Origin of the sequence: Vibrio sp. THAF64 (assembly GCF_009363455.1) — a bacterium.
In the GTDB taxonomy this organism is placed as follows: Bacteria; Pseudomonadota; Gammaproteobacteria; order Enterobacterales; family Vibrionaceae; genus Vibrio; species Vibrio coralliilyticus.
This window is the reverse complement of the sequence record NZ_CP045355.1, coordinates 2127364-2242706: the sequence shown is the minus strand read 5'-3', so window position 1 is coordinate 2242706 and position 115343 is coordinate 2127364. Positions and strand designations below refer to the sequence as shown.

Genomic DNA, 115343 nt, shown 5'->3' with positions numbered 1-115343 from the left:
CAAGCCTTGTGGATTACGATGACCAAAGCTCCAGATTTCCTTTTGCGCGCCTTTTTGCTCGACGAAAGGGTTGTCTTCGGCTGCTGAACCGTCAGGGTTCAACCTCAGAATCGATCCCGCATGGGTACTTAAGTCCTGTCCATTATCGCGTTCTCCGCGATCACCAACACTCATGTAGAGGTACTGCTCATCGAAGGTCACACGACTACCATAGTGGCGATTGGTCGAGGAATTGGACGTTGTTGTGAGGATGTTTTTCCAGTCTGAGAGCTTACCGTCTGAAAATGTGAAGGTAGCAAGAGTGGTATCTGAACCGCTAGCGGTGCGTTTACTGTAGGTCACATACGCTTTGTTCGGTTCGAAAGGGGACATCGCGATATCGAGCAACCCTCCCTGACCGTTGGCATAAAGGCCAGCAGGGTCTTCCATAAGCTGAGTACTTTTCCCTGTAGCGATATCGACCGAGAGAATATGGCCGTTGCGTTCGGTGACCAGTAACGTGTTGTCGTCGGCAAACGCCATTCCCCAAGGAACCAGTAAACCTGAAGCAATTTTTTCTGTTGAGTAGTCCGCTGACAATGCCGGACTTGTCCAGCATGTAAAAGTAACAAGCGGTAAAGCTAAGTATTTGAACACGTGGGAATGTCTCTCTAGTTCAGATAAGTGCATAAAGTGTAGCACGATAATAATTCATAGTTTTTATATATGTATCTACGAATAAATCTTTTATTTGAGTGATATATGATCTATTATGACGAAGTGTCAAAAATGACGAATCGTCATGATTGTGGTTTATCGCAATATTATGATTCGTGTTACAATTAGAAAGTTAAGGAGCAACAGACGGGTACGGATCGAAATAATCATGTTTGGCTTTAGCTGTAAAAAAAGTGATAAAAAAGACGGCGTCCGTTGTGGTTTTGGGTTAACCAAGAAACAACAGGCCATTGCCGATAGAGAAATAGAGCTGATTCTACTGGCGAAAGCGCTGGTTCAAAAGGAAGGGTGGAGTAACCTGACCATGGACAAGCTAACGGCAGCAAGCCCTTACTCGAAAGGTACGATTTATAATCACTTTAGTAGTAAAGAAGACGCGATTGTTGCGCTTTGTATTCATTCTCTGAAAAGCGAAGCTGTGTTATTCGCCCGCGCTGCAGAATTTGAAGGCTGTACACGGGAAAAAATCATAGCGATGCATGTAGGCTATCGTATCTACACGCGCATGGAGCCGATTTTGTCCATGTGTGCACTAATGGCGAAAAATCCTTTTGTACTTGAGAAGGCGTCGCCAGAACGTGTTAAAGAGCTAAATGAGCTGGAAGAGCAAGTGATAGAAGGCGCCGATCAACTGGTTAACTACGCGGTTGAAAGTGGTGACCTCAAGTTCTCACCAGGTATCAGCTCAGATGCGATAGTGTTTGCCAATTGGTCGATTGCTTTTGGGTCAAATGCCCTTACGCAAAATGCGTCCAATAGCCATTGTATCAATCGCCTACAGGACCCGTTCTCAGTGCTCCATAATGCGAATATGCTGTTAGATGGGTTGAACTGGAAACCTCTCTCTAGTGAGTGGGATTACAAGAAAACCTGGCGCCGAGTAGAGCAGGAGCTATTTAGTCAAGAGATCGAATATCTCAACTCCGTCGGACGCTAATCTGCTTCAGCCTAAAATAAAGCCCGTTATGGGTTTTATTTGACTCTCTAAATGACGAATCGTCAAAAAAGACACTCGATAAGGTTTGAATAACTCAAACACGAGCTTTGTTACTTAAGTGCCAGCGTTAGCTGGTTTTTAAATAACAACTTTTGACGAAACGTCACAAACGGAGAGTGTGATGAAATCAGCCAACTCTAATCCAAATCAACCACATCCGTGGTTAACCTTACCTACCCGATTTAGCGGTTGGGTACTCCTACTGTCATTAGCACTGGTCACCGCTGCCACTTTTGGAGGAAAGAATCTTTATTTCCGTGGTGACTACAACATCTTTTTTGACGGAAAAAACCAACAACTGCTCGCCTATGAGGAAATACAAACCACTTTCGCCAAATCCGACAACATCGCAATCATCATTTCCCCCCAAAGCGGCAACGTTTTTGAGCCAAAAACTCTAGAACTGATTCAACAGCTTACCCAAGATGCCTGGCTAGTACCTTATTCAAGCCGAGTCGACTCCATTGCCAATTATCAGCATACCGAAGCCATTGAAGATGACCTGATTGTCGAGGATCTTCTGTTGGAAGATTATCCTCTTACGCCAGAACGCATCGAAAAGGTTAAGGCAATTGCTTTGTCTGAACCTGTGGTCAAGCACGCCCTGATCTCTGAAAAAGGCGATGTGACAGTGGTGAATGTCACTGTTCAGTTACCTGAAATTGATGAGACGACGGAAGCACTCGAAGTGGTTGCCGGAGTCGATGAACTGTTAAGCAAATATGGTGAGTTGTATCCTCATGTCGAGTTCCATAAAGCGGGGATCATTGCAATGAACCATGCTTTCATGGTCGCCGCTCAGGATGACAGCTCAACATTAGTGCCAGCCATGTTGCTGGTAATACTAGTATTTTTGACCATTATGCTGCGTTCCTTCCTGAGTGTGATAGCCACTCTGGTGGTGATCATCGGCTCAGTCGCCGCAACCATGGGGTTATCGGGTTGGGCTGGTATGTTCCTCAGTACAGCTACGGTCAATATTCCCACCTTAGTGATGACGTTGGCTGTAGCAGACTGCGTTCATGTTATCGCAACGATGCGTCAGAGCATGCAGAAAGGCCATTCTAAGCAGTACGCGATCGACCACAGTGTTTCGATTAACTTCATGCCGATCGTCATCACCTCTGTGACTACAGCGATTGGTTTCCTGATGATGAATATGTCGGATTCACCGGTATTGAGAGATTTCGGTAACTTGGCAGCGCTTGGTGTTATGTTGGCGTGCTTTCTGTCAGTCAGCTTGTTGCCAGCGCTACTCAAATTGCTACCAATTAAAGTGAAGCGAAAAGAGACCGATAATGGGAAAACCAGTGACTCGATGGATAAGCTTGGCGATTGGGTAGTGAATAACCGCAAAGCCTTGCTGCCTATTTCTGTTGTTGTCATTGCGGTATCTGCTGCACTGATTCCACTGAATAAGGTGAACGATGAATCGGTGAAGTATTTTGACTCGCGCAATGATTTTCGCCGCGCCGCAGATTTCATGGAAGAGCGCATCAGTGGCATGACAACCATCAGTATTGTGGTGAAAACCCATGAGTCCCAAGGGATTGCGGATCCTATTTTTCTCCAGACGATTAGCAACTTTACTGACTGGCTTCGTATGCAGCCAGAAACGGATCACGTCGCCACGCTTTCCGATGTCTATAAACGCCTGAACAAAAACATGCATGGCGATGATGACAGTTACTACAAACTGCCTCTGCAAAGAGAGCTCGCTGCACAATATTTGCTGTTGTATGAAATGTCACTGCCATATGGCCTTGATCTTAATAACCAGATTAATGTCGATAAATCGTCGATCAAACTGGTGGTGACCATCGACAACTTGGGCAGTGTTGAACTGGTCGATTTAGAGAATCGAATTTACGACTGGTTTAAGGCGAACGGCTCGCAGTACGGCGTGTTGGCTTCAAGCCCATCGCTGATGTTTGCACACATTGGTGAGACCAATATGGCAAGCATGCTGTCGACACTGCCTATTACTCTGATCTTGATTTCAGCTTTGATGATTTTTGCTCTGAGATCAATGCGACTTGGTGTGATCAGCATTGTACCTAACATGGCTCCGGCAGTTATTGGCTTTGGTTTATGGGCCTTGATCTCTGGCGAGATAAACCTAGGTCTGTCTGTGGTTGTCACGCTGACACTGGGTATCGTTGTTGATGATGCGGTCCACTTTCTTTCGAAATATCAACGTGCACGTAAACAAGGGCAAAACGCGGAACAAGCGGTTCGCTACGCCTTTCACACTGTAGGCCGAGCTCTATGGATCACCACCATTGTTCTGGTTGCAGGGTTCACTGTGCTGGCCATGTCCACGTTCAGACTTAATGCAGATATGGGCCAGCTGAGCGCCATGGTGATCTTTATTGCTCTTGTTGTTGACTTTGTTTTCCTACCAGCGCTGTTGATGCGCTTTGATACCGCGAGTTATGCGCAGGAAAACGAATCACTGACATCAGCCGCCACTTCAACTCAGCCAACAACGGCTCCTCAGACACAAAGTTAAGGGAATACACTATGAAACGTTCAAATTATTCATTGATCACATCGGTCGCGCTGTCTGCTTTGTTGACAATTGGCAGTCAGTCTATGGCGTTTGCCAACGCTGAAAAAGGTTTGGAAATTGCGACCGAACGCAAAGCACGAGATGAAGGCTGGGGTGACTCAATCGCAACCATGCAAATGGTGCTGAAAAACGCTCAAGGAGAGAGCAGTACTCGCGAAATGCGTATGAAGTCATTTGAAGTGGCTGATGACGGCGATAAAGGACTGACGATTTTCGATCAGCCAAGAGACGTCAAAGGAACGGCATTTCTCAACCACTCGCACACTATCGATGCTGATGACCAATGGTTATATCTACCAGCGCTTAAACGAGTTAAGCGGATTTCCTCACGCAATAAATCGGGCCCGTTTATGGGCAGTGAATTTGCTTATGAAGACTTGAGCTCGTTTGAGCTGGAGAAATACACCTTCACTTACCTCCGTGATGAAGAGTTCGGAGGGCGCAGCACTTTCGTTGTCGAGCAGATACCAACAGACAAAAACTCGGGTTACACCAAACAGCAAGTCTGGCTGGATAAAGCGCATTACCGACCAATGCAAGTTGAATTCTATGACCGAAAAGGGTCACTGCTGAAAACGCTTAAATTCGATGATTACCAGCTTTATCTAGATAAATATTGGCGTGCGCACACCATGGCGATGACGAACCATCAAACAGGCAAGAGCACGTTGCTTACTACTAGTGATCTCCAGTTTCAGACTGGTTTGAGAGCAAGAGATTTTGAGAAGAATATCCTCAAACGGGTGAAATAAGGATCGCTATGAGCAAAATATGGAATAAGACAGGTCGCCTCGCGGCCTGTGTATCACTGACGCTAGCTGCCTTACATTGCCATGGTTTCGAACTCTCAGGTCAGGTCAATCTTGAGCATAGACAGTTCTTTTCCGACGGACTTCAGGGGCAAGGTAAAGGTCAAAGTTCAATCGTCTTACAGCCTGAATTTTATTGGGAGATTGATGACAATTCAGATTTTACCTTCACGCCTTTTTATCGTTTAGACAGCGAAGATGATGAGCGAAGTCACGGCGACATTCGAGAAGCGCTTTATTTAACTTACTGGGATGACTACGAACTACGTGCCGGGATCGGAAAGGTTTTCTGGGGTGTTACTGAGTCTGCACATCTGGTCGATGTGGTGAATCAAACCGATGCGATTGAAGCGGTGGACGGCGAAGACAAGCTAGGGCAACCCATGTTGCACCTAACTTCAGTCAAAGATTGGGGAATTCTTGACGCGATGCTTCTTCCTTACTTCCGTGAGCGTACCTTTGCAGGCCAAGATGGGCGTTTGAGGACGACATTGCCAGTCTCAGAGGATGCGATTTATGAATCTTCTCATGAGGAGCAGCACGTTGATTATGCGGTGAGATACACCCAGATGTTTGGAGATTGGGATTTAGGGTTGAGCTACTTTCAAGGGACTAACCGCGATCCGTATTTCCGCCTTCAAGGGACTGACTTGAAGCCTTACTACGCGCAGGCGAAGCAAGTCGGCGTGGATATTCAAGGCATCGTAGGTGACTGGTTGTGGAAGCTCGAGAGTATCTATCGTGACAGTTTTGATCACCACATTGGGTTGGTTTCAGGATTTGAATACACCATTGTTGGTGCATTGGAAAGTGTTTGGGATGTTGGGCTTATCGCAGAGTATCTCTATGACAGTCGAGGTAACAATGCTCAAAGTACAGGTCAAAACGATGTGTTCATTGGTTCACGTTTCGAGCTGAACGATGAGGATGGTACCGAAATATTACTCGGATTCACACAGGATCTGGATAACAGTGATGTGTTCAGTGCTAAGTTGGAAGCGTCAAGTCGATTGACCAATCACCTTAAATGGCGAGTTGATGGGTGGTGGTTTGAGAATGACACACCTGACGACTTATTGTACTTTGCGCGTAAGGATGACTTCATTGAAGTGTCGTTAGAGTATTACTTCTAAGTGAGAGCTCAATAACACTTTTTAAACGTGATCTTTATTCCAAACTCTAGGGGGCTGATCCAGCTCCCTTTTTTGTATTTAAGTCCTTAGCATCGCTACATTCCTATGTAAAATCCATAAATCATTTATGGTTTTTATGCATCGTGCTGACAGTGCAATGTGATAAATATAATTCTGAAGGCTATTAGCGAATGAAGTCATTTCAATGGGATAACTGCTACGAAACCGGCTTAGACGATGTTGATGAACAACACCAATACCTAGTCGAGATCATCAATCGATATGGAGAGTTACTCACCAAGAATAATATGTCATTACAAGACATTCGCATGGCGCTGTTTGAATTATCTCGATACGCAGAATTTCATTTCAAGGAAGAAGAAGCGCTCATGCATTCGGTAGGGCTTCACCCCGCTCATATTGAAGGCCATATCAAAATACACCGTGCTTTTATGACGGATATTATCAGCATGCAGGCGTTCATCAGTGATGAAAACAAGAAAGCTTCTGAGCAGTTGTTTAACTTTCTGATTCATTGGTTGGCTTACCATATCCTTGGCATTGACCAGAATATGTCTCGTCAGGTTAAACAGGTTCAGGCGGGTGTGGATCCAAAGACCGCTTATGAGCGCGAAGAGAAGAAACAAGACAGCTCGACGGAGCCGCTTCTTAAGGCGCTTAATGGCTTGTTCGAACAGGTTTCTGACCGAAACAAAGAGCTGCTGGAACTGAATCAGTGCTTAGAAGATAAAGTGAAAGAACGGACTAAACAGTTATCCAAAGCGAATAAGCAGCTTGAAGAGCTATCTTTAACTGATCCACTCACTCAGCTTCCCAATAGACGCTGTGCTATTCGCAAACTGAAAGCATACTGGCATGAGTCAACCCTCAATCAAGAGCCTTTGGTGTGCATCATGATTGATGCTGACAACTTCAAACAGGTGAATGACAGTGCGGGGCACGACGCAGGCGATCGCTTGCTGGTGGAGTTAGCTCAGACGCTAAATGACTCATTTCGCAGTGATGATCTGGTGTGTCGTCTTGGCGGGGACGAGTTCTTCGTCATCTGCCCTAATACTGACGTCGAAGGAGGCGCGCATGTGGCGGAACAAACGAGACAAATTGTTGCTCAAATGCGTGTGCCCGCAGGTGATGACATCTGGTGTGGCAGCATTAGTGTCGGTGTGGCAGAGCGTACCTATGAAATGAGAGATTTCAACGATCTCATTAAGGGGGCAGATAACGCGGTCTACAAAGCCAAATCGCAAGGACGCAACTGTGTTGCGACGTGTGAGCAACCGCTCCATTCCTCTGCCTATGACACTTCACGCTAGCGTCTAATTTACCCAGTTTCCTCGTCGATACAGACCCAAATAGCTGAGCTTAATGAACTCGAACAATCATTAAGCTGTTTTTTTACCCAAAGAGAGGTCGAATCCCGATTTCAGATTGGATTTAGACCTCGCTTTCGTTACTATGTACAGCTATTTGAAAATACCAAAAATCCCTCGCGGGAACCCTTATGGAAACTACCTAAAGGTAGATGAGGAAACGATGCAACATCTAGAAGAGATCATTGCTAATGCGGGCGCAGCAATTGAAGCTGCTGATTCGCTAGTCGCACTTGATGAAGTGCGTGTTCAGTATCTAGGTAAGAAAGGTGAGCTAACGGCTCAACTTCAAAGCCTAGGTAAACTACCACCAGAAGAGCGCCGTACTGCTGGTCAAGAGATCAACAAAGCAAAAGGTGCAGTTCAACAAGCGATTGCCGCACGCAAAGACGCACTGCAACGTGCAGAGCTAGAAGCGAAGCTGGCTGAAGAAACTATTGACGTGACTCTACCGGGGCGTCGTATCGAGAACGGTGGTCTTCACCCTGTGACTCGTACAGTTGAGCGTATTGAACAGTTCTTTGGTGAGCTAGGCTTTAACACTGAGTCTGGTCCTGAGATTGAAGATGCATTCCACAACTTTGATGCACTAAACATCGCAGAAGATCACCCAGCGCGTACTGACCACGACACGTTCTTCTTTAACCCAGATCTAATGCTACGTACGCACACGTCTGGCGTTCAGATCCGTACGATGGAAAATGGTAAACCACCATTCCGCTTCATCGCACCGGGCCGTGTTTACCGTAACGACTACGACCAAACGCACACGCCAATGTTCCACCAAGTGGAAGGCATGCTAGTAGACGAAAACGTAAACTTCGCACAGCTAAAAGGCATCCTGCATGACTTCCTATGTAACTTCTTTGAAGAAGAAGTTGAAGTTCGTTTCCGTCCTTCTTACTTCCCGTTCACAGAGCCTTCAGCAGAAGTAGACGTGAAAGGTAAGAACGGCAAATGGCTTGAAGTTCTAGGCTGTGGCATGGTTCACCCGAACGTACTTCGCAGCGTAGGCATCGACCCTGAGAAATACTCTGGCTTTGCATTTGGTATGGGCGTTGAGCGTCTGACTATGCTTCGTTACGGCGTAAACGATCTTCGTGCGTTCTTCGAGAACGACCTTCGTTTCCTAAAACAGTTCAAGTAATCCAGGGGAACCATCACTATGAAATTTAGCGAATCTTGGCTTCGTGAGTGGGTAAACCCTGCGGTATCGACTGACGAACTTACACACCAAATCACAATGGCGGGTCTAGAAGTAGACGACGTACTACCTGTTGCTGGTTCTTTCACTGGCGTTAAAGTAGGTAAAGTGGTTGAGTGTGGTCAACACCCAGACGCTGACAAACTACGCGTAACCAAAGTAGATGTTGGCGCTGAAGAACTTCTAGACATCGTTTGTGGCGCATCTAACTGCCGCCTAGGTATCAAAGTTGCTGTAGCGACTGTTGGTGCTGTTCTACCAGGCGATTTCAAAATCAAAAAAGCAAAACTACGTGGTCAACCATCACACGGCATGCTGTGTTCATTCTCTGAGCTAGGCATCGACGTTGAATCTGATGGCATCATGGAACTAGCAGAAGACGCTGCAATCGGTACTGATTTCCGTGAATTCCTAGGTCTTGACGACGTAACAGTAGACGTAGACCTAACGGCTAACCGCGCTGACTGTTTCAGTATCCGTGGTATGGCGCGTGAAGTTGGCGTTCTAAACCGTGCAGACGTGACTGAGCCTGCGGTAAACCCAGTTGCTCCAGCGATTGACGACACTGTTTCTATCGAAGTGAAAGCACCTGCTGCATGTCCACGTTACCTTGGCCGTGTAGTTAAGAACGTAAACGTTCAAGCTGAAACACCACTTTGGATGCAAGAAAAACTGCGCCGTTGTGGTATCCGTTCTATCGATCCAGTAGTAGACATCACTAACTTCATTCTTCTAGAGCAAGGCCAGCCAATGCACGCATTTGATCTTGCTAAGATTGAAGGTGGCATCGTCGTTCGTATGGCAGAGCAGGGCGAGAAGCTAACTCTTCTAGACGGCAACGAAGCTGAGCTAAACGCAGATACTCTAGTTGTCGCAGACCACAACAAAGCACTTGCTATCGCAGGTATCTTCGGTGGTGAAGAGTCTGGTGTAACCACTGAGACTAAAGACGTACTACTTGAGTGTGCGTTCTTTGCACCAGACCACATCCGTGGCCGCGCGCGTAGCTACGGTCTACATACAGATTCTTCAATGCGTTTTGAGCGTGGTGTCGATTTCGCACTACAAACGAGCGCAATGGAGCGTGCAACAGAACTTCTTGTTGAGATCTGTGGCGGTGAAGTAGCCCCTGTTGTTGCTGAAGAGTCAGAAGCTGACCTACCAAAAGCAAACACAGTGTCACTACGTCGCACTAAGCTAGACAGCCTACTAGGTCACCACATTGCAGACAGCGATGTTGTTGAAATCCTAGAGCGTCTTGGCCTAACAGTATCAACAACTGACACTGGTTGGACAGCGACAGCACCGACATGGCGTTTTGATATCGCAATCGAGCAAGACTTAATTGAAGAAGTAGGTCGTATCTACGGTTACGATAACATTCCTAACCAAAACCCAGCGGCAGCACTTAAGATGCACGACCACGTTGAAGCGAACATTCCGCTAAAACGCGTTCGTAACCTACTAGTTGACCGTGGTTACCAAGAAGCAATCACTTACAGCTTCGTTGAGCCAGAGCAGCAAAAGCTTGTTGTTCCAGGTGTTGAGCCGCTAATTCTGCCATTCCCAATCTCTGCGGATATGTCAGCAATGCGCCTAGGCCTAATTCAAGGTCTACTAAACACTGTGGTTCACAACCAGAAACGTCAACAGCCACGCGTTCGTCTATTCGAATACGGCCTGCGTTTCATCCCATGTGAGTCTGCTGAAAACGGTATGCGCCAAGAGCCTATGCTTGCCGGTGTTATCGCAGGGACTCGCAGCGAAGAGCACTGGGACATAGAAACTAACACGGTTGATTTCTTTGATCTGAAAGGCGATCTAGAAGCGGTTCTTGAGCTTACAGCAAACGAAAACGCATACTCTTTTGCTGCGCTTTCGGCTGAAGATAAAGCAGCGAACCCAGCACTTCACCCAGGTCAATCTGCAGCAATCATCGTTGATGGTAAGCAAGTAGGTGTAATCGGTACCGTTCACCCAGAACTTGAGCGTAAGTTTGGTCTAAACGGCCGTACTATCGTATTCGAAGTGGAATGGTCTGCAATCAACACTAAAGTGATTCCAGAAGCGGTTCAGCTTTCTAAGTTCCCATCAAACCGTCGTGACATCGCGGTAGTTGTTGATGAAGCAGTAGCCTCTGGCGACATCGTTGCAGCGTGTCTAGAACAAGGTGGTGAGTTCCTGAAAGATGCCAAGCTGTTCGACGTATACGTTGGTAAAGGCGTTGAAGAAGGTAAGAAGAGCCTAGCAATTGCGCTAACACTACAGTCAGTAGAGCGTACGCTTGAAGATGCAGACATCGCTGGCGCGGTTGACGCAATCGTTGCTCACGTATCTGATAAGTTTGGTGCATCGCTACGCGACTAATCACTACTGATTAGATAGAAAATCAAAGGCCTCGCATAGCGAGGCCTTTTTGTTTGGGGCGATTAAGGAGCTAGGGTGTTAGCTCATTAGTGGACAAAAATGAGTTACGAAAAATTGAATATTAACAACTCATGAATAACTACAAGTATGGTAAGTCTAGCTGCAGGATAGCAGACTACTCATTTCTTTCAGTTTGCTTTTTTAGTATTGATTTCAATTCCCGAACCTCTGCTTTGAGCTCATGCACCTCTTCTAAGATCTGAACCTCCATCTTACGCTCGTTAGAAGTGTCCATGATCCACGAGGCGAGAACCGCGGTAAAGCTACCAAACATACCAACGCCAGTCGTGATTAAAACAATGGCAACAATGCGCCCTTCTAGAGTCACAGGGAAAAAGTCACCGTATCCAACCGTCGTGATGGTGACGAATGTCCACCAAAACGCATCACCAGCGGTGTGAATATTGGCACCCGGCATTTCTTTCTCAAGATAGAGAATATAAATAGAGCCAAACACCATCATCATCAATGAAGTCACCACCATAAAATGCAGTGACGTGGACGCTTTGTTCTCATTGATTGCATGAGAAATCATAGAGATAGATTTGATTGCACGGATTAGGCGAAACACACGAATCAAACGAGCAAACTGGTTCATCTCCATTAACGGAATACAAGAGATAAGGTCAAGCCAGCCCCATTTCATGTATTCAAGCTTTGATGGCGCAGCACGATACTGCTGCACAAAATCGATAAAGAAGATCATGCAGATAAAGGTATCTACGTAAATCAATATCTGAAGAATTTCAGGCGGTAACTTAAAGATAAGTTCAATGGTTAATGAGACCACAACAAACAAAGACAGTATTAAGACTGCCAATTGAAAGCTTGTGATTTGTTCCGGTACTTTTGGTCGATACATAATGGCAATCCAGTGAACCGCAAAGTAGACTGCCCTGCGGTTCAAACAAAAGGGCTTAATCGAACTATTGCTCAGCTTCTTCAGTCAGGGTTTTAAATGCAGTTCTCACAGGAATGAGGATCTGAGAGAACAATGCTGCTCCCCATACGACATTGGCTACAATTGAAGGAACAAACGACACAATAGCAAGCGTCACAAAGCACAGCGCAATACCAATATAACGAACTTTAGCAGTAGCAAAACGATGGGCCGTGCGAAGTTCAATAACGTTTTGAATCTGAAGCAAGCAATACAGGTATGTCGCCAAGCCTAAACAACCAATCAACGCATATTTGAATGGGTATTGATCCATAAAGCTAATCTTCACTTCCGCTGACAGTGCAACACCTATCATGACAGCAGAAAGCATCAAGAACAGGTGAGCGACCGTCCACTTGATGAATGTTTTCGGCTCATTATCACGCGGCTTGCCATTACCAACAAAATCAAAATAGATCCAACATAAAACGAAAATAGAGAGACCACCAAATGCGTAATTAACAAACACATCGCCAACCACATCATCGATGCCCTTTTCTGCAAGAGTAATGACAAGCTTAAAAAAGCCCTCGCCAGCAACGATAAGTAGTAGCAGTACAAAACGTTCCGCCATATGTCCAAAGCGCGGTAAGAATCGCTTGCTGTAAAGTACGCCAACTTTTGGCGCGACATACAACGCAGCTAAAACCACCATCCCGGCAGCAAAGACCATGTAGCTATATGGCGCAGGGAGAAACGCACTAATAAAGAAGATGACTGAGCCAATAGCAAAGTTTCGTGACATGCGACTTGGTAGAAAAGTCTCACTATCTTCGACCGTTTTAGCCCTGAAATAGAGCAGTGACATAATCGCTCGGTTTATCGCGTAACCTATAGCAAAGTAAGCCCAACCAGCACCATCAATATGCACTATCGCTGATGACATGATCATAATGGTGATAATCTGCGCCGCCATAATGTAACGGTGCTGGACATCGGTGCTGACATAAATGGAGTTAAAAAGGCTTAAGTCAAACCAGGCAACCCAGATCACGGTAAACAGTGCAGCAAAAATGGCAAAACCACCAAAGCCAAGATGATGACTTAAGAAGTTCCCAAGAACAAAAATCGATACCACATGGGCTAAATCGTAAAAAAGCTCAATCCAATGCACATGATCATTGCTGCTATCTGCATCAAGATGATGTTTTGGTTTACGCCACAATGGGTGTTTTTGGGATAAATCCATACAGTTATGTCCTATAGGTTAGTACTCTATTCTGTTTATGTGGTTTATTATTGTAACCTCCTGCGATATTTCAAGTAGTATCCTTTTGGTAACCTATTTCTGCTTATCTATGCCTGCCCTTAACCCTTAAAAAATAAAGTGCCTATTAAACATCAACTTACTGTCAATTTTGCTGAAATTTATAGTGGTTACTAAAAGTTAACTAGTTGTAGTCTAATTCTAGGTAACCATAATAAACCGCAAGACAGCGAAATCATTATTCGCTCTGTAAACATCCAAATATTGAAGGGTTAATATCATGAGTAACGTTCTAATCATTAACGCACACGAACCATCTCCATTTTCTGAAGGCAAACTAAATGCGGCTTTAGTTGAGAAAGCTCGCACCCAGTTAGAATCAAAGGGCCACGAAGTTTGTGTAGTTACAATGCAAGATGACATCGTAGTTGATGAGCAACTGGCGAACTTTGAATGGGCAGACCGAGTGATCCTTCAATCACCTGTCAACTGGATGACCATCCCATGGTCTTTCAAGAAATACATGGATGAAGTATTCACTGCGGGGATGGGTGGTGCGCTATGTGCCTTTGATGGCAGAACGCCAGAAGAACCAAAGAAAAATTATGGAACAGGCGGGACTCGTACAAATACGAAATACATGCTTTCTTTCACATTCAATGCGCCAGAAGAATCATTCAATGATGATAGCGAATACCTATTCCAAGGTTGTAGTGTTGATGACTTGATGTTCCACATGCACGCAAACTTCCGCTTCTTTGGCATGTCTGCACTGCCAACCTTTGCTTGCTACGACGTTATGAAAAACGCAGACATTGAGAACGACTTTGCTCGCTTTGAAGCGCACCTAGACGCTAACTTCTAAGGAGATAACCATGAGCACTGAGTTTACTTGTTACAACGCCGAAACCGCACCTGAAGAGTCTAAAGCTCTGGTAGAACAGTCTCTTAAAGGCTTTGGCATGCTACCCAATCTGCACGCAGTTCTTGCTGAAGCACCAGCGACGTACGAAGCATACAACACGGTTTTCGAACTGTTTATCAAGAACACAACATTCAGCCCGCTAGAGCAGCAGGTGGTCTTCATGACAGCGAACTTTGAGAACAACTGTCACTACTGCGTTCCGGGTCATACATGGATGATGAAAGCAGGCAAAATGCCAGATGAAGCGATTGAAGCGCTGCGCGAAGGTACTCCAATTCCTGATGTGAAGTTACAAGCGTTGCATGATTTTACCAAAGAGCTGCTTGATAACCGTGGTCATATTGGTGATGAAAGACTGCAAGCCTTCCTAGATGCAGGTTTCACCAAGCGTCAAGCACTTGAAGTATTGACGGGTTTGTCTGCAAAGCTTATCTCGAACTTCACTAACGCACTGGCACATACTGAACCTGATGCGCCATTCCAAAAATATGCGTGGACGCATCCTAACGAGCGTTAATCTAAATCAACAGCAATAACACCACTCAAGTACTGTTTGCGTAACGCCTACAGTACTTTCTAATAAGGAATCATCATGAGTAATATGATTAAACTAGACATTATTAGTGATGTCGTTTGCCCTTGGTGCATTATTGGTTACAACCACTTACAAGCCGCTATTAAAGAGCTTGGCATTGAAGACCGCATCGAGATTGAATGGCAACCTTTTGAGCTCAATCCGGATATGCCTGCTGAGGGAGAAAACCTTCGTCAGCACGTTGCACGTAAATATGGCAGTAGTGTAGAGGAAAGTAAAAACGCGCGTATTCGTATCGCCAGCATTGGCGCGGAGCATGGCTTCAAGTTTAACTACTTTGATGACATGAAGATGGTGAACACATTTGACGCACACCTTCTACTTGATTACGCCAAGAGTTTGGGCAAGCAGACTGAACTAAAAATGCGTTTATTTACCGCATTTTTCAGTGAGCAGAAAGACGTCTCTGACCGCGAGATTCTCAAGCAAGAGCTAATCTTTGTAGGCCTTGACCCTGAAGAAGGAATGCGCTGGCTAAATGATGCGGAGCAACGTAGTGCGATACGTAACGCAGAGAAACAATGGCAGCAAATGGGTGTTTCAAGTGTGCCAACGGTCGTCTTCAACCGTGAGTCTGGCGTTTCTGGGGCGCACCCAGTTGAAGGTTATAAACAAATCCTATCTGAACTGATGGCTAAGGCGGATGCAGAATAATGCTTTGCCGTTTTCATCCAGACGAGGTAGACATTCTCACGCCCATAACTAGGTTACTAAAAGTATACCAGTTGCAACTGGTTTCCTAGTGGCTTATCTTTTTATCTACTTTTATCTACTTAGTTGTAAACCCAATTCAAGGAGTCGAGATGACATACTCACAGAAGCTCAAAGCCGGTGACACTTTCCCTACATTAGAAGCAACAACCTTGGATGGGACCAAAGTTACGCTAGGTCAGCCTCTAGGTGATGCAACATGGCAAGCGGTGTTTATCTATCGTGGTAAGCATTGCCCGCTTTGCACCAAATACCTTAACGAAATTGAGACTCACAAGCAGGCCTTCAGCGATGCAGGCGTTGATATTTTGGCTGTCTCTGCCGATTCAAAACAACAATTAGAACAACATCTAGAAAAGCTCGATATCAGTTTCCCTATTGCTTATGGTCTAAGTGAGCAACAAATGAAGACGTTAGGGCTTTATATTTCTCTACCGCGTTCAGAAGCAGAAACTGACCATAACTTTGCAGAGCCGGGGCTGTTTGTCGTCAATGAGCACGGCAATGTCCATGTAGTTGACCTATCAAACAACCCATTTGTAAGGCCAGAGCTTGGCGCATTAACTCGCGGTCTAGCCTGGATTCGTGATCCAAATAACCATTACCCAATCCGAGGAACGCTAGACTACTAAGTCTCAAACCTCACAAGGCAAGAATGAAAAAAGGCAATCTAGTAACAGGTTGCCTTTTTGTATCGGTTGTTCAGTGATTGTTTGAACCAACACTACATAGCCGAACATCATTTAATCTGAATATTGTTACTTTCAGACCACTTCCTCAATTCATCAAGAATTGTCAGAGCGCTTGTGCCAAACTCAGTCAGCTCATAACTCACCGCTAGTGGCTTGTCATTGATCACGCGACGTACCACCATATTTTCACTTTCTAGCTCTTTTAGGCGTTGGTCAACCATCTTCTTACTGGCTCCGCCCAACATTCTTGTAAGATCATTAAATCTGACTGGGCCGTCTTTCAGATGATAGATGATGGAACCTTTCCACTTAGAACCCAAGATCCGCATGCCTTTTTCTATCGCACAAGGCTCAGAGCAGGCATCGATAACATTTTTACGCCCTCTTGGATCTACTTCTACTCTTGCTTTCATACAATCTCACAAATCAAGAAACCAGATAGCAGGGGTTCATTCATTGAAAGAAGCCACAAGTCCCTAGTTTAAGTTTTACACTATAGTAGCACTATGCGCTGATTGAATTAAGTTCTCAGTAGAGGCAATTAGCGACCCCTGCTGGTCTTGTTAATTAAAATAGCTCATTAAGGTGCGATTCAAAGCGTGCAAAGTCATTTTCAATATCGCCATTCTTCATCACGTCATAACAAGCGAAAGTCGGCAATGCTGACATACCAAAGAAACGAAAGTTAGCGTGCATGTGGAACATTAAATCATCCACACCTTTACCTTGGAATAAGAATTCATCTTGATCATCAAAAGATTCTTTTGGTGCGTTGAATGTCAGTGAAAGCATATATTTGGTGTTAGTACGCGTGCCACCTGTACCATAGTTCTTAGTTGGCTCTTCTGCGCTACGACCATCAAAAGCACACAATTCGCCGCCCATACCAGCAGTGAATACTTCATCCATATATTTTTTGAAAGACCAAGGGATCGTCATCCAGTTTACTGGGGATTGCAGAATAACACGATCAGCCCACTCAAAATGCGCTAACTGTTCATCAACGACCCATTCCTCTTGCATGGTTACGATACGAACTGAATGACCTTTCTGCTCTAATAATGTCGCCGCTTTATCTACCAAAGAAGCGTTAAGTTTACCTTCTGAGAATGGTGATGGTTCGTGGGCATTGATGATAAGAACGTTACTCATAGCTAATTACTCCGCAAAAAATAGATTGGATACACAAATGAAACCCTCGTATCTTGTGTCTTGCGGTATATATTAGTTACCTGATATTGGATTACAATTAGTATACTTTTAGTAACCTACTCTTAAGAGTATATGGAATGACTCATATAGGGTCACAGACTGTCAGAGACTAGCTAATTGGAACCCTAAGAAATAGGGCTCCTTTCAACTAACAATCAGTGTCTTCTGAAAGTAATAATGCATCTTCTAGTTCAACACCAAGATAGCGAATCGTGTTATCTACCTTTGTATGTCCCAGTAAAAGCTGCACCACTCGAATGTTTTTCGTTTTTGCATAGACTAATGTAGCTTTGGTTCGCCTCATTGAGTGAGTACCATAAAGATGAGAATCCAACCCAAGATCTGATGCCCACTTTCTGACTAGGGACCTATAGTACGAATAACTAATTGGTTGTTGCTCTCGTCTTTGGCTTGGAAAAAGAAAATCGCTGGCGTCTAAAGCAGAAATCAAAATCCATTTCATTAGACTTTGTTGAGTTCTTGTAGTTATTTCAAATTGAACTTCAATGTCTGTTTTTCGTTGAGTATGCTTAGCACGACTGAATATCCTACCTTGAGAAGATACATCGCAAACCCTGAGCGAGAGCAAGTCACTTGCTCTAAGTTTGCTATCAATAGCTAAGTTAAGTAGCGCAAGCTGCATCAAACTATTTTCAATCTCTAGTCTGGTTCTGATCCGCCAAATTTCCTCAAGCCGAAAAGGCTTTTTGACGCCACTTCGTTTTGTTTTGTTGAAAACCACCATAATGACCTCCTCCTTATTTGGTCATCACGATTGTAGTTGGAAGGAAATGGGCAAAACTGATTGTATAATTAATCATTAGTAAAAGTAGGTCACTAGTGATGCAATAAACAAGTCAATATTGTTGCGCTAAGTAACTTTGGGGCAAAAATGATTTGGCTAGTCATCACCTCAGAAACCAAAGGCCTCGCTATTGCGAGGCCTTAGTTTTTACAGATATAGCCGAGAGGTTAAATACCCATTGGTTTTAACTCGGCGTCTAGCGGTTAGCGAAAGCTAGGGATAATCGCAGGAATCCCTGGTAGAAGCCCAACTAACGCCATCACACTGGTTAGCACCACAAACATAATGCCAGGCAACACCCAACGGCTCATTTTACTCAGTTCACCGCTACGTTCTTTACAACCGACTAAACCTAAGTTGTCTAACAGCATAGTGAGCGACCAACCAAATGCAGGGTTTACTAGCGCTGATGAAAACACAACGATTGCGGCAGATTGAGTGGTTTTCCCTTCGCGCGTCATTTCCATGCCAGCTTCTAGCAATGGGACGAATACACCAACGATTAGTGCAACACAAAGTACAGGTTGCCAGATAGCTAAATCCATCGGGTAGCCCCAAATTGCGGCGATGATACAAAATAGCGCCGTCAGCAAAGCACCCGCAGGAATAGGGCGTTTAGCTATTGCTGCTGGCACGATGTAAGTCCCCCATGAAGAGGTAAAGTTAGTACCACCAAGAAGAGAACCAAACGTCTGACGAATAGAAGCCGTGGTCATGGTATCGTCAATGTTCATGTGTACTTTTTCCGTACGTTCCGGGTAGCTGATTTTTTGAAAGACTTGATGCCCTAAGAAGTCCGGTGACCACATAGCCACTGCTAAAATCGCAAACGGCAATACCACCATGAAATGTTCAATTGTCGGTAGGCCTAGCATCCAACCTGTATTCTCCCCCCACCAATACATAGGGTTCATGTTAGGTAAACCAGGCTCGGTTTGGAAAGAAAACGGTGCGCCCATAGCAAAAGCTAACGTGCCACCCAGCAAGCAACTAAGAGGTACTGCTAGCCAACGCTTACGGAAATGTTCCAATAGCGCATACAAAATAATGGTACAAAAGATCACAACAAAAGCGATGTGACTCATACCAATTCCTTCAGCCCAGGCGAATAGCTTTTTGACTTGAGAAACGGTCCCAACAAAGCCTAGGTAGAGCAATAAGCCACCGCACACACCTTTACTGGTGAGATTTGCCAGCATGCTGCCACCTTTACTGATGGCCAACAATAAGCCAAACGCGCCAATCAGCAAGCCAAAGGCCATCGGGTGTCCGCCAGCGGCAACAACAATCGGAATCAAAGGGATAAGTGGTCCGTGTGTACCTGCGAGGTTAGCGGTTGGCAGTAAAAAACCAGAGAAAAGAATAATGAACACTGAAGCGATAAGTAATTCATAACGAACATTTTCTAGAATAAACCCTTCGTTTAGCCCTAGAGCTCCGGCAAAGGTTGCTGCAATAGCGCCCACCATTACCACTTTACCAATGGTCGCCGCCATTGCTGGGATGGTGTCTTCAACCTCAAATCGATAATCTTTAAACGGCAAATTTGGGCGCCAGCGTTTAGGCGACATAATTTGCAATTCGTGCTCTAGGTACTGCTCTCGAGACTCAAATTCAGAGCTTGGTTTGTGTTGTTGTTCATAAGTTAGTTGATCCTCATTGGGTTGAGGCTTATCTGTTCTTATATGTGTGGACTCTAAAGTACTGCTCATTTTGATTCCTTTCGTTCACACTCTGAGGTGTGTTGTTCCAACAAACGTAATTTACTCCCGATATTAAGAGGTAGCGGAGTAGTTAGTGTTTGCTACAAAGAATGCGACAAATCTCTATTAGGTGTAACTTGAGTTATTATCAAAAAGTGAAGATGACTGACTAAGAATAGGGTCGGAAACAAGCAAGAATATCGTTGGTATTGGTGTAAAGAGCTTGAGGTTCACTATTAAAGATAAAGAACAAGTTACCCTATAAATAAACGCAATTATTGAAGTTGTTAGTACCTTAAACCAAACTGAAAAAAACAAATAGTCTCAGTGAGTTAGACATTAGTCGTAGAGTTAGCCTAAAGTATGAAGAGGTTAGATTTTAAGGTAAGAAGAGCCTAGCAATCGCACTGACGCTACAGTCAGTTGAGCGTACGCTAGAAGATGCTGATATTGCTGTTATGGTTGACGCTATCGTTGCTCACGTATCTGAGAAGTTTGGTGCGTCACTTCGCGACTAATTACTTGTGATTAGATAGAAAAAACCCTGCTCAATCAGCAGGGTTTTTTTATTGCTATTAGTAATGAACTAGTCGTTATTTGGCCTTGGCATCAGGACATAAATCAACGTCAGAATGATAAACATAGCGAAGGTGTATGCCTTCATCTGGCCATTCCATGAGTTTGCCCACATCGAGAACCACTCAGCGCCAACCACGCCAAAACCGAAATACCACACACCTAAAGCGACGGTGACACCGGCTACATAGAAAGCCTGACCTTTGGAGAATCCGGCCGCTTCACGTTTGAAGAACATAATTACCGCGCCGACAACGCATAAAGCGCCCGCAAGGAACTCAAGTGCGATGATCAGATTGTAAAACACAGTGTGAAGTGTCGGAGAAGTGATCGCACGTCCATACAGATTATCGCCTGTAAAAAATGCCTTCATTTGGTCCATAGCCAATACGTGTTGCACAAATTGGAAGTTTGTATTGTAGTCAATCACATTGTTATAGCTGACCAGTACGCAGAATACCCCCACATACATCGCGACAACGGCTTTCGAAATATCGAGAACCAAGCTTAATCTCATAGCACAACCTCATTTACAGTTATTGTTTGTTTTGAAATAGTAAATTTGTTCATTCCGATACGCTCACTTCGATTGTATTCAGGAATGGAGTGATCAAATCCATAAGCGGTTGCTGGCGCCATGTACTGCGTAACACCTTCTTTGGTGCAGGTAATATGATCATGGCCATGACCACAAATAACTTCTCTGACGCCAGATTGCTTAAGGATGTTGAATATCTGTTGGTCGTTCTCAAGGCAGATGGCCTTCATCCACTCTGAGCCAACACGAATGACAGGGTGATGTACGACCACAATAGGTTTTTTTTTCTTACGGATTTGCTTTCTCAGGTGAGCGATACCGCGATTGTCTATTCTGCCTGAGCCGAGAGGGTGCTGAGCATCAATAGGTTTCTGACTTGAGTCGAGGAAGACGAAATGACGCCCTGCAATCTCACATTGATCCACCACCTGAATCAAAGAGCCCTTCAGCTCATCTTTCATCAAAACGATATCATCATGGTTACCTGCAATGGCATAAACCTGTTTTTTGCTATCAACGTGCTGGGAAACAAAACTCAGCAGCTTTGTATAATCGCCTGATTTAGGGCCACAGCAGATATCACCGGTCAGCAGAATTGTGTCGCAATCACTATCAGCATTTGCAACATTCAGCGCCTTCTCAAGGTTTTGAAAGCTCGACTCATCGCTCAAATGGCAATCGCTAATTTGAAACACAGTACTCATGTTTGTTCCTGATCAGGTTAATTATTAAGAGGGTTGGCCCCAGCAGAACCAGCTGTGCAACCAGCTTTTTAATGCTCGCCCAGAACATAATGTCCATCAGTAGGCTGCTTGCTTTAACACCCCAGAAAGCCAGGATGAGGAAGAGGTTTACATCCGCGAGTGCGACGATTAGCGTGGCCAACGCAATTCTGATTGCGATGCTTTCAATCTTCAGTGAGTTAAATAGCACACCAAACAGGAACATTGAGACGAAGTAGGCACACAATGAGGATAAGTAAATTCGGTAATTACTGAGATTGTAGATTAGGTCAAAACTCTTGTTGTAAGTCGACTCGGCATTGACACCGGGCAGAATCGCCGCAATGTACATCAGGCTGATAAACGACAGATAACCGAAATAGGCAAAGGTAATACATTTGAAGTACACGTCCGGAGAACGCGTCGCCATGATGATGGAAGAGAAAAGGTAAACAAACGGGTAGGTGAAGAATCCCGCCGTAAGATGGATGCCGAAGAATTCAACAGCTTTTGCTGCGGCCATGTTTGAAGCAGTTAGGAAACAGAACAGCCCTAGAGTCGCGAGCATGGTCGACTTTTCTAGTACGTTCATTGGTTATTGCTCCATTTGGTGATAGATGGCGACAAAATTTTCATTACTAATATCGAGTTCTTGTCTGATTGAAGGTGTAAGCAGGCTTTTCATCGTCACGGTCACTGGAATATCAGATATTTCCATTTCGATGGTTTTTTCCTTTACATTGATAGCGCGGATCCGCTTGTCGGAAATAGAGTATTTTCCGTTGTGAAGATCGACGTCGTGTTTATCAATATAAGCGTGTCGAAACATCTCTTTGTCTATAAAACCTACCAATCCATCGATAGAATAGAGTCGAGAGCGTTTTTTCCTTATTTTGAAGAAGTTATATTTTGACATTCTTTAGTTGCATTATTGGATAATCATTCTTGTGAATTATTCTATTTGAAGAGATAAATAGAAATTTATTATCTTCTTCAATGGCTTTTCTCAAGACAATTTCACCAGTTTCTGTGAGGCAAATATAATGATTTTTGTTTTTCAAAGGGGGAGTGAATTTTTCAAAAATCAACTGGCTACTTTTGGGTAAACTATCAATAAGGTGGTTGTTTTTAATGAAAACATCGACACCTTCATGCTGGGACAGCCTGACTATTTCAGGGTGCAACGAGTCAAAATGATGAGGTGCTGCTGCTTCATCAGAGAGGTCAGAAAAGGTAATGTTGTAGTAATCACAAATCTTTCCAACCGTATCGATTGTGGGGTTACTATTCTTGCCGGAATACAGGCTATACAGCGTGCTATACTTAATGCCCATTTCCTGAGCGAGGAATTTCACACCACCTGTGTCATGCTTACTTTCTGTAATAAGCCTTATTATCTTATCTATCATCTACTAGTCAACCAAACGTGATTTAATTCATGCTTGTAATTCATTAAAATAAATTTCTTTGATTTATTTTATTCTAATGTGTAATTTTTATTTGTTTCCCGAGAATCTAAATGTTTTTAGACTATTAATCCAGAGTTAATTATCAGTTAATTGAGCTGATTAAAGTCGTCACCTGTTTAATCGGGAAATAATTATATTATTGCCAATTATATTTTTCTTATTTGGAATCATAGCCCGCCTAAGGCGGGCTTTTTTCATTGCTTTGCGGCTGGAAAATCACAGAGCTTGCGAAAGATGAGTCAATAATGCCCGAACTTTAGGCGTCGAACCTCGATGACTTGGGTAGAGCGCATACAAATCGACAGGTTCGAATTGCCAGTCGGGAAGAATATTAATGAGCGTACCTTCCGCAAGCTCACGCTTCGCCATGTACTCGGGTAATTCTGTGATTCCCAAGCCCTTTATCGCCATTCTCATCAGCATAGAAAAGTCGTCGCAGCGTACATTTGGTTCAAATCTCAATGCCGTTTTTTCTACTCCGCAACGTAGATGCCAATCGGGGCTGCGCTCTTTTGCGCTCATCAGCATTAGTGGATGTTTTAGCAGGTCACTGGGCGTATTGATCCTGTGTTTTGCAAAACTTGGCGCGGCATAAAGGCGGAGATTAATGGAACACAACTTCTTAGCGATCAGCCCCGAGTCTGGCAGATCTCCAACTCGGAATGCTAGGTCGTAGCCTTCCTCAATGAGATCAACACGTCGATTCGTTAGGCTGAGATCGAGTTCAACATCCGGATAATGTCGACAGTACTCGGCAAGGTGATCGCCTAGTAATGACTGGCCAACACCAAGAGATGTACACACCCTAAGGCGGCCTTGAGGCTTCTCCAGCATAGATTCCACCGCACTGCCTGCGGCTTCATATTCTTCTTTGATTCGTTTGCAATATTGATAGTAGCGCTGACCGATTTCAGTCAGATGCAGTGTTCTCGTTGAGCGTTCCAGTAGTCGCACACCTAATTGTGACTCTAACCGAGTAATTTTACGGCTGATGTTGGATTTCGGTGTATTCAGTGCTTCCGCTGCCTGAGTAAAGCTACCTCTCTCTACTACTGTCGCGAACACCATCAGATCATTAAGGTCAGTCATTTGTTATCAAATATTGAACAGTGTTGTATCTGAATGAATATATATCAATTTTAGGCAACAAACTAATCTAGCTTCATCACTTAACGAGATAACCAAGGATTGAGCGATGGAAATTTTGACACTAGACCAATTACCACAAGGCGGATTCGCTGGGCTTAAAGAGAAACAGGTAGTGACAGATTACCGTGTGTTTGGTGCGCGCAAACGTCCCGAAACCGCGAATGGGATTGGCAACTTCGTCTATCTTGCTGACGCTAACTTCTTGCCACATGGCGAGACCGGTATGCACCCTCATCACGAAATTGATGTCATCAGTGTGATGGCAAAAGGTCGAGTAAGCCATGGAGGCTCACTAGAACATGGTAAAGGTTTGGTCGCAGGTGAAGCACAAGTGCAGCGAGCTGGTGGCGAAGGGTTTGCGCATAACGAAGCCAATCCAGATGACGAACCCAACCAACTGATTCAACTCTGGGTTCTACCGGAAACTAAAGGCGAACCAGCAGGTTACAAAGCCTATACCCCTGAAATCAACGTTCGAACACGTATCTATGGTGGAAGTAAAAACCAGACGGAGACCTTTGATAGCCACACGGTGATCGAAATGGTTCAGGCGACAGAAGGTTACCAAACAACACATAACGGTGAGGTCTTGGCCTACCTAAGCAGCGGTGAAGCACGCATCAACGGTGAAACGATGCAGGCCGGAACTTTGGTTAGAACAACAGAGCTGGATTTCGTCGCTCATAAAGACAGTCAGCTTATCCTGATTTTTACCGAATCTTTTTAATTAAATAGACACAATAAGTGAGGAAGTGACCATGACTACAAAATACTCTGAATTCTTAACAGCAGACAACTCTGTATTAGCGATGATTGACCACCAGACTGGCTTGATGGTGGGGCTTGGTGATGAACACCCGACTGTGCTGAAAAACAACATTGTCGGCCTGACCAGAACAGCGAAAGCGATCGGACTGCCTTCAGTTGTAACGGCAAGTTTACCAGAGGGTCCAAATGGTCCTGTGATGCCAGAAATTACCCAAGTACTTGGTGAGGAAGTGATCGAACGTGAAGGGCAAATCAATGCCTGGGATAGCTTAGCGTTCAAGCAGGCGATTGAGAAAACAGGTCGTAAAAAGATCATCATGGCGGGTATCGTAACGGATGTATGCCTACTTTTCCCTGCACTGTCAGCAGTCGAAGAAGGTTACGATGTCTACGCAGTGATTGATGCATCTGGCACGTGGAATAAAACGGTTCAGGAAGTGACGATACAACGACTGACTCAGGCTGGTGTGAAAGTGACAACATGGGCTTCAGTTCTGGCTGAGCTAATGAACGACTGGAGAAGTGAGCACGGTGAAGCGTTAGGTCAGGTTTTGGCTGAGCACACCACCAAATACGGTTACGTGATGAACAGCTATTTCGCAAGGGGATAATCATGAGTGGCGAGCGTAATGGTTCGCCACCCAATCGTCATTGGGTGGCGTTATATACTTTTATTATTCTTTTACCATTGGTGTTTTTTATTCCAGCCTGGGTACAAAACCATGTCACTGAGCATCCGTTTGTGATGACCTTTGTTTCAGTTGGAATCATTGTCCCTATAGTGTCCTATCTGGCGTTACCAATGTTGATAAAGCTACACATTCGAGTGGGGAGTACTAAAAAGTAAAATACCCCGCCTGAGGCGGGGTAGGAGTGAGCTAAAAACATATTTTAGCTACGGGGGACTGCTCTCAGCTATGTTGTTGCAGCGTTGCCTGACTCTTGGCCGGAGCGAGCACCAAGAACTAGTGTTAGAGCAAACGCTATAACGAATGAAATAGCCATGCCTGTGACATAGTAGCCTAGCTTGTCAGGCACAATCGAAATCACGCCAGGTAGACCTGCAGCACCTAATGCCTGAGCTTTGACGTTAAACAGAGTAATAAATGCACTGGCCGATGCCGCTCCGATAATCGCCGCAATAAACGGATAACGCAGCTTAAGATTGACACCAAACATGGCTGGCTCGGTAATACCCAGTAGAGCAGTGACACCCGAAGGCATTGCAATTCCTTTAAGTTTATTGTCCTTAGTGGTAAAGCCAACCGCCAATGCTGCAGCACCTTGTGCGATGTTAGACATGGCAGCGATAGGGAAAATAAAGGTGCCGCCAGTGACTGCAATATCGGCGAGCAACTGAGTTTCAATTGCGATAAAGCTATGGTGCATGCCGGTAATCACAAACGGTGCGTAGATGAAGCCGAACAGTGCGCCGCCAATGAAACCAGCAGAATCGTATAGCCAGTTCAGACCATCGCCAAGCAAGAAACCAATATCACGCGTGATTGGACCAACCAATGTAAAGGTCAGGAAACCTGTGATAAAAATCGCCAGCATCGGCGTTAGGAGGTTATCCAGCACAGAAGGAATCACCTTGCGTAGGCCATTTTCAACCTTGGCAAGGATGAAGGCAGAAACCAATACAGGTAGAACTGATCCTTGGTAACCGACTTTTTGGATTTCGAAACCAAAGATGTTCCATGTCGGAATCGTCCCAGCTACGCTTGCTCCACCGAATCCCCAGCCGTTCAGCAGATCTGGATGCACCATCAGCATACCTAGAGCAGCCCCGAGGAACGGGTTTCCACCAAATTTCTTACTGGCAGAAAACGCTAATAAAACAGGAAGGTAAACAAAAGGTGCGTTAGCGAATGTGTTGATCATGCTAGCGAGATCAGCAAGCCCCGGATTGGCATCAATCAGAGATTGACCATCAATGAAGAGGCCTTTCGCTGTCAGTACGTTGAACAGACCCATCAACAGACCACCAGCAACAATTGCAGGGATGATAGGTACGAAAATGTCGGATAAACCTTTCACTGCACGCTGAATGATATTCTGTTTTTGTGCACCCGCACTGGCCACATCGTTGGTCGACATGTCTGCCATGCCCGTCAGCTTCGCCATTTCAGCGTGTACCTGATTAACAATGCCTGAACCAAAAATGATTTGATATTGTCCAGCAACTTTGAATTGGCCTTTGACGCCATCTAAGTTGCTGATCGCTTCTTCATTGATGATTGAATCGTCTTTCAGTGCAAGGCGCAGTCGCGTCGCGCAGTGGGCGAGTGCTTGAAGGTTGTCTTTACCTCCAAGTAACTCCAGCAGCTCTCTGGCAATTTTTGGATAATTCATTCCAAACCCCGATTATTATTTTGCTAATAATTTATAGTTCAAAAAGGCAGTAAACTTTTCTGGGGAACGTTTGCAAAATGAATTCTTCTCTATCTGTCAGTGTCAGTCAAAGGTTAATAAAAGGTAATGTGAGTTGGATCGGCTAAACTTTTTTGCTAAACCGATTGGGCGAAGTGGAAATTCCGTCAGATTCTGGTAACTTTTGCAAACATTCCCAATAACTTAATGAAGGCATAGACATGGCAAGCCTGCATGATGTCGCCAGACTGGCCGGAGTATCTAAATCCACAGTCTCTCGTGTGATCAACAACGAGTATGGTGTAAAAGAAGCGACCAAGTTGAAAGTCATGAAAGCTGTCGACGAAGTGGGCTATGTGGTCAATCAAGTGGCGAAAGATCTCAAGTCACAGAAAACCAATTTGGTGGGTGTCATTGTGCCGCGAGTCTCATCTAATGCCACGTCTCAAGGTGTTGATGGCCTAAGCCGCATATTTGAAAAGGCAGGAAAGCATGTTTTGCTGGCCAGCACTCAGCAATCTGATTCGAAAGAGATCGAGTTCATTCGTTTATTCAATCAAAAACGAGTGGAGGGTATTGTTTTGTATGCGACACACATTGACACTCAGTTGGTTGAAGCCATTTCTCAGTCTAGAGCTCCGATTGTTTTAATTGGCCAGGATGGCTCATTGTTTAATATCCCGAGTATTGTCCATGATGATCTGCGTGTAGGGTACGAAGCAGGAAAGCGTTTGCTCAATGCTGGGTGCGAAAATATCGGATTTATTGGAGTAGCGGATTCAGACCTCGCCGTAGATAAACTGCGTTCTGATGGATTGAAGCAAGCGCTTACGATGCACAGTGAACAAGAGTTATTGTTCCATTGTCACGGAGAGTTCAGCATTGAATCTGGTTACGCCAATATGCGGCGTCTTATTAAAGAATATCCTCAGGTTGATGGTGTTTTTTGTGCAACTGACCGAATTGCCATTGGTGCAATTAAAGCACTGCAGGAAGAAAACATAGTGGTTGGTGAGCAAGTTAAAATACTGGGAGTAGGTAATGATGAGCTTGGTTTTGTTGTTTCTCCAAGTTTATCGACGTTTAGTTATCCATTTGATAAAGCAGGAGAAAGTGGTGCGGATGTGCTGCTTGAATTGATAGAGGGTAAACCTCAGGTGATGAGTAAAGTTGTACTGACTTTTCAGAATATACAGCGCGAAACCTGCTAGCCTTTCCACGCCTGAACTTCGTTTTAGGCGTTTTTATTCCCACATATGAAAATCCTCTCATTATATAAGATCACACTTCTATAGATATTCGTGATGAGTATTCTGTTTTTATAATTATTTTCGGGAACGTTACCGAAAATGTATTTATAGTCCACTCACTATCACTGAGGTGAAGTAAATAAATCGAGAACGAGTATTGAGGTTTATATACCTAAAATTCGACGGTTCGCATTGGTTGTGAATTAACTGGGAACGTTTGCTGCTGAATCCAAGTTATTTACTCAATGGAGAATTAGAATGAACAATATGAAGTCTTTACTTGCGTGTGCTGTCACTCTGGCAATCACACCTAATGCCTTTTCTCAAGACGATATGGCTTCTCTTGAAGCAAGGATCTCGGAATTAGAAAGCCGCCTAGCTCAAACAGAGCAAGTAGCAAAAGAGGCTGAAAAATCTGCCGGAAGCTTTGAGTTCCACGGTTATGCGCGAGCAGGGTTGTTGATTAATGATAGCCTGAATGGTGCGACAGGAAGTGGCCCATATATGACGGCGGCAGGAACCTTAGGTGCTCCGGTTGGACGTCTTGGTCTTGAAGATGACAACTATCTGGAAGCGAACCTTGTCCATAATCGCGTGGCCGAAGATGGTTCAAAAGCGTATTACAAAATCATGTTGGCGGACAGTGTCGAAACTAACAATGAATGGACGGCAAGCGATAGTCAGCTAAACGTTCGACAGGTGTACACAGAGTTCTCTGATTTAACCTGGTTTAGCGGTGCGTTTGAAGATGCGAAAATCTGGGCGGGTAAGAGATTTGATAGAGACAATTTCGATATCCATTTCTTTGATTCGGACATCGTATTTCTCTCTGGTACGGGCGCCGGTCTGTATGACGTGAAACTAGGTGAGGACTGGAAAGCAAACTTCTCTCTTTATGGCCGCGATTTTGGCGAAATCGATAGTTCAAGCACTGATGTGGAGAACTATGTTGCGACTATGAACAACTACTTTGGCTCATGGCAGTTAATGCTCAACGCGATGAAATCAAACGATAATGCAGACCGCTCAACCAGCTCATCGTCACCTACAGAGCGAGCAGAAGACGGCCTGCATGCAATGTTCGCCTACCATGGCAATGACTTTTTCGGTGTCAGCGAGGGCTTCTCGAAGTCTGGTGTATTGATTGGCCAGGGCCTTGGTGCATCACTCAAAGGTATTGGCTCTGATGGTGATCTGAATGATGATGCTCAGGCAGTTCGAATCTTTAGTTATGGCGTCACTAAATTCTCCGATAACTGGCGTATCGCACCCGCATTTATGGCTGAAATGAGCAAAGATCGTGTTAAAGATAACGATGAATTCCTATGGGCATCTGTTAACGTTCGATTGGCTCAAGAGCTAAATTCGAACTTTGAGATGGTTTATGAAGGCTCCTACCAGTACATGGATCTAGATAACAGCGTGGAAAAAGCAGACGGTAGCTTCTACAAGTTAACGGTGGCTCCGACTGTGAAGCTGGCGACGTCAGCTGGATTCTTTGACCGCCCTGAAATTCGCTTTGCTGTAAGTTACGTTGACTGGAGTGAAGATCTGGACAACTACTCAGTAAGCTTGGATTCAGGTGCCAGCACAATGGGACAAGGTGGTGAAACCTTGTTTGCCCTACAAATGGAAACTTGGTTCTAGCCCTGAGTTTTCAAAGAATCATTGCTCGATAAAAAGGCTTCCGGTCGGGTGTTAGCTTAGTGCCGGAAGCCATTTTCAATTTCTGAATCTCACCGGATTCGGCGTATTTATTTTCGTTTCGGTACACTCTGTCACCACCTGAATAGTGAAGGCGAGTATCTACTGATCTTGTTCAAATAGAACAAATAGTGTATTTTGCAAACGTTCCCAGTTTTTAGGTTTTAAAGATGTCGGTTGAAAGCCTGATCACCCAGTGTGGTGGTGAGACAAACATAACAAGAGTTCTGATGCCGCAAGGTCGATTGATATTTGCAATCAGAGATTGTTCGCTAGTGGCGAGCACTGTGTCAGGTTCTCAAATCAAAATTGTACTAGATGAATATCAAGTAGAGTTCCCAATTCCAGACTCATTAAGTCCCGCGGATCTGCTGTCTATAGGACAGCGTATAGGCGAAAAGCAAAGGTTGGAACTTGAACACGCGCTCGACGCGGTTAACTGTCCGTTTCGACCCGATTGGCACATTTCTCCGCCACAGGGGTTACTCAACGATCCTAATGGTTTTGTTTACCATGACGGGCAGTATCACTTGTTTTATCAATGGTACCCCCATGGCTGTATCCACAAAGACAAATACTGGGCACATTTAACCAGCAAAAACTTGATTGAATGGCAGTGGCAACCAGTTGCGCTCACACCGTCTGATTGGTTTGATAGCCATGGTGTTTTCTCCGGGCACGCACTCAGTCATGGCTCTGAGTTGATGCTGTTCTATACGGGTAATGTTCGTATTGGCGAGAATCGCGAACGTCACACAACTCAGTGTCTTGCCACATCCAAAGATGGTGTGAATTTCGATAAACATGGGCCGGTTATCAGTGAGTTACCCGATGGAGTTACCGCACACATTCGCGACCCTAAAATCGTCCGACATCAAAACCGATGGTTTATGTTGTTGGGTGCACAAACTACGGACCTAAAAGGACGCCTGGCTGTTTACACCTCAACAGATCTTAGGGCCTGGAAGTTTGATGCGCTTTATGGTGAAGAGCTGGGGGACTTTGGCTACATGTGGGAGTGTCCTGACATGTTTGAACTCGATGGGCAGATGCTTGTCGTCATCGGGCCACAAGGGATTGAATCTTTCTCTAAGCACAACACCATTCCTCATCACAACGGGATTGCTAAAGCTTGTTTGGAAAATGGTTTATCTTTGTCGCAGTTTGAACATCTAGACTATGGTTTCGATTTTTACGCTCCTCAGACACTTGAAACACCGGATGGCCGGCGGGTGATGTGTGGCTGGATGGGATTACCTGATGAAGTTGACCAACCAAGCAGCGAAAATGGTTGGGTGCATCAGCTCACTTGTATGCGTGAGCTCAGTTACCAAAACGGACGGCTGTACCAATGGCCTGTTAAGGAACTCGAAGAACTCGTTCATAGCCAACGCTACATTGAGTTAAGCGATGAGCCGTATCGCTTGGAGCGTAACTCGTTCGATCTTGAAGTTGAGCTGGAGTGGGGGCAGAGCCTGAATTTGTTTGAAAGTAGCCAGCACAAAGTTGTCTTGTACGCAGATGAAGATCGCCAAACACTTATACTGGATCGCAGCCAGACACTGAATCGAGCGGTAGATACTCAAAGAGAACTCAAGATCGATACAGATAAGATTCAGCTGCGCATTCTTGCCGATACTTCCTCAATAGAAGTTTTTGTAAATCATGGCCAGGCAGTGATGACATCACGAGTTTTCGTTGAGCAGGCAGCGACAGGTATTTCACTGTTGCATGGCTGCCAGACCGCCAGATTAAAAACACTCAAAGCAGCACGACCGCCATTTGCTTGATTAGGTAACGGACTGCGGCGGTGAGTTGGCGTAACCGGTATTCAGACATTGAAGCTATATTTGGCGAAGAGCCAAGCGCGTAAGATTTTAAAAGGCTAATCAATTGAATAGCCTTTTTTTATTCGTATCGTTTACACAGGCGCAACCTGCCAGATGCCATTGATTGAGCGGTAATCTGACAGTAACGACTTATCCAGAAAGCGTTTTAAATCGGTGCGTCTGCGCCATCTCACGACCTTTTTCAGATTTGGATCGTAGTAATAGAGGTAACCCGATGGGCTGAAAAAGCCCTTGGCTTTACTCGACGCTACCGCAATGGCGTGTGAACCACTGTTCGCGCGCACTGAAATCAGATAAAAGCGCTTATTGTTATCCAGTTTGGAAAATTCTGCCTTCAACCCATTGATATCAATTTGGTTTGTTGAGCGGACAACTTTCATGTTTCTCACTCGCGACAGCATCACCTTTTGTGTTTTCTGAGTTGAGAGAGACTCAATTGCAGCGCCACGCGCTGACAATAAGCTCATAGCTTCTGCGGGATGTCTCTGAATAAACGGTGTCTTGGATAACAAGGTCTGAATGTTTTTCATCGACTGAATTTGTTGAGTGCATTCCAACTGTGCCTGATCAAGGTGATGCCGTTGATAAAACTCTCCATTTTCTGTCGCTCCGTTGGCGTGAGTACACCAGAGCTTCCCATAGTGCGAGCCCTTCATCATTTCACCAAGCCACTCTGTTGTCAGAGACTTGCAGATATCTGGCTGAAAACGATTCGCTTCATACAATGTCATACTCATAGTTTTAGACCTTCTCGTAAGAGCCGCAGCTCAGGTGAGCATTAATACATCCGCCTGCGCCGTTGAATTGCTCACTCTTTAATCTTTGAGTGCGTATATAACTCGATCAATTCCTATAGTGCTTTCATTGTGTGGTCGTACCTATTTTCTGAACAATATAGTGATGGGGTGTTTGATAAATATACGTTTTGAGCTCGGAACGCAGCCAATGTCTTGTTGTTTGGGAGGTTGAACACCCGTTTTGCTATGCTACTGGTTGCATCTGAAATGACGATATTTACCTCTTTAAGCCGTAGATTAAGAATCAAACAATAGACAACTATTAAGAAAAAGAAAATTTGCGCCAATGTAAGGGTGACATGGTTGTAACAACATGTTACAAAGCGCAAAAACCATTATAAAAATAAGTAGTTATTGCAAGCCTGCTTCATTGAGAAAGACCATGACCATAAAAACAAAACTATTTGGCCTTACCGGCCTCTCTATTCTTGCGCTTATTGCCATTGTAACCATTACAGAGCTGAGTAACCTCAAACTGCTCAAGCTTGAGAAAACCCTAATTGAAGTAAAAGATATGGAAGTCTCACTATTAGAGATGAATCGTATCGAATATGAGTTTTTAGACAAACCAGATGCCAGTAAGCTTGAAGAGTTCAAGGCCGAGTATGCGAATTTCCAGACCCTATCAAGCATGCTTTCCAATGATCTTGATGCACTTGGCATTGTTGTTCGTCAACTTCCTACCTTAAGTAAGAAAATTACTTTGTACCGCAAAGATCTGGAAATGTTAGCGGTGAGTTATGATTCTGATGCTGCGCAAGTTGAACACCTCAAGCATGAGATGAAAGGGCTGTTCACTGACATCTTTACTATCTTCCATGGAATTGAATCGACACTAGACGCAGAAATTGAACGCGCTCAGGCTAGTATTGAGCGTTTCATCGCTGGCTCTGTCATCTTTGTTGCCGGGTTACTATTATTGGGCTCGTACTTCCTTATCCGCAGTGTTCAGAGCAACATCCAGCAGCTGAGTAATATGATGTCGACTATTGCCAATACACATGACCTGACTCTTAAAGCCAATACCGATCGAAAAGATGAAATCGCAGAAATGGCAGGGCAGCTTAATAGCCTTCTGGCTAGTATTCAGGGGCTGATATCTCGTGTGCAAGGCAGCGTCAATGAGCTGGGAGCGGCTTCTACTCAGTTACAACAAAGCAGCGTGGATACCGAACAGGCGTTAAGTCAGCAGCAGATTGAAACTGATAGTGTTGCGGCGGCAGTAACTGAAATGGGTGAGACAATCAAAGACGTCGCCAGCACAACGGAAAGCGCTGCGGACAACACTCAGAGAAGTTACGACACAGCTCAGCTTGGCTTTAATGATATTGTGGAAACACGCGATACCATTTCATCGCTTTCAGAAGACTTAGCCACTGCCCGCGGTGAGGTGAATCATTTGCTGGCACTGTCTGATCAGATCAGCAGTGTATTGAATGTGATTGGTGAAATTGCAGAGCAGACGAACCTCTTGGCTCTCAATGCTGCGATTGAAGCCGCACGAGCAGGGGAGCAGGGACGGGGCTTTGCTGTAGTTGCTGATGAAGTTAGAACACTTGCAGGTAAGACTCAGCGTTCAACCGCGGAAATCTCCGATATTATCAGCGCGGTACAACAGCAGACTCAAACGGTGGTTTCTACGATTCAGTCATGCAGCAACAAAGGGGCAGACAGCGTAGACATGTCAGAGCAGGCCCTAAGTCACATCAAAGCGATTATGGAAGAGATGAAACACATCCTTGACAGCAGCACGCAAATTGCGCTGGCAGTGGAACAGCAAAGCACGGTCTCAGAAGAGATCGCTCGTAACGTTAATACTATTCGTGACCTGACTTACGCTAACGTAGGCGCTGTGTCCGAAAACGCGCAGTCTGCCACTGTAGTGGCGAGTCAGGCCACGGATCTGACACTGGCGATTGACCGCTTTAAGGCGTAAGTTAATTAGCCATACATTAAGGCATGGATTCAAATCAAGGAGTAGAGAAATGGTCACCTGTTACATTCGATATGTTATCAACCCGAAGAAGGTCAAAGAGTTTGAGGAGTACGCCAAAATGTGGATCCCTCTGGTAGAGAAATTTGGCGGCCAGCACAACGGCTATTTTCTGCCTTCGGAAGGTGCTAGCAACATCGCACTGGCATTGTTCACCTTTGAAAGCCTGACAGCCTATGATGAGTATCGCAATAAGTCTTTCCAAGACGAAGCGTGTATGAAAGCATTTAAGTTCGCCGAAGAGACAGAGTGCGTCATCAGCTACGAGAGAAGTTTCTTCCGACCTGTGTTTGAATAAAATGTATTGTTTTGTTGTTTCTAACGGCGCCTGTGGGCGCCGTTTTTGTTGCGCTAAAAATAACCAATGAAGAGACTAAGCGGTATCTCACTTTCTGCCCTTCAAATCGCACAATTGCAATGGCTCTGTACTATAGTTTTTTAGCAAACCGATAAGAATTCTAATTAAATAACGTCAGGTAATACTATGAGTAGCAAGCTATCAATTGTCGCTAGGCAGCCTATCATCGATAAGAATAAGGAATTATTCGCCTACGAATTGCTATACAGAGAAAGTGATACAAATGCGTTCCAATCAGAAAATGCAAAAAGAGTCACCATGCGCCTTCTTTCTGAGCAATTTCTTACCTTTCAAAAGAAAAACTTAGACAACAAACAAGGCTTTGTGAATTTTGAATATAAAGATCTGATAGAAGGCGTACCCTTTGATTTCTCTTCAAATGATATCGTTGTAGAAATCCTCGAATCATGCAGCCCAACTGACGAGCTTTTCAATGCTGTGAGTGAGTTAAAACAAAAAAATTACCTTGTGGCACTGGATGATTTTGAACCTTCTCCTGAATGGGACCGATTTTATAAACTCATTGATTTTATTAAATTAGATCTTAGAGCGCTTTCAATGAAAGAATGCGCTGGAATCATTCGTGATTTTCAGCATTCCAACATTCAGTTTATTGCGGAAAAAATAGAGGATAACACTGAATTCCAACAAGCTTGTCAGTGTGGTTTCGACTACTTTCAAGGGTATTTTTATCAAAAACCAGAGCTGATAAAAACAAAAAAACTGTCTGCGTCTGCCGTTGATATTTTTAAGCTTTCAGCCCTTGTTGCAAAAAGAGACATTGAAGTTCATAAGGTCAATCAAGTCATAGAAAGAAACCCAATCTTATCGGTCCAGCTTCTAAATTTTGTTAACAATGATTCCAGACTCAATAGATCTATAGAAAGTACGCAGCAAGCTTTAGCATATCTAGGCAATGACAGAATAAGAAAGTATGTCACCTACACAACGTTGTCGGCGCTTTCGCCTAGTAAACCTAACATTATTCTCAGGAATTTACTCACAAGAGCAAAACTATTGGAAGAGTTAGCAGCTAACATTAGGCAGCCTCATTTAGCGGATTCTGCCTATCTCTGTGGAATGCTTTCACTTGTTGAGGGTTTGTTAGATATGGCATTGGAAGACATTGTTTCGTCTTTGTCATTATCTGATGTGATCACCGAGGCCCTCATACATAGGAAGGGGGTATTAGGTTCTCTACTCTCAATAGCAGAAGCGATAGAAAGTTCTAATTGGAAACTTTTGGAGTCTTTACTGAAAGATATTGAGCTCCATGAAGAAACCGTCATGGATTGCATCACCAATTCAAATGCATGGGTGAGCGAGATGTGAGGGTAATGAAGTGTTCCCTGAATTGTTGAGTTTTCGCGTAGGTGAGTTAGGAGAAAAAGGCAGAACTCTCTGCCTTTTTTCTTATCCAGAATTTCCTGCCAATTACCTCAGAATATATTCCTCAAGAGCCTGATAGGAAGGTAGAGCAGTCATAGCGCCTTTCTGAGTAGTAGCAAGTGCGCCACAGCCGTTAGCCCATTTTACCGCAGACTTAATGACCTCAAGCTGCTGCCAATCATTATATTGAGACAACTTAGCGAGCAAGCCTCCGACAAAAGCATCGCCTGCACCTGTAGTATCAACGGGTGATACTGCTTGGCTGGCAATAAGCTGTTGTGTTTTTTCAAACAGGACTAACGCACCTTTCGCTCCCTGAGTGATTAAGACTAGTGTATTTTTAAACGGTTTTAGTGCTTCCACACCTTGTTCAAGGGTATCGCTGCCTGTCAAAAACAGCAGCTCATCATCCGAAAACTTGACGACATCGGCCAGCGCAATTGCTTCACGTACGATAGGTTTGAGCTCTTCTGGATTTGCCCACACCTCTTCTCTTAAGTTAGGGTCAAAACTTACATATCCACCTGCGGCTTTAATCTGACGCATCGCTTCCAGTGTGCTGCTGCGACTTGGCTCGTTCGCTAGTGCAATTGAGCATACGTGCAGCCACTGACCCTGGGTGAAGGTCGGTAGGTCACTGGTTTCAAGGAATTGGTCTGCACTAGGCTTGACCATAAAGGTAAAGCTTCGCTCGCCAGAATCATCAAGGTCAACAATAACGGTCGAAGTGCGCTGTGCTTCGTCGAGTATCATCATCTGCGTATCGACTTGCTCTTGCTTGAGTGTCTGTTGCATAAAACGGCCGAGGGGATCTTGCCCGACGCGACCAATAAAAGCAGCATCACCGCCCAATCTGGCGATGGCGACTGCCACATTAGCAGGCGCGCCACCTGGGCATTTCAAGTAGCTGGACTCGCTATCTGGAATCAGGTCTACAACTGCATCTCCTGTTACCCAAACTCTGTTTTTCATCATTGCATCTCTTACTTAACTAAATTAAGCTGATTGTATAGCTAAAACGGTTTAGCGATCTAGGTTTGCAGAGATCATTTATCACGATAAAGATCAAATTGTGATCATTGTCAGAGTCTAAACATGAGAGCGCAGTGGCGTTGATTGAGCTAGCAGCAAGGCAGGCTGATAAAGACACCGAGTAGGAAAAGAGAATAATGGCAGGTAAAAAACTGAAATTGGCAGACATCGCAGCATTGGCGGGTGTTTCCAAGTCAACAGTGAGTTTTGTGCTCAATGGACACGCAAAAAAGCACCGTATTCATGAAGACACGGTGGAGAAAGTACAGGCTATTGCTGAACAGTATCATTACAAGCCGAGTATCTACGCCAGAGCGCTCAAGTCTAAGCAGACCTATACCGTAGGCTTAGTCATTCCAGATTTAGCGAACATGGGCTTTGCGAACATTGCTAAACGGTTGGAAATACTGTGTCGGAATAATGGTTATCAGCTACTTATCGCCTCGTCCGACGATGATCATGAACAGGAACAACAGGCAGTAAAGAGCTTGATTGAACGGCAGGTGGATGTCCTGCTAGTGGCAACTTGCATGATGGATGACACCTTCTATCAACCTATCAGTCCAAGCACTCCAGTAATTTTCTTTGACCGTATATTAGAAGATAGCGATTTCATCAATATCAAAACCAATGCTGAAAAAGCGACAAAGGAAGTGGTGGCTCAATTAGCCTTAAGTGGTGAAGAGTGCGTGTATATCGGTGGTCAGCTTAACTTGTCTACGAGCCGAGATCGTTTTAAGGGCTATCAGCTCGGGCTTAAGGATGCAGGTGTGCGTTTTGATGATCGCTACGTGTATACCAAGGATTATCAACCTGAGTCAGGCTACGAGCTCATGGCACTGGCTGTAGAAGATCTAGGGCGTCTACCTAAAGCCGTGTATACCGCCTCGTATTCATTGTTGGAAGGGGTTTTGCGTTTTTTGACCGAGAAGAACATGCTGGATGAAGATATTCGCTTGGCGACCTTCGATAACTACGACATTCTGGATTGCTTACCTGTGAAAATTGACTCGGTTGAACAGGACTGCGATCTGATTGCTCAGACACTATTTGATTACGGACAAGCCATTCTAAAGCAGCCGGAGATGAAAACAGGAATTACGGTGTTGCCCGCCAGAATTCATCGTAGGCGCTAATCTCTTGATTGGTCTTGCATCTCGATATTTGCGGCTGCGAACCTTGATATCGGTGATTTGTCTTTGGATTGATACCAAAAGGCTGGCATTGCGTTGAGAAAGCCTGCTTGTTTTAAGACGTTCTTTTCTGCTTTGGTAATGGTCGCGTAATCCAGAAGGCTGTCGAGAATACGGCGTAATGCTCTTGGTGTGAGTAAACCATCACGCCAGTAACGTTTGATTTCTCCGGTGATCACTTCGTGCGGAACCAGCGGCTCAAGCTCAGCGTGCTTAATGATAGTAAGAGAGCGGGAACGAGGGCAGCGCTGGCGGGCGAGTTCCCAATCTGGCTTGCCTTTCTTAGTGAGGTAATTTTCCCGGAAGCAAAAATAGCTGAAATAGAATCGCTCGATGCTGTGCCAGCGTTCGGCTTTTACTTCCAGAAAAATATGTTCAAATTCAATATCGAGGTCTGTCATCGCTTCTCTCACTTATGGTCGAAGCGATACTACCGACTAACCCATGGCTACGGCAAGAGAATCTGTATTGCGTTGCTTTTTAATCGCCAGCAGAAGCTGAACAAGTAGCAACATACCTGTGACGCCTAGACCAATACCGATACCGCCCCAGATGCCGCCTAAACCAAAGTCTGGCAGTAGCAGCCATGCAGCAGGCAGACCAAACAGCCAGTAGCCGACAGCCGTCACTACAGTCGGGCCAACAACGATCTTCATGCCGCGAAGTAGGTTAATCGCCAGTAGCTGCCACGCATCAACAATGAAAGAGAGCGCGACTACCCATAGAACGGCGACGAGCAGTGTTGAAAGCTCAGAATCCAGATTGAAAATGGAGCCGATCAGCTCAGGCCATAACATGAACACACCTGCCAGCACTACGCTGATCACTGTCGTCAGGCCAAAGCTACGAAGGGCTGTGCGCTTAATACCATCATAGTCTTCCGCACCATAGTCCTGCCCGACCAAAATTGCTGCGGCTTGCGAGAAACCAAAGTTGATGTTCCAGGTGAAGCTCAGACATTGCAGAAGAATTTGGTGCAATGCGAGCGCAGCGATACTGATGGTGCCTGCCATCAAAGTGCCACCGTAAATCAAACCGTGTTCAAGCAGCGCAGCCAGTGCAATAGGCAAGCCCATGGCCAGTAAAGGTTTAAGCAATGATAGCGAGTATTCTTCTGTATTTTTCCACGGCGCAAACGGCATGTATTCAGGGCTCTTAAACACCCAGTAGCCGTAGCCCAGCATCACAATGAATGCCGCTAAAGCGGTACCCGCGCCAAGTCCTGCCAAGCCAAGCTCTAGCTGGAAAGCAAGCAAATAGCTGATAGGTACGTTGAGCGCAACCGTCAGTAATGACATCACCATGATTGAACGTACATTACCGAGCGCACTGGTTAAGCCGCGCAGCACCAGTAGCATCAGAGACGGCAACATGGCCCATTTTAATGCGTCTAGGTATTCCATAGCTGGGCCAGCGAGCTCTTGAGGCTGCTTCGCCAGTGCCAGCAGTTGCGGTGCATATGCAAAACACAAGGTTAAGATCGCAGACAGGATCACCGTCAGTAGTACAGCCCCTTTTACTGCTAAGCGGATTTGCTGATTGCCATATTCCGGCCTCGCAATACGTTGACCATAAGCAATCGCAATTAAGTTCGCCACACAACCCACGGTGCTGCTCGCCACAATAAAGACGAAACTGTAGATGGACGCACCCAATCCTCCGGCTGCCAGCGCAGACACACTGAGTCGCGACATCATCCAGACATCAGTCAGAACCAGTGCCATTGCGATGAGTTGCGAAATTATCAGTGGAAATGCCAGAGAGAGAATTTTTTTCATTGTGTGCCTCGTGATCGTTATCACAATAAGGTACGAGTTTGCTGGCTAGCCTTCAAATGACATTTATGCCACTCTTACATGAGTTCAGATCATGCGAGTGAATTATGTCCCCTTATAACCGTCTCCCTTATTCACACAACGGATTGAAAGTCTTTGAATCTGTGGCGCGCCTTATGAGCTTTACCAAAGCGGCTGATGAGCTTAACGTTACCCAAAGTGCAGTCAGCCGTCAGATAAAGCAACTTGAAGATGAGCTAAAAGCATCTCTAGTGATCCGAAAACACCGAGCGATTGAGTTAACAACGCAAGGGAAAGATCTCTATGAAGTGCTGCGCAAAAACTACGTTGCGCTAGACAGCTTGATTGCTCAGTGGGCGGTGCCGAATAAGAAGCGTATTGTGATCAAAAGTGCGCTCAGTTACGCCACGCGTATTCTGATGCCTAAGGTTGCGATGCTCAACGAGCGATACCCTGAACACGAGATTGTCATCATCCCATCGATTGAAGAAGATCCACCGCTTGATTCTGAAGACTGCGATCTGCTGATCGTGAACACGCGAAAGCGTGAGCGATACCAGAATCGCTCAGATGTAACCTTTCTTCGTGATGAGTTTATGGCGCCGGTTTACGCTGAATCCCTCTCTAAGCAGCATATTCAGTTAAGTGATGTTCTGACGTTGCCACATCTGCATGCCACCCTTGATCATCAGGATTGGAAAAACTGGTTAAGCAACGCTGATCTGGAAGGGGCGAAAAAGGGCAGGGATACTGTGTTCTTCAGCTTGGATTTAGCGCTAAGTGCCTGCCTATCCGGCCAGGGAGTGACAGTGACGGATCTGCTGTTGGTATTACCTGAACTCAAGCGTGAGTTTCTCAAATGCCCTGAACAGCTTTCACTTCAACATAGCGATTGGCAGTACTACTGTTATCAACGTAATCATTCTCCCATGATCAGTGAAATCCTGAACTGGTTGGTCGAACAGACTCAAAATGAGCTGAACCAACTTAAAGTGCTGTGCGACAAATTTGGTTGGAGCCAAGCAGACGTGACCTTGGATTGAACTCACCATCCTAACCAGTAGAGTGGGGGCTCTTTTCCCTCTCTGTAGTGTAAAAATTGCTAAATAAGCTCTGTAAGACAACTCGTTATTCTTCCTATTATTCAGTGTGTTAGATGTAAATAAATGTGCTGTTAAGTTTAGTGTGGAAACGTTTTTTGATTTAACGACATCCGTGCGGATACTTCCCATCATCGATTTATACACACCAGATTTCATGGTGTTCTGGTGTGCATACGTCTCAGTTGGGTATGTGATGAGTGGGAAAACTTATGTTTAAAAGAGCGGCGATTTCGGTTTCGGTACTAACTGCGTTACTTGTTGGTTGTGGCGGTGGTGGTTCTGGCGATGCTGGAAGCACTGGCAAAAATAATATTAATGGTGGTCAAAGCCGTGTTGTTTATCCTATGGGGATCTATGTTGCGACACTAGGAAATGGAAGTGACGATATTCTACGCGCTAGTGATACATCACCGCGTTACATGGGGGTAGGCATTGGTTATCACTATACAGGTGAGCAACAGTTTTGGAGCCAGTCGGTGAGTGTAGATGCTTCAAACGATTATCACAAAGTAGAAGTGTCGGCTGGGTATGAAGTCGCTCAGTCAACAGTGAGTGATGCAATGGAATATGCTTCTAAGCAAGTGAAACCAAGTGGTGAGGTGCTTAGTCGCTCATTACGCAACGCTAAATTGTCGAACTTAGGCTGGATTTTTGGTGAATGGCGAAAAGATCTTTCTGCTGTGCAAAAGGCGCAGATTAAGTCAATTCACTTGGATGATTATGAGTTTAATACACTGGATTATGGCTTTCGGATGACTTCGGAAGATTCTGGCATCCAAGGAGAAGACTTTAATGTTTGGTATCAACAAGTTGAAACTGAAAAACTGATTGACGTTTTGGCTTCTCTGCCAGATACAGAATGGAAAAGCATTGATGCTTACAACCAACCTAATGCCTATAACCGTTACAAATTTACCCAAGTTAACAACGGCCCATTGATGGTCACCGCTTTCATTGAAGACAATGGCGTCGAGTACTGTAAGACTGAGCCAAAGGGTTTCGCCATGTACAATGATAATCAGATTATGCGTTTTGAAACTAAGCTTGAAGCGTCTAACGTTGAGGCGTGTAAAACCTATCTGAAGCAGTCAGGTACCAAGCCATTTGAAGGTGAACACGGCATTCTGATTGGCTTTGTGAAAAGTACCAGTGGTCAATCTCAGATGGCGGTTTATCACACAGGTTTTTATCAAGAAGGCGAATTGGAGAAGCATCAAGCCTTGAGCGGTTCAGGCATGTTTGTGAAGAATTAATCGTAAAACGGAGCTCAATGAGCTCCGCTTTCCTTTCTGTTAACCGCCACAGCAGCTGCAGTTACGTTTGTACTTACTCATTTTACCTATACCTGGGTTAAAGGTATTGGTTGGATCCAATGAGTGGTAGAACTCCTGAAGCTGCTTTTCGGCTTCATAGAGGTGGCCTACGTTATGCTCTGCTGGGTATTTGGCGCCTTTCTGAGTTAAAAGCTCAAGCATTTTCTGTTTGATCTTCTTCGTATCCGCGCCCTTTCTAAAGATGTAATCCTGATGGAAGACATGACACATAAAGTGACCGTAGTAGAGACCCATAACCAAGTCTTTGGTGATCTCTTCTGGTAACTGTTCCACCCAGTCAATGTCGTTTCGGCGCAGGGCAATATCTAGCGCAAGAATGTCTTCCACTTCATTGGAGTGAATGGTTTCATAGCGAATCGCAGCACCCGCAGCCGCAAAGCGATGAAGCAGAGCTTTCTTGCCTTCATCAGCATCACAAACAAAGTACTCACACCCGTCCTGCTTAGACCAGACGTTCTCCAGGTATTCTTTCGCTTCATCGATACCACCATCACTCATTTTTAGGATCAGATGGTGCTCGTACTTATCTCTGAATTCCAGCATGCGCTTAGGAAGGTGCTGTGGGAACAGTTTGGTGAGCCAGTAAAGTGTAATATCTGGCAAATCTTTAGATACAAACGGAATGCGTTTCAGGATCGACTCAACTTTTGCTTTTAGCGCAAAGAACTTAGGCAACTTGTCAGTGCCTAGGTGATGAATCGACAGGAAGACATCTTTACCGTAAGTTTCCGCCAGATTGAAAATGTCGCGGTGCATGTATTCGCCCATTTCTGGCAAATGCTTAAAGCCACTCAGCATGTCACGGCGCAGCATCGTCATCTTCGCTGGATCGCTACAGCCGATGTAGAAAAGCTGTTCTTTTTCAGCGACAGGGTTGGTATCGACACGGACTGCAAACACTGCGAGCTTACCTGCACAGCCACTGGCTTCAAACAGGCGTCTGGAATCAGCATTAAAACGGGAAGGGGTTTCTGCATCGACGTCACGAACGCGAGCTTCGTACTCTTTGTCTGATGCCATCGCATCACTGTGGATGATCTTAGAAGGGTCAAAGTTGCCTTGTTCAACATTGGTCAGGATTTCTTCTGGCGTTTCACCAAGGCCTTCGATACCTAAATGATTCACAAGTTCTAGTTTGCCTTCTTTGGTGACCTGGCCAAACAGCGCTAATTCCGTGTACGCAGGGCCGCGTTTGACTAAAGCACCACCGGAGTTGTTGGCAATACCACCAACAACTGTTGCGCCAATTGAAGAAGAGCCAATCACGGAATGAGGCGCACGGTTAACGGATTTAAGCTTCTTCTCAAGTTGGTGAAGGCTCACACCCGGTAAGCTGATGATCTGTTTGCCGTTTTCAATCAAATGCAGCGAGTTAATACGCATGATGTTGATCACCACAACTTCTCGGTCGTAATCGTCACCACTTGGTGCAGACCCTTCAGTCAGACCGGTTTTGGCGGCCTGCATGATCACAATGCAGTTCGCTTCTACCGCGGCCTGAAGCAGGCGCCACTGTTCAACTAATGAACCGGGAAACAAAACTGCCAGTGCTTTGCCTTTACCCGAGCGGAAGCCTGAGCGGTAATATTCGGTTTTTTTGTTATCGGTTAACACATGGTCTTGGCCGACAATGTTGATGAATGTCTGAATTAGCGCTTGATTACTCATGGCGTCCCTTTGCTTCCTTTGTGACGTGCTTGTTATTTTCTGGTTTTGCATATTTTAAATTCGAAACTCAATTCGAACCAGAAGCAGAAATTCACACTTGTGTGTTTTCTCGGTCAATAAAACACGCTTTGGAAGCTGAATCACCAAATATCAATCACTTAAGCCAGTATTATTCTTCGATTATTGGAAGAAGTATCATTGTCTTTTTCCAAAATTGACATAATAAGTGAGGAGCTAGAGGCGTTGAATTGTAAAAAATAAGTGATCAAACCCTCACTTAGCTCAATGATTTGACCTTGGCAGGTATAAAGAAGAAATAAGCGGCAGTGATCGACCACTGCCGCTGAGAAGGCTAGAGTTTTTCAGCCTGATCGAAGGCCATAGACACCGCGAGAGTTTGCGCTAGGCACAAAGACGCAGACTGAGAACGAAATGCATCCACTTTGGCTTCTTTGACCACAAAACACACGTCGCTGAACGCTGCGAGCGGGCTGATTTGGCTATCGGTAATCACAATTTGATGTGCACCGGCTTTGGATGCGACTTCGCTTAGCATCACGGTTTCTTGCGCGTAAGGGCTGAAACTGATGGACACGATGGCATCTTTAGGGCCAATCATGCTCAGTTGTTCTTTGAACATTCCACCAAGGCCATCAATAAGGAAAGCGCGCTTATCCAGATGACGTAGTGCGTAAGTCAGATATGACGCGACGCTAAACGAGCGTCTAAGTCCAATAAGATAGATATTCTCCGCATTACGCAGGATATCAACCGCCTGCTCTAATTTTTCAGCTGAAGTTTGAGCGGCAAGGTGATTCATTGCCTGAGAATTAGCGCGGGCAAATTCCTCCAGAATGTCTTTTGGCGTTTCTGGTGGGTGAGGTTCTCCCTCTAGCTGTTTATACAGTCTGGCTCGATCGGTATAGCTGGTGGTTTCCTCAACCAGATTACGACGAAACAGTTGTTTCATATCATTGAATCCGCTGAAGCCAAATGCACTGGCAAAACGAATTAGAGTCGATGGAGGTACTTCGGCTTGCTGAGCAATAACGGCAACAGTATCAAATGCAACACTGTTAGAATTATCAAGCACATACTTAGCTACTTGCTGGAGTCGCTTACTCAGGTCAGAGTAATTATTGCGGATCTGATCCTGCAGCTCTCCGAGCGAACTGGCCGCTTTCATGTCACTCTCCTAGGTTCGGAATCTGAAATAAATCTTCCGTAAAGATACCTTAAATTCGAAAATCGTGAAATATTTGTTTCAGAACGAGATTAGTGATGGCTTCCAAAAATGGTCAGAAGCTGGATGCGAGAAGAAAAAAGCGCCGCAACGTAAAGCGGCGCAAACAGGGTAATCCCCAGAAGCTATTGCCATATCAGGGCTGACGTTGTGAGCGCAGCGTCAGACAAGATATTCGTGAAAGGACAATAGCTTCAGCCCTACAAAACGTTATTTGCTTTTCTTGTGACGTTTCATATCGAACATCACAGCAAAAATGATGACTAAGCCTTTGACGATTTGCTGCCAGTACGCTGAAACATTGAGCAAATCGAGCCCGTTTTGAAGCACACCCATGATCATAGTGCCTATGATGGTGCCCTGAATTGTACCGATACCGCCTGCATGGGATACACCACCAACGGTTGCAGCGGCAATCGCATCCAGTTCATACATGACCCCAAGACCCGGTTGACCAGAGTTAATGCGTGCAGCCAGAATCAAGGCCGCAATACCCGCCAGAAGGCCTGCGTAGGTGTAAACCAGAATTTTGTATTTATTGACGTTGATACCCGAGACGTAAGCTGCAGTTTCGTTGCCGCCAATCGCGTAAGCGTACTTACCGAAACGGGTGTAGTTGAGCAGAATGTAGGAGACAAAAGCCATGACGATGAATATCACCACAGGTACAGGAAGTCCAGCAATGTTGCCTTGTCCAATCCACTGATAGGACTCTATCAGACTACTGACCGGGCGGCCATCTGAGTAGAGCAGGGCAGCGCCACGCGCGACGATCATCATCCCTAGCGTTGCAATGAATGGCGGAATACCTGTGTACGCGATTAAGGCGCCGTTAATGTAGCCACACAATGCACCTACCGCTAATGCTGCGATGATGGGCACGATCACTGGAAACTCTGGCATGTTTGGATACATGCGCATACTCCAGTCGAGTGTTTGCGCCATACTGGCCGATACCACCGCTGCGACGGCCAGCACTGAGCCGGATGAAAGGTCGATACCACGAGTGATAATGATGATGGTCACGCCCAACGCTAGCAGACCGATACTGGCCATCTGAGTAACCACATTGAGCAGGTTTGCCACGGTCAGAAAGACGGGAGACAAAATCGTCATCACGATACACATGGCAACAAAAACAATGTAAATCGCGTACTTAGAGACAAGACGTTTGAAATTTTTGTTTGGCTCGCCTTCGGTTGAGGTAGCCTTAATCAGTTTTGCAATCATAACTGCATTCCTTGAATTACTTCTTAATCACCTGCCAGGCAGGTGAACAAATCCTGATAAACGAATGACGATCTGAGACCTTAATTGAGCGCCATTGACATGATTTTCTGCTGCGTTGCTTCTTGCCCTTCAATCGCACCTTTTAGCTGACCTTCATGCATGACTAGAATGCGGTCACTCATCCCCATCACTTCGGGCAGCTCGGAGGAAATCATCACCAAACTCTTACCCATACCGGTAAGCAGGCGCATGAGTTTGTAAATTTCAGACTTAGCACCAACATCAATACCGCGTGTGGGCTCATCGAGGAACAAAATGTCAGGCTTGGTCAGCATCCAACGGGCAAGCAGCACTTTTTGCTGGTTACCACCACTGAGGTTGTCGATGGTTTCGTACATGCCTGGAGTTTTCACTCTGAGCTTTTTACAGTGGTCTTCGCTGTCTGAGCGCATCTTGCGAACATCAAGCACATTCACCACTTTGTTACGGTATGCGTCGAGATGAGCAATGGATGTATTCGCAAAGATATCGAGCATCAGATATAAGCCGGAATGGCGTCGATCTTCGGTCAGGAAAGCCATCTTGTGGCTGATTGCGTCTTGTGGGGTTTTGATTTCCACTTCATTTCCGTTGATGCGGATCACTCCGGTGTCTTTCTCGCGAACCCCAAACAGAGTTTCAATCAGTTCCGTACGACCTGCACCCACCAGCCCGGCAATGCCAAGAATTTCGCCTTCGTGAAGGTCAAAGTTAATGTTGCTGAAGGCGCCTTCAACGGAGAGATCTCGCACTTCAAGACGAGTTTTGCCCGGTTTGGCTGTCGGAGGTGGGAATACGTCACCAAGATCTCGACCCACCATCATCTGCACCAGTTCTTCGTTATTGGTCTCTTTGGCTTCTCGTTCACCAATAAAGCAACCATCACGGAAGACGGTAATGTCGTCGCAGATGCGGAAAATCTCATCCATTTTGTGGCTGATGTAGACGATAGCGCAGCCACGACTTTTCAACATTTCAATGATTTCAAACAGATGGTCGACTTCTTTGTCGGTTAGAGCGGAAGTCGGCTCATCCATGATGATGATTTCTGAGTGGTAGGAGATGGCTTTGGCTATTTCAACCATCTGCATCGTTGCCACCGTCAGTTCAGTCATCGGGGTTCGTGGATCTAAATCCAGATCGAGCTTTTTCAGCAGCTCTTCGGTATCGCGATACATCTTATCGTGGTCAATTAGCTTTAACGGCCCCTTAAGCGGTTCGCGTCCCAGCCAGATGTTCTCTGCAATACTGCGATATAAAATAGGAGAAAGCTCCTGATGGATCATAGAGATACCTGATTCCAGCGCTTCTTTTGCGCCCGAGAACTCAACGGCTTCTCCTTTGTAGCGAATGGTGCCACTGTCACGCTGATAAATACCGAACATCACCTTCATCAGGGTTGATTTACCAGCGCCGTTTTCCCCCATCAATGCCATGACTCGGCCTTGTTTAAGGGTAAGCTGAACGTTGTCTAATGCTTTAACACCAGGGAAGGTTTTGGTGATACCACGCATTTCGAGTAAAACTTGACTCATAACTACTACTCCAAAAAGTGCTCTGCACTGAAGGTGCAGAGCGCTGTTATTCCATTAACCTTTTTGTTTCGCTTCGAACGCGGCTAGGTTGTCCTGTGTGACCAGCTCTGCTGGGATCCAAGTAATTTGATCGTGCTGTTTACCTTTAACGGCATCAACTGCGGCATCAATCGCGCCACGAGCCTGACCACCTCCGTCTTGGAATACCGTCGCATTCAGAGAACCATTCTTAACTGCGATCAGACCATCTGGCGTAGCGTCGACACCAACGACTAAGGTGTCATCAAGTTTGCCCGCTGCACGTAGAGCCTGAATTGCACCCAGTGCCATGTCATCGTTGTTAGCCAAGATAATGTCTAACTGGTCGCCAGAGTTGAGCCAGTTTTCCATAACGGTCATCCCTTGAGCGCGCTGCCATAGACCTGTTTGCTTACGAACCACATCGAAATTTGGTTTGTCTTGGAAGAAATCTTCCACACCCTTAGTTCGCATGATGGCGGCTTCCTGAGTCAGCATCCCCATCAGGATACCCACGTTGCCACCGTCTTTAATGTTGGCGGCGTATTCCGCCTGCGTTTCGCCGAACTTCAGCTCTTCAGAGCCAACGTAGAAAACGCTTTCCGGCAGGTAAGAAGGACGTCGGTTGAGATACACCAGCTTAATACCGGCATCAAGGATGCGGTCGGTCATTGGTTGAGTTGCGTCAGTGTTTACAGGGACGAGAATAATTGCGTCCATTTGCTGGACGATAAAGTTCTCTACCTGACCCAACTGCTTCGCTGTATCTTCCTTGGCATCGACAAAGGTCAGTTCAACTTTGCCGTCAAATTGTTGCGCGTATTTGTCCATTGCATCTTTCATGTACACCATGAAGGTGTCATCAAAGTTGGGAATGGCAACGCCGACCCGTGTGACGTCCGACTTGGCTTCTTCCTGACCACAAGCTGTCAGTAGAAGTAACCCAGAAGTCACGAGTAGGCCTTTAAGTAAGGTTTTAGAGGTAGTGGCGAGTTGTTTCACCTTGGTCAGCAGCATGGTAAGTCCTTGATGTAATGATGGCATCATTGCCTCCTTCGTTCTTGTTCAACCGCGTTCCACACATAATGAAATTTTCATTTCATTTTTGCTTGAATGCGGCTGTGAGTCCTATTCAGCTGTTTCAATCGTTATCTTTTCAAACTTGCAAAACATACTTCATTGGTTTGAAAAATATTTTTTATTGGTGTCGGTGAGAAACTATATGTGGATGTTTGAATTCTGACCAGTCGAATTGTTTCTCAATTGTTAAAACTGTTATCGCGATCTCACTGAAATTTACATTTCAATATGACGTTCAATATTAAATTATTGATTTATAATAAATAAAAAATTTTTGTGACCTGTTTCTGATATTTGTGTTAATTGAGTCTTTCATTTGTGGAATTTTTGTTTCAGCGGAAAATATTGAATGGTATTTTGATAAATATTTTTCATTTTATGTGTGTCTTAGAAATGAAAAGAATGGATTTGAGTAAAAAATGGCCATGGATCACAGTCTGGATTTTGCATTTCATTTTTCATTGAAAATGAAACAAATGTTTCGTATAAAGGTTGTGAAACACAAATAACCTTATTCGGCGATAGTTGGAAACCGGGTTGGTGTCCCCGGTTAAAACCAGCAAAGTATTAAAGGAGTAACCAAATGAAGGCCATCGATAAGAAACTCGATCTTATATGTATGGGACGTGTGGCCGTTGACCTGTATGGGCAACAGATTGGTGCCCGTCTAGAAGACATGGGGTCGTTCGCAAAGTATCTCGGTGGGTCATCGGGCAATGTTGCCTACGGTACGGCGCGTCAGGGCTTGAAGTCATCTATGCTAGCGCGTGTTGGTGATGAACATATGGGCCGATTCGTGCGTGAAGAGCTGCAAAGGCTCGGAGTAGACACCAGCCATCTGATCACCGATCAGCAACGCCTGACCGCGCTGGTGATTTTAGGGATCAAAGATGAGGACACGTTTCCACTGATTTTTTATCGCGATAACTGCGCAGACATGGCAATAACGTCTGACGATGTAAGCGAGGAATATATCGCTTCAGCCCGTTGTCTAGCGATTACAGGTACGCATTTGTCTCATCCTCAAACAAGGGAAGCAGTGCTAACAGCGCTGAAATATGCTCGCAAACATGGTGTAAAAACAGCGCTGGATATCGACTACCGACCAGTATTGTGGGGGCTGACTTCCATTGGTGATGGTGAAACACGTTATATTGAATCAGAAAACGTTACAGCATCACTTAAAGAGGTGCTGGGATTATTCGACCTTATTATCGGTACAGAAGAAGAATTCCATATTGCTGGAGGGTCTGAAGATACTTTGCAAGCGTTGAAGAGTGTACGTGAAGTATCGGATGCGGAACTGGTCTGCAAACGAGGGCCACTTGGCTGTTCTGTGTTTAGTGGTGAGCTACCAGACGATCTTGACGGTGGTATCAACGCTCGCGGCGTAAGAGTAGAAGTGCTCAATGTACTCGGAGCTGGGGATGCGTTTATGTCTGGGTTATTGCGTGGCTACCTCAATGGTGAGAGTTGGCAGCAGTCTTGTGCGTACGCAAATGCATGTGGCGCGCTGGTGGTTTCAAGACACGGCTGTGCGCCAGCAATGCCAAGTAAGGAGGAGCTGGATGATTATCTGGCGCGAGCAGAAGAGGTACCGCGTCCGGATCTTGACTCACACCTCAATCACCTTCATCGAGTAACAACGCGAGATAAAGAGTGGGATGAGTTGTGTGTACTGGCGTTCGATCACCGTATTCAGTTTGTCGATATGGCGCGTTCAGTCGGTGCTGATATCAGTCGGATTTCTCCCCTTAAAGAACTGATCTATAAAGCCAGCCAGGAAGTGGCGTGTGAGGCCGACTTGCAAGGTAAAGCTGGTTTATTGTGCGATGGCTCTTTCGGTCAATCGGTATTGAATCAGGTTACGGGCAGCGGTTGGTGGATAGGGCGTCCAGTCGAGCTACCGGGATCGCGCCCACTAGAGCTTGAGCACGGCAACATCGGTTCACAATTGATTGACTGGCCACTTGAGCATGTCGTTAAGTGTTTGGTGTTCTTCCATCCGGAAGACAATCATGCGTTGCGTTTGGAGCAGGAAAAACAGGTGCAGGAAGTCTACACCGCCTGCTGCAAATCCGGCCATGAAATGCTTTTAGAAGTTATTCTACCCGCTGACATGGAGCGCGATGACGCCCTTTACCTTCGCGCCATGCAGCGCTTCTATAACCTAGGTGTGAAACCTGACTGGTGGAAGCTTCCACCGATGCAAACAGAAAGCTGGCAAACGGCTGAGGCACTGATCAACGAGCGTGATGCGCATTGTCGAGGCGTAGTATTGCTCGGGCTAGATGCGCCGGAAGAGGTGCTGCGTGAAGGCTTTAAGCAAGCTGCGCAGAATAATGTAGTCAAAGGCTTTGCGGTCGGGCGAACTATATTTGGTCAGCCGTCTCGTGCTTGGTTAGCTAATGAGATAGATGATCAAACTCTCATCGATCAGATTAAACGTAATTACCACAACCTGATAAGTCTGTGGCGTGAACGTGGTCAGGAGGGGTAAAGAATGACGAAGACAATCCGACTGACCATGGCTCAAGCGCTGGTGAAGTTTATGCAGGCGCAGAAAGTGGAAGTAGATGGCCAACTGCAACCGATATTTGAAGGTGTATTTGCCATCTTTGGTCATGGCAATGTTGCAGGTTTAGGAGAGGCGTTGTTCCATGTGAACGATGAACTGCCGACCTATCGCGCGCACAATGAACAAGCAATGGCGCACAGTGCGATTGCCTTTGCAAAAGCCAACAACCGCCGCCGCATGATGGCAGCAACGACATCGGTTGGTCCGGGCGCGCTGAATATGGTGACCGCTGCGGCTTTGGCTCACGTTAACCGTTTACCCGTCTTGCTTTTACCGGGCGATACGTTTGCGACTCGCGAACCGGATCCTGTCCTTCAACAAGTTGAAGACTGGAGTGACGCCACCATCACGCCGAACGATTGCTTTAAGCCAGTGAGCCGTTTTTTTGATCGCATTACTCGCCCTGAGCAGTTGTTGAATAGCTTACCTCAGGCAATGCGAGTACTGACCGATCCGGTTGAATGTGGCCCTGTGACGCTTTCTCTCCCTCAGGACGTGCAGACCATGGCTTTTGATTACCCTGAACATTTCTTTGCAGAAAAAGTCCATCGCATCCGCCGACCTGGGGCAGATGAGCATGAACTCCAACTTGCTATTGAGAGCATAGCGCAGGCTAAGCAGCCACTGGTTATCGCGGGAGGAGGTATCCATTACGCAGAAGCAACCCAAGAGTTCAGCGACTTTGTGGAAGCCTTTGGCTTGCCCGTCGGTGAAACACAAGCGGGCAAAGGCGCATTGGCATGGGATCACCCGAGTAATCTAGGGTCGATCGGAGTTACGGGCTCAGAAGCAGTTAATACGCTTGCCAGTGAGGCAGACGTAGTCATCGCTGTCGGGACTCGCTTACAGGACTTTACTTCCAGCTCTCGTGCGTTGTTCCGTTCTGATGCCAAGATTGTGTCACTCAACGTCAATGGATTCGATGCGACCAAGCACTACAGCACCCCTTTGGTTGCTGACGCCAAACATACCTTGCCACAACTCGGCAGTGGTCTGATTGGTTGGAACATTTGCCCTAACTGGAAGAGCAAAGCGGAATCACTGCGATTGAAATGGAATGAAACCGTCGAGATTGCGATGACTGATCGCCAAAGCGAGTTACCCACCGATGCGGAAGTGATTGGTGCTGTTAACCGTGCCGCGCAGGAGAAAGACATAGTTGTCTGCGCGGCAGGCGGCCTGCCGGGTGAGCTGCATAAACTGTGGCGGACACGTTACGACAAGGGTTACCACCTTGAGTATGGTTTTTCGTGTATGGGGTATGAAATCGCTGGTGGGCTTGGCGTCAAAATGGCGAAGCCTGATTCAGAGGTTTTCGTCATGGTGGGTGATGGCTCGTATCTGATGCTTAACTCTGAAATCGCCACTTCGGTGATGTTAGGTCAGAAGTTGGTTGTGGTGGTGTTAGATAACCGCGGTTATGGCTGTATTAACCGCCTTCAGCAAGCTTGTGGCGGTGCGGGTTTCAATAATCTGCTTCAGGATTGCAATACCGTTGAGGCGGGGGCACCGAAGACCGACTTTGCCGGACACGCGCGCTCACTTGGCGCTAGCGCAGAAAAAGTGGGCAACATTACTGAACTGGAGCAGGCGTTGATTCGCGCGAGAGCTGCGGACAGTACGTATGTCATCACGCTGGATACCGATCCGCTCAGTACCACTGAATCTGGTGGTTCATGGTGGGAGGTCGCTGTGCCAGAAGTTTCAGTTCGTGAGCCAGTGCGAGAAGCGCGTAAACGCTACGAAGCAGCCAAGAAAGATCAGGTTATCTAAGGGAACAATCATGACAGTACAACTAGGAATTAATCCACTAACGTGGACGAACGATGACTTGCCGTCTCTTGGGGCTGAAACACCACTTGAAACGTGTTTGTCGGAAGGAAAACTGGCGGGTTTCGCTGGATTTGAATTGGGTAATAAATTCCCGCGTGAAGCGAGTCAACTTGGGCCAATCTTAGCCGGACATGAGTTGCAATTAGTCTCTGGCTGGTACTCTGGCGAGTTGCTGACTCGTAGCGTTGAAGAAGAGATTGAAGCCGCGCAGTCGCATCTGACGTTGCTGCGAGAACTCGGTGCGAAAGTGATGGTGTTTGCTGAAGTGACAGGTTGCATTCATGGCGACCAAACAACATCAGCGCATTTACGTCCTCATTTCCCGGAAGACAAATGGGAGGAGTATGGCGAAAAACTGTCTGAGTTTGCCAGATACACCCAGAGTCAGGGCGTTCAAATTGCTTATCACCACCATATGGGAACGGTTATCGAGTCGGCACAAGACATCGACAATCTAATGATGCACACCGATAAGGAAGTTGGGCTGCTTTTGGATACCGGACATCTCACTTTTGCTGGTGCGGATCCGCTTGCTGTTGCTCAGCGCTGGGCTCATCGCATCAACCATGTTCACACCAAGGATGTGCGTCTTGATGTTCTGGCAGACGTCAAGAACCGTAAGACCAGCTTTCTTGATGCGGTATTGGATGGCGTGTTTACGGTGCCTGGTGACGGTGGCGTGGATTTCCCGCCCGTACTTAAATTGCTGGCAGAAAACGGTTACCAAGGCTGGTTAGTGGTGGAAGCAGAGCAAGATCCGTCGGTGGCGCATCCGCTGACTTACGCCAAATTAGGATTCAAAAATTTACATCAATTTGCCTCTGATGCTGGTTTGTTTAACCAGTAGAGCAGGGAAGGAGCTCGATAAATGGAAACGGTTCAGAATTTTATTAATGGTCAACTAAGCGAGAGTCATACAGGTCGCTTCGCACCTGTATTTAACCCTGCGACAGGCGAGCAAAGTCGCCAAGTCGTGTTAAGTTCGGCCGCGGAAACCGCCGAAGCGATTGCTGTAGCTGAGAGGGCTTTCCCTCTATGGGCGAAGACACCGCCTCTCAAGCGTGCCCGTGTGATGTTCAAATTCAAAGCACTACTTGAACAAAATATGGATCGTTTGGCGCGAGTGATCTCCAACGAGCACGGTAAAGTCTATTCAGACGCTGTTGGAGAGGTGACGCGTGGTCTGGAAGTGGTTGAGTTCGCATGTGGCATACCACATCTTCAAAAAGGGGAGCATTCAGCCAACGTCGGGACGGGTGTCGATAGCCACTCACTGATGCAACCTCTGGGGGTTTGTGCGGGTATCACGCCGTTTAATTTCCCTGCTATGGTACCAATGTGGATGTTCCCAGTTGCCCTTGCGACAGGTAACACCTTTGTCCTTAAGCCATCGGAAAAAGACCCGAGTATGGCCCTGATTATGGCTGAACTACTGAAAGAAGCAGGGTTGCCTGACGGGGTGTTCAACGTTGTTAATGGCGATAAAGAAGCGGTGGACGTACTACTTACAGACCCTAGAGTTCAAGCCGTCAGTTTTGTTGGTTCGACGCCAATTGCCGAGTATATCTACAGCACCGCTTCTGCACACGGTAAGCGCTGTCAGGCATTAGGGGGAGCCAAGAACCATTGTGTGCTAATGCCAGATGCAGACCTTGATATGGCAGCTAACGCTATCATGGGGGCGGCCTTTGGTGCCGCAGGAGAACGTTGCATGGCGTTGTCAGTGGCGGTTGTGGTTGGCGATGAAACTGGTGACAAGCTCATCGCCCAGCTTGAAGAGAAAATTGCGCAAATGCGTGTCGGGCCGGGGATCGTAGATGGGCGAGAAAATGATATGGGACCTGTGATCTCAGCACCGCACAAAGCGAAGATTTGCGACTACATCACATCAGGTGAACAACAGGGCGCCAAGCTAGTGGTTGATGGTCGTGATTTTGTGGTGGAAGGACACGAAACAGGTTACTTTGTTGGCCCGACGCTGATCGACAATGTTTCACCAGACATGACGATCTACAAAGAAGAAATCTTTGGCCCCGTCTTGTCGGTAGTGCGAGTTGAAGACTACGAGACAGCGCTGGACCTGATCAATCGTCACGAATACGGCAATGGAACCGCAATATTTACCCGTGATGGTGAAACGGCTCGTCAGTTTGGTGAAGACGTGCTGGCTGGCATGGTTGGAGTGAACGTGCCTATTCCAGTACCTATGGCATTCCACAGCTTCGGCGGCTGGAAGCGTTCGGTATTTGGCCCACTCAATGTCCACGGCAATGATGGTGTTCGTTTCTACACCCGAATGAAGACGGTAACAAGCCGCTGGCCTACGGGTGTGAGGCTCGAACAACATGCGAGTGCCTTTACTATGCCGACCATGGACTAAGTGACTGCTCCGGCTTATTGACGAAAAATCCCAGCATAAATCGCTGGGATTTTTTATGTTCAAATGCCTGAGAGTGGGGTAAGCAGACCCTAAGTGTTGACCCTTTTAAGCATTGCACGAATGCTAGCAGCGGCGATCAACTTATGAAAAGGAATGATCGCCAGCAAGTAGGCGTAACCAATCCATGTCCGAGTATTGACTAAAGTGGAGAGCGTGAACCGCCCCGGAGCGAGTTTGACCACTGAAAGGGAGACTTGCATATGTTTGTCCTCACTGGTGCAAATGATCTCACTCTCTGAGAGTAATTCGACTTGATGTAATCCGATGCCTTGTCCCTGCCGTAAATCTTCGACCCGCAACGTCATCTTTTCTGCTGACGCAGCAAAGCCTAACGGAGCGACCAAACGGTTTCTCAGCGCCATCAGTGTTTCAACGATGTTTGGAAGGTGGCCAAATACATCCACGTAAACCTGACTAGGGGAGCGTTGTTGGTCTGGGATCTCAAAGCTCAATGCGTCACAAAAGCCCCGTTTCTTTAAGCGCCCAACCAGTGCACTTTGTGCTGGGAGCTCACTGCTTGCGAGTGTTTTCATCATCTCTCCTGCATCATCTGTTTTAACGTGTCTCTTACTTCCGAGCCTCCAATGAGAGCGAGAAACAAAAGGCCTCCCGGGATCAACAGCGCCATCATTATCGGCCTTAATACGTAGGAGAAACAAAACAAGCTCGGCATAAATACCAACCACTGGCCTAATAGAGTCACGACTTTCTTGAGGTTATCTTCCATTGCATTCTTTCCTAATTATAAAATTGAGCGCGCTCAATTAATAAGTGAGCACGCTCAATTTGTCAACTCATCTGGGTAGAGGTATGATCTAGCAGCAATATTTTGGATGAAAAGAGCATGGGAAAAAGAGAACAAACGAGAGAGCGGATTCTTAGCGCTGCGTGGGAATTGTTTGAAACGCAGGGGTATCAGGAAACGTCTACGCGTCAGATAGCAAGGCAAGCGGGAGTGGCAGATGGCACGGTCTTTAGCCACTTTGAAAACAAGCTCGCGATATTACGTGAAGGTATGCTCAACCAGCTAACTCAGCTTGCGCAGCAAGGCTTGGCCAACCCTGTGAATGACGCAATGGAAATGGGGATGCAGTTCGCGACAACCTATTACGGTTACTATTTTTCCAATGTGAACCTGAGCCGAGCGCTGCTTAAAGAAGTCATCTGGGATATGGACTACTACCAGTCATACAATGATGCGGTATTTGCAAACTCGAACCTGCCGGTCAATGTAGCAGAGAAAATGCCGCTGATTATGGACTGCTATTTTATGACTCTGATTACTCACTTGAGCAAACCAGAACCCACTTTAGAAGCTGCCCTGAAAGAACTTGAAGGCAAATACCGCACTATATTGAATATCGGGTAGTTGAGGAGTAGGCGCAACGGCTGCAGAGCCTGATACATTCTTCTGACAAAGCCTTACAAAAACGATATACAACTTATTGAAAGGTTGTCGTATTTTCCAGCTCTGTTTCGTGTCTATGGTGAATACTCAACTATGAAAAAAGCGCTTTTACTCTTGCCATTATTGCTGTCTTCAACGGCGTTCGCGGGGAATCATCAAATCGGCTTTGGCATTGGGGGCGGTAGTACGGATGGCCCGAACGACTGGAGTGACTCAGGCTTTGCAGGCAAAATTGATTACGCGTATCAGTTCCACCCCAACTTTGCCGCGGAGATCGGTTATGCCGGAGTTGCGGGTATGACAAGTAATATCGTTACAACCGTGCTAGGAACGACCAAGCAAGAAGTGCAATACTCCACGGGTTTTGTGGGTTTGAAAGCGGGAGTATCTCCTGTCTCTTTTCTCAACCTTTACGTTGTCGGTGGTGCTAACTATTCCGATGTTGAGAAGACGTATACGCCTTCTGGTGGAACGGAACGAACCGACTCTCATACAGGGTTACATCCATACTATGGAGCGGGTACAGAACTGGTTTTTTTTAGTACTGTTGGCCTGAACCTAGAGTACAGAAAGTTTGTTTTGGCGGATGACTTTGAATCCGATGTGGTCTTTGCTGGTATGAATATTAAGTTCTGATCTAGCCCTAGATTCAAAAGAGAATGAACGGGAGTAGCATGGAAGTGCTATTCCCGTTTTTGATCGCCTAGCAAGGCATGGCTTTGAGGTTAGGGGAGACGATTAGCTCGGCTGCTGTTACTGACTGCACATAATCCAAGTCAGTGTCTGGAGCTATTTCAATGATTTCAATACCTTGTGGTGTGATGGTAAAGACACCCAGCTCGGTCACAATCAAATTAACCTGATTCATCGCCGTGAGCGGCAAGGTGCAGTGCTTCAAAAGCTTAGGTTTGCCTTTTGCTGTGTGCTCCATGGCGACAATGACCTTTTTTGCACCGACAACCAAATCCATTGCACCGCCCATTCCTGGTACCATCTTGCCCGGAATGATCCAGTTCGCCAGATTCCCTTGTTGGTCAACCTGCAGCGCACCCAGTACGGTGGCGTCAACGTGTCCGCCTCGGATAATGGCAAAGGAGTCAGCACTGTTGAAATAGCAGGCCCCTTCGATAGCGGTAATAGGTTGTGCGCCAGCGTTGACCAAATCTGGGTCCTGATTATTTTCATCGGCCAGTTCATCAATGCCCAATAGGCCGTTTTCTGCTTGCATCAAGATTTCGATGTCTTTGTCGACTTCGTTGGCAACCAGAGTCGGTAAACCTATGCCAAGGTTAACGATATCACCGTCTTTCAGTTCTTGAGCAACACGGGAGGCGATACGTTTACGGATAAGGTGTTTTTCGCTGTGACTCATGAGGCTTCTCCAACGAAAATATGATCAACATATAAGCTTGGGGTGTGGACGGCTTCCGGTTGAATACCCCCGATTTCCACCAGTTGTTCAGCTTCAACAATGACACGTTCAGCAGCCGTTGCCATCAACGGGTTAAAATTTTGGGTTGTTTTGCTGTAGAAGACATTACCTCGGTGGTCGACTTTAGAACCGCGAATCAAGGCTAGGTCAGCTTTAAGTGGTTTCTCTAGAAGGAACTGCTCACCGTCCACTTCAATAAGCTGCTTACTTTCGGCAACAAGTGTCCCTAATCCCGTTGGCGTCAAAACGCCGCCCAGACCAGCGCCGCCACAACGGATCCTTTCAGCTAGTGTGCCTTGAGGCACTAGTTCAACGTCGATTATGCCATCGTTCATCTGGCGGCCAGTTTCAGGGTTGAGCCCGATATGTGATGCGTACAATTTGGAGACGCGCTGCTCAGCAATCAGGCGACTGGTGCCGATATCTGGCAAGGCAGTATCAGTGCTTATCAAGGTGATATCCCGCACGTCATTTTCAATCAAAAGGTCGATGAGTTTTTCTGGTGTCCCTGTCCCCATAAAGCCACCGATCATAATCGTCATGCCATCTTGCAAGTATTGACTCACCTGCTCTGAAGAAATGCATTTTTTCATATCATTGCTCCTCGCAGCGCTTTAAGATCACTGCCGCGCCCATTCCGCCGCCGATACACAGTGAAGCCAAGCCCATGCGTTTATTGTTTCTTTCAAGCTGATAAACCAGAGTAGTGAGAATACGGTTACCAGAAGCCCCGATTGGGTGACCTAGAGCAATCGCACCGCCACTCAGGTTGCTGTTGTCGAGTAGCCATTGCGGCTCGACGTTGTGCTGGTGGCTAAGCTCTTTGATTACCCCTAATGCTTGAGCAGCGAAGGCTTCATTGAGTTCGAACACATCAATGTCACTTAGGTTTAGCCGCGCTTTTTCGAGAGTGTTATTGATCGCGGTGACTGGCCCAAGGCCCATGATTTCTGGCTTCAATGCGCCCTGACCATATTCGACAATTTCCGCGAGTGGTGTCAGGTTGTAGCGCTCCAACGCTTCTTGGTTAACAAGAATGACAGCCGAAGCACCATCGTTGATTCCAGAAGCATTGCCTGCGGTCACCGTTCCGTCTGGGTCGAAAGCCGCTCTTAGTTTGGCTAGACCTTCGATTGTCGCATTAGCTTTCGGATATTCGTCTTGTGAGACTTCGGTTTGCGCGCGACGTTGAGTTACGGTGATGGGCTCAATTTCAGCATCAAAGTGACCTTGTTCAATCGCTGTCGCCGCTTTGTTTTGGCTAGACAGGGCAAATTCATCTTGTGCTTCGCGGCTGATGCCGAGGTGTTTAGCTACGTTTTCCGCCGTGATGCCCATGTGGTAGTGATGAAACGCATCGGTCAGGCCATCTTTAATAATGGAATCTTCCAGATTTTGATGGCCCATTCGATAGCCACGTCGGATTTGGCCATTGGTAATAAAGGCTGCGTTAGACATGCTCTCCATACCACCTGCGATGACCACTTCTGCATCGCCAGCGCGAATATGGCTTGCCGCGTCCATCACAGCTTTCAGGCCGCTACCACAAATCATGTTGATGGTATAAGCAGGGACAGAGTCTGGGATGCCTGCTTTGATGGCTGCCTGTCTTCCTGGCCCCATGCCTGAACCTGCAGTTAGGACATTGCCCATGATGACTTCGTCGACTAAATCGACAGAGAGATTTGCTTGAGCGATTGCGCTCTGAATGGCGTGGGCACCGAGCTCAACCGCTGACAATGGCGCTAACGAACCATTGAAACTGCCGATTGGCGTTCTCTTGGCAGCAACAATAAATACTCGTTTCATTTCTCAATCCTTTTGCCTGAATCCGATGGCTCTAGTCTATGAAAAGCCATCGCTAAGGTGTTATGCCCAGGAATTCAAAGCGACTTTGCAAATATGCAAAGTAACAATGTGGAACGGTTCACTGCCGAAGAGGACGTTACTGATTAAAGTGTTCAAAATTAGTGAGATAAGGGTATTTCTATGTCAGGTTTCGCTGTTAAAAAACACTCAACCTTTGCCTTTGGTAAGCTAAGATGACTCTGGTCACAGACCCTTGGTTTTACGCCACGGCAGTGCCAGCGGTATTGATTTATGGAATTGGCAAGGGTGGGTTAGGTGGCGCTTTAGGTATTATCGCTGTGCCCTTAATGGCGTTGGCGATATCACCAACGCAAGCTGCGGCGATATTGCTGCCTATTTTGGTGGTTATGGATGCGTTTGCGGTTAAACAGCACTACCGAAATGCCGACTATGCCGTACTTAAGACAATGTTGCCCGGCGCTATTCTGGGTGTTGGTTTGGCGTGGGCATTTCTGAGTGTGACTCCGGAAACAGGGTTGAAGCTGACGATTGGATTGCTGTCACTTGGCTTTTGTTTACAACACTGGTTGAGTGGCCGCTCTTCTACCCGAAAGCCGGGTACAATCAGTGCTTGGTTCTGGAGCTCATTGAGTGGTTTCTCCAGCACTGCGATTCACGCGGGAGGGGGGCCAGCGAGTATTTATCTTCTGCCCTTACGATTAGAGAAGGTACCTCTTATCGCCACGATGGCTGTGCTATTTGCGATTATTAATCTCTTTAAGCTGATCCCATACGCCGCATTGGGTGAGTTTGATAAGACGAACCTGTTGACTGCGCTTGCGCTGATTCCTTTGGCGCCGATTGGCGTTAAGTTGGGTGTGTTTCTGCTTCACAGAGTCAGTCAGGAAAGGATTTATCAGCTGTGTTATCTGTTCTTGTTTCTGTCTGGTATGAAGTTGTGCTGGGACGGGGTTGTTGGCTGATTACCCCGCCTATTTAATACAGACGGGGAGGACATTCATCGGTTATTTTATCTGGTAGTTAAGCGCCAGTTGATACTTTTCCGCGTAGTCTTCAAGTAGCTGTGATTGGCTTTTATCGGCGTTGCCATAAAACAGGCCACCATTGTCTAACAGGTATTGGTAATCTTGTTCGATTTCTCTTCGAACTACGTCAATTCTTTTTAGTGTTGTTGGCGTACAGGACTGGCCGTGTAAGTCATCTTCAATGTCCAGAACATGTGAGCGAAAGGCTTCAAGTCTGAATTGTTGATTGAGTGCTTGTTCGTTATCCAATGCTGCTTTCCAGCGCTGAGCAATGGATTGAAAGTGAGTAATAACTTCGGGCAAAGCAGACTGTGAGTTAAGCCACTGAACCTTGCGCTGAAAGCTCTCAAATCCGAGTTGTTTAACGCTTTCATAAAGGGATAACTGATGCGCTGAGCTAAGGTTTTGTTCCAGCAACCAGCCAAAGAAAAAACGGGTTTCAAAGCGTTCGACAAAGTGGAAAATTGGATCACTCAACCCGTTGCTGTTGAGCTCAGAGAGTGGATCAAACGGGTACATATACCCAAAATCAAACAGCCAGAGTTTGCCTACGTTATCTACCAGCAGGTTACCACTGCACAAATCCCATTCCATCAGGCCGTGCTGCTCGCACGCTTCCAGCGTGGTGAACAGCTGTTTGATGATCGATGGAGTGAGAGTTTGTACATGCTCACCTTCGATCCATGGGGAGATCATAAACCCGAGACGATAGTCGGCATACAAAGTGGGCACAATATTCTGAAATAAAGCTGATGTAGCTGGGTTTTCGCGTAACTGTTGGAATTGTTGTCGGCGCTGGACTTCATTTAAAAACGAATACTGGCCATCTAAGTTTTTCACCTTAGCGGTAGGGCGGCGCTTTTTCATGTTGTAGTCGCGACGATTGATTCGCAGGTGATAGACCTCAGCCGTCAAGCCTGAGTCGACAACTTTAACTACATAGGGTGATTCGTGGGTCAGTGATATGAGTTCTTCAGGTGGCAAAGGGCAGCGGTTTTTGTCACCAACGATAAGCGGTTCTCCGCTAAGGTCGAAGTCTTGTTGAGCTTTTTGTCTCGCGTTCATTTTCTTTCCTTTTCTTTTTTAATTATCAGGAGGATTTAAACGCGAAGGTGTACAAAAAACATCCTACTGACATGAATGTTTTTAGGGTGAGATATAACGCTTACTTAAGCCTTAAAGGGAGGAGTCTGTACTCCCTAGCAGGAAATCTTTGAAGCGAGTCACGAGTGGAGACGCTTTTTGGGGAGGGTGATAATAAAGATTAAGACTCCAGATACTAGTTTCGTAATTTTCCATCACAGGAACTAAAGAGTGGTTGGTTATTGACTCTTCGACCACAAACTGTGGTAAGTAGGCGATACCCGTCCCTTTAAGCGCGGCTTTTAGCAGCAGGTCACTGTCATTAACTTCAACACTTTTTGGCACTTTCATCTGCAAGGTTTCAGCATTTTTCCTGAATATCCAGTCGTTGCTGCCCGTCAAAGTGGTGGCGAACAAACAATGGTGCTGAGTGAGATCCTGCGGATGTTTAGGCTCTCCGTTGCGCTTGAGGTAGTCCGGTGAGGCCACGACGATAAACGGGCATTGCATGACTTCACGCTTTACAAGCAGCAGGTCTTTTTCACGATACCCCTGAAATGAGGCATTGGCGCTGATCATCAAATCACACTCACTGGCATGATCTAATGCCCAAGGCGTGACATTCAAATTGAACGTCACGTCTGGGTTTTCAGTCATGTAGTCGGCGATTTTATCGATCAGAAAATGATTGGCGTAAACAGGGGTAACGGCAATATTGATATGGCCTTTGTCGCTGGCTTGAAAGTCTTCCAGTTTACGGCTGATACGTTCGGCGTTATCGACCAGTGGCGAAAACTCATCGAACAGCGTTTGACCAGCTTGCGTTGCGGTAAGAAGTCGGTTGGAGCGGTGGCAAAGTGGCACGCCAAAATGATTTTCGAGCTCTTGCAACCAGCGGCTGCCGGCGGAAACACTGAGATTAAAATGGCGCGATGCAGCGGAGATGGATCCGGTGCGGATCACGTATACAAAAAAGGCCATCTTATCCAGCATGCGACTTCCTTATGCGCCAAAGCGAGCACCTGAGTGCTCGCGGTATTTCCATTATTTCTATACGTGTGCGCTTTCCTGTTGAGTGGTGGAGGGTTTGGCCTTGCCAAGCTTCTGAGCCATCACTTCTTCCATTTTTTCCAGCGCAACACCTTTGGTTTCTGGTACATATCTGACCACAAAATACATGCAGATCATAGAGAGAGCAGCAAATAACCAGAAGCTGAACCCGCCATTAAACTGCTCCTTGAGGAAGGCATTTTCATTGAGCATTGGGAATGATTGCGTGACGACAAAGCCTGCACACCACTGAGCACCGACAGCGATCGCCATTGCTCTTGAGCGGATACTATTCGGGAAAATCTCTGAAATCATAGTCCAGCACGCACAGCCCCACGAGGTCGCATAAGAGACTACGTACAAGCAAAGTGCAAACAGTGCAGAGTAACCCTCAGACTGGTTGTAAACCACAAAACCCACATAAGTCATGCTCAGAGCACAGCCAAGCGTACCCCATTTCATTAACGGTAATCTTCCCACTTTATCAATCAGGTACATACCCAACGCATTGCCGAGAATAAACACTAAACCAATAAAGGTGGTTTGGAATAGCGCGTTTTCCGTGCTGCCTACAATGGGTTTTAGGATCTCTGGGGTGTAATACATGATGACGTTGATCCCTGTGAACTGCTGCGCCGCGGCAACAAAGGTACCGACAGCGACGATTGACAGCATAAGGGGAGATTTAAGGCTGACTTGGCTTTTCTTCACAACACGGCTGGCCATCAAAGAGTCTTCAATTTCATTGATTACGCGTTGGGCATGCTCGGCATCTGAAATGCGGGTAAGTACTTGCTTAGCCTTCTCTTTCTGGCCTTTTAGCACTAACCAGCGTGGGGATTCTGGAATGGTGAAAAGCAGAGCACCAAAGATGATTGCGGGAATGATCTCTGAGCCCAGCATCCAGCGCCAGCCAAGATCCTGAAGCCACATTTCTGTCATACCTTTAGCGATCACAAAGTTGACGTAGAACACCACCGTCTGGCCGACAACAACGGATTGCTGAAACATGCTCACTGCGCGACCACGAAAATCCTTGGGTGCGACTTCAGACATGTACATAGGTGAGACAACAGCGGCTAGACCAACCGCGACGCCGCCAACAATTCTTAACATCGTATAGAAAGTGAAAGTTGGGGCGAGTGCTGAACCAACGGCCGATATAGCAAACAAAATAGCGGCCAAGAATAAAGTGTTACGACGGCCGTATTTGAGTGAGAACCAGCCTGCGCTGACTGCGCCAACAATACTACCTAATACTACGCTGGAAACTGCCCAGCCTGTCTGCGCAGGTGTTAGGCCAAAGTAATTCGTAATGGGGCCAATGGCTCCGGATATGACAGCCGTGTCGTAACCGAAGAGGATCCCACCTAGTGCGGCGACGCAACAGATTTTAATAATGTAGGCAAAGTTTCGTTGACTCTTATCCGTCGAATGACTCGATGACATGTTTCTCTACTCCTTTATATGAGAACCCGTCTCTCGCTCTACCATCGAACAGTGTGAGCTGGGTTTGGATGTTTGTTCACGTAATGGCAATTCCAGTTGGCTGCTGAGTGTCTTTGACGACTTATTAAAATGTTGCAGCTATGTTGGGTTTGTTAATGATAAGAATTTTTCATTGTTTCGGTTTTTTATCCTAGTCGTTCAAAACTTGTTCGGGAAGTGCAGTTAGTGTGTTTTCCGGAAAACTGTTACACAAATCAAATTGTGGAAAATATTTTTCAATGGTGATATTGGTTTTTAAGTATCTGATTTTGTTGTATTTAATTTTAAATGTGAGCGGGGTCAATTTTATGCTTGAGGCCTTATTGTGATTACTGTTAGCAGGTTTTTTCAGCAGTTTGTAAAAGTTTTTTATCGTTTGAAAAATATTTTTCATTTCATGAGTGTTGTTTTATAGTAAGCAGCAACTCAACGAATTGGTGCGATTGAACGAGAGATGAAAAGCATTTTCCAAAAAACACCGCTTTAGCGCTCTGATTCAATCCGTTTTTCGAAAACTTAAATCTTTGGAGTACAAACATGAGTAAGGTGCAATACGGAATTAGCCCACTGACCTGGACCAACGATGATATGCCTGAGTTGGGGGGAGAAATCCCATTGGAAACATGTTTGAGTGAAATGGCGCAAGCGGGCTTTACCGGTACGGAGCTGGGAACAAAGTACCCGCGAGAGCCAGAAGTGCTGATCCCACTTTTAGAGAAGCATAATTTGGTTCTCGCATCAGGGTGGTACAGCGGTAACCTAATGACGCTTACAGCGGATGAAGAAATCGATGCTATGCAACAGCACATTCGCTTGCTTAAAGCCGCTGGTTGTAAAGCGATGGTGTATGGAGAAGTGAGCAACAGCGTTCATGGCGATATTGATACTCCGCTCTCACAGCGTGTCATCCTCAGTATGGAAGAATGGAAAACGTACGGTGAAAAGCTGACCAAAGTGGCGAAGTACCTTTTGGAAGAGCACGATATCAAATTGTCCTTCCACCATCATGTTGGCACCATCTGTGAAACGGAAGATGACATCAACCTACTGATGGAGCTGACGGGACCGGAAGTATTCCTAACGTTAGACACAGGACATGTGACTTATGGCGGAGGCAATCCAGTTACCATGATTGAGCGTTGGGGACATCGCATTGGCCATATGCACTTTAAAGATTTGCGTCTTGGCGTGATGAAAACGGCTCGTGACGCCGATAAATCTTTCCTCAATGCCGTGCTTGATGGCGTCTTTACCGTCCCAGGTACAGGTGATGTTAATTATGACGATGTCTTTGCTGCCCTCAAAGCGCGCAACTATGAAGGCTGGTTGCTGGTGGAAGCTGAACAAGATCCAGCCAAAGCACATCCGCTCACATTTGCAAAAACCGCCTACGAAAATATCTCAGGTTATGCAGAAAAATACGGTTTATAACGGCTAACAACGTCATGCAGGAAGCACGCATAAAGCAGGGACGCTTTGCTTAAATGCGCATCAAATATCAATGTGAATTAAAGGTCGACCCTGAGCCTCAAACGAGTGGCTTAACGAGGCTTAGGGACAAAACTAAGGACAGACAATAATGAAAACCATACGTCTTACGGTAGCAGAAGCACTGGCACAATATCTGGCTGCACAGAAAATTGAAATTGACGGTAAAGTCGAGCAGTTGTTTGGCTGTGCATTTGCCATTTTTGGCCACGGTAATGTGACTTGCTTTGGTCAGCAGCTAAAGAATATTGAAGACAAAATTCCTACTTGGCGCGGCCAGAATGAGCAGTCGATGGCAACAGCGGCTATTGCCTACGCCAAGGCTAATCAGCGCCGCCGCATCGGTATTGCAACGTCATCTATTGGCCCAGGCGCAACCAATATGGTGACAGCAGCAGGGATAGCCCATACTAACCGCCTGCCAGTTCTACTTATCTCAGGAGACGCGTATGTCAGTCGTCTGCCAGACCCTGTTTTACAGCAGCCAGAAAACTTTTATGACCCATCCATCACCTGTAATGACGCTTTCAAACCGTTAACTCGTTACTGGGATCGAATCGTATCACCTTCGCAGTTGATTCATACTCTGCCGCAAGCGATCGACACTATGTTAGATCCGGAAACGTGTGGCCCAGCATTCCTAAGCTTACCTCAAGATATTCAGGGAGTAGCGTACGATTTCCCAGAAGTGTTCTTTGAAGAAAAAATCCACCGTATCCGCCGCCCTGAGCCTGAGTTAGCAGATTTAGAGGACGCAAAGGCTGCGCTGATGAAGGCGGAGAAGCCGCTGATTATTTCTGGCGGTGGCGTTCACTACTCACTGGCAACCGATGAGCTAAAAGCGTTCGCTGAAAAGCATAATATTCCGGTTGTTGAGACGATAGCAGGCCGCGCAACTATGCTGCAGGACAACCCACTGAACGCTGGTCCAATCGGCGTGACTGGCTCAGACTCAGCCAACTACATGGCTGCACATGCTGATGTGGTACTGGCAATCGGTACGCGTCTTCAAGATTTTACAACCGGGTCGTGGAGCGTTTTCCGCAATCCAGACATGAAGCTTATCGCGATGAATGTCGCCCGTTTTGATGCGATTAAGCACCGAGCACTGGCGGTAAAATGTGATGCGCAACGTGGTATGGCGCAGCTGTCACAACTGCTGGGAGACTGGCGCAGTAGTGATGACTGGGCGTCGACGGCCAAAGCGCAAGCCGACGAGTGGAAAGCGGTCGTTCAACGTCGTACTAACCCTCAAGAAGGCGACTTGCTACCAGGCATGTCTTCTTATGCAGAAGTGATTGGCAAGCTCAACAAATCCATGCAACCCGGTGACACCGTTCTGACTGCGGCAGGAGGTTTACCTGCTGAGCTGGCTATGAACTGGCAGAACTACCAGATTGGCAAGTTTGACATTGAGTTTGGTTTCTCTTGCATGGGGTATGAAATCGCAGGGGGCTGGGGTGCGAAAGTCGCAAATCCAGACAACGACGTAGTCGTGCTTGTCGGTGATGGCTCCTACCTAATCCAGAACTCAGATATCTACTCGTCCGTTCTGACGGGTCACAAGATGATTGTGGTTGTGTGTGACAACGGCGGATTCGCCGTGATCAATAAACTGCAAACCAACACAGGTAACCAGTCATTCAATAACTTACTGGAAGATTGTCGACGCCCTGATGGTGAGTTGGCACGTGTGGACTTCGCTAAGCATGCGGAAGCGCAAGGCGCGATCAGCGAGAAACTGACCGACATTACTGAGTTTGATGCTGCGTTCCAGCGCGCTAAAGAAGCGGATCGCACCTACGTCATTGTGGTCGATATCGATCCTATCTCTCCTGCAACTTGGTCTAAATGCGACTGTTGGTGGGAAGTTGGACTACCAGAAGTAACTCGCAGCGAAGAGACCGCCAGCATTGTGGCGGAGTGGGAAGAAGGCCGAGTCAATCAACGTCGTGGCGTCTAAAAAGTTATTAGTGCATTGTTAAGCCGCTCTGAAAAGTGTGGCGTTAAGAAGGAATTGAAACATGTTTAATGAAGAGCGTCGATTTGAACAACCTATTCGCTGGGCAATGGTCGGTGGCGGGCGTGGTAGCCAGATTGGTTATTCTCACCGTAATGCTGCGCAGCGTGATGGCTTATTTAAGTTAGTTGCGGGTGCATTCGATTTGGATGCCGAGCGTTGTCGTGATTTCGGCACCAATTTAGGTCTGGATAGCGATCGTTGCTACTCAAGCTATAAAGAGATGTTTGCCGCCGAAGCGCAGAGAGAGGATGGTATTCAGGCGGTATCAATCGCAACGCCGAATTCGACTCATTACGAGATCTGTAAAGCGGCGCTGGAAGCTAATCTGCACGTGGTGTGCGAAAAACCTATTACCTTTACTGTGGCTGAAGCCGAAGAACTGAAAACCATCGCAGCGCAGAACAACCGCGTACTTGGAGTTATGTACGGCTATACGGGCTTCCCTATGGTCCAGCAGGCGCGTGAGATGGTTCAACGTGGTGATTTGGGTGAGATACGTGTTGTAAACATGACCTTTGCGCATGGTTTCCACAACATTGAGCATGAAAAGAATGACCCTGGCTTAAAGTGGCGTGTTAGCCCTGAAGTATCGGGCCCTACCTACGTGATTGGTGACATTGGTACACACGCTTTTTACCTGTGTGAAATGATCACAGGACTGGAGGTCAAACGTCTGGCTTGTATGCGCCAAAGCTTCATCGAATCACGTGCTCCTCTGGAAGATAACGCTCATGTAATGATGGAATTTGAAGGCGGCGCAGTAGGCACTTTGTGGGCGTCTGCAGTTAACTCGGGGGCTATGCATCAGCAGAAGATTCGCATCGTTGGCGAAAAAGCATCCATTGAGTGGTGGGATGAGCATCCAAACCAACTTAAGTATGAAATTCAGGGTGAGCCACCACGTCTATTAGACCGTGGTATGGGTTACCTGCATAACGACGCAGAGGGTGTGGCCTCGAACCGCATTGGCGGTGGTCATGCGGAAGGTTACTTCGAGTCTTGGGCGAACCTTTACCACCGTTTTGCTCTCGCGTTTCAGGCGGCGAATAACGATGATCAGGAAACTCTGGCAAATCTGTGGTATCCGGGCATTGATGCGGGTATCGAAGGTGTTCGTCTGTGTGAGAAGTGTGTTGAATCCGCTGACCAGAATGCCACTTGGGTTGACTACAAATAGTCCAGAGATCACAGAGAGGGAACGATATGACCAAGATTGCTATCGAACACGATCGTCAACTCGATGCCATCGTGCTGGGACGAGCTGGTGTGGATCTCTACGCGCGCGAACTGAATACTGATATTCAGGATATTTCTGGATTCAACAAGTTCGTGGGTGGCTCTGCAGCTAACATTGCGGTTGCGGTAAACAAGCTCGGAGGCAAAGTCGGTTTCATTGGCTGTGTGGCCAAAGACTCGTTTGGTGATTACGTCAAACACTATATGAGTGGTTTAGGGATCAATCTGAACGGCATGATGACGGATGATTCTGGCTCACGGACTTCAGTTGCATTCACCGAGATGAAACCTTCCGACTGCGACGTGCTGATTTATCGTAACAACGCGTCGGATCTGACGCTCAAACCAGAGCAAATTGACGCTGACTATATTGCCAGTTCTAAGGTGTTGATTGTCACAGGAACGGCGTTGGCACAAAGCCCGAGCCGAGAGGCGACGTTACTCGCAATGCAGTATGCAAGATCCAGCGGCACCTTGGTGGTACTGGATGTAGATTACCGCCCATATTCATGGCGCACAGACGTCGACGCGTCTATCTATTTTGGTATTGCATCTCAACTGTCAGACATCGTGATTGGTAACCGTGAAGAGTTCGACATGATGGAAACCGTTGTCGCACCGGGTAATAAAGATGATGACGCAACCGCGCAGCGGTTCCTGACGGGCTCAACTCAGTTCGTCATCATCAAAGCCGGAGAGCTCGGCTCAAAAGTCTATGGCCGCGATGGCAGTTACTTCGAGCAGGGGATTTTCCCAGTCGAAGTGACCAAGCCATTTGGTTCGGGTGACTCTTTCGCTGGTGGTGTCATCTGGACACTAGTCAACGGCGGTGAGCTGGAACAAGCGGTCAAACATGGCTCTGCTGCTGCCGCGATCAATGTCAGTGGCACCAGTTGTACGGAAGCCATGCCAACCAGAGAAGCGCTGTTTAATTTTATTGAGACCAGAGAACAACGTTAAGTGTCGGAATGCCACTAGCGTCTTAGGTCTTGCCGGGCCAGTGTGATCAATAATGATCACCGACTACCTACCATCGTGGTCCGGCTTTCTTTTGGTCAGTCAGTATTAAAGGAAGAACAATGGGAAAGCATATTCCACCTTTTGATAACCACAATGAAGCGATTATTGATGTCAATGATGACACTACGCCGTTGTGTTATTTCAATCACGTTCGCCTTGCTCAGGGTGAAACGTTCGATTACATGTTAGACGACTACGAAACGGTTGTCGTTCTGGCTGGAGGCACTTGTAGTGTCACTGTCACTGAACAAAACGGGCAAACGCACGCTTTCGACAATATTGGTCAGCGTGAATCAGTCTGGACCGGAAACCCTGAATCCGTCTATGTGCCTGTGGGTATGACAGCCAAGCTTGAGTGTGTCAGTGACCATGCGGATATCATGATCGCAGGTGGCCGATTTGAAGAGACACTGTCTCCGTTCTGCGTTCGTCAAAACGATGTCGACATCGTTCAATACGGCTCAGACGATACAAAAACACACCGTAAGATCAAGCATGTACTAGGGCAGAGCAATGCGGACAAGCGTGGTCGCCTATTGGTGAGTGAGTTGTTTACGGTTGGCGCTGGTGGTTGGTCGGGTTTCCCCCCACATAAACACGATGAAGACCGCGTTAAAGAAGATGGCAGCAAAGAAACCCTTTATGAAGAGGTGTATCAGTTCCGCTTTAATCCGGACTTCGGATTCGGTGCTCAGTTTCTGTATGAACATGAGGACGACTTTGGTCCGGTTTACCACGTGCGTACTGGCTCTGTCATAGCGATAGACAAAGGCTATCACCCGAGTGTTGCTGCCCCTGGGTACGAAATGTATTACTTCACGATCATCGTGGGTAAGACATCTAAGTCACTGATTCAACACTTCGATCCGCATCATGAGTATCAGGTTGAAACTATTCCGGGCATCAAGGACATGATCGCCAAATTCAAATAGGGAGCTTTTATGCTGGTTAATTTAAAGGATTTGCTGCCGGAAGCGGCGGCAGGGGATTTTGCTGTTCCTTGTTTTAACGTTTTTGGCTATGAAGACGCCAAAGCCGTTGTTGAAGCTACTGAGGAAACCAATCGCTCGGTCATTCTGGCGTGCAACAAAGACGTGGTGGATTTTTACGGTGTTGAAACCGCGGCATCTATGTTTCTCAATCTCGCTAAGCAGAGCAGTGCACCAGTTTGTTTGCATCTTGACCACACTTACGAGGAAGAGATTGTTTTCCGTGCACTCAAAGCTGGCTTTAGCTCAGTTATGTTTGATGGCTCGCAATTAACATTGGATGAGAACATCCGTCGTACGCGTAATGTCGCGCGTGTTGCTCATGCTTTGGGAGCGAGTGTTGAAGGTGAAATCGGATCAGTGCCTTATGAAGAAGGCCGTGATCACATTAAGTCGATATACACCAGCCCGCAAGATGCCCAGCGATTTGCTGAAGAAAGTGAAGCGGATTGTGTCGCGATATCGGTCGGTAATATTCACCGCCTTACTCAGCCTGTCTGCGAGATAGATTTTGGCTTACTTGACCAAATTGCTGCGCAAGTTGATATTCCACTGGTGATTCACGGCACCAGCGGTATTCGTGAAGTGGACATGCTCAAGCTTAAGCAGAGCCGCGTCGCCAAATTTAACATAGGCACTTGCTTGAGGCAGGCATTTGGTCATGGACTGCGCGACTTGCTCAATCAGGAGCCGGATAAGTTCGATCGCTTGTACTTTATGCAGAAAGTCATACCTGCGGTAAGACAAGAAGCAATCCGAAATTTTGAAATTCTGGCTTAAAGTATTTCCAGAATAGATAGCTTGATGTATTCAGTTGTGCACCAATCAGTTATTATTTGAATTAGAAAAGCTTTTCGAGGAGAAGTGCAGGGTATGACAGTGGAAAACAGCCAGTTGGAATTGGTTCCTGCGGATTTAGATACACTACGTGATCGCGTGGTAAAGCGCTACGATAGGCTCAGCCAGCGTTTACAGCAGGTAGCGGATTTTGTGATGGCCCAGCCCATGCTGGTGGCCGTCGAAACTATGGCGACCATTGCCGAGCAAGCGAACGTGCCGCTCTCTACTCTGAGCCGTTTTGCCAATACTATGGGTTTCTCAGGCTTTAGCCAGATGCAGGCGTTGTTCCGCGAGCAGTACCTGAATCGCCCGCGTGATTATAAAGAGCGTGTGCGACAGGCTCGTGAGCACGATGATATGGCATCGGACTCGCCAGCGGCAGTGTTCCAAGACTTTGGCCATGCCAATGTTGAAGCTATTGAGCAGTTACAAATAGCCGTTTCTCCACAAAAACTCGAAAAAGCGGTCTCTCTGCTTGATGAAGCAGAAACCATCTACATTCAAGGCATGCGCCGCGCTTATCCGGTTGCATTCTATCTCTGGTACGCACTGATGAAGTCAGACAATAACGTGGTCTTAATCGATGATCATGGTGGTATGCTGAAACCTCTGACAAAGCGTATGAACAAAAAAGATGTCCTGTTGTGTGTGACATTCACACCTTACGCGCCGGAAACCAGTGAATTGGTGGAAAATGCGCACGAGAAGCAGGTGCCTATCGTTGCTATTACCGACAACCAAATGACGGAAAATGGCAGCAAGTACGATGTTTGTTTTGAAGTGAAGGAAGGGGAAGTCATGGGTTTCCGCTCGCTCAGTAGCTCCATGTATCTGGCACAAACTCTGGCAGTCAGCCTGATGTGTCGGGAAATCGGTTAATTCTCACTTAATCGAAGGGTCACTATCCTCTGTGTGGCCCAAAATCTTTCAGACTCCCAATAAGGAGCTCTTATGCGTTTTGCTCTTCATGGCATGTGCTCGTTGCACAGTAACATCTTGTCCGATATTCGCCTGGCCAAAGAAACCGGATATCAGGGATTAGAAATCCACACGGAAAAACTCTGGCGTTATATTCATGCCGGATTTACCGCTGAGCAGTTTAAATCTCGCCTTGACCAGTTTGGTATCACGCCCAGTGCGATCGATATTATTGGTGGTGTTGAAGCAACCGACAAAAGCCAGCAGAAAACATTGTGGAAAGAGACAGAAACCTTGTGTCAGTTTGCAGCCGATATTGGTGCGCCAACCATTCAGCTTAACGCTTTTGAAGGGCTGAACGGGCTTAGCGTCGAAGACAATATTCAACTGACGGCACGAAACATACGTTCCATTACCGATATTGGCCGAGATTTTGGCATCCGCTTTCAATACGAAGGTGCGGCATGGACACCCATCGCTAAACTCAGTGATTGCCTCAAATTGCATGATGCGGTGGCTAGAGACAATTTTGGTTTTGTGCTTGATACCTGGCATTTCTGGGCCTGCCGTGGCGCATCACCAGAAGAGTTCGCCTCGTTGGATTCATCTCTGATTTATAACATCCACATTTCTGATGGCAAACGTCCTGAACCTAATCAAGAATGGCCTGACGAAAGGTTACTGCGTGGTTATTTACCAAGTGATGGCGATATCCCGCTAAAGGAATATCTTGATGCTATTCGTGCCACTGGCTATGACGGATTTTATTCCGGCGAGTTCCTAAATGATCAACTGTGGGAACATGATCATCATGATGTTGCGTCGGCGATGTTAGAGCGTATGAAGGGCTTACTTTTAACTAGCTAGTCGTTTCAGTATTTGAACCACCTTTGGCTATTTGTTACTCAGTCCACAAAATGAATATTTCAAACTAAAATATTGGTGAAATAATTATTTCATTTGATAGTGTAATGGAAAATTCGTTTTATTGTGAAGAATGGAGTGTCTCGCAATGTCGTATCTGCTTTCCAAATATCAGCCCGATGGTGCGCAAGGGCTTGTGCAGTCTATTACGCCGCAATCGGCTGGCTGGCAATACGTTGGCTTTAAGGTTTACGAGTTGAACACTGGTGATTCGATACAACTCGATGCTAATGAGGATGAGCTCTGTCTGGTATTGATTGCTGGCAAAGCGACCATTTCTACCGATAGCCAGAGTTTTGAAAACATCGGTCAGCGTATGTCTCCGTTTGAGAAAACCAAGCCTTACGCTGTGTATGTGGCGCCAAAAGAAACGGTGCAGGTTGTGGCAAATACTCAGCTAGAACTGGCCGTATGTCAGGCGCCGGGGAAGGGAAACTTTCCAACTCGCCTGATCGCTCCGCAAGATATTGATGCGGAACATCGCGGTCAGGGACAGAATCAGCGCTATGTGCACAATATTCTTCCTGATGACAAAGAAGCAGATAGCTTGTTAGTGGTTGAGGTGTACACCGACGAAGGCTGCACCAGTTCGTATCCGAGTCATAAACACGATCAAGATGCAGAGCCTGAGGAAACTTATCTCGAAGAAACCTACTACCACCGACTCGATCCTGAGCAAGGGTTCTGTATGCAGCGCGTGTATACCGATGATCGCGAGTTGGATGAGTGTATGGCGGTTTATAACAAAGACGTGGTTATGGTGCCAAAAGGTTACCACCCAGTAGCGACAATGGCGGGCTATAACAGCTACTACCTCAATGTGATGGCGGGCCCAACCCGAAAGTGGTTGTTCACATGGGAAAAAGACCACGCTTGGATCAATTCTGAGCAATACGCAAAGAGTTCAGATACTGAGTGATTAGCCTGAGTAAGAACTTATATCGCTAAAGTTTGAGCGTACATAAGCGCTCCTGAAAAGTGCGTCACCCCCAATCACGCACATTTATGCCCACTGAGATATGCCAGTGGGCCTCTTTCCTACCTAATCTGTAAGGAGTACAGAATGTTTAATATCGCACTGTTTGGAGCAGGGCGGATTGGACAAGTGCATGCTGTTAACATTGCCAATCACCCGGAAACCCGTTTGTTTTCTGTCATCGACCCTTATGACGTTAATGCCAATATGCTGTGTCAGCAGTATGGCGCTAAGCGACAGAGTATCGAAGAAGCAATGCAAGACAGTGAGATTGATGCTGTGTGTATTTGTTCTGCAACGGATACACACGCTGATTTGATCGAACTGGCGGCAAAAGCAGGGAAAGCCATTTTCTGTGAGAAACCGATCGATCTTGATTTGAGCCGAGTCAGAGACTGTTTAGCGGTGGTTAAGCAGCATCAAGTTCCGATGCTAGTCGGTTTTAACCGACGTTACGATCCTCAATTCAGAACACTGAAAAACAAATTGAACCAGGGAGCAATTGGTGAGCCTGCGACACTGACCATAACGTCTCGTGATCCAGAACCACCGGGCGCTGATTACGTTAAGGTGTCTGGAGGCATGTTCCGCGACATGACCATTCACGACTTAGATATGGCGCGTTTTATTCTTGGAGAAGATCCTGTTTCCATTACGGCGCATGGCAGCTGTAAAGTGAACCCAGAAATCGGAGCTGCGGGTGATATCGACACTGGCGTCTTGGTGTTGGAATTTCCTTCCGGTGCAATGGCAACGATCCAGAACAGTCGCCGCTCAGGTTATGGTTATGATCAACGTATCGAGCTTCATGGTGAGCTTGGCATGCTTCAGGCGGCAAACCAAAATGAAAACTTGGTCAGCCAGATTAGCGAGCAGGGCAGGCAATCAGCCAAGCCAATGCATTTCTTCCTAGAGCGATACAAAGACGCTTACATCGCCGAATGGCAACACTTTGTTGATGTGCTCAATGGCGCTGAGCCTGAGTGTTCAGGTGATGATGGCGAATATGCACTCAGACTGGCTGATGCGGCGCTGGAATCACTGCGTAGCAAAAAGACCGTTTCACTATAAGAAATTCAACCGGAAGCCCATTTAGGTTTCCGGTTCGTTTTACCTCGTTAGCAAACGTCGCTGGTTTCTTTGTGAACGTTAGCGGTTTGGTAGCCCGTCGGCGCTGACAGAAGTGTCTGCTTGATGGCGACCACATCATGTTCGTTGCAGTTACGTTCAAGCTCGCTTAAGACTAACGCCATCTCCTGCCAATTAAGCTTCTCTTCCATGGCCGTCATTATTTTGTGATGGCAGGTTTCTTCTACGTTTCCGCCAATCAGTAACTCTTCATACAGTTTCTCGCCCGGACGGAGGCCAATGAACTGGATAGCAATTTCATCGTGATGTGTGTTGCCCAGTAAACCTTCTTTCTTACCCGATAATTGAATCATCTTACGTGCCAGCTCAACGATCTTGACCGGCTCGCCCATATCCAGCACAAACACCTGTCCATTGTGGCCCATAGCGCTGGCTTGAATGACCAGTTCCGCTGCTTCTTGAGTAAGCATGAAATAGCGGACGATTTCTGGGTGAGTAATAGTGATTGGGCCGCCTGCTTCGATCTGTTTTTTGAACAGTGGAACAACCGAACCCGATGAACCAAGGACATTGCCAAATCGGACAATGGTAAAGGTAGTCGCGGTTTTTTTGTCTGCTAAAGCTTGCAGAACTAACTCAGCCAGTCGTTTACTGGCGCCCATAATATTGGTCGGCCTGACTGCCTTATCCGTGGAGATAAGGGTAAAGTTTTCTACTTTGGCCTCAATCGCGGCTTGAGCACACGATAACGTACCAAACACATTATTCTGGATGCCAGCGATGATATTATCTTCGACCAACGGAACATGTTTATAGGCGGCGGTGTGGTAGATAGTATCCACATTGTGGTTTTTCATGAGCGTAATCAGGCGTTGCTCGGTTTGAACTGAGCCCAGTATTGGAACGATTTTTACAGTGCTCGCGTTTGTTATGGAGCTGGCACTTAACTCTTGATCAATTTGATAGAGGTTATATTCATTCAGCTCAAACAGAATCAGGCTTTTGGGGTTTTGCTTGAGCACTTGTCGGCACAATTCCGAGCCAATCGAGCCGCCAGCGCCTGTCACCATGACATTCTTGCCGGTAATGTTTTTTGCCAGTAGCTGCTGGTTTGAAGTGATCGCCTCACGCCCGAGTAAAGCGGCAATGTTCAGGCTAGGATCATTCATTGGAGGCAAATGCTTTACGATAATAGGCTCTTGCTGCCCTCCGGTTCTAAGGTCTAGTTTGGCAACGCCTTCAGCAGACATCGCCGCAGGTTGTAATGGCTCTCTGCTTGAAATATCACATACACTTGTCATGGTCGCTTCCTGATTTCACTCAATAGCAATGATTTATGCCCGATAATGTTAAAAAGGTTCTGGGCGGCTCATTGGGTTGATTGCCCTGATTAACTGACGCTCCGGACGATGTCTTCCCAGCTCTCCGCCAACATACGTTCTGTAATCGGTAACTGGTGCTTATCGTGGATGTAATGGCAGTTGTTATGTGTCGCTTCCGACCCAGCAGTTTCTGCTTTGGGGTGTGGGATGTGGTAGGCCTTGGCATCCAACAGTAGCGTAAACTTATGTCCGGCGTTAAATAGCCTCAGCCCCAGCTCGACATCTTCGCCGCCCCAATGGGTAAAGTTCTCATCAAAACCGCCGGCTTCAACAAAATCAGAGGTTTTAGCAAATAGGTGTCCACCCCAGAAAAACAGCCACGGATGAGTGTCGAAGCCTCTCATATGCCCGATTTGATTGAGCAGTTGCTGGCGGCAATCTAAATTCGAATCTTGTTGCGTCAAAGAGTCAAACAACGTGTTGAAATCGTTGTTATCGAGTAACTGAGAGAAGGTATTGTTTGCGACGAAATGCTCTTCAAAACCGTGGCAGAATCCAATCTGGATGTGATCTGGGTTTCTTTCCATTTCGGCAAGATGTATTTGCAGTGCGTGCTGTTCTAGGACTACGCCGCTGTCCAAATAAAATAGGTATTCGCCAAGCGCTTGCTGGCTGCCAAGGTTGCGTGCGCTTGCCGCTCTGAATCCTAAATCGGGCTGAAAGCAGTAACCGATATTAAGACGAGAAGCAAAGCTTTTGACCATCTGTTCGGTATTATCTGACGAGCCATCATCGGCAACGATGACTTCGAAACACTCGGTTTGCAACGACTGTTGGCAAAGTGATTCGAGCGTCTTCTCTAGAAGGTTCGCGCAGTTGTAAGTCGGAATAATGATACTGATTAACATGCTGTTTTCCTAAAGTGATGCGTATTGAGGTGTGTGCTGATGCTTGGCAAGCTTTAAGGCCGCAATACCAATGACTACGCCGCTGGCGGCGACGAAATACATGCCGCTGGTCAGGCCAAAATGCGTGGCGATGAAACCGATAGTCGGTGGGCCCGCTAAACCGCCAATGGAACCAAAGGTGGAAATTAGCGATAAACACCCGGGGCCAATGGCAGCCGCTGAAGCGTAAATGATGGGTGAAACCAAAGAGACGGTTAAGCCGACAATAGCGAATGATATCCATGAAGCGTAAAGCCCAGACAGCCACACGCCTGTTGCAAGTGAAAAGCTGACGATAAGTCCGGCAAAGGCAATCAGGATGGCGTCGTTGTATTGTGAGCGCAGGCTGTCAGCAAAGAGTCGGCCAATGAACATCGCAGCGGAGAACACCAAGACACCCGAAGGGGCGAGCGACGGGCTAACGTCAATCACATCTTTGAGATAAATCGCGCTCCAATCATTCATTGAGCCCTCGATGATGGTTGCACTCAGGACGATGATACCAAGCACTAAGGTTGTTTTGTTGATCAGTTTTGGTTCAGGCTGTTTGTCGTCTGAATCGGATGTTCGGCACTGCTCCGAGGTTCGATAAGCAACGGCAAACAACATCAAAAGCGATACACAAATGACGGCGCCATGAACAATCAGTTCGGACGAAACAAAGCGAATCAGACCCATTGAAATCAAAGCCGCTGCCGCCAATCCTAAGCTGAACACGGCATGCAAGCGGGACATGCATTTAATGTCGTGTTTACGTTCGATGTCACTGCCGTAAGTGTTAATCGCGGCGTTAAGCCCTGCGCAGCATATGCCCTCAATAAACATCAAAACCAAACCTAAGTGATAGGAAGTGTTGTTCATGATTAAAGGGAGCAAACAAGCGGCAATACTTCCTAGTAGCAGTGCCATTTTTCGCGCACCTACATGGCGCAGTAGCCAGATGGTGAGCGGAAAAGCGGAGATCGCACCAAGACTTGTCGCGAGAAGGAAAAAACCGAGCTCCATGTCGGTAATGCTCATGGCGATTTTCAAGTCCGCGAGTCGCGATGCCCAACTGCCAATGTTCAAGCCTAACGCAAAGAACAGGCACAGAGCGGGCATAGTAACCGCCAACCAACTTGGCTGCCGTGAGTGACTTGGCTTTACCATGACTCTAGTCCTACCAATTTTCTGCCCAGAGGAGTGAGTTCAAGCGGTGTAAAGGGTTCAGGATCGAGCTGACCGCGCCAGCCACGTAGCCACGCTGGTGGGCGAGCGTTTTGGTAGCAATTCACGCGCTCTTCTCGTGATTGGTACAACACTGGGGGCACGTGCTCTTTGCTGTCGGCTTTGTACATAGCAATAAACTGAACAAGGCGAGGGTTGAGATGGTGAGTACAAACGTTGCCATGCGGTAAACGGCTGTCAAAGATAACTAAACTGCCAGCAGGGGCATCTATCTTCGTGACGTCTTGCTCGGTGAAAGGGTAGACATCCTCCAGATACAATCCATTAATCGTGAACTGATCAAACAGGCTTGGATCGTGGAACGTGTTGTCGATAATCTGGCGATACACTTGTGGTAGACCACCAAACGCACCTTGTTCTTTTTCTGTATCAGTCAGGTAGATCAATCCCTGGTAGACAGGAATATCCATTTGACGGAAATCATAATCCCAATGCATTCGATTCGAATCATTGCCATATTGCGGTAGGTCATAGCGGCACGGCGGCTTAAAAGAAGCGCGATCCATGGTGACCCACAATTGTTCTTCATTTAGAAGCTGAGCGAAGGCCTGATACACGTCTGGATGTTGACGAACCTGCCAAAACGCTGGGTGATGATGCATCGGGACGGAACCCGTGTCATTGATTGGGTCCTGTTTGTACCAGGTGTCTTTATTGTTGAGATCGACTTCCATAAAAGAGCAGATCGCTTCTATGGATGACTGGCATAACTCCTGAGGAACAACTGACTCGATAACGGTATAGCCTTGTTCTGCAAGCTGCGCTCGTTTCTCATCCCAGTAGCGGGCATTTTTACTATCCATGATTGCCTCCGTGAACTTCTGCCAATACGTCGAGTAGTGTTGATGCGCATTTTTCAATGTGCTCTGCATTCCAGGTTGGGTGGAGATGCAGGTTAAGTGTGCGTTTAGAAAGTGAATACGCCATTGGGCATATCTGATTGTCATACTGAACCGATTGAGAGTCGGTATATTCTCTTGAGTGAAATGGGAAGTTGGCTTTACCGAAACCAATCAAATCCGTGTAGGCTTTTTCACGGTATGCTTCAGGCCACAGCACTTTGGTTACTGGAATACCTCTCTCGACCAGCTTCTTGTAGACGGACTCAGTACGTTGCTCATCAAATGACTGGTCGAAAACAATAGGGAATAGCCAGTAAGCATTTTGTCTGTCTGGAGTATCCAGCGGCAGGCTTTCAATGTATTGGCACTGAGATAAACATTCGCGATAAATGAAGGCATTTTTGCGTCGGTTGAGTAGGTTCCAGTCGTCAAAACGCTTCAGCTCATTGAGACCGATAATCGACTGAATTTCGGTCATTCGATAGTTGTAGCCAACACGGTGATGGATGTATTTTTCCTTTTCTTCCATCTCCAGTAACGCCAGCTTGTGTTTAACGTCGAAACCATGATCTCTAAACGAGCGACATTCCCACGCTAGGCTCTCGTCATTGGTGGTAATCATTCCACCTTCACCACCGGTGGTGAAATGCTTGCTTTGACAAAAGCTAAAGGCCGCTGCATGCCCCAATGTACCGACTTTCTGGCCGTAATATTGGCCACCAATGCACTGCGCGGCATCTTCAATCACCTTAATTTGATAGCGTTCAGCGATCTCCATAATTGGCTGCATATCGCAGACCACACCATACAAGTGAACGACGATAATCGCGCGGGTACGCTTAGTCACCAAAGCTTCAATTTTGTCCGGATTGATTGTGTGATCGGCGCTTACATCACAGAAAATCGGGATGGCACCAGCCTGTAAAACCGCATAGGAAGAGGCGATAAAACTGTAAGAGGGCACGATGATTTCATCGCCCGGGCCAATATCCATCGCACTAATGATGGTGTGTAGAGCAGAGGTACCAGACGAGCAACTGATGGCAAACTCAGAGCCACACCACTTCGCAAAGGCGTCTTCGAATTCTCGCCCTTTGTTTCCAGTCCAGTAATTGACCTCACCAGACTTCAGTGGCTCTATAACATCTCGAAGAGAATCGGGGTGAAATGCGGGCCACTTGGGGAATGTTGTTGTGTGTTGCTCATTCATAATGCTTTCTCTGTAATGTGTTGATATTCGGTGTTGCCAATAGAAGAGCTGCGATTGAGCAGCTGGATAATTTGATTGATGATTCTGTTCATGCCGTTGCTCAGATCGAATGTCTGGAGTCGGTTGGAGATAGTGCGCCTTAGCTGATTGTTGGTGGCGAGTTGTAAGATCTGACGTTCAATAACAGAATGATCTACCAGTTGGCCATTTCCGCAGTATGGAAAAAGGGCATCTCGATAGAAGGTATGGAGGCACTCTCTCGCATTAGCCGAGATCACCACGGTAGGTAAGCGCATAAAAGCGGCTTCAAAGACAGTTCGGCAATTGGCGGTAATCGCCATGTCCACCTGAGCCATCAGCGGTGCGATGTCCTGGCCGATAAACACTTCCGCGTTAAGTGATTTTTCCTGTATGAATCGCATGACTTCTTTTGGCTGTTGATAAGAGCCGCCTAAAGCGATGACATAGTTCAATTGGCAGAGGTAGTCGTTGCGGGCAATGACTTCCAAGGTTTTTTGGGTTAGATTGCTTGGGTCTTCGCCACCAAAAGTCAGCAGAATGCTACGTACCGAAGGGCTTAAGGTGTTGCTGATTTTTCGGTGGAGAAAAAACTCTTTTCTTATATCAACATAATCATGGCCAGACAGCTCTTGGCCCAGACCGGTTTTCGGATAGACGGCATTAATGACGCAGTCTGCATGTATTCCACCAGTGCCGAGATCCTCAAAATTGATGATTGGAGTGTTGAGCTTTTTCAGCGTACTCACATACGCTTCGGATGTATTGAGGACATCATTAATAATCAGATCAGGCTTTGCTTGGGCGATGATGTTCAATAAGTCGTCGTCGCTTGCCGCTAGTTGGTATTGTGAGATGTTTTTTTGCTCGCAAAAGGATAAACCAAGGGAGCTATTTGGAGTCAGTACAAACTTGGATTCAATGAAACTGGGTAAGGATTGCGCAATCGTCCATGCACGGTAGCAGTGCCCAAGACCTTTTCCTTTTTCTCCTTTGATGACAAAAACCACTTTGTTTAGCCGCGGTAGCCGAGTATCAATACGCTTGTTGAGGTTTTCAGTGACGTAGCTGTCCATAGTTTGGTCCCATTTCTAAGTCGTGGAGATGGATGTGGTTTAATTTCGCGACAAAAAATAACATCAAGACACTAGCATTTATTTGATAACATTGAATTAACATTTGTGGAAAGAAAATCACAAATGAGCATTTTTTATTCTTAATTAGTCTGATTTATGCAGTATTTAAAGCATTTTTATTAGAGTTAATACTCTTTGTTATTACTTTTTCTTAAGATATTTAGTGGTGAGAAATAACCAGTTGATATGAATCGTAATGCTTAATAAGTTGATGGTTGAAGCTGACAAACTGGTTTTATGTTGGCAAGAATCGCTAGGGTTTGGTGAATCGTTTGATACCAACATTTCCAAGTGATTTAGCTTTACTGTTTGTTGTTACTCGAAACAACAAACAAGATATATTGATAAGTAACGGAAATAGGTCTTAACTCATACAGATAGAAAAATTGATAACCCAGAGTTATCTTGGCTAGGAAATGAAATGAAACTGTTGATTGTAGACGACTCGCCCACGATCGCTGCGCTGATAGAAAGCTTTATGGAGCAGCGATTTGCTGACAAGTTTGAAGTAGAAATTTGTACTCATAGTTCAGAGGTCCCTCAGCTCTTGGCTGAAAATCACTTTGATGTTGTTTTGACCGATGTGTTTATGCCGGAAATGGATGGTTACGAGGTGATACAGCACCTTAAGAGTCATCATCCGGATACTGCGGTTATTGCTATGTCGAGTGGCTATACACATGCCTCTGCGGAAAGCAGCCTGCAGGCTGCCAAGTTTTTAGGTGCAGTAACGTCTATAAACAAAAACAATCTCAGCAGTGATCTAGAAAGGGTGTTTGCGACCTTTTAGATCTTATCTTTTGTTTGGCACTATCCGCTTCACCGTATTGCAACGTTTGAACGAAGCTGGTTATAATTCGCGCATCACATTACTAGGAGCCAATGCCTAAATGAACAGCTAACTTCCTGACATCCAATATAAACAATACTTTGGACACTCGGGGTTAGTGGGCGTTGCCGCAATCTTAGTACATTTCTAAAATCCACCAATGGTGGTTCTTTCCAGTTTATCTGGATTATCTCGGCATTTTATACGCTCGGCCATATCACCGCACAATGGCGACCCCTTTTTGAATAAAAAAGGAGGCGATATGCCTGCATTAATTGCATCTCAAATTTCACATCAGCTCGAAACGGGTGAATGGTTATTCCGTTCGATCAATCTATCGTTGAATCATCGTATTACTGGCCTAACTGGAAAAAATGGTAGTGGTAAGTCGGTGTTGCTTTCCATCTTGACGGGGGACTGCTTGCCTGACGCTGGCAATGTCGAACGTCAAGGGAGGATTGCTACGTACTCTCAGCTACCTTCAGAGTTGTTAGTCAGTGATATGACCATTGCGCAATACCTTGGCATCGATGACAAACGTCAGGCTCTGAGAGCGATAGAGCAAGGAAGCACGCGGCAGGAAGATTTTGACCGCCTTAGCGATGACTGGGAGGTAGAGCAGCGAGCAATCGAGCTTATGGCTCAGTTGAGCATTGCGCTGTCATTGGACGACTTTTGTTGCCACCTAAGTGGAGGGCAATTGGCTAAGCTGCAGCTTTATCATCTGTTTGAACAAAGCCCGGATATTTTGTTGCTTGATGAGCCAACTAATCATCTCGATACCCAAGGAAAGCAGTGGTTGATAAATAAACTCAAAGCATTCCCCGGTAAGATTCTATTGGTCAGTCATGATAGAGCGTTACTACGTTGTGCGGATGTTATCTGTCACCTCTCATCATTAGGTTTGAAAAGCTATCGAGGTGGCTATGATGAATTCCAGCGCCAATATAACGTAGAGAAACAGGCTTTAAGCAGCAAGATTGACAACCTCAAATCAGAAAAGAAGAAGATTGAGCGTCAGATCCAGCTCAATGCCGAAAAAGCCCAGCAGCGAGAGGCGATGGGCAATCGCGCAAGAAGATCAGGCAGTCAGCCAAAAATTCTAATGGACGCAATGAAAGACAGCGCGCAAGTCACTCGCTCTGCTGCTATCACGAATCAAAACAATCAGTTGAAGCGGAACCAACACAAGCTGGAGACGTTAAAGAGCCGGCAGGAAGACGGGAAGGAGCAGAGTTTTTATCTTGCCCATACTCAAGTGGACAAGAGACACAATCTGGCTTCTATTGCGGATTTCAGCGTAGATAAAAGTCGTTGGCAAACCGTGAGCATAAGAGTGGAAACACAGGATCGGATACACCTATCTGGCAATAATGGCTGTGGGAAATCGACTTTATTGAAAGCACTGAGTTCACCAGCGGGAAGGCTTGTACAAGGGATTAAATGTAATGTAAAGACTGTCTATCTTGATCAACATTTTAGTTTGCTTTGTCCGAATATGAGTATGTTGGATACGTTACGCAATTCTTGCCCCAAGCTGGCAGAGAGTGACGCTCGGACTTTGTTAGCTGGAGTAGGCTTTCGCAGAGACTGTGTTTACAAGATGGTCTCAGCGCTGAGTGGTGGAGAAAAAATGAAGTTAGCGGTATTAATGGTGAGCCACCAATCTTGTTCGCCGTTACTTTTGCTTGATGAACCAGACAATCATCTCGATATCGATTCAAAGCAACGGCTGGCCAAAGCATTATCTACGTACCCAGGCCCTTTTATTTTGGTCAGTCATGATCAAGATTTTGTCGATGAAGCCGGAATCAACAAAACGTTAGAAATTAAAGCCGTGTAAGGCAGGTAGGGGCACACTGTGGCACCTAACCATTTCCAACACTTTGGCCATTTGATTGAGAAGAAGTCTCCATTGCAGCATACAGCGCATCTTTTTTAACGGGTTTAAGCAGTACTTCTTTTGCTCCGTACTGATAGAACTGCTGCCTTGCGGTGTTAGTAGTGTCAGCCGTACAGGCAATTATTGTGGTTGGAATGTTGTGAAACTGAATAATCAGTTTGGTCGCTTCTAACCCAGTGAGTCGTGGCATGTGATTATCCATAAAGATGTATTGGTAATTGCCCGCTAGTGCCATCTCTACGGCTTCCTGCCCGTCTTTTGCCCGATCAATATTGTAATACCCCAACCCTTTGAGGAATTTCGACAAAATAAGTGCATTCACTTGGTTATCTTCCGCGATCAAAATACAAGTACCGTTCGAAGCCTTATCTGGTGTTTCTTTCTCTGTATGTGTTAGCGGCACTCTGATTGATATAAGTGAGTGACCTTCAGGGGTATAACTTAATTGAATATTTCCGCCGTTTTGGCAAATGAGAGCTTCAACTTTGTGGAAGCCGGCACAGATGCCTTCCATCAATCCATGACGCTGCAAAGGACTTCCTGGCAGTTCAGACATCAAACGACAGCTAACCCCCTTGTCGGAAGAACGTATCTGTACTTCTAGAGATTCCGAGTCTCTATCGTCAATCACTTCTGCGCTCACTTCAACGTCTCCTCCTGGGGCTTGGTTAATCGTTGTGAGGGCGAAGAAGCACACGGTTTGGTTGAGTAAGTTCCCATCAAGCAGATATTGTTTGCTGTCGTTGACGTTAAATTGAGTAGAGAAGTTGACGTCGTTACCGTTGGCGAGCGGTGTCAACTTTTTGCTCAATGATTGCAAGTGCTCGGCCAATTTAATCTCTTCCGCTTTGCTTGCCAGAGAATCCACATCCGTCGCCGACAGGGTGAGAATATGTTTGATCGAAGCGTGGAGTAAATCACCGGAATGCTTGAGTCGAGTGGCTAATGATTTGATCTGTGAAAGGTCATCGCTGCGTTCGATTTGTTTTAACGGTATAACGATACTGTTGCTATAGACTTTGAGTTCATGATTAATCAGCCGCATGAAGCGCGACTTGTTTTCCATGGCTGACTTCGCCAGTTGAACCTCTTTCTTAAGTTGCTCTTCTAATTGTTTTCGTTCAGTGATATCTCGTTCTACAGCCACGAAGCGGGTGAGTGTACCGTCCTTGAATACGGGGACGATTGACATGTCAATCCAGTATTCGGTGCCATCTTTGCTGTAATTAATCAGTTCACAATCGATTTGTTTCGCTTGTTTGATAGCTTCTGACAGTGCTTGGACTTGTTTAATATTGGTGTTGGGACCTTGAAGAATATCACCTGGCTTTTTACCTTTTATCTCGTCCAGTTGGTAACCCGTCAACTGCACAAAACCCTCGTTGACCCATGTTGTGTACCCCTCGGGGTCTGTTACCACAATGGCATCACGGGCATACTCTGCGACAAATCCCTGTGTTGAACGAAAATCAGAAACAACCAGCTCGGTTTCAAGCTTTGATAGCTTCTGCTCTCGAACCTTGATAGCCAGCGATACTATCGTGACGACCCAGATTGCAGAAATTGCGAGCAGACGATTCGCTATCTCACTCCAAACAGCGTTCCCAGCGGACGTTACGTAATGGCCCACGAGAGTGAGTAAGGTACAGATAATCGCCCAAGCAACGATAGAATGCTGGTTTCTCAATGCCATGGAGAGAAGGATTATGGCGATGTAGGGGAGGCCTGCTGCCACTTCAGCTGGCATTATTAAATCAAGATAGAAGAACAATCCTGCGAGTAGGGCAAGAACGGCGTGTAGCTCGTATCGACTTTTCGTGAAGGTCCATTTCATAACGTTGCTTTACCTTAGCCAGTCTTGTTGTGCGGATTTAATCGGGTTATCAATCGGCTGGCTTCGTGGCTATTCACCATCAGTCGGTTGACTAGTTTTTGCAGCAGCTCGATTTCAGGAATTTCCCCTTGTCTTGCAATGTCTTCTGTCTTTTTCGTCAACAGTAGAACTTCTCCCATAGAGAACTCGAGAGCGATACCTTTGATGGCGTGCAGAATAGCGTGAAGTTCGGTTGGCGTTGTATTGGAATGTAGTTCGATCAGAGAGTCGGTTTTAGTATCCAACTCAAATATTAATGATTCGAGCAATTCAACTTTTTCTCTATCCTGAAGTTCAAGCTGATTGATCAGCGGGCTCTGTGAGACTTCCTCTTCTGTAAGCGGCAACTTATCAACAGGGAAGCGGATGAGAGTCGATATGTTGTTGTTGGCGTTTTGAGGTAACTGTTTCACGGCTTCAGCCACTTCCCGGTGGGTGGAAAACTGACGTGAAAACTGACTTAATGCGTTCTGTAGACTGCTCTTTTGTAGAGGTTTAGTCAGGACAAAATCGGCGCCTCGGGCGATGAATTCATCGTGTGCTTCTTTGAATACGTCGGCAGTACAAGCAAAAATGACTGTGCTGAGTCTGAGCTTGGTACGTATATGTTCAATCGCATCCAGACCATTCATGTTTGGCATGTGGTTATCCATAATGATCAGATCATAATTGGAATGCTTAAGACGGCTGATTGCCTCAAGCCCGTCATTGGCATGATCAACCAATAGTCCCATAGACTCGCAGAACTTCCTCGCTACCATAGCATTCACTCGGTTGTCTTCGACCAGCAGAACGGTGAAGTTATCAAGTAATGAAAGCTCATCTGAGGGTTGCACTTGAGCTTCGCTTATTTCCAACTCTTTGAGTTCAAATGGGATAGTGAGGGTGAATTGTGTTCCCACATTTGGCTGGCTGAAAACGGACACTTTGCCGCCCATCATTTCGACCAACCGCTTAACAATAGATAAACCGAGTCCTGTACCGCCAAATTTACGCGTCGTGGAGAGCTCTGCTTGCTCAAATGGAGTAAAAATAGTGTCGAGCTTCTCGCGTTCTATTCCTATGCCGCTATCTGTGACGGATATACAGACATTGGGTGGTATTGAAGTGTTGAGCGCAAATTCGACCTCGATTTTGCCAGTTTGGGTAAATTTAATCGCGTTGCCGACCAAGTTAAATAGAATCTGTCGGGTTCGAGCAGGATCACCATGCAGTTCAATATTGGCTGGCACTTTATTTTGGATGACAAACTTCAAACCTTTGTTTGCCGCTTGAGGGCCTAATGTTTTTTCCAGACTGAGTACTAATTCGCCTATGGAGAATGGATGAATCTCAAGTTCCAGTTTGCCTTGTTCGACCTTAGAGAAATCGAGTATGTCATTGAGTATCGTCATCAGATGTTGACCGGAGTCGATAAGGATCTGAGCTTGCTTCTTGGTTTCCAGCTCTTGAGATTCATCTTTGATAATTTGAGCAATACCTAATACGCCGTTCATGGGCGTCCGCAGTTCGTGGCTCATGGTGGCGAGGAATATGGATTTTGCTTCATTAGCTTTTTCAGCGTTCTCAGTAGCAACTTGATAAGCTAGGTTGTTACGCTTTAATTCTGAAATTCGACTCACAAAACCAAGCCCAGAGAGAACGACTAGCAACGCCGCCATGGCAAACAACACTTGGGAAATGGTATCTCTGAGCTGAGGTGGCTGAGAGCCCACGTTCGGTTTGTTCTAGAAACATCGCGCTTTCATGCGAAAGAATGCGAGAGAGTAGCTTTTCTCGTTGCGCGTTGAGCTGGATAAACGTCTGTGCGAAACGGGTCAATTCTTCATCTGCGCCAATAGCATTTTGATCGAGTATGTGGGCAATAAGCTGTTCCAGTGACCGATTATCTTGGCCAGACTTGCCATTTTTTGTCAGGTTGTTTTTTAGCGAGTGCAGGACAAATTCTCTGGCGACGATTAAGCCGATGGTTTGATCAAGCGCTTTAGAGAGTTCAAGAGCCGACTGGTGAAACTGTAAAAGTAGAGCTTCGGTTGGTAAATGTTGGAATAACGGGCTGTGAACTGAATCTATTTGTTGCTGTTGATGGAATGCCTGTATCTCTTTTTCGATACTGACCAGATGACTCGTCAACTCATAAGGTGAGGTCAGACCGCGAATAGAAGCACCCACGACTTCATCTTTTAGCTCGACCACTTCATGGCCCAAATTACGAACCAGATCATCATACTTCGCGAGTTTGGTCAGCTCGACATAAGCCAGATAGACGTACCCACACATTGATAGGAAAAGTAAACTAAACACTGCGAAGGTCAGCTTGATTTTATTCATTTTCAAACTCCTTCAAAATGGCTGGTCTATCACCACTTAGCGAATGCAGGAACGCTTCGAGATACGCGATGGTTTCATCGCCAAATGTTTTACCCAATTGGCTTTCCCCCATGATTTTAATTGCTTCAGAAAGGTGTTGTGTTTTTCCATCGTGGAAGTAGGGGGGCGTCTGGGCGACGTTTCTTAGACTCGCTACGCGAAAAAGGTAAAGATCATTCTCATCCTGAGTGGTCCTGAACCGTCCTTTATCTGAGCTGCGGTCTTCTCCAGTGGTTGATTGGCCAAAATATCCAAACCTCATGACCATACCACCGCCTATGTTGGCGCCCTGATGACAACGAATACATCCTTCTTTCTGAAATGTTTGCCATCCGATTTTTGCTTCAGGGCTGAGTGCGTTTTCATTACCTGCTAAATACTGATCAAATGGGGAGTTTGGTGTGCTGAGGGCATTCATGAACTCAACTAAAGCAGTTTTAATATTGTGCTCTGTAATAGGAAGGTCTGCCTGCAAGAAATATTGTTGGTAGATAGGAGACTGGCTGACATACTCGGTAATTTTTGACCAATTTGAGTCCATCTCAACCGGGTCATGAATCGGGCTATCAAGCTGCTCATGGAGACTGTTTACCCGACCGTCCCAGAAAAAGCGATAATTCAAGCTGGCATTAAACACAGTGAGGGAATTACGGGTTCCTAGGCCTTCAACCCCTGTGGAAACTGCAGTCATTTCGGCGCCGTTGGTGCGCAGATTGTGGCAGCTCTCACAACTGACTTTTCTGTTTGAGGAAAGATTAGGGTCGCGAAAAAGCACCCAGCCGATCTTGGCTTGAGTACGGTCAAACTTTGGGTGTTCTGGAATCGGAGAAACTAAACCATAGTGTCGGCTTTGTTCGGTTTCACCGTGTTGATGGTCGTGTTGGTGCGAGTCATGGTGTTCTGGTTCTAAAGCGTGATCATGCTCTGCGTCATTGTGTTTTGAATGTGATGAGCTGAAACCTTCAAAAAGAAGAAGGCCAATTGAAGCAGCTGCAATAAAGAGCCCTATCCACAATAACGTTTTCTTTTCCATCTTATGTCCACTCTTACAGGCACTTAGCACCTTCCGTGAGTTTGTTCTTAATATAAATCTAGTTGCACATCATTTTTGAAGCAATGTCAAAGCAAAAAGAAGTATAGAATACTACTTTAGGGGTATTAGAAATGCCTTAACCCGGCGTTAACCCCATCGTTTGTTACCGTACCTGTAGATTAGCGGGAGATAACAACGATGACATTGCGATATTCCATTCTTGCTCTGACGCTGGCTGGCGTTATGGGCTGTGCGACGGGGACCGATGCCGACTTTGCCACGCTGGCTGAGCAAAATAGTACTCAGTCTGTGGAGCAATTGCTGGCGCAGGTGGTAGCCGAGCGACAACTTTCACTTGAGGCTGACGAAATCAGCCAACCGACTCAACTGACGGATTTGATTTATGTCCCTGAGCTTGAGCATTACTTACAAGCCGCGTTTACTCGTAGCCCCAGCCTGCAACAAAGTGTGATTGCGTTGAAAATTGCTTATGCCCAGCAAGGTGTAACTGTTGCCGATCAATTGCCTACGGCGAATGCCAGCTTTTCGGGTCAATCCAAAGAAGATAGCGACGACAGTTACACTGGCGAAGTGACCGTGAGCTGGGAGCTGGATCTGTGGCAAAAACTGGCAGATAGCAGCGAGGCAGCACGAAAAGATGTTGCGGCCTCTCAGGCAAGCTTGCAATCAGCAAAAGATTTGTTGGCGGCCAATATCATGCGCAACTGGTTAGAAATCAGCGTCAATCAGCAATTACTTGATATTGAGCTGAGAAGGCTGGATGTATTGGAAAACAACGAGGTGTTGGTATTAGAGCGCTATCAGGTGGGATTAGGCAGTCTGGAAGACTTAGATAACGCGAAAACCAGCACGGCGTCGACGCGCTCAACTGTCGCTGAGTATGAAGAAAACCTAGAACAGAGCAGACGCAGCCTCCAACTGTTAACCGGGCAATGGCAACCCGAGTTGCAGCAGCCAGAGGTAGCGATGACGTTTCCACAAGTCGTCAACCCCCTCGATTCTCTTGCCCAGCAGAATATGGCAGGCCGACCAGATCTACAGCAAGCTTTCTACAATATCGAAGCTGAAGCCCTTCGTACCGACGCAGCATACAAAGCCATGTTGCCATCGTTCAGCTTGACGGCAAGTTTAACGGATATTGCGCAGTCACCCAGCGAGGCCTTGCTAACGGATCCATTGTGGAGCCTACTCGGACAACTATCGGCGCCACTTTTTCAGGGCGGAAAGCTTAAATCTCAGGCCGAAATTGCTCAACTCACCACAGAGCAAAGCTATTGGGCTTATCAGGAAACCTTGCTGACGGCGATCAATGAAGTGGAAAACGCTGTTGGGCAGGAGTATTCGCTTGAACAGCAGCAATTGCATCTTAATCAAGCCTTCACAAGTTCGAAACGTAGCTTTGTCAGCTACGAAGAGAAATATCGAAAAGGGCTGGTCGACATCTTTAATTTACTGTCCGTTCAGCAGCAGACCTACGACACCGAAGCACAACTAGTTAATGCCACTTATCAACGTTTATTAAACCGAATCGATTTAGGCCTAGCTCTGGGCTTGGGAGTATCATCATGAAAAAAAATGCCATCACTCTAGCGGTGACTCTTGCTGCTGCCGGAAGCATCTTTGCCGCCATTGGCTATAACGGTAGTCACATGGCTCAGGCGAGCGAGAATAGCCAGTCTGAGCAACAAGCAACGGAAACTTTGCAGCAGCCATTGGTGAAAGAAAGCTTAAACCTCCAGCAAGTTGCAGTGCAGATGACAACCAGTGCCAGCTATCAGGCTCAGGTTGTGGGTTATGGTGAAACTCGATCTCGTTACCAACTTAACTATGCCATTGAGGTTAGTGGCCGGGTGACCACCCTATCTGATGATTTTGAAACAGGAAAAGTAGTCACCAAAGGTACGATACTGGCAAAACTGGATGATACCTCATATCAGCAGGCGTTGGCTCAGGCCAAATCTGATGTCGCGACGGCTGAACTTGAGTTGTTAGAAGAGCAGCGAGAAGGAGAACAAGCGAAGTCGGAATGGCAGCGTTCAGGCCTGAGTGGCGAGCCGAACTCACCCCTGGTCCTTAGAGAGCCTCAACTTGCCAGCGCTGAAGCAAAATTAGCCAATGCAAAGCAGGCGTTAAACAAAGCAGAAAAAGACCTAAAAGACACGGTAATACGTGCGCCTTTTACGGCGCTAGTCGTGAGCAGAGATGTTCAGCCGGGGAGCTATTTGAGTGCGGGCGGCGCAGTCGCCACTTTATACAGTATTGAACGTGTTGAAGTGGAAGTGCCACTGTCAGAGCAGCAATGGGCGAATCTGCCAACCTCCAACGATATGGGGGACTGGCAGGTGACATTGACTGACAGTAGCGGTGCTCACCATTGGATTGGTCAGGTTGAGAGAAAGTTCCAACATGTCACTCAGGACACACGCCAGCGCTCACTGGTTGTGGTTGTAGATAAACCTCTCGAAGCCGAGTCACCTCTCTATCCGGGGACCTTTGTTAAAGCAATACTGAGTGGAGCTGAAGTTAATGGTCTTTGGGAAGTGCCAGCGTCAGCGATATCTCAGCAGGGCGAAATCTGGACGGTAGATGAGCAAGGTTTGCTGCACAAATCGAACGCCAGCAAACTGTTTGGTCGTGATGGCAAAGTGTACGTCACTCCGAGTTTGGTTGAAGAAAGGGCTCAAGTGGTTGTCAGGCCACTGAGTAATTTCAAGCCAGGTATGAAAGTTACGCCAACGGAGGAGGGGTAATATGGAGCATCAATCCAAAACACCAAAAGGCTTGATCGCTTGGTTCGCGCAAAATCCGGTTGCCGCTAACCTGCTCATGTTAGGGGTGATTATTGTCGGCCTGTTCTCGGTCAATTCATTACGCAAGGAAGCCTTCCCAAGTCTAGAACCGGACATCGTGACTGTATCTGTCAATTATGACAGTGGCGATCCTATCCAGGCAGAAGAGGGGATATCGATAAAGATTGAAGAAGCTCTGGAAACGGTCGCCGGCATAAAGCGCATTACGTCGACTTCCAGCGCATCGGGTAGCCACGTTTCCATTGAAAAAGAGACCAACTATAGTCTCGATGCTTTGCTGACTGACGTGAAGACCAAAGTAGATGCCATCAACAATTTACCAGCGGAAGCCGACAACCCTGTGATTGATAAGGCTCGGATGCAGGACCACGCTTTATGGGTTCAACTTTATGGCGACGCGGACCGCGCTACATTGCAGGACTTAGCGGAGCAGCTTAAAGCCGATTTGCTTGCTGAAAGTGCGATTCGTGACCTGGAGATCAAAGCAGAAATTGATCCTATGATTTCGGTCGAGGTCAATGAAAGTCGATTGCAAGCCTATGGTTTAACACTCACCGATGTATCGGATGCGATCAATGCGGAGTCATCCACTAGTATTTCTACCAGTCTGCGCAATGATGAGAAAACAGTACGTCTTAAGGTCTCTGAGCAGGCTTACGAGATTGAAGACTTTAAAGCGATCCCTGTTCTCACCCATTCCGACGGCAGCCAAATTACGCTAGGCGATATTGCCCTTGTCACGGATACCTTTGAGGAAGACACTTTCAGCCTGTCACGATACAACCAAAGCAACGCGATGGGCATTCAGATTGTCATGGATGAGTACAGCGACGTTGTGCAAATCGTAGAGCAAGCCAAACAAGTGGTAGAACAGTGGCGTAGCAGTAATCTGCTACCAGACAATGTTAGTGTTGAGACTTGGTATGACAAAAGTACGCTGATCAAAGAGCGATTGTCTCTTCTGGCCAAAAATGCCCTCACAGGTATTGCTCTAGTGTTCATCGTACTGGCGCTATTTTTGAACATTCGTGTCGCATTTTGGGTTGCGGCGAGTTTACCGTTCGTATTCTTCGGCACATTGTTCTTTATGACCGATTCTTTTGTCGGTTTAACCATCAACGAGATGACCACGTTTGGCTTTATCATGGCACTGGGAATCGTCGTTGATGACGCCGTGGTCGTCGGGGAAAGCATTTATTCGACGCGACGGAAAGAGGGAGACTCGCTCAATAGCACGATTGTCGGAACATTAAAGGTGGCGGCACCGACCGTGTTTGGCGTACTGACAACCGTCGTGGCGTTTCTTTCAATTGCGGCGGTTGATGGAAAAATGGGGCAGATTTATGCTCAGTTTGCCACTGTGGTTACCATCTGTTTGCTACTATCATTGGTTGAATCCAAGTTCATTCTTCCGTCGCATCTTGCCCATATCAATACCCATCGCAGTGATAAAAAAGGCATCTGGAACCGCATTCAACAAGGCGCGGACAACGGGTTGGAGTGGTTCAATCATAAAGTGTACAAACAGGTGATTAAACAGGCGTTAAAGTTCCGTTATGCTGTGTTCATGGCCTTTATCGCTCTGTTCATTCTCGTGATTGGTATGCCACTGACCGGAGCGGTGAGGATCGCTTTCTTCCCTGATATTGCAGGCGATACCGTTAGTGCAGAAATAAGTATGTATAACGATTCCAGCTTTGGTCAGACTCAAACAAATCTTCTTGAACTGGAAGCAAATGCGCTTAAAGCAGATCAGCAGTTGAGAGCGAGTAGCGAGAGCAGCGATCAGAAAACATCTTACATTACTAGCCTTCAGGTAATTGCCGATGAAGACCGCACTGGAACTGTCCAAGTAGAACTTTCTACGGATGCGACTTATAGCTCAGGCGAGTTTGCTGACTTGTGGTTGCAGATGTCTGGGCAGATGGAAGGGATGAAGAAGCTTAAAGTGCTCTCTTCAATGGAAATGGTCGATAACTTTAAAGTGGAGCTCAAAGCTAGCGACGACACGATTCTTACGCAGGCAGGTAATACATTTAAACAGGCACTGGAACAGACACCGGGTGTGAGTGGAATTGATGACAACTTAGATCTTGGTGAGCCGCAATACCGTTTTGAGCTGACCGAGCAGGGGCGTGCGCTAGGGATGGATACTTCGAGCCTCGCGAAGCAGGTATTACAATCCTTCGGTGGTGATATTGTTCAGCGCTTCCAGCGTGGGAAAGACGAAGTCAAAGTTCGAGTTCGCTATCCAGAAGGTGATCGTCAAACGCTGGCGGATATTCAGCAATCGAGTGTCCGTACTTCAGATGGAAAAGTAGTGCCAATGTTATCGGTCGCGAATGTCTATTCCGACTATCAGCAAGCGGAAATTACACGTATCGACAACTTACGTGCTGTTTATTTGACTGCGGTGGTAGATAAAGACGTGGTGTCGTCGAATGAGCTGGTGGCTCAGTTGGAGAAAACACTGGTTCCACAGCTTAAATCGGAATACCCGACGCTAAAAATTGACTTTACTGGGGAAGCGGAGCAGCAGCAAGAGTCGACAGATTCAATGCAATCGACCTTCATTATGGCTTTGGTAGTGATCTTTGCATTGCTGGCGATACCATTAAAGTCTTACGTTCAACCGCTCATCATTATGGTAGCGATTCCGTTTGGTATAGTTGGAGCAATCTTAGGTCACTGGCTGAATGATCTGACGATCAGTATCCTATCGTTAAATGGTATCCTTGCCTTGAGTGGTGTCGTGGTCAATGACAGCTTATTGCTGGTATCACGCTTCAATGAACTGACGCGAAAGCACAACGTCCCCGTGAGTGAAGCGATTGTTGAATCATGCAGTAGCAGACTCAGGGCAGTGTTGCTGACATCAGTCACGACCTTTGCTGGTTTGGCACCATTGCTGAGCGAAACCTCGATGCAAGCACAGTTCCTAATTCCAGCCGCCGCTGCATTAGGCTACGGTATTTTGTTCGCGACAATGATTACATTGGTGCTGACCCCATCACTTCTACTGATCCAATGTGATATTCATAATGGTCTTAACAAAGTGAAGGCAGCGGTGTTGGGTGAGAAAAAGCTCGCTCAAAGCGTTTAACGTCTAAGTTAATAGTAGTTTCATAGAGTAAGAGGTAGTCATGGAAAACTTGCAGCTGTTACTGGTCGAAGATGATCTGGATTTAGCTAAGGCGATTGTTGACTACCTCGCTCTGGAAGACATTCAGTGTGACCACGCTGCAAATGGCTTGTCCGGATTAAACCTGATTCAACAAGGCCAGTACGACACGGTGATTCTAGATTTGAACTTGCCAAAAATGAATGGCCTGGAAGTGTGTGCAAGGCTCAGAGAGCAAGGGATTGACGTGCCTGTTCTGATGTTGACGGCAAAAGATACCCTTGATGACAAGTTAACAGGCTTTTCGAAAGGAGCGGATGACTATTTGGTGAAGCCTTTTGCTATGGAAGAGCTGATTATTCGAGCGCAGGTATTGTCTCGTCGGCGCAGCGGGCAGGTCACTAAGCTTTCTGTTTCCGATCTCGAAGTTGACCTACAGACTCAGACCGCAACCCGATCTAGTGAGCCATTAAAGCTCTCGCCAATCGGATTCAAGCTACTTGAAACGTTGGTTAGGGCGAGTCCAAATACTGTCTCTCGTGAAAAATTGATGCAGAGTGTGTGGGGAGATGAGCAACCAGACAGTAATAGCCTAAAGGTGCACATGTTTAATCTGAGAAAAACCGTCGATAGCCGTTTTGAAACCAAATTGATTCATACGATCACAGGACGTGGCTTTGCATTGAAACAAGAGAGTTCTCAATGAAAATAAGACGTAGCCTGAGGCTTTATTTTTTGTTTGCCATGCTACTGACAGGGTCGTTGACGATTATAGCGATGTCTGGTGTTGCGGTAAGTTACTTCTTTTCAGGTTTGGATATGGCTATGACAGGGTTCATGCGAACGCAGGCGTACCAAGTTGAATTGACGGATAACACTCCAGTGAAAATCAATGACCTGACAGTGGCAAGACGATGGCAAGACTTACCTCAGCCAATTCAAGACAACCTGAATCCAAACGAACTGGTTCTCAATGAAGTACTTAAAAAAGTTGTCGGAGTCCCTCTTATTGAATCGCCTAAAGCGGGCTATTTCGCAATGAAAATGGAGCACAAAGGAGACGTCAGGTACGCGTCGGTGTTGTTTCTCGATAATGAATTTTCTCCGGGTGAAATGCCCCAGTTTATCTACATCGTGTTTGTTGCCATCGCTGCAATCTTAGCGTTTTCTTTGATACTCATTGCCTTTATTCGCAGTGTTTCAACTCCCGTAGAGGAGCTTAAAGACTGGGCGAAATCCTTGGATAAAGAAAAGCTCAGCCAGCCAATTCCGGAGTTTGACTACAGTGAGCTCAACACATTGGCAGAAATCATCAGATCCAGTCTGAGCTGTGTACAGGAAGGTCTTGAACGAGAGCAGCGCTTTTTGGGTTATGCTAGTCATGAACTAAGAACGCCGATAGCTGTTACTCGTACCAATTCAGAGCTACTGAAAAAGATGATCCTCAAGAAGTTGGATGAGGACAAGCAGCTTGAAGTGTTGGAACGCATTGAGCGTGCAGGGTACACAATGACAGATTTGACTGAAACGCTATTGTGGCTCAACCGACAAGAAGAAAAGACACTGCCATTCAGTGATCTCGTGATTGGTAACCTCATTACTCAGATCGATCATGAACTCGAATATTTACTGCAAGGAAAAGCGGTCAAAGTGAGTATCAAAGTAGACGCCACGCAGCATTCATTACCGCACGGGCTGTGTCGAATCATCATAACTAATTTGGTTCGCAATGCGTTTCAGCATACTTATCAGGGGGAAGTGATTATCGAGCAGTCTGGAAGTCGACTGGTTATCACCAATCACAACGTATCCCAAGGTGATGGGGAAGAGGAGTTGGGTTTTGGGCTAGGTCTTGAGCTAACCGAGCGCTTAATCAGCCAGTACGGCTGGTATTACGACAATAGCGCAACCAATTCAGGTCGCCGTGTTGAACTACATTTTTCTCTAACTGATGACGCTGACTTAAATAAGCCCGATGTTAACAAGTAGGACTAGTCCTGCGGTACAGGTGAGAGTTGAGATGACCGTCGTCATGGCAACAATGTTAGCAGCCAGTACCGAGTTTCCGCCCATTGAGCGGGTCATTACATAGCTTGCTGCTGCAACAGGTGAGGCGTTCATAAAAAACAAGATCGCTAGTTCTAGCCCTCTAAACCCATACCAATAGGCAGCGCTGGTGATCAGCAAAGGAGCCAGTACCAGCTTGTAGCTACTGGCAAACCACGCTGGCCCTTTTTCTTTTCTCATCTTACTCAAATCCAGTGAGCCGCCGGTGCACAACAAAGCAAGTGGTAGGGTCATTTTCGCCAGATAATTACCCGCATCAACAGCGACCGTTGGGACAGGTAGAGAAAGCAGATAGAATACAACGCCAGAAACAATGGCGATGATCAGTGGATTCTTGGTTAACGTCCTCAGCATCACTTTAGCGGCTTTGGCGGGGGAGGTTCCCCCTTTGGGTGCTAAGCAGATAACTGCCTGAACGTTGTAAATGAAAGTGGTGATGGCGACATACAGTGCAGCGAGTGCGATCCCTTGTTCTCCAAACGCATTCGCCACGTAAGCAATGCCAATGATACCAGTGTTAGCGCGATAGCCACCTTGCGTGATGACGCCTTTGTCTGGAGAAGATTTGAATAACATTGCGACAGAGACCGTAGTAAAGACAAAAAAGGCAATGCTCGCAAACGCGGCAAATCCAAGGAAGCGGCTGGCAGCAGTGAAGTTATGTTCAGATACGACAATACTGAGGAACAACATCGTTGGCAGGGTCACCTGAAAGACTAATTTCGAGGCGACTTCTATGAAATTGTCGTTAATCAGGCCGATGCGTTTGAAAAACACACCTAACAACAGCATCAAACAAATAGGGCCGGTAATCGACAGTGAGAAACTCAATTGCTGAAGTAATGCGTCCATACATGCCCTGAAAGTGAGTTGGTTGGAGTAAAGTTACCCGCTTTTAGTTTAACGGCTGGTGGTGTTTCGCTCGATCAGTTTCACCGGCACCATCATTTTAACCATACTGGTGTTTTGCTCGTTGATTTGGTCTACCACAATTTTGACACTTTCCCTTGCCAGACGTTTGAAGTCTTGCCTGAACGTTGTTAACTGATAACTCAGCCATTCGGTCTGGGGGATGTTATCGAAACCGATCACCTGCAAGTCTTGTGGAATACGTAAGTTGAATTCGTAGCGAGCAACGTCCATTAATGCCATCGCGAGATTGTCCGTTGCACAGAACACCGCATCGGGGCGATCATTCTTTTTTAGCAGCTGACGAATATCGTCAAGCGCAGCAGTATAGTCATAGTTTGCTTCAACAACCTGAGCGAGCGTACCGGTTAAATCTTCAAACTCACTACTGAAGCCTTTGTACCGTTCATCATTGGTAAAGGTAGGTACTTCTCCAGTCAGATAAACGGGATGTTTCACACCACATTCCACTAACAACTGAGCGGCTTGCTGTCCTGCTTCGTAGTTGTCGCTGATCACGTAACTGCTTTTGGTTCCTTCCACCACGCGCGCGTACTGAACGATGGGAATATTAAACTCTTCACACTCTTCATAGAGGCTTTTGTTGAATGTGGCAGAAGCCGCAATCACGCCGTCTACTCGGTACTGGAAAATATTCGGGATAGAATGATTTTCTTTGTCGTCAACTTGCCACGGAATCAAAACTGCTGAGTAACCCAGTTTTTGCAGTTCTGATGAAATGAGCTGCAGGGTTTTCATATGAATTGGATAATCAGCATCAGGAAAAACCAAGCCAATCAGCTTTGATTCGTTGGTTGTAAGACTACGTGCAAACGCGTTAGGGCGGTAATTGAGCGCTTTCGCCGCTTCGTAGACTTTCTGCTTCGTTTTCTCTGACACTGAACTGCCAGAGATAAATACGCGAGAAACGGTCGATTGAGAAACGCCGGCGAGTTTTGCGACATCTTTCGATGTCACCGTCTGCTTAGTTGAGTTCATAGACCATCATTCATTTGGTAAGAAATTCACAGCAAGCCTAACATAAATAGGTACGTAGTCATAAAAGGAAAAAGCCTTACTCTAGAGAAAATAAGGCTTTTGGTTTATCAGATTGCTTGGATTGGGTACAACCCAGATCTATTCAGCCGTTTCAACCTGCTCCGGTTTGGCCGTTTTAGAGCCTCGTAGTGAATAGACAGCGTAAGCGACAACACTGATTGCAACCACAATTGAGCAGCCACGAACAAAGTTGATTAGCATTGGCGCGTTATCGGTGAAGGCGTTGATACCCCACAGTAGAAACAGTGAGAAGACGAACATGACCAGCAAGCCATAGCATGGTGCGTCAATCTTTCCTGGGATAACATACCAGCCGTCTTCTTTGACAGGCTTGTTCAGGCGAGCGTATTCCGCTTGTTGCCCTTTGATGGTGTATAGGTGCATCTCTTCCTGTTTTCCTGTCAGAAGCAAGCTTGCAACGTAAGCCACAACAGCGTTGACGACGACACCAATCACACAGTACCAAGGCCACGAGATGTCGGTCGCTACCGCGACATACCAGATGGCGATAAAGCTGGCGACGACACCAATAAGCAGACCTTTTTCAGTGATGTGCTTTGAGTAGAAGCCCAGCACAAACATACAGAAGCTCGCACCCACGAAATAAGAACCGGCTTTACTCAACACTTCAAGCACCGAGCCTGTGCTGGTCGCGAACATCAGAGCGGGAATGATGACCAGAATCGCCCACGCGACAGTAAAGATGCGAGATGCTTTCAGGTAGTGTTCTTCAGATTCGTTCTGCTTGTAAAAACGCTTGTAAAAGTCTGCTACGGATACCGTTGCCATCGAGTTGAATGCTGAGTCAAGGCTCGACATACTTGCTGCCAGAATCGCTGCCGCAATGATGCCCATAAGGCCCGGCATACCATACTCACTGGCGTAATGAAGAATAATCGTATTGCCGTTTTCAAACTCTTTACCGTCATAGTAAGCGTTGAATAGAACGCCAAGTAGAATGAACACGAAGTAGATGAAGAAGGCGACGTAGCCCATCATCAGCATGGCTTTCTTCGCATCACCCATGCTTTTCGCTGCCATACAGCGTTGAACCATCATCTGGCTGCCACCGTAGACCGTTGTGTGGAACATCGTCATGGCGATCACCCCAGCCCAGATAGTTGTTACCTGACTCAAATCCATGCTGGTTTGCAGAGCATCTGTCATGCCTTTAGCTTTTAGCTCGGCCATCATGTCGGTCATCGGCTCTGGCATGCCATTCCACACGGCTTCGATAATGATGAAGGCACCAATGAAAAGAATCACGGCTTGAATCACATCAGTCCAGATAACAGCGGCGATACCGCCCATGACGGTATAAATCAGCGCAATGGCAGTAACGATCATGATGCAGTACACCACGTCTATACCTGTGATGAACTCCAGTATTATCGCTGTCGCGTACAGTACAGCAGCAGAGCTTAACGCCTGCTTAATCAGGAAAATGAATGATAAAGTCACGCGTGACGCCTTGCCGAAACGTCTTTCCTGATATTCGTAGATAGAAGTCAGACCGTTGTTGTAAAAGAATGGCATAAATACAGCAACGATGAAGAAGATCACCAACGGGTAGTTAAGGTGAATTGCGATAACCGACAAGCCTTCTTTGTATGACCATGCCGGACCGCCCAAGAACGACATTGCACTGACATAGGTACATACAACAGAAATACCGATCGCCCACCATGGGATATTTTTATCACCGAGTGCGAACTGGCTCGCCGAGGTTACTTTCTTGCCGACCACGGCCCCCAACAATAAGGTGAGGGCAATGTAACCGCCAAGAATAGTCCAGTTAAGTACACCAAATTCATGCATAATTAGGTCCTTCTAATTGTTCTTTCATTTGGCCGAAAACGTCATAACCAAGTTGGAGCAAGATATGCACGATATCAATTGCTACCCAGTTTTCTTTCAGCAAGTCACCTTCTCGTCGCCAGATATCCATGACGCGAAGTTCTATATTTTTTCCTGTTGGGGCAAGGCCTAGCCAGCCACTGTGACCCGTATGAGTACCATGCATGTGAGGCCAGCCTCCAGTGGATACGTAGTCATTTTTAGCCAAAAAATTGAGCTCAATATCCACACTTCTATCGGGGAAGGCGAAGACAAATGGAGCTTGGTGGTGGTTGCGGAAACCTTTGATGCCACGTGTAGTACCGATACCTGCTGGGCCATACCACATAAAGTCTTTATGCCAGTAGTTTTCCAGATCCATTGAGTAGAGATCTTTTCCGTCAAAACGACCAAGACATGCCAGCATGTCATGCACCAGTTGACCACTCTTTGCGCTGTACTCTTCACATGCGTCAGAGGTTTGAATGCCATCTGCAGTTGCGGGTGAAGGAATTAAACCGTCGTGACCTAAGCTTTTGCGCAGAGGGTTTACACGTGATTGGTTCATGGCATCGATAAAATCTGGGATCATGTAAGATTCAGTGATCTGATCATTTTCGACGCACACCATCTCTGTGTATCTGAGATACAGGGTTTTTCCCGTCGCCGGAATGCCGAACAGTGGTTGCTCAAAAGTGCCAACAAAGTAACCCGTTGAGTTGTACCAAGTACGGCCTTCAAATTCGCCGTTCATCACGATCATCGGGCGTCGCTCAACATCAGGCATTGCCGTTACCAAAGGTGATAGAAACGAAGTGTGTGCAGCCTCTGGGCCGTTCAGGTCATTGACTGGGTGCGCGACACACCATTTGACGTCTGGGTTCAACGCTTGCTGGGCAACACTCGCCTGCTCACTAAGCGTGGCGTTGAAGTACTGTTGGTAGAACTGTTCAATGATATTGAGTGACATTTTGCTTCCTTACTGAATGTGGGTTTATGACTGGGCGGCTTAGCCTTGCTGAAGCAGAATCTGCTTCCAGATCGCGGTTTCGTCGATAAGCGTAAACTCGCGACGAAGTCCCCATGGGCCAAACTCAGCGTGGCTGATGCCCATGATGTATACGTCTTTACCTGTCGGCTTACCAAATGCGCCATAACCTTCGTGCTTACCATGTAGAGACCAGCGAATGGCGGCGCGTGGAGACATCTTTGGATCTTCTCGACCAATGCGATGGTGGACTTTGAACTCGGCATTTGGGAATGAAGAGCGCAGTGAAATCCAGAAATGATCAATTTCGCTGTGTGATAGGGCGGTACGGCCGCCGCTGTACTCACCGATACAGGCTCGGTCGTATTCACGTGGGATGGCGGAAAACTCAGCATTCATGATGCTGTTTAGAATGGCTTCGTATTGCTGACCATATTGATTGTCATTGCCAACACCCGTGTAAGGGCCCTGCATATCGACATCTGGAGTAAAAGGGAAGGAGGCTTTTTCTACGCCACCTTCGAAATCAATTTGTTTTCGGGCGAACTCTTCGGACGTCATGCCGAGCTGTCTGGCAATGTCTGCTTGGTCGCGCACTAGCCACTCATCGTTAATCTGATTGTTGATCGCATGGCAGTCGGCGATGATGCGAAAACGTAACTTGCTGTTCGTTGCTTTGCCATAGAAACCATCGCTGCTGTGTGTGGCAGTCGAAATGATACGGTGAGAGGACAACATGCCTTGTTCAGGTGAGCCAGACCAGATGACATCTTCTCCGTAAAGCGTACGATCCGGGAACTCAGCCAGTGTAGCCATGGTCGCGCTGATGACGTCGTCGTTACCTTGCACAATAGACAAAGGTGTACGCACAACAATATCGGGTGAGTAATAGTGCTCAAGGGTATTTAGGCCACGGTCTTCCCAAATCTCTTTTGTAATTCCCAAAATATAATCGGGAAAATCACGCCATTTTTCGTCAAAGCCAACCATAGCCATAAATCACCTCCTGAGTTAAATTCTTGTTTATTTCATTTTTGGTTACGTATCCAAAATGAAGTTGTGTTGCATTTTTGTCAATAGATTGTTCCTGTGATGTTTTAATATCGTGCTTAAGATCGGGTTTTTAACAAGTGTTCGAAAAGTGTTCAGAGTGATTGCGCTAATTTGTTACTCATATTTCGGTGAATAGAACTGTATTCAGCGGTTTTAAAACAATAGATTAGGTCAATAGTAGGAGTGCTAGTCGCTTTATTACTTGATGAGTACGCGTCAGGGATGGGAAGATTTTCGTTTAGTAGAACAAAGAAAATGAAGTGAGAAAAGTTACCTACACTGTATTCAGTTGTCTTTACTCGGGATAACTTTAATAGATTAATTCTTGTTGCATACGAATGCCATTTGTCTTTGTCTTGAAAAAAACCTCACCGTAGGGTGAGGCTTTTACATGTGTTGATAAGGTTTAGGCTAGCTGAGATGAGTGCTACCGCGCTCAATCAGAGTGCCTTGTTCAAGCAGATAGTCGCCAGACGCGTCGGTATTGTTGTTGATACGATCCATCAAATCTTCGACAGCGCGGCTTACGATCTTGTCGACAGGCTGTGCGACCGTGGTTAAGTCGTAAGCTGGCCAGCCAGACATCGGGATGTTATCGACGCCCATTACTGCATAATCTTCCGGTATCGACGCGCCTGCTTTTCTGAGTCCATCCATCAAACCCAGAGCGATGATGTCGTTGGCGCAGAAAATCGCTTCCGGCTTCACCGCGTGCGACTGAATCTCTGTTGCGGCTTCCATCCCCGCATCGAAGCAGTATTTAGCTTGAATAAATACAGGGGTTGGAACACCTAACTCTTTGAGCTTTGATGAAAAGCCAAGCCAGCGCTCTTCGCTGGTCATTGAACCTGAATCGCCACTGACATACGCCAGTTGTTTATAGCCTTTTTTCACCAGATACTCGGCCGCTTCTTGGCCGGCCTGGCGGTTGTCGACACCGGCACAGTTAGCATTGATGCCATTGGTATAACGGTTGATAAGACTCAGGTGAACGCCAAATTTTTCGCACTGGGCAAAAGCGCGTGAAGTCAGACGGCTGGTGGCGATGATCAGGCCATCAACTTGATACTCAATCGCGCGGGAAATCGCCAGATCAAGGTCGTCTTTGTCTATCGGGCAGAGAACCACCTGACCGCCACGTTTTTGGATTTCCATTGCTAACGCACGTGATTGCAGGTCATACATCGGGTTTGACTCACTGTCTAACGCGATGGCAACAAGACCAGAGCGATTTGAGATTAGGCTACGAGCAATCGCGTTGGGGGTGTAACCGAGCTTAGCGGCGGCATCCATCACCATCTTACGCTTCTTCTCGCTGATGCTAGCGGTCGGGCTGAACGCTCTTGATACGGTCGACTGAGAGACGCCGAGCATTTTCGCGACGTCTATCGAAGTTACTTTCGCTTTAATGGTGATACTCCTTTCCGTGGGTTTGCTGACCCTTTTATCTGCCAGAGTGTATGGGTTAGGGGATTTCTCTGTCTAGCGCTGTGCATTGATAGCAATTAAATATCGGATAAAACTCAGGAATTCATCACATTTCTTTCTTGCCTGAAGCCATCGATGATCATTTTGTGCTCCGACCCCACGCCAAAGAAGTTGACGCCAAGCTCGCTCCAGTCTTTTGCTTGTTGCGCTGTGGCAACGAACATACCGACGGGCTTGCCACAGGCTTTGGCGGCTTCAATAATTCTGATGCTTGCTTGTCGCACCTGATCGTCGTTTACGCTTTTAGCGCCATACGCCACGGTGAGGTCGACCTGACCAATAAACAGGGCATCTATACCATCGACGCGAGCGATGGCTTCCACATTGTCTACGCCTTCGGGATCTTCTATCTGAGCCACGATCACAGTATTCGCTTTACTGTCAGCCAGATGTTGCACCATAGGCTTGGTTGCGTAGCTTGCAGCGCGGCTGGAGCCTGCGTAGCCGCGCCCCCCTTCACCGTAGTGACATATCTTAACGATTTTCTCTGCCTGTTCTGCATTGCAGACATGTGGGATCTGAACACCTGTCGCACCACAATCCAAAGCATTAAGAATGGTGGCGGGCTGGCTGTCCTGAACTCGAACTAGACAGGGTAACTGATTAGCGCGGGCAGCAAGGATACACAGGTCGAGAGACTGACGGTCAAACGGAGCGTGCTCGGCATCGAGAATGATGAAGGACAAATCAGACAGTGCTAGCACTTCGATAATGTGGGGGTGAGGGGTTTTAACAAATGTTCCCAGTAAGGAAGGCTGGGTTAGCGTTGATTTGAAATTAGTCATGAAAAAACTCCATTGCAAAGGTATGCAAAAATTAGCACGAACAAATGTAAATGATCAGTGAATTTTATGTGATCTAAATAATGTTTTTGATTATTTAATCATCGATTAATCGTGTCTATTACGCTTCTTTATGTCTTTAATTCTTATTAAAACAAGTAATTAGATGGCTTTTTGGGCTTGCGTACGATTATCTTGAAAGTTGTTAATATTGTGTTTAATCTAATTTTGCATTCGTATCCAAAATTACAAAGAAGCAATTGTCAGTCTAAACCCTCAAGGAGAAAATCGCATGGCACGCATTTTAAAGAACGGAATCACTGAAGAAGCATCAGCATCAAATGACGCGAAAGTGCGTCAGATAGTAGAGAACATTCTTGCTGATATTGAATCTAAAGGTGACAGCGCCGTACGCGAGCTTTCAGAAAAATTTGATAACTGGTCACCAGAGCAGTTTCGTTTAACACCAGATCAGATTCAGGCATGTGTTGATGCATTAGATGAGTCAACTCGCCACGATATTGAATTCGCTCAGGAGCAAGTACGTAACTTTGCTCAAATTCAGCGTGATTCAATGAAAGATGTCGAAGTTGAAACCATGCCGGGTGTGGTTCTGGGTCATAAGAATATTCCGGTTAATAGCGTAGGTTGTTATATCCCAGGCGGTAAGTACCCGCTAGTCGCGTCTGCTCACATGAGTGTACTCACTGCAAAAGTGGCAGGCGTAAAACGAGTGATCGCTTGTGCTCCGCCATTTAATGGCCAGCCAAATGTGGCAATCGTTGCGGCGATGGCGATGGCTGGCGCTGATGAGATTTACTGTTTTGGTGGTGTTCAGGCAGTAGGCGCAATGGCACTGGGTACTGAGACAATTGCCCCTGTAGATATGATTGTTGGCCCAGGCAACGCGTTTGTTGCTGAAGCCAAGCGTCAATTGTTTGGTCGCGTGGGTATCGATTTGTTTGCTGGTCCAACGGAAACGCTGGTTATTGCTGATGAAAAGGGCTGTGACCCAGAGCTGGCAGCAGCAGACTTATTGGGTCAGGCTGAGCATGGCTACAACTCTCCGGCTGTTCTTCTAACAAACAGCGAGACGTTTGCCGAGGAAACGATCAAAGAGATTGAGCGCCAGTTGACGATTCTGCCAACGGCGGAAGTCGCAGGCAAAGCATGGGCAGATTACGGTCAGGTGATCGTGTGTGACAGCTATGAAGAAATGGTTGAAGTTGCAGATGACATCGCCTCAGAACACGTTCAGGTGATGACGGAAGAGCCAAAGTATTTCCTCGACAACATGTCTAACTATGGTGCGCTGTTCTTAGGTCGCGAGACCAACGTTTCTTACGGTGACAAATGTATCGGTACTAACCATACGCTTCCGACAAAGAAAGCGGCTCGCTACACCGGTGGTCTGTGGGTAGGTAAATTCATCAAGACTTGTACGTATCAGCGTGTCACTGAAGCGGCATCTCTGAAGGTGGGCGAATACTGTTCTCGCTTGTGTGCACTGGAAGGTTTTGCTGGGCACAAAGAGCAGGCGGATATTCGTGTACGCCGTTACAAAGGCAAAGTAGAAGAGGCTTAATATGTCGAAACTTGCCTTAGTAACAGGCGGCAGTGGCGGTCTAGGGGCCGCCATATGTAACAAGCTGGCCGATTCCGGCTACCGAATTGTCTTAACGTACAACAGCAATCAACAGTCGGCGCACAAAGTATTGTCAGAGTTGTCTGGTGAAGGTCACTTAGCTTTTCAGCTCAATGTGTCGGATTCGCAAGCGATAGATTCGTTAGCCAGTCAGGTCAATGAAATTAACGGCCACCTGGATTTGCTGGTCAATTGTGCCGGTATGACAAAGTTTGTCGCGCATTCAGATTTGAGTGGTTTGAACGACGAGCTGTTTGACCAAATCTTCCAAGTCAATGTTCGCGCGCCGTTTGCCATGGTCCGCGCCTGTGAATCTTTGCTGCGTGAGGCCAAAGGTTGTGTGGTGAACATTACTTCCATCGCTGCGCAAACCGCGATGGGCAGCAATATTGCTTACTGTGCGAGTAAATCCGCCGCAGAGAATATGACTCGCTCATTGGCAAGAGCGCTTTCACCGGATATTCGCGTACTTGCAGTTGCTCCGGGGCTGGTGGACACCGAGTTTGTTAAAGGGCTCGATGACAGCTGGCGCAATCAGCAGGAGCAGTCGACACCACTCAAACGTCTTGCCAGTGATGAAGAGGTGGCAAATGCAGTCTACGCCGCTGCGGAAGTGCTGACGTTCTCAACGGGCAACACGATTGCCGTCGATGGTGGCAGACCTCTTGGTTCCTGATCTCATTGGTATGAGAGCCAGCAAAGCAAAGCGCTAACAAGGTCAATGGCTAGACCCAAGAAAAGAAAGAACAATTAGGATTATCTATGACTCTACAAAATCGAATTAACGACAATCTTGTTCGTTACATGGAGCTGATACCGGGAACCAGTGCGTTTATCGATGCGCGTACTCCGGGCAGTGACCTGAAAGACAACTTCTGCATCATAGGTGCAGGCGTTGCTGAAAGCAGCCGTCAGCATGTTCACATTCGCGAAACAGCAGGCTTCAATATCGGCGCAGCAGGTCAGCCGCCGGGTATTAAGAATTCACTCCATTCGCACCGAACTGCTGAGCTGTTCGTCGTGTTTAAAGGTCAATTCCGCTTTTACTGGGGTAATGATGGTGAACATGAAGCGGTGCTCTCTCACGGCGATGTGATTTCAATTCCGACCAACCTTTTCCGTGGCTTTGAAGTTGTCGGCCGCGATTATGGCTTCATGTACTCGGTACTGGGTGGCGATGATTCAGGTGGTGGTGTGATCTGGCACCCTAACGTTATCAAAGACAGTCAAGGTTACGGCTTGTACTTAAAAGCGGACGGCACTTTGGTCGATACTATTGACGGTGATGCGGTTCCACAAGAGTCTGAACTGATGCCATTGCTGACCAAAGAAGAGATGGCTTCGTTTGATAGCTACACCGCTGAGCAGATGATGCCTTTCGTGGCGCTAAAGAACGACTACCGCCCGATTGAAAGTGACTTTTCAGCACCAAACGTCAAACAATATGCGCTAACTGGTCATCCGCTGGCTGATTACGATTTCCACGTAAAAAGTGAAGATGAGGTCAGTATCATGGCGTATGAACTCACAGAGGGTGGCTCCATTCCTCAGCATAGCCGTGATGATAAGCAGGTACTGATTAACTTTGATGGTGATACCGAAGTGGTTGTGACCCATCAAGGCGAACAAGCCAGCCTGATCCTTACCCGAGGTGATGTATTCAGCGTACCGGAAGGTGCCTCATACTCACTGACGAACTTGCGTGGTAACAGCTTCACATACTGTGTACTCGGCTCTGATAAGCCAGCCAAACTGTAAGGAGTGCAACATGACACAACCACTGCCTTTGATCTGGTTACCCGGGTTGCTGTGTGATGGTGCACTGTTTGAAGATGTGAATCAGGCGCTACCTAAATGGATAGCGCCTGAGTGCGTTTCACTGAGTGCGTTGCCGACCATGGAACAACTAGCGGCTGATGTGTTGGCTAAAGCCCCACAAGAGTTTGTGCTTGGTGGTTTATCCATGGGGGGCATTTTGGCGTTTGAGGTGTATCGTCAGGCGCCGGAGCGAGTCAACGGTTTGATTCTGATGGATACCAACTCGGCGGATGAAAAACCGGAAGTCTCAGAGAAACGCTATGCACTGGTTAATAGGGCGTTAAGAGGTGAATTTGATCAGATTACGCCTGAGGTGTTGATGTCGGTGTTGATTCATCCAAGTCGTGTTGACGAGTTGGATCTGACGGCGAGAATCGAACAAATGGCGCTCAATGTCGGCCTAGAAGCTTTTCAAGCTCACGCTGATGCTTTAGCGACAAGGCCCGACGCTCGGCCACTTCTGGCAGACATCTCGGTGCCAACCCTCGTCATTACCGGCAAAGACGATTTGCTGTGTCCTATCGACAATCACTTACTGATGGCCAAGCACATCCCAGATGTGACACTGCACGTATTACCAAACTGCGGTCATCTCTCCAGCATGGAGCGGCCAGACGAAGTAGCACGGCGTATATCCCACTGGCTGACACTCAACCAGCCAAAATGGTTTTAGTCCTAGCCCCGCTGATTTTGGCGGGGTTTGTTTTTTATATACGAGTTAGCTCTGCCGAGGAAATGTTACCGTTACTGAGTGAACATCAGCAAATTGGGCCGATTCATCTAGGTATGTTTGCAATGGTCTGCTCTAGAGGCCTACTGCCACACTGTATAAGGGAGCCTGATGCTGAATAGTGGTTCCCAGCCATTGGCACAATGTGTCCTCCATACCACCTCCTATACAGCAATGTTTCCAGCCCTGCTCTGTTGCAAGGAGACTTACGTTTTGTCCAATATGTCCTGCTTCTAAGAAAGCATAACGCCATCCTCTATCACCATATTTCTCAGTGATAGCAGAGTGCTCAGCCGTGAGAAATAGGATAAAGGCAGCATCGGATAAGTTATCGAAAGAGTAGGTTTTATCTACACTCTTATCATGTTCAGTAAGTGCGTAAAGGCGTGATGGTGTTGATTCATGATGATTAGGTAAGTGGTATGCGCCTGGTTCCAAACCTTCGACTCGATTGACGATATAGTAAGGAGTTACCTTATAAAGTCCGCCTGCTGAAGGGTAGCTGCGAGTACGAAAAATTGAACGATGGAAAAACAACAGTTCGCTCAGTTGCAGAGTTGAACCTGAGTAGGAACGATGGCTATTTCGATCTGAAAAAAGGCGTAAAAGCGGGCTGGCATCGTTTTCTATAGTTAATGCTTCAGGCAATTCAAATATTTGGCCTGATGCAGATTCATAAAACGCCTCGAAGCGGTTCACAGATTCCTGATTAGTAAACTGGCTTCGGAGACAAGTATCAATGTACCATTGTGAAATACTACGCGTTAGTTTTCGTTCAAATCTGTTCTTTTGCTTAATGATGGGCATAAGTGCGTTTCTCGTCAAAGAAATGGATGCGGCTCGCGCTCAGCTGCGCAACACCCTGTAATTCTCTTTATCGCTGCCAGTGGTCGACACCGATCATCGTGGTTCAAGGAGATCAAATCCGGAGAATACGACTTGAGTACTATTCCCCCCATAGCGGCGACTTCTAGAGTGGTAAGGTCAGCGGTATAGATACGTATATTTAGCTCTTTCAATCGATTGATAAGCTCAGACAAGGTGCTGATGCCTGCTCTCATTTCTTCTGTAGCTGAAACACCTTGAGTAAGAAAGTGGGTTAGATGGAGATTTTCTTCCTTGTAATAATTGAGGCTATCTTCAAAGGACTTTATACCGCTAGTTTCTTCAACATTTTCTGTATTATCGTGAAGTGCAGATACGATTTTTAGCTGCTCAACTTCTGAAGAGGCCTTGTCTATAGCTTTGTTTTTATTGAAGTCCGCGCTTGTACCTATCAATATATGCTGGCGATAAATCTCCACTACAGCAACACAAGGAACTCCAATACGTCCAGTGATATCCAAAACAAACCGGTTGTCTTCTTGTGAAATCACCGCTGGACTTAACTTAGCCCACCAAACATGAAGAAAAGCGTCTCGCTCTATGAGTTCTAGTAAACTGTTCAAAAAAGCTTCATCTTTTTCGATGTGAAAAGCTACTCCATTAGAGTTAGGACTCCAATACGGTACTTCTTCTGGTTTTTGAGGGACGAAAATCTGTGCCGGCAAATAAGTGCTTTGATTATCAAGGTCAGTCGTCTTTAACCAATAAATAGGCTCTCCTGTTCCCAATTTTTTAAGAGGAAATGTAGGCTCGGAGTACTGGGTTTCTGAAAAAGCATTTATGATTTCGTTAAGTGGCGACGCGAAATTTCCTTCATTGATCATTTGTTCCCAACTTTTGGGGGCTTTACCATGATAAATAGAAAGGCTATACCAGCAATAACGCTCAAAGTATTCGGCAGCAACTTTCACTGCTGACAGATTTAGACTGGCATCATTGCCACATGAGACAATGTCATTTTTCCTTCCGGTTAGTAGACTGATACCAGAATTTGAATGACATCGAGTTATGTATAGTCCGTTCTCAAATTTGAGTTTCTCGGCAGAGGGAATTATGCCTAACTTGTTTGAACATACCTTGCTTAATTTGTCTAAGAAGGCTTGGCTTTTTAAGTTTGGATAAAACATAGTTATCACTCAAAGCAGAAGTTACACGTGTTGATATTAGGTATTCTAACTTTTTCAAAATCAAGGTTTTGAGCATCAAACAGTATTGCATGATCATAGTCGCCGTAAGGTTTTCCTGAAAGTAAACGCTCAATCCATAATTGCAGTGTGGATTCTCCCTGCCTTAATGTACTTTTTGATATTTTGAACTTTTGTTTTCTCTCACTGAAATAATGCTCGATCCTATTATGTTCATCAATTGAAGACAGGTTGGATAGGAAAAGCATACGGTAGCAATTATAACAAGGCCCCATACTCAATCCGAATACAGGGGTAATACTAAAACCGAAATGGTCAAAGATTATGGCCGCCCATGGTGTCGAAAGCGTTTCATGTAG

99 protein-coding genes and 3 pseudogenes (2 of these 102 only partly in view) are annotated in these 115343 nt (G+C 46.5%); 52 read left to right on the top strand and 50 right to left on the bottom strand.

Translation table 11 applies throughout. The features are described from left to right. Positions 1-636: the 5' portion of a PQQ-dependent sugar dehydrogenase gene (locus FIU99_RS10230; protein ID WP_152472265.1), read on the bottom strand. It extends 456 nt beyond the left edge of the window; the window shows 636 of its 1092 coding nt (coding positions 1-636); it begins with the start codon at positions 634-636; the stop codon falls past the left edge of the window. Between the two features lie 229 nt (positions 637-865). Between FIU99_RS10230 and FIU99_RS10225 the strand changes: the two genes are divergently transcribed. The 7 genes from FIU99_RS10225 (at position 866) to pheT (ending at position 11190) form a co-directional block, all read left to right on the top strand. Next, positions 866-1654, top strand: a complete 789-nt coding sequence (locus FIU99_RS10225) for a TetR/AcrR family transcriptional regulator (protein WP_006962710.1) — start codon at positions 866-868, stop codon at positions 1652-1654. Positions 1655-1835: 181 nt separating this feature from the next. Then, the gene (locus FIU99_RS10220) at positions 1836-4226 is read left to right on the top strand and encodes an RND family transporter (protein ID WP_006962709.1); all 2391 of its coding nucleotides are present in this window, start codon (positions 1836-1838) and stop codon (positions 4224-4226) included. Positions 4227-4237: 11 nt separating this feature from the next. Continuing rightward, entirely contained in the window at positions 4238-5038 is an 801-nt protein-coding gene (locus tag FIU99_RS10215; RefSeq protein WP_006962708.1) for an outer membrane lipoprotein-sorting protein, read from the top strand. An 8-nt stretch (positions 5039-5046) separates the two neighbouring features. Further along, positions 5047-6228 (top strand): hypothetical protein, encoded by a 1182-nt coding sequence (locus FIU99_RS10210; protein ID WP_006962707.1) that lies wholly within the window; start codon positions 5047-5049, stop codon positions 6226-6228. 191 nt (positions 6229-6419) lie between these two features. Then, a complete protein-coding gene (locus FIU99_RS10205; RefSeq protein WP_006962706.1) occupies positions 6420-7562 on the top strand; it encodes a GGDEF domain-containing protein in 1143 nt (380 codons plus the stop codon). A gap of 220 nt (positions 7563-7782) precedes the next feature. Next, positions 7783-8766: a phenylalanine--tRNA ligase subunit alpha gene (gene pheS / locus FIU99_RS10200; protein WP_006962705.1), complete on the top strand. Its 984-nt coding sequence runs from the start codon at positions 7783-7785 to the stop codon at positions 8764-8766. 18 nt (positions 8767-8784) lie between these two features. Further along, a complete protein-coding gene (gene pheT, locus FIU99_RS10195; RefSeq protein WP_006962704.1) occupies positions 8785-11190 on the top strand; it encodes a phenylalanine--tRNA ligase subunit beta in 2406 nt (801 codons plus the stop codon). A gap of 175 nt (positions 11191-11365) precedes the next feature. Here pheT and FIU99_RS10190 read toward each other — a convergent pair whose 3' ends face one another. Continuing rightward, the gene (locus FIU99_RS10190; RefSeq protein ID WP_099608026.1) at positions 11366-12112 is read right to left on the bottom strand and encodes an ion transporter; all 747 of its coding nucleotides are present in this window, start codon (positions 12110-12112) and stop codon (positions 11366-11368) included. Positions 12113-12176: 64 nt separating this feature from the next. Continuing rightward, a complete protein-coding gene (locus FIU99_RS10185; protein WP_152472264.1) occupies positions 12177-13379 on the bottom strand; it encodes a low temperature requirement protein A in 1203 nt (400 codons plus the stop codon). A 298-nt stretch (positions 13380-13677) separates the two neighbouring features. Between FIU99_RS10185 and FIU99_RS10180 the strand changes: the two genes are divergently transcribed. The 4 genes from FIU99_RS10180 (at position 13678) to FIU99_RS10165 (ending at position 16260) form a co-directional block, all read left to right on the top strand. Continuing rightward, on the top strand, positions 13678-14262 hold the full coding sequence (locus FIU99_RS10180; RefSeq protein ID WP_006962701.1) for an NAD(P)H-dependent oxidoreductase: 585 nt from the start codon (positions 13678-13680) through the stop codon (positions 14260-14262). 10 nt (positions 14263-14272) lie between these two features. Continuing rightward, entirely contained in the window at positions 14273-14839 is a 567-nt protein-coding gene (locus FIU99_RS10175) for a carboxymuconolactone decarboxylase family protein (RefSeq protein ID WP_006962700.1), read from the top strand. 75 nt (positions 14840-14914) lie between these two features. Continuing rightward, the gene (locus tag FIU99_RS10170) at positions 14915-15571 is read left to right on the top strand and encodes a DsbA family oxidoreductase (protein WP_006962699.1); all 657 of its coding nucleotides are present in this window, start codon (positions 14915-14917) and stop codon (positions 15569-15571) included. Between the two features lie 149 nt (positions 15572-15720). Further along, positions 15721-16260 carry a redoxin domain-containing protein gene (locus FIU99_RS10165; RefSeq protein WP_006962698.1) on the top strand — a complete coding sequence of 180 codons (540 nt, stop codon included), beginning with the start codon at positions 15721-15723 and terminating at the stop codon, positions 16258-16260. Positions 16261-16367: 107 nt separating this feature from the next. Here FIU99_RS10165 and FIU99_RS10160 read toward each other — a convergent pair whose 3' ends face one another. The 4 genes from FIU99_RS10160 to FIU99_RS10145 form a co-directional block, all read right to left on the bottom strand. Further along, a complete protein-coding gene (locus tag FIU99_RS10160; RefSeq protein WP_006962697.1) occupies positions 16368-16733 on the bottom strand; it encodes a helix-turn-helix domain-containing protein in 366 nt (121 codons plus the stop codon). Between the two features lie 154 nt (positions 16734-16887). Then, a complete protein-coding gene (locus tag FIU99_RS10155) occupies positions 16888-17472 on the bottom strand; it encodes an NAD(P)H-dependent oxidoreductase (protein WP_006962696.1) in 585 nt (194 codons plus the stop codon). A gap of 208 nt (positions 17473-17680) precedes the next feature. Next, entirely contained in the window at positions 17681-18277 is a 597-nt protein-coding gene (locus FIU99_RS10150) for a tyrosine-type recombinase/integrase (protein WP_010451980.1), read from the bottom strand. 263 nt (positions 18278-18540) lie between these two features. Next, a complete protein-coding gene (locus tag FIU99_RS10145; protein WP_006962695.1) occupies positions 18541-20049 on the bottom strand; it encodes a DUF3360 domain-containing protein in 1509 nt (502 codons plus the stop codon). Positions 20050-20423: 374 nt separating this feature from the next. Between FIU99_RS10145 and FIU99_RS10140 the strand changes: the two are divergent. Continuing rightward, positions 20424-20558, top strand: a pseudogene (locus FIU99_RS10140) (hypothetical protein); the annotation flags it as partial. A gap of 68 nt (positions 20559-20626) precedes the next feature. On the opposite strand, the gene FIU99_RS10135 reads toward FIU99_RS10140, so the two are convergent. From FIU99_RS10135 to FIU99_RS10110, 6 genes are all read right to left on the bottom strand, one after another. Continuing rightward, positions 20627-21133, bottom strand: coding sequence for a DUF2165 family protein (locus FIU99_RS10135; RefSeq protein ID WP_006962694.1), 507 nt, complete (start codon positions 21131-21133; stop codon positions 20627-20629). Further along, on the bottom strand, positions 21130-21858 hold the full coding sequence (locus FIU99_RS10130) for a metallophosphoesterase (RefSeq protein ID WP_006962693.1): 729 nt from the start codon (positions 21856-21858) through the stop codon (positions 21130-21132). The genes FIU99_RS10135 and FIU99_RS10130 overlap by 4 nt, the downstream gene beginning before the upstream one ends. After that, positions 21836-22468: a queuosine precursor transporter gene (locus tag FIU99_RS10125; protein ID WP_006962692.1), complete on the bottom strand. Its 633-nt coding sequence runs from the start codon at positions 22466-22468 to the stop codon at positions 21836-21838. The genes FIU99_RS10130 and FIU99_RS10125 overlap by 23 nt, the downstream gene beginning before the upstream one ends. Positions 22469-22471: 3 nt before the next feature. Beyond that, positions 22472-22705 carry a hypothetical protein gene (locus tag FIU99_RS10120; RefSeq protein WP_129542190.1) on the bottom strand — a complete coding sequence of 78 codons (234 nt, stop codon included), beginning with the start codon at positions 22703-22705 and terminating at the stop codon, positions 22472-22474. Between the two features lie 73 nt (positions 22706-22778). Next, positions 22779-23285 (bottom strand): helix-turn-helix transcriptional regulator, encoded by a 507-nt coding sequence (locus FIU99_RS10115; RefSeq protein WP_021456021.1) that lies wholly within the window; start codon positions 23283-23285, stop codon positions 22779-22781. Between the two features lie 276 nt (positions 23286-23561). Beyond that, positions 23562-24434 (bottom strand): LysR family transcriptional regulator, encoded by an 873-nt coding sequence (locus FIU99_RS10110; protein WP_039952527.1) that lies wholly within the window; start codon positions 24432-24434, stop codon positions 23562-23564. Between the two features lie 106 nt (positions 24435-24540). Here FIU99_RS10110 and FIU99_RS10105 point away from each other — a divergent pair, with 106 nt between their 5' ends. The 3 genes from FIU99_RS10105 to FIU99_RS10095 are packed head-to-tail and all read left to right on the top strand — an operon-like array spanning position 24541 to position 26109. Beyond that, positions 24541-25221: a pirin family protein gene (locus FIU99_RS10105; protein WP_006962689.1), complete on the top strand. Its 681-nt coding sequence runs from the start codon at positions 24541-24543 to the stop codon at positions 25219-25221. Between the two features lie 31 nt (positions 25222-25252). Then, positions 25253-25873, top strand: a complete 621-nt coding sequence (locus FIU99_RS10100; protein ID WP_006962688.1) for an isochorismatase family protein — start codon at positions 25253-25255, stop codon at positions 25871-25873. Between the two features lie 2 nt (positions 25874-25875). Further along, complete coding sequence (locus tag FIU99_RS10095) at positions 25876-26109, top strand: hypothetical protein (RefSeq protein WP_039952525.1); 234 nt, start codon at positions 25876-25878, stop codon at positions 26107-26109. Positions 26110-26177: 68 nt separating this feature from the next. Here the strand turns inward: FIU99_RS10095 and FIU99_RS10090 are convergent, their stop codons facing one another. Continuing rightward, the gene (locus FIU99_RS10090; RefSeq protein ID WP_006962687.1) at positions 26178-27617 is read right to left on the bottom strand and encodes a sucrose-specific PTS transporter subunit IIBC; all 1440 of its coding nucleotides are present in this window, start codon (positions 27615-27617) and stop codon (positions 26178-26180) included. A 239-nt stretch (positions 27618-27856) separates the two neighbouring features. Here FIU99_RS10090 and FIU99_RS10085 point away from each other — a divergent pair, with 239 nt between their 5' ends. From FIU99_RS10085 to FIU99_RS10075, 3 genes are all read left to right on the top strand, one after another. Then, positions 27857-28846 (top strand): LacI family DNA-binding transcriptional regulator, encoded by a 990-nt coding sequence (locus tag FIU99_RS10085; RefSeq protein ID WP_006962686.1) that lies wholly within the window; start codon positions 27857-27859, stop codon positions 28844-28846. Between the two features lie 306 nt (positions 28847-29152). Further along, positions 29153-30532, top strand: a complete 1380-nt coding sequence (locus FIU99_RS10080) for a carbohydrate porin (RefSeq protein ID WP_039952631.1) — start codon at positions 29153-29155, stop codon at positions 30530-30532. A gap of 227 nt (positions 30533-30759) precedes the next feature. Further along, positions 30760-32379: a glycoside hydrolase family 32 protein gene (locus FIU99_RS10075; RefSeq protein WP_006962683.1), complete on the top strand. Its 1620-nt coding sequence runs from the start codon at positions 30760-30762 to the stop codon at positions 32377-32379. A gap of 131 nt (positions 32380-32510) precedes the next feature. Here FIU99_RS10075 and FIU99_RS10070 read toward each other — a convergent pair whose 3' ends face one another. Next, on the bottom strand, positions 32511-33176 hold the full coding sequence (locus tag FIU99_RS10070; protein ID WP_006962682.1) for a YopT-type cysteine protease domain-containing protein: 666 nt from the start codon (positions 33174-33176) through the stop codon (positions 32511-32513). A 442-nt stretch (positions 33177-33618) separates the two neighbouring features. On the opposite strand from FIU99_RS10070, the gene FIU99_RS10065 reads away from it, so the two are divergent. The 3 genes from FIU99_RS10065 (at position 33619) to FIU99_RS10055 (ending at position 36919) form a co-directional block, all read left to right on the top strand. Continuing rightward, positions 33619-35172 (top strand): methyl-accepting chemotaxis protein, encoded by a 1554-nt coding sequence (locus tag FIU99_RS10065; RefSeq protein WP_006962681.1) that lies wholly within the window; start codon positions 33619-33621, stop codon positions 35170-35172. Between the two features lie 49 nt (positions 35173-35221). Next, the gene (locus FIU99_RS10060) at positions 35222-35527 is read left to right on the top strand and encodes an NIPSNAP family protein (protein WP_006962680.1); all 306 of its coding nucleotides are present in this window, start codon (positions 35222-35224) and stop codon (positions 35525-35527) included. Positions 35528-35713: 186 nt separating this feature from the next. Then, positions 35714-36919, top strand: coding sequence for an EAL and HDOD domain-containing protein (locus FIU99_RS10055; RefSeq protein ID WP_006962679.1), 1206 nt, complete (start codon positions 35714-35716; stop codon positions 36917-36919). A 102-nt stretch (positions 36920-37021) separates the two neighbouring features. Here FIU99_RS10055 and FIU99_RS10050 read toward each other — a convergent pair whose 3' ends face one another. Then, complete coding sequence (locus tag FIU99_RS10050; protein ID WP_006962678.1) at positions 37022-37951, bottom strand: aminoimidazole riboside kinase; 930 nt, start codon at positions 37949-37951, stop codon at positions 37022-37024. 194 nt (positions 37952-38145) lie between these two features. On the opposite strand from FIU99_RS10050, the gene FIU99_RS10045 reads away from it, so the two are divergent. After that, a complete protein-coding gene (locus FIU99_RS10045) occupies positions 38146-39144 on the top strand; it encodes a LacI family DNA-binding transcriptional regulator (RefSeq protein WP_152472263.1) in 999 nt (332 codons plus the stop codon). Here FIU99_RS10045 and FIU99_RS10040 read toward each other — a convergent pair. Both FIU99_RS10040 and FIU99_RS10035 read right to left on the bottom strand, forming a co-directional pair. Continuing rightward, positions 39141-39602, bottom strand: coding sequence for a hypothetical protein (locus FIU99_RS10040; protein ID WP_006962676.1), 462 nt, complete (start codon positions 39600-39602; stop codon positions 39141-39143). The two genes, FIU99_RS10045 and FIU99_RS10040, sit on opposite strands and share 4 nt — an antisense overlap. Before the next feature lie 36 nt (positions 39603-39638). Next, on the bottom strand, positions 39639-40979 hold the full coding sequence (locus FIU99_RS10035; protein ID WP_006962675.1) for an MATE family efflux transporter: 1341 nt from the start codon (positions 40977-40979) through the stop codon (positions 39639-39641). Between the two features lie 104 nt (positions 40980-41083). Between FIU99_RS10035 and FIU99_RS10030 the strand changes: the two genes are divergently transcribed. Both FIU99_RS10030 and FIU99_RS10025 read left to right on the top strand, forming a co-directional pair. Then, complete coding sequence (locus tag FIU99_RS10030) at positions 41084-42040, top strand: LysR family transcriptional regulator (protein ID WP_080555965.1); 957 nt, start codon at positions 41084-41086, stop codon at positions 42038-42040. Positions 42041-42309: 269 nt separating this feature from the next. After that, entirely contained in the window at positions 42310-43353 is a 1044-nt protein-coding gene (locus FIU99_RS10025; protein WP_006962673.1) for a hypothetical protein, read from the top strand. 39 nt (positions 43354-43392) lie between these two features. Here the strand turns inward: FIU99_RS10025 and dld are convergent, their stop codons facing one another. The 5 genes from dld to FIU99_RS10000 form a co-directional block, all read right to left on the bottom strand. Beyond that, positions 43393-45102: a D-lactate dehydrogenase gene (dld, locus tag FIU99_RS10020; RefSeq protein WP_006962672.1), complete on the bottom strand. Its 1710-nt coding sequence runs from the start codon at positions 45100-45102 to the stop codon at positions 43393-43395. Positions 45103-45454: 352 nt separating this feature from the next. Beyond that, positions 45455-46288 (bottom strand): MurR/RpiR family transcriptional regulator, encoded by an 834-nt coding sequence (locus tag FIU99_RS10015; protein ID WP_006962671.1) that lies wholly within the window; start codon positions 46286-46288, stop codon positions 45455-45457. 267 nt (positions 46289-46555) lie between these two features. Continuing rightward, a complete protein-coding gene (locus tag FIU99_RS10010; protein ID WP_006962670.1) occupies positions 46556-47575 on the bottom strand; it encodes an ABC transporter permease in 1020 nt (339 codons plus the stop codon). An 80-nt stretch (positions 47576-47655) separates the two neighbouring features. Beyond that, a complete protein-coding gene (locus FIU99_RS10005) occupies positions 47656-49149 on the bottom strand; it encodes a sugar ABC transporter ATP-binding protein (RefSeq protein ID WP_006962669.1) in 1494 nt (497 codons plus the stop codon). A 54-nt stretch (positions 49150-49203) separates the two neighbouring features. Next, a complete protein-coding gene (locus FIU99_RS10000) occupies positions 49204-50214 on the bottom strand; it encodes a sugar ABC transporter substrate-binding protein (protein ID WP_227495657.1) in 1011 nt (336 codons plus the stop codon). Between the two features lie 616 nt (positions 50215-50830). Between FIU99_RS10000 and iolC (FIU99_RS09995) the strand changes: the two genes are divergently transcribed. From iolC (FIU99_RS09995) to FIU99_RS09980, 4 genes are read left to right on the top strand one after another with little or no spacing between them, the layout of a single operon-like run. Beyond that, on the top strand, positions 50831-52747 hold the full coding sequence (gene iolC, locus FIU99_RS09995) for a 5-dehydro-2-deoxygluconokinase (protein WP_006962667.1): 1917 nt from the start codon (positions 50831-50833) through the stop codon (positions 52745-52747). Positions 52748-52750: 3 nt separating this feature from the next. After that, positions 52751-54598, top strand: a complete 1848-nt coding sequence (gene iolD / locus FIU99_RS09990; protein WP_006962666.1) for a 3D-(3,5/4)-trihydroxycyclohexane-1,2-dione acylhydrolase (decyclizing) — start codon at positions 52751-52753, stop codon at positions 54596-54598. Positions 54599-54608: 10 nt separating this feature from the next. Beyond that, positions 54609-55505 carry a myo-inosose-2 dehydratase gene (gene iolE / locus FIU99_RS09985; protein ID WP_006962665.1) on the top strand — a complete coding sequence of 299 codons (897 nt, stop codon included), beginning with the start codon at positions 54609-54611 and terminating at the stop codon, positions 55503-55505. A gap of 21 nt (positions 55506-55526) precedes the next feature. Further along, positions 55527-57038, top strand: coding sequence for a CoA-acylating methylmalonate-semialdehyde dehydrogenase (locus FIU99_RS09980; RefSeq protein ID WP_006962664.1), 1512 nt, complete (start codon positions 55527-55529; stop codon positions 57036-57038). Positions 57039-57127: 89 nt separating this feature from the next. On the opposite strand, the gene FIU99_RS09975 is transcribed toward FIU99_RS09980, so the two are convergent. Continuing rightward, a complete protein-coding gene (locus FIU99_RS09975) occupies positions 57128-57631 on the bottom strand; it encodes a DUF2867 domain-containing protein (RefSeq protein WP_006962663.1) in 504 nt (167 codons plus the stop codon). Next, positions 57631-57825: a hypothetical protein gene (locus FIU99_RS09970; protein ID WP_039952522.1), complete on the bottom strand. Its 195-nt coding sequence runs from the start codon at positions 57823-57825 to the stop codon at positions 57631-57633. The genes FIU99_RS09975 and FIU99_RS09970 overlap by 1 nt, the downstream gene beginning before the upstream one ends. Before the next feature lie 117 nt (positions 57826-57942). Between FIU99_RS09970 and FIU99_RS09965 the strand changes: the two genes are divergently transcribed. Both FIU99_RS09965 and FIU99_RS09960 read left to right on the top strand, forming a co-directional pair. Continuing rightward, a complete protein-coding gene (locus FIU99_RS09965) occupies positions 57943-58467 on the top strand; it encodes a TetR/AcrR family transcriptional regulator (RefSeq protein ID WP_031342587.1) in 525 nt (174 codons plus the stop codon). Between the two features lie 132 nt (positions 58468-58599). Beyond that, entirely contained in the window at positions 58600-59142 is a 543-nt protein-coding gene (locus FIU99_RS09960; RefSeq protein ID WP_006962661.1) for an outer membrane beta-barrel protein, read from the top strand. A gap of 67 nt (positions 59143-59209) precedes the next feature. Here the strand turns inward: FIU99_RS09960 and FIU99_RS09955 are convergent, their stop codons facing one another. The 3 genes from FIU99_RS09955 to FIU99_RS09945 are packed head-to-tail and all read right to left on the bottom strand — an operon-like array spanning position 59210 to position 61747. Continuing rightward, positions 59210-59878 (bottom strand): 3-oxoacid CoA-transferase subunit B, encoded by a 669-nt coding sequence (locus FIU99_RS09955; RefSeq protein WP_006962660.1) that lies wholly within the window; start codon positions 59876-59878, stop codon positions 59210-59212. Continuing rightward, positions 59875-60531: a CoA transferase subunit A gene (locus tag FIU99_RS09950; protein WP_006962659.1), complete on the bottom strand. Its 657-nt coding sequence runs from the start codon at positions 60529-60531 to the stop codon at positions 59875-59877. The genes FIU99_RS09955 and FIU99_RS09950 overlap by 4 nt, the downstream gene beginning before the upstream one ends. 1 nt (position 60532) lies before the next feature. Continuing rightward, entirely contained in the window at positions 60533-61747 is a 1215-nt protein-coding gene (locus FIU99_RS09945; RefSeq protein ID WP_006962658.1) for an acetyl-CoA C-acetyltransferase, read from the bottom strand. Positions 61748-61980: 233 nt separating this feature from the next. On the opposite strand from FIU99_RS09945, the gene FIU99_RS09940 reads away from it, so the two are divergent. Further along, positions 61981-62730, top strand: coding sequence for a sulfite exporter TauE/SafE family protein (locus FIU99_RS09940; protein ID WP_099607355.1), 750 nt, complete (start codon positions 61981-61983; stop codon positions 62728-62730). A 42-nt stretch (positions 62731-62772) separates the two neighbouring features. Here FIU99_RS09940 and FIU99_RS09935 read toward each other — a convergent pair whose 3' ends face one another. The 3 genes from FIU99_RS09935 to FIU99_RS09925 form a co-directional block, all read right to left on the bottom strand. Next, on the bottom strand, positions 62773-63858 hold the full coding sequence (locus FIU99_RS09935; protein ID WP_152472262.1) for an AarF/UbiB family protein: 1086 nt from the start codon (positions 63856-63858) through the stop codon (positions 62773-62775). Positions 63859-63969: 111 nt separating this feature from the next. Beyond that, positions 63970-64869, bottom strand: coding sequence for a LysR family transcriptional regulator (locus FIU99_RS09930; protein ID WP_099607353.1), 900 nt, complete (start codon positions 64867-64869; stop codon positions 63970-63972). A 57-nt stretch (positions 64870-64926) separates the two neighbouring features. Continuing rightward, positions 64927-66375 (bottom strand): sugar porter family MFS transporter, encoded by a 1449-nt coding sequence (locus FIU99_RS09925; protein ID WP_152472261.1) that lies wholly within the window; start codon positions 66373-66375, stop codon positions 64927-64929. Between the two features lie 576 nt (positions 66376-66951). On the opposite strand from FIU99_RS09925, the gene iolE (FIU99_RS09920) reads away from it, so the two are divergent. The 10 genes from iolE (FIU99_RS09920) (at position 66952) to iolG (ending at position 77899) form a co-directional block, all read left to right on the top strand. Further along, entirely contained in the window at positions 66952-67845 is an 894-nt protein-coding gene (iolE, locus tag FIU99_RS09920; RefSeq protein WP_006962651.1) for a myo-inosose-2 dehydratase, read from the top strand. A gap of 148 nt (positions 67846-67993) precedes the next feature. Continuing rightward, positions 67994-69865 carry a 3D-(3,5/4)-trihydroxycyclohexane-1,2-dione acylhydrolase (decyclizing) gene (iolD, locus tag FIU99_RS09915; protein WP_152472260.1) on the top strand — a complete coding sequence of 624 codons (1872 nt, stop codon included), beginning with the start codon at positions 67994-67996 and terminating at the stop codon, positions 69863-69865. Between the two features lie 61 nt (positions 69866-69926). Then, positions 69927-71102 carry a Gfo/Idh/MocA family protein gene (locus FIU99_RS09910; RefSeq protein WP_006962647.1) on the top strand — a complete coding sequence of 392 codons (1176 nt, stop codon included), beginning with the start codon at positions 69927-69929 and terminating at the stop codon, positions 71100-71102. Positions 71103-71128: 26 nt separating this feature from the next. Then, positions 71129-72121 (top strand): 5-dehydro-2-deoxygluconokinase, encoded by a 993-nt coding sequence (iolC, locus tag FIU99_RS09905; protein ID WP_152472259.1) that lies wholly within the window; start codon positions 71129-71131, stop codon positions 72119-72121. Positions 72122-72240: 119 nt separating this feature from the next. Continuing rightward, entirely contained in the window at positions 72241-73113 is an 873-nt protein-coding gene (locus FIU99_RS09900) for a 5-deoxy-glucuronate isomerase (RefSeq protein ID WP_006962643.1), read from the top strand. A gap of 9 nt (positions 73114-73122) precedes the next feature. Next, entirely contained in the window at positions 73123-73950 is an 828-nt protein-coding gene (locus FIU99_RS09895) for a class II fructose-bisphosphate aldolase (RefSeq protein WP_006962641.1), read from the top strand. A gap of 93 nt (positions 73951-74043) precedes the next feature. Further along, on the top strand, positions 74044-74889 hold the full coding sequence (locus FIU99_RS09890; protein WP_006962640.1) for a MurR/RpiR family transcriptional regulator: 846 nt from the start codon (positions 74044-74046) through the stop codon (positions 74887-74889). A 72-nt stretch (positions 74890-74961) separates the two neighbouring features. Next, on the top strand, positions 74962-75795 hold the full coding sequence (locus tag FIU99_RS09885) for a sugar phosphate isomerase/epimerase (RefSeq protein ID WP_152472258.1): 834 nt from the start codon (positions 74962-74964) through the stop codon (positions 75793-75795). A gap of 145 nt (positions 75796-75940) precedes the next feature. Continuing rightward, positions 75941-76771, top strand: coding sequence for a 5-deoxy-glucuronate isomerase (iolB, locus tag FIU99_RS09880; RefSeq protein ID WP_152472257.1), 831 nt, complete (start codon positions 75941-75943; stop codon positions 76769-76771). A 144-nt stretch (positions 76772-76915) separates the two neighbouring features. Beyond that, positions 76916-77899 carry an inositol 2-dehydrogenase gene (iolG, locus tag FIU99_RS09875; RefSeq protein WP_043008464.1) on the top strand — a complete coding sequence of 328 codons (984 nt, stop codon included), beginning with the start codon at positions 76916-76918 and terminating at the stop codon, positions 77897-77899. Between the two features lie 47 nt (positions 77900-77946). On the opposite strand, the pseudogene FIU99_RS09870 reads toward iolG, so the two are convergent. The 6 genes and pseudogenes from FIU99_RS09870 to FIU99_RS09845 form a co-directional block, all read right to left on the bottom strand. After that, positions 77947-79071 (bottom strand): annotated as a pseudogene (locus FIU99_RS09870) (UDP-N-acetylglucosamine 4,6-dehydratase family protein); the annotation flags it as partial. Positions 79072-79307: 236 nt separating this feature from the next. Continuing rightward, positions 79308-80147 carry a glycosyltransferase gene (locus tag FIU99_RS09865; protein ID WP_152472255.1) on the bottom strand — a complete coding sequence of 280 codons (840 nt, stop codon included), beginning with the start codon at positions 80145-80147 and terminating at the stop codon, positions 79308-79310. A 9-nt stretch (positions 80148-80156) separates the two neighbouring features. Beyond that, entirely contained in the window at positions 80157-81335 is a 1179-nt protein-coding gene (locus FIU99_RS09860) for an MFS transporter (protein WP_152472254.1), read from the bottom strand. After that, entirely contained in the window at positions 81329-82216 is an 888-nt protein-coding gene (locus FIU99_RS09855; protein ID WP_152472253.1) for a phytanoyl-CoA dioxygenase family protein, read from the bottom strand. Before FIU99_RS09855 ends, FIU99_RS09860 begins: the two co-directional genes overlap by 7 nt. Next, the gene (locus FIU99_RS09850) at positions 82209-83465 is read right to left on the bottom strand and encodes a DegT/DnrJ/EryC1/StrS aminotransferase family protein (RefSeq protein WP_152472252.1); all 1257 of its coding nucleotides are present in this window, start codon (positions 83463-83465) and stop codon (positions 82209-82211) included. The genes FIU99_RS09855 and FIU99_RS09850 overlap by 8 nt, the downstream gene beginning before the upstream one ends. Continuing rightward, entirely contained in the window at positions 83462-84559 is a 1098-nt protein-coding gene (locus FIU99_RS09845) for a PseG/SpsG family protein (RefSeq protein ID WP_152472251.1), read from the bottom strand. Before FIU99_RS09845 ends, FIU99_RS09850 begins: the two co-directional genes overlap by 4 nt. A gap of 481 nt (positions 84560-85040) precedes the next feature. On the opposite strand from FIU99_RS09845, the gene FIU99_RS09840 reads away from it, so the two are divergent. Both FIU99_RS09840 and FIU99_RS09835 read left to right on the top strand, forming a co-directional pair. Next, entirely contained in the window at positions 85041-85409 is a 369-nt protein-coding gene (locus FIU99_RS09840; protein WP_006962629.1) for a response regulator, read from the top strand. Between the two features lie 301 nt (positions 85410-85710). Further along, the gene (locus tag FIU99_RS09835; RefSeq protein WP_152472250.1) at positions 85711-87291 is read left to right on the top strand and encodes an ATP-binding cassette domain-containing protein; all 1581 of its coding nucleotides are present in this window, start codon (positions 85711-85713) and stop codon (positions 87289-87291) included. Between the two features lie 25 nt (positions 87292-87316). On the opposite strand, the gene FIU99_RS09830 is transcribed toward FIU99_RS09835, so the two are convergent. The 3 genes and pseudogenes from FIU99_RS09830 to FIU99_RS09820 form a co-directional block, all read right to left on the bottom strand. Then, complete coding sequence (locus FIU99_RS09830; protein WP_152472249.1) at positions 87317-89185, bottom strand: response regulator; 1869 nt, start codon at positions 89183-89185, stop codon at positions 87317-87319. A gap of 14 nt (positions 89186-89199) precedes the next feature. Continuing rightward, positions 89200-91555, bottom strand: a pseudogene (locus tag FIU99_RS09825) (ATP-binding protein). Next, a complete protein-coding gene (locus FIU99_RS09820) occupies positions 91548-92627 on the bottom strand; it encodes a cytochrome-c peroxidase (protein ID WP_152472248.1) in 1080 nt (359 codons plus the stop codon). Before FIU99_RS09820 ends, FIU99_RS09825 begins: the two are co-directional and overlap by 8 nt. A 198-nt stretch (positions 92628-92825) precedes the next feature. Between FIU99_RS09820 and FIU99_RS09815 the strand changes: the two genes are divergently transcribed. The 5 genes from FIU99_RS09815 to FIU99_RS09795 are packed head-to-tail and all read left to right on the top strand — an operon-like array spanning position 92826 to position 100568. Then, complete coding sequence (locus tag FIU99_RS09815) at positions 92826-94217, top strand: TolC family protein (RefSeq protein WP_152472247.1); 1392 nt, start codon at positions 92826-92828, stop codon at positions 94215-94217. Continuing rightward, positions 94214-95398: an efflux RND transporter periplasmic adaptor subunit gene (locus FIU99_RS09810; RefSeq protein WP_152472246.1), complete on the top strand. Its 1185-nt coding sequence runs from the start codon at positions 94214-94216 to the stop codon at positions 95396-95398. Before FIU99_RS09815 ends, FIU99_RS09810 begins: the two co-directional genes overlap by 4 nt. Before the next feature lies 1 nt (position 95399). Beyond that, entirely contained in the window at positions 95400-98561 is a 3162-nt protein-coding gene (locus FIU99_RS09805) for an efflux RND transporter permease subunit (protein ID WP_152472245.1), read from the top strand. Between the two features lie 40 nt (positions 98562-98601). Beyond that, the gene (locus FIU99_RS09800; protein ID WP_152472244.1) at positions 98602-99285 is read left to right on the top strand and encodes a response regulator transcription factor; all 684 of its coding nucleotides are present in this window, start codon (positions 98602-98604) and stop codon (positions 99283-99285) included. Continuing rightward, positions 99282-100568: a HAMP domain-containing sensor histidine kinase gene (locus FIU99_RS09795; protein ID WP_152472243.1), complete on the top strand. Its 1287-nt coding sequence runs from the start codon at positions 99282-99284 to the stop codon at positions 100566-100568. Before FIU99_RS09800 ends, FIU99_RS09795 begins: the two co-directional genes overlap by 4 nt. Here FIU99_RS09795 and FIU99_RS09790 read toward each other — a convergent pair. The 7 genes from FIU99_RS09790 to FIU99_RS09760 all read right to left on the bottom strand — a co-directional run bounded on the left by FIU99_RS09790 (position 100542) and on the right by FIU99_RS09760 (position 108764). Next, on the bottom strand, positions 100542-101498 hold the full coding sequence (locus FIU99_RS09790) for an AEC family transporter (RefSeq protein ID WP_019277684.1): 957 nt from the start codon (positions 101496-101498) through the stop codon (positions 100542-100544). The genes FIU99_RS09795 and FIU99_RS09790 overlap by 27 nt on opposite strands. 48 nt (positions 101499-101546) lie before the next feature. Then, positions 101547-102554, bottom strand: a complete 1008-nt coding sequence (locus tag FIU99_RS09785) for a LacI family DNA-binding transcriptional regulator (protein ID WP_152472242.1) — start codon at positions 102552-102554, stop codon at positions 101547-101549. Positions 102555-102692: 138 nt separating this feature from the next. After that, on the bottom strand, positions 102693-104432 hold the full coding sequence (locus FIU99_RS09780; RefSeq protein ID WP_152472241.1) for a sodium/solute symporter: 1740 nt from the start codon (positions 104430-104432) through the stop codon (positions 102693-102695). Continuing rightward, the gene (locus tag FIU99_RS09775; RefSeq protein WP_152472240.1) at positions 104425-105420 is read right to left on the bottom strand and encodes an ester cyclase; all 996 of its coding nucleotides are present in this window, start codon (positions 105418-105420) and stop codon (positions 104425-104427) included. Before FIU99_RS09775 ends, FIU99_RS09780 begins: the two co-directional genes overlap by 8 nt. A 39-nt stretch (positions 105421-105459) precedes the next feature. Continuing rightward, positions 105460-106434 carry an ester cyclase gene (locus FIU99_RS09770; protein WP_152472239.1) on the bottom strand — a complete coding sequence of 325 codons (975 nt, stop codon included), beginning with the start codon at positions 106432-106434 and terminating at the stop codon, positions 105460-105462. A 468-nt stretch (positions 106435-106902) separates the two neighbouring features. Next, positions 106903-107865 (bottom strand): LacI family DNA-binding transcriptional regulator, encoded by a 963-nt coding sequence (locus FIU99_RS09765; protein WP_019277689.1) that lies wholly within the window; start codon positions 107863-107865, stop codon positions 106903-106905. A gap of 149 nt (positions 107866-108014) precedes the next feature. Next, positions 108015-108764, bottom strand: a complete 750-nt coding sequence (locus tag FIU99_RS09760; protein WP_006962613.1) for an HpcH/HpaI aldolase/citrate lyase family protein — start codon at positions 108762-108764, stop codon at positions 108015-108017. Positions 108765-109053: 289 nt separating this feature from the next. On the opposite strand from FIU99_RS09760, the gene hisD reads away from it, so the two are divergent. The 4 genes from hisD (at position 109054) to FIU99_RS09740 (ending at position 112897) form a co-directional block, all read left to right on the top strand. Next, positions 109054-110346, top strand: a complete 1293-nt coding sequence (gene hisD, locus FIU99_RS09755; protein WP_006962612.1) for a histidinol dehydrogenase — start codon at positions 109054-109056, stop codon at positions 110344-110346. Position 110347: 1 nt separating this feature from the next. Then, on the top strand, positions 110348-111082 hold the full coding sequence (locus FIU99_RS09750) for an SDR family NAD(P)-dependent oxidoreductase (RefSeq protein ID WP_006962611.1): 735 nt from the start codon (positions 110348-110350) through the stop codon (positions 111080-111082). Between the two features lie 86 nt (positions 111083-111168). Then, positions 111169-112164 carry a cupin gene (locus tag FIU99_RS09745; RefSeq protein WP_006962610.1) on the top strand — a complete coding sequence of 332 codons (996 nt, stop codon included), beginning with the start codon at positions 111169-111171 and terminating at the stop codon, positions 112162-112164. A gap of 10 nt (positions 112165-112174) precedes the next feature. Beyond that, a complete protein-coding gene (locus FIU99_RS09740; protein WP_006962609.1) occupies positions 112175-112897 on the top strand; it encodes an alpha/beta fold hydrolase in 723 nt (240 codons plus the stop codon). Between the two features lie 132 nt (positions 112898-113029). On the opposite strand, the gene FIU99_RS09735 is transcribed toward FIU99_RS09740, so the two are convergent. The 3 genes from FIU99_RS09735 to FIU99_RS09725 form a co-directional block, all read right to left on the bottom strand. Then, complete coding sequence (locus FIU99_RS09735; protein WP_236612201.1) at positions 113030-113653, bottom strand: SagB/ThcOx family dehydrogenase; 624 nt, start codon at positions 113651-113653, stop codon at positions 113030-113032. A 122-nt stretch (positions 113654-113775) separates the two neighbouring features. Continuing rightward, entirely contained in the window at positions 113776-114966 is a 1191-nt protein-coding gene (locus tag FIU99_RS09730) for a YcaO-like family protein (RefSeq protein WP_006962607.1), read from the bottom strand. 5 nt (positions 114967-114971) lie between these two features. Further along, positions 114972-115343, bottom strand: partial view of a hypothetical protein gene (locus FIU99_RS09725; protein ID WP_006962606.1) — the final stretch only. The gene runs 450 nt beyond the window's last position; the window shows 372 of its 822 coding nt (coding positions 451-822); its start codon lies beyond the right edge, outside the window — the gene reads right to left on this strand; its stop codon occupies positions 114972-114974.

What these genes read in the sequence shown, in the direction of transcription:
- FIU99_RS10225 (WP_006962710.1), top strand. Translation starts at nt 866, where the DNA reads ATGTTTGGCTTTAGCTGTAAAAAAAGTGATAAAAAAGACGGCGTCCGT.
- FIU99_RS10220 (WP_006962709.1), top strand. Translation starts at nt 1,836, where the DNA reads ATGAAATCAGCCAACTCTAATCCAAATCAACCACATCCGTGGTTAACC.
- FIU99_RS10215 (WP_006962708.1), top strand. Translation starts at nt 4,238, where the DNA reads ATGAAACGTTCAAATTATTCATTGATCACATCGGTCGCGCTGTCTGCT.
- FIU99_RS10210 (WP_006962707.1), top strand. Translation starts at nt 5,047, where the DNA reads ATGAGCAAAATATGGAATAAGACAGGTCGCCTCGCGGCCTGTGTATCA.
- FIU99_RS10205 (WP_006962706.1), top strand. Translation starts at nt 6,420, where the DNA reads ATGAAGTCATTTCAATGGGATAACTGCTACGAAACCGGCTTAGACGAT.
- pheS (WP_006962705.1), top strand. Translation starts at nt 7,783, where the DNA reads ATGCAACATCTAGAAGAGATCATTGCTAATGCGGGCGCAGCAATTGAA.
- pheT (WP_006962704.1), top strand. Translation starts at nt 8,785, where the DNA reads ATGAAATTTAGCGAATCTTGGCTTCGTGAGTGGGTAAACCCTGCGGTA.
- FIU99_RS10190 (WP_099608026.1), bottom strand. Translation starts at nt 12,112, where the DNA reads ATGTATCGACCAAAAGTACCGGAACAAATCACAAGCTTTCAATTGGCA.
- FIU99_RS10185 (WP_152472264.1), bottom strand. Translation starts at nt 13,379, where the DNA reads ATGGATTTATCCCAAAAACACCCATTGTGGCGTAAACCAAAACATCAT.
- FIU99_RS10180 (WP_006962701.1), top strand. Translation starts at nt 13,678, where the DNA reads ATGAGTAACGTTCTAATCATTAACGCACACGAACCATCTCCATTTTCT.
- FIU99_RS10175 (WP_006962700.1), top strand. Translation starts at nt 14,273, where the DNA reads ATGAGCACTGAGTTTACTTGTTACAACGCCGAAACCGCACCTGAAGAG.
- FIU99_RS10170 (WP_006962699.1), top strand. Translation starts at nt 14,915, where the DNA reads ATGAGTAATATGATTAAACTAGACATTATTAGTGATGTCGTTTGCCCT.
- FIU99_RS10165 (WP_006962698.1), top strand. Translation starts at nt 15,721, where the DNA reads ATGACATACTCACAGAAGCTCAAAGCCGGTGACACTTTCCCTACATTA.
- FIU99_RS10160 (WP_006962697.1), bottom strand. Translation starts at nt 16,733, where the DNA reads ATGAAAGCAAGAGTAGAAGTAGATCCAAGAGGGCGTAAAAATGTTATC.
- FIU99_RS10155 (WP_006962696.1), bottom strand. Translation starts at nt 17,472, where the DNA reads ATGAGTAACGTTCTTATCATCAATGCCCACGAACCATCACCATTCTCA.
- FIU99_RS10150 (WP_010451980.1), bottom strand. Translation starts at nt 18,277, where the DNA reads ATGGTGGTTTTCAACAAAACAAAACGAAGTGGCGTCAAAAAGCCTTTT.
- FIU99_RS10145 (WP_006962695.1), bottom strand. Translation starts at nt 20,049, where the DNA reads ATGAGCAGTACTTTAGAGTCCACACATATAAGAACAGATAAGCCTCAA.
- FIU99_RS10135 (WP_006962694.1), bottom strand. Translation starts at nt 21,133, where the DNA reads ATGAGATTAAGCTTGGTTCTCGATATTTCGAAAGCCGTTGTCGCGATG.
- FIU99_RS10130 (WP_006962693.1), bottom strand. Translation starts at nt 21,858, where the DNA reads ATGAGTACTGTGTTTCAAATTAGCGATTGCCATTTGAGCGATGAGTCG.
- FIU99_RS10125 (WP_006962692.1), bottom strand. Translation starts at nt 22,468, where the DNA reads ATGAACGTACTAGAAAAGTCGACCATGCTCGCGACTCTAGGGCTGTTC.
- FIU99_RS10120 (WP_129542190.1), bottom strand. Translation starts at nt 22,705, where the DNA reads ATGTTTCGACACGCTTATATTGATAAACACGACGTCGATCTTCACAAC.
- FIU99_RS10115 (WP_021456021.1), bottom strand. Translation starts at nt 23,285, where the DNA reads ATGATAGATAAGATAATAAGGCTTATTACAGAAAGTAAGCATGACACA.
- FIU99_RS10110 (WP_039952527.1), bottom strand. Translation starts at nt 24,434, where the DNA reads ATGACTGACCTTAATGATCTGATGGTGTTCGCGACAGTAGTAGAGAGA.
- FIU99_RS10105 (WP_006962689.1), top strand. Translation starts at nt 24,541, where the DNA reads ATGGAAATTTTGACACTAGACCAATTACCACAAGGCGGATTCGCTGGG.
- FIU99_RS10100 (WP_006962688.1), top strand. Translation starts at nt 25,253, where the DNA reads ATGACTACAAAATACTCTGAATTCTTAACAGCAGACAACTCTGTATTA.
- FIU99_RS10095 (WP_039952525.1), top strand. Translation starts at nt 25,876, where the DNA reads ATGAGTGGCGAGCGTAATGGTTCGCCACCCAATCGTCATTGGGTGGCG.
- FIU99_RS10090 (WP_006962687.1), bottom strand. Translation starts at nt 27,617, where the DNA reads ATGAATTATCCAAAAATTGCCAGAGAGCTGCTGGAGTTACTTGGAGGT.
- FIU99_RS10085 (WP_006962686.1), top strand. Translation starts at nt 27,857, where the DNA reads ATGGCAAGCCTGCATGATGTCGCCAGACTGGCCGGAGTATCTAAATCC.
- FIU99_RS10080 (WP_039952631.1), top strand. Translation starts at nt 29,153, where the DNA reads ATGAAGTCTTTACTTGCGTGTGCTGTCACTCTGGCAATCACACCTAAT.
- FIU99_RS10075 (WP_006962683.1), top strand. Translation starts at nt 30,760, where the DNA reads ATGTCGGTTGAAAGCCTGATCACCCAGTGTGGTGGTGAGACAAACATA.
- FIU99_RS10070 (WP_006962682.1), bottom strand. Translation starts at nt 33,176, where the DNA reads ATGAGTATGACATTGTATGAAGCGAATCGTTTTCAGCCAGATATCTGC.
- FIU99_RS10065 (WP_006962681.1), top strand. Translation starts at nt 33,619, where the DNA reads ATGACCATAAAAACAAAACTATTTGGCCTTACCGGCCTCTCTATTCTT.
- FIU99_RS10060 (WP_006962680.1), top strand. Translation starts at nt 35,222, where the DNA reads ATGGTCACCTGTTACATTCGATATGTTATCAACCCGAAGAAGGTCAAA.
- FIU99_RS10055 (WP_006962679.1), top strand. Translation starts at nt 35,714, where the DNA reads ATGAGTAGCAAGCTATCAATTGTCGCTAGGCAGCCTATCATCGATAAG.
- FIU99_RS10050 (WP_006962678.1), bottom strand. Translation starts at nt 37,951, where the DNA reads ATGATGAAAAACAGAGTTTGGGTAACAGGAGATGCAGTTGTAGACCTG.
- FIU99_RS10045 (WP_152472263.1), top strand. Translation starts at nt 38,146, where the DNA reads ATGGCAGGTAAAAAACTGAAATTGGCAGACATCGCAGCATTGGCGGGT.
- FIU99_RS10040 (WP_006962676.1), bottom strand. Translation starts at nt 39,602, where the DNA reads ATGACAGACCTCGATATTGAATTTGAACATATTTTTCTGGAAGTAAAA.
- FIU99_RS10035 (WP_006962675.1), bottom strand. Translation starts at nt 40,979, where the DNA reads ATGAAAAAAATTCTCTCTCTGGCATTTCCACTGATAATTTCGCAACTC.
- FIU99_RS10030 (WP_080555965.1), top strand. Translation starts at nt 41,084, where the DNA reads ATGTCCCCTTATAACCGTCTCCCTTATTCACACAACGGATTGAAAGTC.
- FIU99_RS10025 (WP_006962673.1), top strand. Translation starts at nt 42,310, where the DNA reads ATGTTTAAAAGAGCGGCGATTTCGGTTTCGGTACTAACTGCGTTACTT.
- dld (WP_006962672.1), bottom strand. Translation starts at nt 45,102, where the DNA reads ATGAGTAATCAAGCGCTAATTCAGACATTCATCAACATTGTCGGCCAA.
- FIU99_RS10015 (WP_006962671.1), bottom strand. Translation starts at nt 46,288, where the DNA reads ATGAAAGCGGCCAGTTCGCTCGGAGAGCTGCAGGATCAGATCCGCAAT.
- FIU99_RS10010 (WP_006962670.1), bottom strand. Translation starts at nt 47,575, where the DNA reads ATGATTGCAAAACTGATTAAGGCTACCTCAACCGAAGGCGAGCCAAAC.
- FIU99_RS10005 (WP_006962669.1), bottom strand. Translation starts at nt 49,149, where the DNA reads ATGAGTCAAGTTTTACTCGAAATGCGTGGTATCACCAAAACCTTCCCT.
- FIU99_RS10000 (WP_227495657.1), bottom strand. Translation starts at nt 50,214, where the DNA reads ATGATGCCATCATTACATCAAGGACTTACCATGCTGCTGACCAAGGTG.
- iolC (WP_006962667.1), top strand. Translation starts at nt 50,831, where the DNA reads ATGAAGGCCATCGATAAGAAACTCGATCTTATATGTATGGGACGTGTG.
- iolD (WP_006962666.1), top strand. Translation starts at nt 52,751, where the DNA reads ATGACGAAGACAATCCGACTGACCATGGCTCAAGCGCTGGTGAAGTTT.
- iolE (WP_006962665.1), top strand. Translation starts at nt 54,609, where the DNA reads ATGACAGTACAACTAGGAATTAATCCACTAACGTGGACGAACGATGAC.
- FIU99_RS09980 (WP_006962664.1), top strand. Translation starts at nt 55,527, where the DNA reads ATGGAAACGGTTCAGAATTTTATTAATGGTCAACTAAGCGAGAGTCAT.
- FIU99_RS09975 (WP_006962663.1), bottom strand. Translation starts at nt 57,631, where the DNA reads ATGAAAACACTCGCAAGCAGTGAGCTCCCAGCACAAAGTGCACTGGTT.
- FIU99_RS09970 (WP_039952522.1), bottom strand. Translation starts at nt 57,825, where the DNA reads ATGGAAGATAACCTCAAGAAAGTCGTGACTCTATTAGGCCAGTGGTTG.
- FIU99_RS09965 (WP_031342587.1), top strand. Translation starts at nt 57,943, where the DNA reads ATGGGAAAAAGAGAACAAACGAGAGAGCGGATTCTTAGCGCTGCGTGG.
- FIU99_RS09960 (WP_006962661.1), top strand. Translation starts at nt 58,600, where the DNA reads ATGAAAAAAGCGCTTTTACTCTTGCCATTATTGCTGTCTTCAACGGCG.
- FIU99_RS09955 (WP_006962660.1), bottom strand. Translation starts at nt 59,878, where the DNA reads ATGAGTCACAGCGAAAAACACCTTATCCGTAAACGTATCGCCTCCCGT.
- FIU99_RS09950 (WP_006962659.1), bottom strand. Translation starts at nt 60,531, where the DNA reads ATGAAAAAATGCATTTCTTCAGAGCAGGTGAGTCAATACTTGCAAGAT.
- FIU99_RS09945 (WP_006962658.1), bottom strand. Translation starts at nt 61,747, where the DNA reads ATGAAACGAGTATTTATTGTTGCTGCCAAGAGAACGCCAATCGGCAGT.
- FIU99_RS09940 (WP_099607355.1), top strand. Translation starts at nt 61,981, where the DNA reads ATGACTCTGGTCACAGACCCTTGGTTTTACGCCACGGCAGTGCCAGCG.
- FIU99_RS09935 (WP_152472262.1), bottom strand. Translation starts at nt 63,858, where the DNA reads ATGAACGCGAGACAAAAAGCTCAACAAGACTTCGACCTTAGCGGAGAA.
- FIU99_RS09930 (WP_099607353.1), bottom strand. Translation starts at nt 64,869, where the DNA reads ATGCTGGATAAGATGGCCTTTTTTGTATACGTGATCCGCACCGGATCC.
- FIU99_RS09925 (WP_152472261.1), bottom strand. Translation starts at nt 66,375, where the DNA reads ATGTCATCGAGTCATTCGACGGATAAGAGTCAACGAAACTTTGCCTAC.
- iolE (WP_006962651.1), top strand. Translation starts at nt 66,952, where the DNA reads ATGAGTAAGGTGCAATACGGAATTAGCCCACTGACCTGGACCAACGAT.
- iolD (WP_152472260.1), top strand. Translation starts at nt 67,994, where the DNA reads ATGAAAACCATACGTCTTACGGTAGCAGAAGCACTGGCACAATATCTG.
- FIU99_RS09910 (WP_006962647.1), top strand. Translation starts at nt 69,927, where the DNA reads ATGTTTAATGAAGAGCGTCGATTTGAACAACCTATTCGCTGGGCAATG.
- iolC (WP_152472259.1), top strand. Translation starts at nt 71,129, where the DNA reads ATGACCAAGATTGCTATCGAACACGATCGTCAACTCGATGCCATCGTG.
- FIU99_RS09900 (WP_006962643.1), top strand. Translation starts at nt 72,241, where the DNA reads ATGGGAAAGCATATTCCACCTTTTGATAACCACAATGAAGCGATTATT.
- FIU99_RS09895 (WP_006962641.1), top strand. Translation starts at nt 73,123, where the DNA reads ATGCTGGTTAATTTAAAGGATTTGCTGCCGGAAGCGGCGGCAGGGGAT.
- FIU99_RS09890 (WP_006962640.1), top strand. Translation starts at nt 74,044, where the DNA reads ATGACAGTGGAAAACAGCCAGTTGGAATTGGTTCCTGCGGATTTAGAT.
- FIU99_RS09885 (WP_152472258.1), top strand. Translation starts at nt 74,962, where the DNA reads ATGCGTTTTGCTCTTCATGGCATGTGCTCGTTGCACAGTAACATCTTG.
- iolB (WP_152472257.1), top strand. Translation starts at nt 75,941, where the DNA reads ATGTCGTATCTGCTTTCCAAATATCAGCCCGATGGTGCGCAAGGGCTT.
- iolG (WP_043008464.1), top strand. Translation starts at nt 76,916, where the DNA reads ATGTTTAATATCGCACTGTTTGGAGCAGGGCGGATTGGACAAGTGCAT.
- FIU99_RS09865 (WP_152472255.1), bottom strand. Translation starts at nt 80,147, where the DNA reads ATGTTAATCAGTATCATTATTCCGACTTACAACTGCGCGAACCTTCTA.
- FIU99_RS09860 (WP_152472254.1), bottom strand. Translation starts at nt 81,335, where the DNA reads ATGGTAAAGCCAAGTCACTCACGGCAGCCAAGTTGGTTGGCGGTTACT.
- FIU99_RS09855 (WP_152472253.1), bottom strand. Translation starts at nt 82,216, where the DNA reads ATGGATAGTAAAAATGCCCGCTACTGGGATGAGAAACGAGCGCAGCTT.
- FIU99_RS09850 (WP_152472252.1), bottom strand. Translation starts at nt 83,465, where the DNA reads ATGAATGAGCAACACACAACAACATTCCCCAAGTGGCCCGCATTTCAC.
- FIU99_RS09845 (WP_152472251.1), bottom strand. Translation starts at nt 84,559, where the DNA reads ATGGACAGCTACGTCACTGAAAACCTCAACAAGCGTATTGATACTCGG.
- FIU99_RS09840 (WP_006962629.1), top strand. Translation starts at nt 85,041, where the DNA reads ATGAAACTGTTGATTGTAGACGACTCGCCCACGATCGCTGCGCTGATA.
- FIU99_RS09835 (WP_152472250.1), top strand. Translation starts at nt 85,711, where the DNA reads ATGCCTGCATTAATTGCATCTCAAATTTCACATCAGCTCGAAACGGGT.
- FIU99_RS09830 (WP_152472249.1), bottom strand. Translation starts at nt 89,185, where the DNA reads ATGAAATGGACCTTCACGAAAAGTCGATACGAGCTACACGCCGTTCTT.
- FIU99_RS09820 (WP_152472248.1), bottom strand. Translation starts at nt 92,627, where the DNA reads ATGGAAAAGAAAACGTTATTGTGGATAGGGCTCTTTATTGCAGCTGCT.
- FIU99_RS09815 (WP_152472247.1), top strand. Translation starts at nt 92,826, where the DNA reads ATGACATTGCGATATTCCATTCTTGCTCTGACGCTGGCTGGCGTTATG.
- FIU99_RS09810 (WP_152472246.1), top strand. Translation starts at nt 94,214, where the DNA reads ATGAAAAAAAATGCCATCACTCTAGCGGTGACTCTTGCTGCTGCCGGA.
- FIU99_RS09805 (WP_152472245.1), top strand. Translation starts at nt 95,400, where the DNA reads ATGGAGCATCAATCCAAAACACCAAAAGGCTTGATCGCTTGGTTCGCG.
- FIU99_RS09800 (WP_152472244.1), top strand. Translation starts at nt 98,602, where the DNA reads ATGGAAAACTTGCAGCTGTTACTGGTCGAAGATGATCTGGATTTAGCT.
- FIU99_RS09795 (WP_152472243.1), top strand. Translation starts at nt 99,282, where the DNA reads ATGAAAATAAGACGTAGCCTGAGGCTTTATTTTTTGTTTGCCATGCTA.
- FIU99_RS09790 (WP_019277684.1), bottom strand. Translation starts at nt 101,498, where the DNA reads ATGGACGCATTACTTCAGCAATTGAGTTTCTCACTGTCGATTACCGGC.
- FIU99_RS09785 (WP_152472242.1), bottom strand. Translation starts at nt 102,554, where the DNA reads ATGAACTCAACTAAGCAGACGGTGACATCGAAAGATGTCGCAAAACTC.
- FIU99_RS09780 (WP_152472241.1), bottom strand. Translation starts at nt 104,432, where the DNA reads ATGCATGAATTTGGTGTACTTAACTGGACTATTCTTGGCGGTTACATT.
- FIU99_RS09775 (WP_152472240.1), bottom strand. Translation starts at nt 105,420, where the DNA reads ATGTCACTCAATATCATTGAACAGTTCTACCAACAGTACTTCAACGCC.
- FIU99_RS09770 (WP_152472239.1), bottom strand. Translation starts at nt 106,434, where the DNA reads ATGGCTATGGTTGGCTTTGACGAAAAATGGCGTGATTTTCCCGATTAT.
- FIU99_RS09765 (WP_019277689.1), bottom strand. Translation starts at nt 107,865, where the DNA reads ATGCTCGGCGTCTCTCAGTCGACCGTATCAAGAGCGTTCAGCCCGACC.
- FIU99_RS09760 (WP_006962613.1), bottom strand. Translation starts at nt 108,764, where the DNA reads ATGACTAATTTCAAATCAACGCTAACCCAGCCTTCCTTACTGGGAACA.
- hisD (WP_006962612.1), top strand. Translation starts at nt 109,054, where the DNA reads ATGGCACGCATTTTAAAGAACGGAATCACTGAAGAAGCATCAGCATCA.
- FIU99_RS09750 (WP_006962611.1), top strand. Translation starts at nt 110,348, where the DNA reads ATGTCGAAACTTGCCTTAGTAACAGGCGGCAGTGGCGGTCTAGGGGCC.
- FIU99_RS09745 (WP_006962610.1), top strand. Translation starts at nt 111,169, where the DNA reads ATGACTCTACAAAATCGAATTAACGACAATCTTGTTCGTTACATGGAG.
- FIU99_RS09740 (WP_006962609.1), top strand. Translation starts at nt 112,175, where the DNA reads ATGACACAACCACTGCCTTTGATCTGGTTACCCGGGTTGCTGTGTGAT.
- FIU99_RS09730 (WP_006962607.1), bottom strand. Translation starts at nt 114,966, where the DNA reads ATGTTTTATCCAAACTTAAAAAGCCAAGCCTTCTTAGACAAATTAAGC.